Genomic DNA, 105,760 nt, shown 5'->3' with positions numbered 1-105,760 from the left:
GTGGCGGAGGGTGTCGGTGAAGACGAGGGTGCCGGTGACGAACATGACGCCCAGCACGATGGCCAGGGCGGTGGTGAACAGGCGGCCCTTGTGCAGGCGCAGGCCGGCCAGGGTGGTGCGTAGCACGGTTCAGCCCTCCAACGCCAGCAGGTGGTCCAGCACCGACTCGGCGGTGGGATCGTCGACCTGTCCGGCCGGGCGGCCATCGCGCAGGAACACCACCCGGTCGGCGTAGGAGGCCGCCACCGGGTCGTGGGTCACCATCACCACGGTCTGGCCCATCTCACGCACCGAGTCGCGCAAGAACGCCAGTACCTGGGCGCCCGACCGCGAGTCGAGGTTGCCGGTGGGCTCGTCGGCGTAGACCACCTCGGGCGCGCCCAGCAGGGCGCGGGCCACGGCCACGCGTTGTTGCTGGCCGCCGGAGAGTTTGGCGGGCAGGTGGTCCAGTCGGTCGGCCAGGCCCACCACTTCCACGATGCGGGCCAGGCGTTGGTGGTCTATGCGGCGTTTGGCGATGCGGGCGGGCAGGGTGATGTTGTCGCGGGCGGTGAGCATGGGCAGCAGGTTGAAGGCCTGGAAGACGAAGCCGATGCGGTCGCGGCGCAGTTGGGTGAGTTGCCGGTCGGTCAGGGCGGTGATGTCGGTGCGGCCCATGGTGATCTGGCCGGAGGTGACGGTGTCCAGTCCGGCCAGGCAGTGCATCAGGGTGGATTTGCCCGAGCCGGAGGGGCCCATGATCGCGGTGAACGCGCCGCGGGCGAACTCCAGGTCCACCCCGTCCAGGGCCCGTACCAGCGTGCCACCGGTGCGAAACGTCTTGGTCACCCCACGCGCCACCACCACCGGCGGTGCCTCGGTGCGGGCACGGACCTGGGCCGTACTTTCACTCACTGCTGCTGCTCCTAGCACGATCACGGACGATGTGGAGCGGCCCGCCCCGATGGGATCCGGGCCGCTCCCGACGTCCTCAACGCTAGGTCCGCGCCGGGGCGCCTCCCCTCGGCCGCGAAGCCGATCCGGGCACGGCCGAAGGTGCGTGCCGGCCCGCCCGGAAGGCTTCTTTCGGAGATTCGGGCACCGACTTTCGTCGGTCCCCCGATGGGGCCCATCCCCGCCCCACGCCGCCCGCACCGCCCCCGCGGCCGGCGCCGACGCGCGCCCCGACTTTCGGCGCCCCCCTCCACGGCGGCGCGGGGCCCTGCTCCCGGCCGCCTAGAATCCGGCCCATGACCAGGGGATGCGCCGGAAGCGCGGTACAGCTGTGGGAATGGGGATGGGAGCGGCGCTACCGGATCGCCGACTGGTGCTACGCGGTCTGGTTCCTGCCGTTCGTCGCGGTGATGAACCTGGTCTCCCCCGCGGGGGGTGCCCTGCTCCTGGACATCCTGGACGCGAACCTGCCGGCCCCGGTGGTCGTGTTCCTCCTCCTCCAGACCGGTCTCGTCTTCCCGCTGCTGGTGTCGGCGGCGATCCTGTTCCGCCGCAGCCGCCCGGTGTGGTTGCTCGGCATCGCGGCGGCCGCGCTGTTCCTGTTCTCCAACGTCGTGCCGACCGTCATCGCCATCTACTCCTACGCGGTCTGGTCCACCGACCGGCGCTCCCTCTCCGCCTGGAGCGGCGTGCTCGCCGTGGGGATCGTCTGGGCCTACCACGGGAACGCCAGTGTCCTGACCGTGTCGATCCTGATCATGGCCTTGGTCCTGCCCCTCCTGGTGGGGCTGTGGTTCGGCACCCGCCGCCAGCTCGTCGCCAACCTGCGCGAGCGCGCCGAACGCCTCGAACGCGAACAGCACCTCATGGCGGAGAGCGCCATCATCGCCGAGCGCAGCCGCATCGCGCGGGAGATGCACGACGTCGTCGCGCACCGGGTGAGCCTGATGGTCCTGCACGCCGGCGGGCTGGAGGTCTCGGCGCCCGACGAACGCACCGCCGAGACCGCCGGGCTGATCCGCACCACCGGCCGCGAGGCGCTGGCCGAGCTACGCGAGATCCTCGGCGTGCTGCGCGCCGAGCCCGACGGCGCCCCCATGGCCCCGCAACCGGTCCTCGCCGACCTGCCCCGCCTCATCGCGGACTCGCGGGCCGCCGGGATGACCGTGGAACACCACACCAGCGGCCGGCCGCGGCCCCTGTCGGCGCAGGCCGAACGCACCGCCTACCGCGTCGTCCAGGAGGCGCTGACCAACGCGGGCAAACACGCCCGGGGCGGGGCGGTGACGGTGCGCGTCCACTACGGGGAGGCCGACCTGGAGGTCGTCGTCGCCAACGAGCCGCCCCCGGAGGCCGGCGTCGAACGGCCGCCCTCCGGGGGCTACGGCCTGACCGGGTTGCGCGAACGCGTCGAACTCGCGGGTGGCACGCTGACCGCCGGACCCCGTTTCGACGGGACGTGGCAGGTCCGCGCTATCGTGCCGGTGACGGGGAGCGGCGTGCCGCGGTGACCCCGGACGAGTGGGGGAGGGGACACGTGATCCGGATCGTCGTGGTCGACGACGAGCAACTGGTCCGGTCGGGGCTGCGGATGATCCTGGACTCCGCCGACGACCTGGAGGTCGTCGGCGAGGGCGCCGACGGCGCCGACGCGGTCCGCCTGGCCCGCGACCTGCGCCCCGACGTGGTCCTGCTCGACATCCGGATGCCCGGGGTCGACGGGCTCACCGCCGCCGCCGACCTCGCCGCCCTCCCCACGGCGCCCCGGGTGGTCCTGCTCACCACCTTCGACCTCGACGAGTACGTCCACCGCGCCCTGCGCGCCGGCGCGGTGGGGTTCCTGCTCAAGGACACTCCGCCGCGTGACCTCATCGGCGCGGTGCGCACCGTCCACGAGGGCAACGCGATGCTCGCCCCCAGCGTCACCAAGCGGATGCTGGAACGCTTCGCAACGCCGCCGAGGTCCGGCGCGGTCGAGGCGGCCCGGCGCCTGGAGGTCCTCACCGAACGCGAACGCGCGGTGCTCGTCGCGGTCGCCCAGGGCAGGTCCAACGCCGAGGCCGGACGGGACCTGGGCATGCGCGAGGCCACGGTGAAGGCGCACGTCAGCCGCATCCTGGCGAAACTCGACATGACCAACCGGGTGCAGGCGGCCATCCTCGCCCACGACGCGGGCTGGGTCTGACCCCTTCCGGACACGAGCCCCGCGCGCACGGGACTCGCGCGACGGGCGCGTGAAGTCCGCGTTAAGGCCGGACGGAGTACGGACGCTCCGCAAGGGGCGGGGCTATCGTGGAAGCGGCCCCAAGAGCCGGGGTCCCACGGGGCCGTCACGGGTCCCGACGCTGCAGAAAGGCTGAGCCGTGGCCGTTCGAACACGTGGTGCCGCCGGGCGGACGCCGCAGGCCGACCACGTCACCGATTCCGTGGAGGGCGTGCCGCACGTCACCGGAGCCGACGACCCCGAGGCGACGGTGCCCGGCAGGCTGCTGGCCGTCGCCACCCGCCTGTTCGCCGAGAAGGGATTCGACCGCACCTCCGTTCAGGAGATCGTGAACGCCGCCGAGGTGACCAAGGGGGCGATGTACCACTACTTCGACTCCAAGGACGACCTCCTCGCCGAGATCTACGCCCGCGTGCTGCGGATGCAGATGACCCGGCTGGAGCGCATCAGCTCGGGACCGGGCGACATCGCCGAGCGGGTCCGGGCCGCCGCCGCCGACGTCGTGGTCACCACCATCGCCAACCTCGACGACGCCACCATCTTCTTCCGCTCGCTGCACCAGCTCAGCCACGACAAGCAGCGCGAGGTGCGCGCCGAACGCCGCCGCTACCACGAGCTGTTCCGCTCGCTCGTCCAGCAGGGGCAGGACCAGGGTGTCTTCACCGACCGGGTGCCGGCCGACATCGTCGTGGACTTCTACTTCGGGTCCGTCCACCACCTGAGCACCTGGTACCGGCCGGAGGGGGAGCTGTCCCCGACCCAGGTGGGCGACCACTACGCGCGTCTCCTCCTGGACGCCCTGCGGCCCACGACGTCCGCCTCCTGAGGGTCCGTGGACGGACGGGACGGCCTCTTCGGGCGGACCGCGTCCCCGGTGCCCCCGCTGAGCCGGCGAGGTGAGACGCGGCCCGTCCCGCTCCCAGCTCCTCCGCCGGATCTGGGAGCGGGGAGAAGCTGACCGAGGCGAAGAGGGCCAGAAGGCCGGGTACACGGATGGGATCCGCCAGATGCCGTGTTCAGCGTCATCTGTGGTGCCAACAGAGCGCTCATGCCTGAGGCAGGGATCTGTATTTGGAGTACGAACCTTGAGTATCTCCAAGGAGTGACACGGAAGGTATAGGAGTCTTGTGTCGAGGGAGCGGTTCAGGAAACGCTGAACCTGCACCAGCAGGACTAATGATCCTTCTCAGTCGGTACGGAGATCTGGCAGAGGTTATCGAGACCTGCCTTGGGTTTACTAGCGTGAAAAGATGTGGCGGAGAATAGTTGACAATTTAATCTCGCTGAGAGATTTTCGTTAAGGGTCCATGAGGGAGAGGTCGCTGAGCCGGTCAACGGTCTGCGTGCTCTTCTTGGTGGTGGGTTTGGGCATTTTCTCGTTGGAGGATCGGCGAAGGATCTTCAGTTCCCTTCCTTCGACCCATGCATTCCAAGACTTGATGTAGTAAAAGAGGTGTTCGCGCGAATTTTCGCGCCTTCGTACGATTTTTCCCGCTGCGAGAGAGAGTGTTGTGTTGCGCAAAGTGAGGCGAGGGTCTCCCACTTTCAGGTCGGCGCCCGTTGTCAACCCTTCTAGCCAAGCGCTCTGGTCGATATCAGGCCTGGCTTTGCTGGTCACATACCAACCAATGGTGGCCGCCGTTATGGTCATGCGTATCGCTCGATTGATTGCCGCTGCCTTTAGGAGGGCTTCCCGCATGCCGGGGTTCGCTTCCAGAATTTCTACGAGCTGTTCGTTGCTGACTATTGAATGGCTTCCTGACCAGGCAGAGTCGGGATTGGTCTGGTAGAGATACAGACCTCGTAGTGCTGAGGCGAGATGAGCAGTGTTAGCTTCGCCGGACAGGGAGAGGACATCTTTTCCGGTCCTCTTTCTTCCTGTGTCCAAGACGGTAAAGGAAGAGCTTGGCGCTCCTTGGAATACCATCATTTCGACCGTTGCTCCAGCTTTGATTATGGCATGCAGTCGATGCTGGCCGTCCAGGAGCCTTCCGGACTCGTCAAAGGCGATCCCTTGATGAGTTAGCTGCCACTCTCCTCGTTTGATTTGTTTGACTAGTTGTTCGACCGTGGTTCGACTTAGAGGGCGGTTGTTCTGGTTCCGTTCAAGCCACTTTTTGGCTATCTCGGGGGTCACGCTTACGATGTTGGCTTGCATGTCATTTCACCGTGTCTGTGGCTGACCTGTGCTGCTTCGGTTGTTGTGGAGAGAGTATACGAAAGCAATCTATCTCGGGTTGAGTTCTGCGAAATGAAAGTGTTTTGTGTATTAATGGTAGATTTTGTGCTCTAAAAGATCGTCTGTAACGTATTCGAGTTTTTGTCCATCTCTGAGGTGTTTCTTGCTGAGGAGGCTGGGTGTAGCTGTGTATCACCTTGGTTGGGACCTCTCTGAGGGACAGAGAAAGGGGATAGTGCTTGATGGCGCTGTCAGTTTGCAGTACACGTGCTAAGGCGCTTACCCAAAGAGGCGTCGAGAACTCCGTCTCCCCGCTAGGAGGGTGGACTTCAGCCCGGTATGAACGAGGAAGAAGTATGGGAGTCGATCGACTGCGCACGTGGGGTCGATGCTGTGCTCGGTGGCGTCGGCCAAGTGGTCATCGGCCGCGCTGGCCAGATCTGGTGTCTTGATGGTTGAATACGACATCTCCACGAGGTTGATTTCGGGGATGTAGGCGGACAATCGCTCCAGATGTGAAGCCGGTTCTGGCCAGCCGTTCAGGCGTGCATGGCTCGGTTCGTGTGCGCGCAAGCCCGTCTCGGACCAACATCCGCTCACCCGTGTAGAAGGCCTGAACCGTTTCGGCGCTGGGGTCGGTGCACCAGCGTCATAGACGCAGGGCGAGACACGTTCTGAGCTCCGCGTTTGGGCTCGGCAGCGTAGCCCAGCACGGCGGCCAATGGGGCCTTCTTCCAGTTCAGGCGGTGGGTCAGGGCTGGGGGCGCAGGGGCGTGGGGGTGGAGTCCCTGGGGTAGCGCAGAGAGCGATTCGCTGGAAAATATGATTTTTGATATGTGATTACTCGTGCGCCACTTGTCGGGCGATTTCGGACTCATCATATTTGCCGGCCTTGCGCTCGGACCGCTGCAGGTCCCAGTCCAGCTGGACGGTGAGGAAACCGCCACGCCGGAGGACCGCCACAGGCGCATCCCGTCTGTCCGGGCCTGCGCGCTCCAAGGTTCATAGAACCGTCTTGTGCCCGTGCGACAACGTGCTTTCCGCGGGAGCCGCACGTCTGCTCGGCCTGCTCATTGGTGATTTTCGGGGCTGACCGGTGGCGGTGCATCGTCCCCACTCCACCCTATTTCCACAGGTGTTTCCAGTGCTGCGCACTCTCTGTGGACACGTCGAGCGTCTACACGATCCCGGTATGAGGGGGTGCTGGATGGAAAGCTCGGCCGTGCAGACACCTGGCCTCGGCCAGTTCAGGCAGGTCAGCGGTGAAACGGCTTCCGTCAGATGGCGGGTCCGGCTTAAAGGGGGCCGTCATGCTCACACGGTCGAGCCATTCATTCCCGCGCAACTAATGAAAAGCTCAAAAATGATGAGAACATCGTTGGGTCCGTCCTCAACGACCACAGACTCTGGAAAAAGCTGATGTAGTGGGTTGGCTGACGCGATATCCTGTCCGCCGCCTATTGGGTCATCGCTGTTTCGGCCTCCGATCGCAGTGCAACCACCTAACCGGCCGCTGGAATGGGTCTCATGTCTTGCTTGTTGTCCTCTACCGACCTGTGAGAGGCATGATGTTTGATTTTGCTGGTACAGGAAGAGGAGGCTCCCATGGCCGAGTGCAGGGCGGTGCGCTGAGAGCTAGCGTGGCTTTGCCGTTGGTGTTCCTTTGTAGGCGGGCACGGGTCCATCCTTTCCCTATCGCCTGGTTGATGCTGTCTCAGTCTGAATTACACAGCGATTGTGCCTGTCGGGGTCAGCGCTCAGGGTTGACGGCTCGGAAGTAGAGGAATCTGGGGCGGGTCATCAGCAGGGTGTACCAGTAGGGGTCGGCCTGTTCGCACTCCGGCAACGGCATGGGCTCGACCAACTGGTCGACGTCGAAGCCGGCCCGGCGTAGCGCGCTGAACGCGCTGCTGAGAGGGCGTCGGTAGAAACGGACCTCGCGCGGGCCGCTGGGCAGCGGCCATTCGTCGGTGACCATCTCGGTGCGGAAGTAGTCGGGCCGGTCGAACCAGCGCCAGTCCTCGCCGGGGTGGTGGACGGACATGACGAGCGCGCCGCCCGGTCGCAGCACCCGCCGCAGCTCCCGCAGGGGCGGTACCCAGTCCTCCAGGTAGTGCAGCACCAGCGAGGCGGTGACGAGGTCGAAGGAGCCGTCGGGGAGGAAGTCGAGCGGTTCGGCCAGGTCGGCGCGGTGGAACTCCGCCCGGCCGCCGGCGACGCGGGCGCAGCGTTCGCGGGCCAGCCGCACCATCACCGGGCTGACGTCGATCCCGGTCACCTCGGCCCCGCGCTCGACGAGCCGCGCCGACAGGTGGCCGGCCGCGCAGCCGACGTCCAGCACCCGCCGGCCCGCCACGTCACCCGCCAGCGCGAGGATCGCCGGCCGGTCGTAGTAGGCGTTGGCCGGGCTCGACGCCGTGTGCTCGGCGTACTCCGCGCCGAGTTCGTCGTACTGTTCCGCCGCCACGCTCGTCTCCTTACACTCTCGGCCGCGGCGCCATCACCCCGGCGGCGGTGCCAGGCTATTTCCCCGTCTTTCCTGCCGCGTCAGCCGGAATCCGCGCGGGCACGTTGGTGCGGCCGGCGCGCCGGCCCGCGCCGTCCCTTCCCCAGTGGTCCCCGGCTCCGCCCTCATGGGGACGGTCCGTGGGCCGGGGATGGGGGCTGCGCGTGGAGCCAGGGGCGGTGCGCGGGGCTCGCGCCGTCCGTTCCGCCGGCGCTCCCCGGCCGCTCGGGACGGTGGTGGTCGAAGGCGGCCCACAGGCCCGCAGGGCGAGGGCGCGCTCCGGGAGTCCCGCCCAGCCCTCTGTCCCGGCCATGGCCCGTCCGATGCCACGCCCAGGGGCGGGGGTTGGGGGCAACGTCCCGTTATGGGCCGTCCGTGGTACACAGGCCGTTCCACCCCGGAAGCACGGGAGGGGCGTCGCCGGCGGGAACCGGGGCGGAGGGAACGCGCGGAGGGCGGCACATGGAACACCTGATCGGAATCGTCAGCCTGGCCGTCGGCCTCCTGACGGCGGCCGGGGTTCTGTTGGCCGTCGCGAGGTCGGCCGCCAAGGGGGAGCTGGAGCGCAACCCCATGGTCGGGATCAGGACGCGGACCACGCTCTCCTCCGACGCCGCCTGGCGGGCCGGGCACCGGGCCGCGGCCCCCTGGCTGACCAGGGCCGCCCAGACGGCCCTGGTCGCGGGGATCGTCAGCGGGGTCATCGCCGTCGTCCAGGCGGTGACGGGCGCCGGCGGCGCGGCCGTCCTCGCCGTGCCGGGCGCCGGCTGGATCCTCTTCCTCCTCCTGGTGGTCGTCGCGGTACGCAGGGCCGACACCGCGGGCAGGGCGGCGACGGAGGGGGCATGACCGCCCCGGCGGCCGAGGGCACGCCGGCACCAGGCCGGCCGCGCCGTGGGCGCGACCGTGGTGCGCCTCCCTCCAGAGGGCTGTTCCCCGATCCGCGGGAAAGGGAGACGGGGCGTGGAGACCTTCCCCCGCCGCGTGGTCCGGGGACGCCGCCCGCGCCGCTGTGACGCGGCGCCGCCGGGCGGGTAGGGAGCCGTGGCTCCCGGTCGCCCCTGGGAGACGCCCGGGGCACGCCCCGCGCCCCCGACGGCCGGTCTTCCCGTGTTCCGTCAGGGGGCGGGGCGAAAGCGTGTGACGCCCCCTCCGCGCCCCGGCCCGGGCGCGAAGGGGACGTCCGGTCGCGGGGCCGCCGGGGCGTTCGGGTGGCGCCCCGGCGGGCCGGAGCGCCACGGAGCGGCCACGGGTCCCGGCGAGGATCAGGCCGGACGGGCGGTCTCGCGGTGGGCGCGGCGGCGCACCAGCAGCCACACCGACAGCAGGGCGATGGCGGCCAGCACCATCAGGTACCCCGAGACGGCCAGCGAGGTGCCGAAGGCGTCGAGCAGCAGCACCATGGCGAAGGGCGCGAACCCGCCGCCCACCACGGAGCTGATCTGGTAGCCGAGCGAGGCCCCGGTGAAGCGCACCTCCGGTTCGAACAGCTCGGCGAACAGGGCCGCCTGCGGCGCGTACATGATGCTCAGGAAGATCCCGCAGCCGAGCATGCCCGCGGCCATGATCCAGATGTTGGCGGTGTCCACCAGCAGGAACAGCGGGATCGCCCACACCAGCAGTCCGGCGATCCCGAAGGCGTAGACCCTGACCCGGCCGATCCGGTCCGATATCGACGCCGCCCACGGCATCAGCGGCAGCTGCACCAGGCTGAGCCCGAGGGCGACCAGGAGCACCGCGTTGCGGGCCATCCCGAGTTCCCGGGTGGCATAGTCGAGAATCCCGGTCACCAAAATGTAGAAAGCGGCGTGGTTCACAGCGAAAGAACCCCCGGCCAGCAGCACGGTGACCTTGTGGGAGCGCAGCACGTCGCGGAGCGGGGAACGCCGTCCGCCCGTCGCGGCGGCGGCCCGGAACTCGGGGGTCTCCTCGACGTGGCGGTGGATGAGCCAGGCCAGCACCAGGACGAACACGCCGAGCAGGAACGGGATCCGCCAGCCCCAGACGACGAACGCCTCGGGGCTGACCAGGAAGCTGACCGCGAAGTACACGGCGTAGGCGGCGACCAGGCCGATCGGCACGCCCATCTGCACCAGGCTGCCGTACAGGCCGCGCTTGCCGGGCGGGGCGTACTCGGTGGCCAGCAGGGTCGCCCCGCCCCACTGCATGCCCACGGCGACGCCCTGCACCAGGCGCAGCACGACGAGGATGATCGGGGCGAGCACCCCGACGGTGGCGAAGGAGGGCAGCAGCCCGATCAGGGTCGTGGCCAGGCCCATGCCGATCAGGGCCCACACCAGGGTGGGTTTGCGGCCGTACTTGTCGCCGAGGTGCCCGCCGAGGATGCCGCCGATCGGGCGGGCCAGGAAGCCCACGGCGAAGGTGGCGAAGGAGGCGAGGACGCCGGCCACGGGGCTGAAGGCGGGGAAGAACAGGGAGCCGAAGACCAGGGCGGCGGCGACGCCGAAGACGAAGTACTCGTACCACTCGACCGTGGCGGTCGCGGCGGCGGCGCCGGCGACGATGCGGCGGGTCCGCACGTCGACGGGGATCGCGGGCGGATCGGTCGGGGACTGGGGGGAGGGGGATGCGCTCATGGGGCCTTCCCGATGGAGGGGAGATCAGGAAACGGACGGGTGTGTCCCGCGTCACTTCGAGCTATGGAGAAAGATTGAAACCGACCGGATGGTATGTCAATGGTCATCTTTGCTTTTTCGCTGAATTTCTCTGGGGTATATTGCGCTACGGCCGAACGTCGATACCGGACGGTCGGTCGCGGTGACCGTACGGACTCCGCCGGGCCGCGGGCGCAACCGCGCGTCGGGCGGTCAGGCAGGAGAAGTGATGGCTGTGACGAACCCGCCGGGACTCGACCTCGCGCGCCTTCGGGAGCACCTCGACGCCCAACGGCCGGGACTGGTCGACGGCGAGCTGTCCGGAAACGTCATCGCCGGTGGACGCTCCAACCTCACCTACGCGATCACCGACGGCCGGCGCCGTTGGGTGGTGCGCCGCCCGCCCCTGGGGCACGTGCTCCCCACAGCCCATGACATGGCCCGCGAGTACCGGGTGATCTCGGCCCTGGCCGGCACCTCCGTCCCCGTCCCGGGGACCGTGCTGCTGTGCGAGGACCCCGAGGTGATCGGCGCGCGCTTCTACGTCATGGAGTTCGTCGAGGGCACGCCCTACCGCAGCAGCGAGGAGCTGCGCGCGCTCGGCCCCGAACGCACCCGCGCCGTGGTGCTGTCGCTGATCGACACCCTGGTGGACCTGCACGCGGTGGACCCCGCCGAGGTCGGCCTCGCCGACTTCGGCCGCCCCGAGGGGTTCCTGGAACGTCAACTGCGGCGGTGGAGCAAGCAGCTCGCGGCCTCGCGCAGCCGGGAGCTGCCGGGCATCGACGAGCTCCACGACCGGCTCGCCGCCGCGCTGCCGACCTCGCCGCGACCGACGATCGTGCACGGCGACTACCGGCTGGACAACGTGCTGGTCGACGGCGGCGACCGCATCAGCGCGGTGCTCGACTGGGAGATGTCCACGCTCGGCGACCCGCTCACCGATCTCGCGCTCATCGTCGCCTACAGCGGGCGCGAGCTGCCCCCCGACACCGGGGTCAGCACGGTCCGCGACGCGCCGGGCCACCCCACCACCGACGAGCTCGTCGCCCGCTACGCCGAGCGTTCCGGCCGGGACGTCTCGGCGCTGGGCTGGTACGTCGGCTTCGCGTTCTTCAAGCTCGCGGTGATCCTGGAGGGGATCCACTACCGCTTCAGCCAGGGGCAGACCGTGGGCGAGCACTTCGACCGGATCGGCGCGGCCGTTCCCGTCCTCGTCGAGGGGGGACTGGAGCGGATGGCCAGGGCCTGAGGAGCGGGCGGACGGGGCGGAAAATGCCCTTTTTCTTCCCGTCTGCCCATCCCCTCGGTTGGGAGTACCGGCCGGTAGCTGGATACCCTGCTGTCCGTTCTTCACTAAGTCGTCGACAGCACGGCAGCGTTTCTTCCGGAGGTGCCCTTCACATGTCCCGCTCGGTTCTGGTCACTGGCGGCAGCCGGGGGATCGGCTTGGCCATCGCCCGAGAACTCCAGCAGGCCGGTGACGCCGTCGCCGTGACCTACCGGTCGGGTGAACCACCTGAGGGCTTCCTCGGCGTCCAGTGCGACATCACCGACTACGCCCAGGTCGACGCGGCCTTCAAGACGGTCGAGGAGGAGCAGGGACCGGTCGAGGTGCTCGTCGCCAACGCCGGCATCACCAAGGACCAGCTGCTCGCGTTGATGAGCGAGGAGGACTTCACCTCCGTCCTCGACACCAACCTCACCGGGTCGTTCCGCGTCGCCAAGCGCGCGGTGCGCGGCATGATGCGCAAGCGCACCGGACGGATCGTCCTCATCTCCTCGGTCGTGGGCCTGCTCGGTTCCGGCGGCCAGGCCAACTACGCCGCCTCCAAGGCGGGCCTGGTGGGGTTCGCCCGCTCCCTCGCGCGCGAGCTGGGCTCCCGTAACATCACGGTCAACGTCGTGGCCCCCGGTTTCGTCGAGACCGACATGACCGCGGCGCTGTCCGAGGAGCGTCAGGCCGAGATCAAGAAGAACGTCCCCCTGGGCCGCTACGGGTCGGCCGAGGAGATCGCCAAGACGGTGCGCTTCCTCTCCGGACCCGACGCCGCCTACATCACCGGCGCCGTCATCCCCGTCGACGGCGGCCTGGGGATGGGCCACTAGCCTCCGCTCGCTCCGGCGCACCACGGACGGGGCGCCGGACTCCAACGATTTCGAGAACAGGACACGACGACTTCATGGGAATCCTTGAGGGTAAGCGCATCCTCGTCACCGGTGTGATCACCGACAGCTCCATCGCCTTCCACGTGGCCCGGCTCTGCCAGGAGCAGGGCGCCACCGTGGTGCTCACCGGTTACGGCCGGCTCAGCCTGGTCGAGCGCATCGCCAAGCGCCTGCCGGGCGAGCCGCCGGTGCTGGAGCTCGACGTCACCGACGAGGGCCACCTGGACAGCCTCGCCGACCGCATCCGCGAGCACGTCGACGGCATCGACGGCGTCGTCCACTCGATCGGGTTCACCCCGCAGGAGGCGCTGGGCGGCAACTTCCTCAACACCAAGTGGGAGGACGTCGCCACCGCGCTGCACACCTCGGCCTACTCGCTGAAGTCCCTCACCATGGCGGTGCTGCCGTTGATGAAGGACGGCGGGTCGGTCGTCGCCATGGACTTCGACGCCACCGTCGCCTACCCCGTCTACGACTGGATGGGCGTCGCCAAGGCCGGCCTGGAGTCCACCGCCCGCTACCTCGCCCGCTACCTGGGCGAACAGCAGGTCCGGGTGAACCTGGTCTCGGCCGGTCCGCTCAGCACCATGGCGGCCCGCAGCATCCCCGGGTTCAGCGACCTCGCCGAGTCCTGGCCGCAGCGCGCCCCGCTGGGCTGGGACGTCTCCAACCCCGAGCCCGCGGCCCGCGCCGTCGTGGCGCTGCTGTCGGACTGGTTCCCGGCGACCACCGGCGAACTCGTGCACGTCGACGGCGGCTTCCACGCCATGGGGGCGTAGGCTGTCCCGCATCACGCGCGCCGCGGGCGCCCATCCCCGGGATGGGCGCCCGCGGCGCGGACAGGATCGGCGACGTAGGGGGAGCGCAGGGGAATGGACCTGGAACTCGACGGTGCGAGGGTGGTCGTCACCGGGGCGAGCCGCGGCATCGGCAGGGCGATCGCCGGGGTGTTCGCCGGGGAGGGAGCGGACCTGGCGATCTGCGCCCGCTCCGCGGAACCGCTGGAACAGGCGGCCGAGGAGCTGCGCGGAACCGGCCGGACCGTCATCGCCGAGGCGCTCGACGTCGCCGATCCCGCCGCGCTGAGGGGGTTCGTCGACCGCGCCGCCACCGGCCTGGGCGGGATCGACGTGCTGGTCTCCAACGTGTCGGCCGGCAGCAGCGCGACCCCCGACCAGTGGGAGCGCAACGTCGCCACCGACCTCATGCCGTTCGTGCGGATGTGCGAGTACGCCGAGCCCTACCTGGCCGCGTCGTCGCGGGGCGGCTCGATCGTGCTCATCTCCACGACCTCGGCGCTGCACACCGGCCCGCCCTCCGGCCCCAAGGCCTACGGGCCGGTCAAGGCCGCGCTGAACCACTACGCCGCCTCGCTGGCCCGTACCCTGCCGGCCAAGGGCATCCGCGTCAACACCGTCTCGCCGGGGCCGATCGAGTTCGAGGGCGGCGGCTGGGCGCGGCGGAGGACCGACGCCCCGGACTTCTACGAGTCGATCCGCTCGGCCATCCCCATGGGGCGTCTGGGCCGGCCCGAGGAGGTCGCCCGCGCGGTGGCGTTCCTGGCCAGCCCGGCGGCCTCCTTCATCACCGGCGCCAACCTGGTCGTGGACGGCGGCTTCGTCGACCGGATCTGACGGCTCGGCCCCGCCGGCCGCCGTCCCGGGGGACGGCGGCCGGCGGGGCGCCGGTCACCCCTCGCGCAGGACGGCCGTCAGCCGGGTGTGCCGTTGGACCCGCGCCACCTCGCGCACCGCCTCGCCGAGCGCCGGTCCGGCCGCCTGCACGATCGACACGTGCCGGCTCGCCCGGGTCAGCGCGGTGTAGACCTGGGGGCGTGAGGCCCGCGTGTCGGGCGGGTAGACCGCGATCACCGCCGGCCACTCGTTCCCGTGCGCCGCCGCGACCGGGATCGCCCAGCCCGGGCGCAGGTGGGACGCCTCGGTCACCGTCACCGCGCGCCCGCCGGGAAGCTCCACGCCGGCGCCCTCGCCGCTCACCTCGCGCAGCACGCCCACCTCGCCGGGACCGTAGCCGGGGCCGTGGCCGGCGAGCAGCACGCGGTCGCCGGGGTCCAGCCCCCGATGCGCGCCGGGGCCGGGGTTCAGCCGCGCCTTGCACACCGTGTTGAGCGCGTCAGCGCCGGCCTCGCCGCCGCGCGTCGGGGTGAGGATCTGGACGTCGTGCGCCGCGATGCCCAACGCCCGGGGGATCGAGTCGGTGAGCAGCTGCACCGTCCGGTGGACGGCCTCACCGGCCGAGGCCGCGGGGACGACGACGACCTCGTGGCCGGGCGCCGCGACCTCTGCCAGCTCCCCTTCGGCGACCAGGCCGGCCAGTTCGGCGACGGGGTCCCCGCCGGGGTCGGCGGGCAGGGGCGCCACCGCGGCCGTCCGCGAGGCGACCAGGTCGGCCACGACCTGTCCGGCGCCGGCCGAGGGCGCTTCGGAGAGGTCGGCCACCAGGACCAGGTGGGTGCCGTCGGCGCAGGCGGCGACGAGCGCGGCGGCCGCCTCGACGTCCAGCGCCATCGCGCCGGTGACGACGACCAGCCCGGCCTCGATCGGCCGTTGCGCGTCGCGTCCCCGCTCGTCGGGGCCACGGGTCTCCAGCAGCTCCGGCACCGAGGCGACCTCGACGCCGGCGTCGCCCAGCCGGGCGCGCAGCGCCGCGGCGGCCGAGGCGGTGGGGGCGGCCACGGCGAAGCCGACCTCGCTGTCGGTGCCGATCGCGGCGGCGCAGGCCACCACGGTGGCGATCGCGGACCGCGCCCCCGCGCCGTGGGGCAGCACGCACACGCCGCGCAACGCGACGGTGACCAGCGCCGCCGTCACCTCGGCGGGGACGTCGAGGCCGAGCCGCAGGGCGGTCGCCTCGACCGTCTCGGCGGCGGTCGCGGAGTCCATGATCGGTTCGCTGGTGCCCATCAGCCGGGTCAGTCCCGCGCCCAGGCGCTGCTCGGCCGCGCCGAGGCCGGCCAGGGCGAGGTGGTGCTCGGGGTCGGGCAGCTCCGGCACCTCGTCGTCCTCGAAGTCGTCGTCGCCCTCGGGGAGCACCTCGAAGTCCGCGACGTCGCCGCTCTCCAGCGCCGCCTGCACCGCGGGCCCGGTCGAGCGCACCCCCAGAGCGCGCAGCGCGCCCTCCAGGCGCGGCCGGTGGAGCGCGGTGTGCCCCTCGCGCGCGGCCCGGCGCAGGAGGTGACGGACCAGGGCCCGGCCCCGGCGCGGGTCGTCGGGGGAGGCCGCCTCGCCCAGCGCGCGGCGCGCGCAGTAGTCGGCCTGCTCAGGGGTCACCGAGGCGACGTCGAGCAGCCGCCAGGGATCGGCGGACAGGGCCTGGTCGGCGCCGGGACCGAGCGCGGCCACCAGTGGTCCGGCGAGCCGCTCGGGCGCGCCCACGGCGGCCAGCGCGGTCCGGGCCCGGTCGAGGGGGCCGGCGCCGCCCGGCCCGGCCGCGCCGGAGGGGGACGGAGACGATGACGGGTCGGCCACGGAAAGCGCACCTCTCCTCGGGAAACGGACTGGGTGGGCGCCGGACGGACGCCCGTCCGGTGAGCTTAGCGAGCCTGGGGAGGGGCGGGACGCCGCCCGCCGCCGGGGCGCCCGCGCGTCGGGTGGGGGCCCTGCCGTCCGTGTTCCGGGGCGCGTCCGGGGTTTCGGTCAGTGCGGGGCGGAGGCGTCGTTGAGGGCTTCGCGGATCTCGCGGGGGAGCCGGACGTTCTCGGTGGCGAGGATGTCGCCGAGTTGCGCGGCCGTGCGCGGGCCGACCGAGACCGCGGCCACCCGCGGCTGGTCGCGCACCCAGCTCAGCGCCACCGCGAGCGGGGAGACCCCCAGTCCCTCGGCGGCGGTGCACACCGACTCCACGACGCGGCTGCTGCGTCCGTCGAGGTAGGGCTCGACGTAGGCGGCCATGTGCGGCAGCGCGCCCCGGGACCCGCCGGGCACCCCGTTGCGGTACTTGGCGGTCAAGACGCCCCGGCCCAACGGCGACCAGGCGATCAGGTGCGCGCCACAGTCGGTCAGGGCCGGCACGAGGTCGTTCTCCACCCGGCGGTTGAGCAGGGAGTACTCGGCGCCGGCCGAGACGATCGGGGTGCGCCCGGCACCGCGTCCGGCGGACTGCCAGGTGGCGTACCTGGCGAACTGCCACGAGGCGAGGTCGCCGACGCCGGCGTAGCGGACCCGTCCCGAGGCGACGGCGGTGTCGACCGCGGCCAGTGTCTCCTCGATCGGGGTGCAGGGGTCGTGGACGTGGAGCTGCCACAGGTCGATGTGGTCGGTCTGCATCCGGCGCAGGGAGGCGTCCAGGGAGGCGAGCAGATGCCGGCGCGAGGTGTCGTAACGGCGGTGGTGGTCGGGGGCGTGCCCCGTCTTCGTGGCGATGATCACATCGTCGCGGCGTACGACCGTGCCCAGGAGCCGTCCGATGATGCGTTCGCTGTGCCCGCCGCTGTAAATATCGGCGGTGTCGATAAGGCTTCCGCCCGCATCCACAAAGGCGGCGAGTTGATCGGCGGCCTCTTCCTCTTCGGTGTCCTTGCCCCAGGTCATGGTGCCCAGGGCGATACGCGACACCCACAGTCCTGAACCGCCCACCTGTCGCTGTTCCATGGCGCGGAGAGTACCCTCTCGCGCGCTCCGCGGGATGGGAGCGGTGGGTGAATCACGAGTGGCTATGGGATGTCCCAAATGCGTATGAAGTTCGATCTGCGGTTTTTCTGGGTTGATCTCCCCACCCGCATCTCCGTCCACGCCGCAGTCGAGCCCTCCACGGTCAGAGTAAGCTGCCCTGGTCTGCCCCCTGCACGACGAGCCGGCCCGCGTGATCCTCCCGGGGCGCGGGGCTCGCCCTGCCCCGGTCCCTGCCCGGCCGCCGCGTCGATGCGCGGGAATCGGCCGGCCGGGAGGCGACGCCTCCCGGGCGCGATCCCCGCCATGGAAACCGACTGCCAGGAGTCAATCCCGCCGTGTCCATCTTCGAGGCCATCATCCTTGGACTAGTCCAAGGACTGACCGAGTTCCTGCCGATCTCCTCCAGCGGTCACCTACGGGTCGTCGCCGCCTTCTCCGGGTGGCCCGACCCCGGTGCCGCCTTCACCGCGGTCACCCAGATCGGTACCGAGCTCGCCGTGCTGATCTACTTCCGCAAGGATGTCTGGAACATCCTGTCCACCTGGACCCGTTCCCTGGTGCGCAAGGACCTGCGGCGGCACATCGACGCCCGCATGGGCTGGTACGTCATCCTCGGTTCGCTGCCCATCGGTATCGCCGGGCTGCTGTTCGAGGAGCCCATCGACAGCTTCTTCCGCGACCTGCGGCTGACCGCGCTCACCCTGATCATCTTCGGTGTGATCCTCGGCGTGGTCGACCACTACAGCCGCAAGCACCGGGAGCTGACCGACCTCACCGTCGGACGCGGCCTGACCTACGGTCTGTTCCAGATGCTCGCGCTCGTCCCGGGCGTCTCCCGCTCCGGCGCCACCGTCACCGGCGGCATGCTGATGGGCTTCAAGCGTGAGGCCGCGGCCCGCTACGCCTTCCTGCTCGCGATGCCCGCCGTGTTCGCCTCCGGCGTCTACAAGCTCAAGGACATCGGCGGCAACGAGTACGCGGGATGGGGCGCCACGCTCGTGGGCACCGTCATCGCCTTCGGCGTCGGCTACGCCGTCATCGCCTGGTTCATGCGCTTCATCTCCACCAACAGCTTCATGCCGTTCGTCTACTACCGCATCGCGCTGGGCATCCTCATCCTGACCCTGGTCAGCTTCGGCAAGCTCGACCCCTCCGGCGGCGCCGAGGCCGAGGGCGTCGGTGGCGAGGAGGTCACCATCTCCCAGGAGGCGCCGGCCGACTCCACCCCCTCGCCCGAGCCCAGCCCCTCGGTCGAGCCCAGCCCGTCCGCCTCGGTGAGCACCGATCCCGTCACCGGCTGGCCCATCGACCCCGAGACCGGCCTGGCCCGCGACCCCGAGACCGGCCAGCACAAGGACCCCGTCACCGGCGAACTGGTCCAGATCGACCCGGGTACCGGTCTGCCGATCGACCCCTACACCGGCCAGCCCTACGATCCGCTCGTGATCCACGGCGACCAGGCGCCCGCCGGGCAGGTTCCCGGGGCCTGAGCCCCTCCCTCTCACCGGCCGCCGCGGACCCGCTCCGCGGCGGCCGGGCCCTTGTTAGGGTGGGCCACCATGGGCACCCCTGAGCACCCGCGTCCCGGCGGGTCCCCGACCCCGGACGGCCGTTCCGCCGACACCTCCCCCACCGGCTCGGTCACGTTGCTGCTGGTCCGTCACGGGCTCACCGAGCTCACCGGGGCCACCCTGGCCGGGTGGACCCCGGGAGTGCACCTCGACGAACGGGGGCGGGCCCAGGCCGCCGCGCTCGCGACGCGCCTGCGCTCCCTGCGGCTGGCCGCCGTCGTCTCCAGCCCGCTCGAACGCTGCCGCGAGACCGCCGAGGCCGTCGCCGCGGCCAACTCCTCCGTCGGCGAGGTCGTCACCGACGAGCGCTTCGGCGAGTGCCGCTACGGCGACTGGACCGGCCGCCCGCTCACGGAGCTGGCCCGCGAACCCCTGTGGGAGGTCGTCCAGGCCCACCCCAGCGCCGCGCGTTTCCCCGGGGGAGAGAGCCTGGCCGAGACCGCGCACCGGGCCGTGGCCGCGGTACGCGACTGGAACCGGCGGTTGCAGGCGCCGGACGGCGACAGCGCCTACCTGGTGTGCAGCCACGGTGACGTCATCAAGGCGATCGTCGCCGACGCCCTGGGCCTGCACCTCGACCAGTTCCAGCGGATCCAGGCCGACCCCTGCTCGCTCACCGCCATCCGCTACACCCGGACCCGCCCGTTCCTGCTCCGCGCCAACGACGTGGGCGGTGGCGTCGCCGACCTGCTGCCCCGGCCCGGTGAGTCCTCACCCGACGCGGTGGTGGGCGGGGGCGCGGGAGGCGCGCGCGACGAGAACCGGTGACCCCGCCCTGCGCCCGACCCGTTTCCCGGGTATTGCGGTCCCGCGGAGGGGGAGGAAGGGTAGGGTCTGCTGACATGGAAGGCGCCATGGAGAGCGGGCGGACCGCCCCCTGCACCATCCGGGCCGGGCAGCTCACCGGACAGACCAGGGTGACCGACACCGGTTCCCAGACCGCGATCCTGCACGCGGGTCCGATCGAGATCGCCTGCGACTGGAGCAACCGAGCTGGTCTCATCCAGCTCGCCGCCGCGGCGATGCACGCGCTGACGATCGTCGACGGCAACGGCAGGATGGAGATGTGAACGGCTAGTCCTCGGGGCGGCGGGCCGCCGGATCGCCACGGCGGACACGATCCTCTAGGGTTTCAGCCATGCCCGTGTTCCAATACGACCCTCCCGAGCGCTTCGTGGCCGGTACCGTCGGCCAGCCCGGTGAGCGGACCTTTTTCCTCCAGGCCGTCGGCGGCGGTCGGATCACCAGCGTCGTCTTGGAGAAAGCCCAGGTCGCGGCGCTCGCCGAGCGCATCGAGGAGCTTCTCGACGAGGTTCGGCAGCGGTTCGGCGTGCAGGCGGGCGATCTCGCGGCCACCGACCCGATCGACGACGCCCCGTTGCAGCAGCCGATCGAGGAGGACTTCCGGGTCGGCACGATGGCGCTGGCCTGGGACCCCGACACCGGCCGGGTCGTGATCGAGGCGCAGGAACTGGACGAGGCGGCGGCCGAGGCCGCCTTGGACCCCGACGGAACGGAGACGGAGCTCGAGGTCTTCGCCGAGGAGGCCCACAACCGCGACGTGCTGCGCGTCCATCTCACCCCGGCCGCGGCCCGCGCCTTCGCGGGCCGGGCCATGAGGGTCGTCGCGGCGGGCCGGCCGAACTGTCCGCTGTGCGGCCGGCCGCTCGACCCGGCGGGGCATATCTGCCCCCGCCAGAACGGTTACAAGCCCACGGGCCGGTGATGCTCCGGCCGGCCCGGCCAGGAGGGGAGATGACCGCGTCCTTCGACGGACTCACCACCACCGACGCCGAGGAGCTCCTGCGGGTGGGGGAGCTCTCGGTGGCCGGCCGGCTGGCCGACGCCTCGAACGTCACCCTGTACTGCACGGTCAGCGCCGCGGGGGCCAGCGCGGCGTGCGTGTACAAACCCGTCGCGGGGGAGCGCCCGCTGTGGGACTTCCCCGACGGCACCCTCGCCGGCCGCGAGGTCGCGGCCTACGCCGTCTCCGAGGCCCTGGGCTGGTCGATCGTCCCGCCCACGGTCCACCGCGACGGCCCCTACGGCGAGGGCATGGTGCAGCTGTGGATCGACGGCGACCCCGAGGCCGACCTGATCGAGCTGTCGCGGCGTGAGGATCACCAGGGGCTGCGCCGCATGGCGGTCTTCGACGCCGTCATCAACAACTCCGACCGCAAGATCGGCCACCTCCTGCCGACACGGGAGGGCCACCTCTACGGATGCGACCACGGCGTCTCCTTCGCCGAGGAGTACAAGCTGCGCACGGTGCTGTGGCAGTGGCGGGGCGAACCCCTGACCCAGGAGGCCCTGGAGGCCCTGGTCCGGTTGCGCGGGCGGCTGGCCGAGCCCGACGACCCGTTGAACGCCGAACTCGCCCGCCACCTCACCGGCCCCGAGCGCTACGCGATGGTCCGCCGGGTGGAGATCCTGTGCGAGCACCGGATCCACCCCTATCCCTCCCCGGACTGGCCCGCGGTCCCCTGGCCGCCCGTCTGACCCCCGCTCCTTTGGAGCGTGACCCCGCCCCGGCACAGCGCCGCCGGCCGCCCCCTCCACGGGGCGGCCGGCGGCGCGCTCCACGGCCCGCGCGCCGGGCCGGGACGCCTCAGGAACGGCGCAGCAGACGGTCGTCCACGAGGCGGATGACGGTGATGAGCGTGGCCGCCGCGCCGGCCACCACCAGGCCCGTGACCAGCTTGGCGGGGTCGCCGGTGTCCAACGCGAAGAAGGCCTGGCCGGCGGGGCTGAACAGGGCCACGAGCAACAGCCCCGCCATCGCCCCGACCAGCGCGACCTTCCACCACACATAGGGCTTGGCGACCAGCAGCAGCACCCACAGCGTCGTCGCGCACAGGGTGACCACCACGGCCGTGCGGTCGGCGAGCGTGGGCGTGGCCGCGCCGTCGAGCACGAGCAGGTAGGTGGTCACCGCGGCGATACCGCTGACCAGCCCGGCCGGGACGGCCAGGCGCAGCGTCCGCCCGACGAAACCGGGACGGGCGCGCTCCCCGTTGGGGGCCAGGGCCAGGAAGAACGACGGGATGCCGAAGGTGAGCGCGTTGATCAGGGTCGCGTGCCGGGGGAAGAAGGGGTAGGCCACTCCGATCAGGCCGACGATCGTGACCATCGTCATCGAGTACACCGTCTTGGTCAGGAAGAGGTTGGCCACCCGTTCGATGTTGCCGATCACGCGCCGCCCCTCGGCGACGACGTGGGGCAGCGTGGCGAACCGGTCGTCCAGCAGCACGATCTGGGCGACCGAGCGCGCGGCCGGGCTGCCCGACCCCATCGCGACGCCGATGTCGGCCTGTTTCAACGCGAGCACGTCGTTGACCCCGTCGCCGGTCATGGCGACGGTGTGGCCGCGTTCCTGGAGGCCGGTGACCATCGACCGCTTGTGCTCGGGGGAGACCCGGCCGAACACCCGGCCCTGTTCGACCTGCGCGGCGAAGTCGCCATCGTCCTCGGGCAGGCCGCGCGCGTCCACCGGGGCGTCCGCGCCGGGCAGTCCCAGCTCGCGGGCCACGGCGCCCACCGAGGTCGCGTTGTCGCCGGAGACGACCTTGACCTCGACGTCCTGGTCGGCGAAGTAGCGCAGTGTCGCGGCGGCGTCGTCGCGCACCCGCTGCTCCAGCACGACCAGCGCGACCGGGGCGACCTCGCCGGGGGCGTTCTCCCGGTCCACCCGTTCGCCGGCCCGGGCCAGCAGCAGCACCCGCAGTCCAGCCGCCCCGATCCGTTCGGCGTCGGCCGCGACCGGGCTCGTCGGCGGGGCCAGGACGTCGGGGGCGCCGATCACCCAGTGCCGTTCGCCGTCGGGGGTCTTCAGGGTCGCCCCGCTCCACTTGCGGGCCGAGGAGAACGCGGCGACGGCGACGACCGGCCACGTGGGGGCGCTGGGGTGGGCCTCGGCGATCGCGGCCATGCTGCGGTTGGGGCTGGGGTCGGCGGCGGCCAGCGCCGCCAGGATGTCGTCGACGGAGTGCGCCCCCGTGGGGTCGAGCACCCGCACCTCGGCCACCCGCATCCCGTTCTCCGTGAGCGTGCCGGTCTTGTCCGTGCACACCACGTCGACGCGGGCCAGCCCCTCGATCGCGGGCAGTTCCTGCACCAGGCAGTGGCGCCGTCCCAGGCGGACCACCCCGACCGCGAACGCGATGCTGATGAGCAGCACCAGCCCCTCGGGGATCATGGACACCAGCGCCGCCACCGTGCCGCGCAGCGCGTCGGCCAGCGGACCCGAGATCGTCCCGCCGCTCGACGTCGCGTCGGTGACGTGGCCGCCGAGGAACAGCTGGCTGTAGATGAGCAGCGCGCCGGTGGGCAGCAGCAGCCAGGTGATGATGCGCAGGATCCGGTCCACGCCCGAGCGCAGCTCCGAACGGACCAGTCCGAACCGGCTCGCCTCCTCGGCCAGCCGCGCGGCGTAGGCGGCGCGCCCCACCCGGGTGGCCCGGAACAGGCCGCTACCGGCCACCACGAAGCTGCCCGACAGGATCGGGTCGCCGGGGCGTTTGAGCACCGGGTCGGACTCGCCGGTGAGCAGCGACTCGTCCACCTCAAGGGCGGAGGCCGACACCACCACGCCGTCGACCACGGCCTGTTCGCCCTGACCGATCTCGATGACGTCGTCCATGACCACCTCCTGGGTGGCCACGTCGACGGTGGCGCCGTCACGCAGCACCCGCGGACGCGCCGCGTTGACGATGGCGAGCCGGTCCAGCGTGCGCTTGGCGCGCAGCTCCTGCACGATCCCGATCAGCGTGTTGAAGACGATGACCAGGGCGAACAGGCCGTCTTGAAGGGGGCCGATGACCGCGATGATCGCGAACAGCACCGCGACCATCGCGTTGATCCTGGTGAACAGGTTGGCGCGGACGATCTGGCCGACCGTCCGCCCGGACCGGACCGGGACGTCGTTGGCCTGTCCGGCCGCGATCCGTTCGGCCACTTCGGCCGAGCTCAGGCCGCGCGCCTTGTCGAGGACGGGCGCGGCGGGAGGTTGCCGGCCGTTGTAGTCGGACATCCGTTCTCCATCTCGGGGCGGGAAGGCCCGCGGCCGGCAGGCCCGTCCCGCGCGAAGCGCGTGGAGGGGCCGCTGCCACAATAGGGGCCTGCGGGCGCTGCGCTGAGCTTATGGGAGGGACGATCCCGCTGCGGTAGTGCCACCATCACGAGTGGATCGGGTGTTCGCACCCGCTTCCCGGGTTCGGTCCGGTTCCCGTGCCGGCCGGTCCGGCGCCGAAGGGAGGCCCCATGTGCACGGTCGTCGTCTTCCACGATCCGGCGGCGCCGGTTCCGCTGCTGATCGCGGCCGTGCGCGATGAGATGACCGATCGTCCTTGGCTGCCGCCCGCCCGGCACTGGCCAAGGCTGCCCGAGGTCGTGGGGGGACGGGACCTGCGAGCGGGCGGAACGTGGCTGGCGGTCGCCCCGGGGGCCGTCCCGCGCGTGGGCGCCGTACTGAACGGGTTTCCCGAGGTCACCCCGAGGATGGAGCGCGCGCCGGCCGAGGAGGGCGGGCCGGCCGGCCGGAGCAGCCGTGGAGAGCTCCCCTTGTCGGCGGCGGCCCACGGAGCGGTGCCGGACGCGGCCGAGGCGGCGCGCTTCGACCCCTTCCACCTGCTGCGGGCCGATCCGGCGGAGGCGGTCCTGTACTCCTGGGACGGCGCCCGGCTCCTAGGCAGGAGGCTGCCGCCCGGGGTGCACGTCCTCGTCAACAGCGGCTGGGATCCCGAGGCTCCCCGGGCCCGCCGCCACGCGCCGCTGTTCACCGCGGCACTTCCACGGACGGGGGCCGGGGAGCTGCGCGCCGCGAGCCGGCCGGAGGAGATCTGGGGCGGCTGGCTGTCCCTCGTGAACGAGGCCGCGGCCGGGCCCGCGCGCGGCGCAGGGGAGGAGGGCGGGGACTCCTCCGCCCTGTTCGCCCGGATGGATCTGCCCGGCGGGCGCGCCTGGGCCAGCACGTCGGTGACCCTGCTGGCCGTCGCGCCGGGGGTGGTGCGCTACGCGTTCAACGGGAGCCCGGGCGACCCCGGGGCCTGGTACATGGTCGGCTGAGGGACCGGGCGGCGCGCATCCGCACCCGCCCACGGGTAAACCCATGTCCCGGGAAACACGTCCTCTCCAGCGTAAACAACGAGCAACGGGCTGTCGGCGGGGCCGATGAGGCACGACGCCGGGCGTCCGATGCGTGAGGAGGTGCGTGTCCCGGTGCCTGGGCCGTCACCCGGACCGGGGGACATGGGCGGATCCGCCCACCTCTCCTGGGAACCGGCGTCATACTGGTTACTCTACGTCGTCGCGCTCGTGGCCGCCCTCGTCCACTGGCGTCTGGGCAACCACGCCATGGCCGTTGTGTGCGGGTGCGCGGTGGCGGCCAGCGTCGGGTTGATCGTCCGGCTCCACCGGAACGGGGCGTGACCGCGCGGGGGCGCAGAGCCCCCGCCGACCCATCTCACTCCGGGAAACCCTGCGTCACCACCTTTTCCGCCCAGATGGGCGGATAGTCTCTACGTTATGCGTTCCTGGTCTGCGCCCGACATCGCCAGCCTGCCCGGTAACGGCGGGCCACTCCGCGTCCACGACACCGTCACCGGTGGCCTGCGTACCACCGACCCGGGGCCGACCGCGCGGATGTATGTCTGCGGCATCACCCCCTACGACGCCGCCCACCTGGGGCACGCCTTCACCTACCTGACCTTCGACCTGGTCAACAGGGTCTGGCGGGACGCGGGCCACCAGGTCGACTACGTCCAGAACACCACCGACATCGACGACCCGCTGCTGGAGCGCGCCGAGGCCACCGGCGAGGACTGGCGGGCACTGGCCGAGCGCGAGATCCAGGTGTTCCGCGAGGACATGGCGGCGCTGCGCATCCTGCCGCCGCGCGCCTACGTGGGCGTCGTCGAGTCCATCGACCTCATCGTCGAGTTCATCGAGAAGCTGCGGGCCCGCGGCGCCACCTATGAGCTCGACGGCGACATCTACTTCTCGGTGGCCGCGGCCCGCGGGTTCGGCGAGGTCAGCGGCCTGGACCGCGAGGAGATGCTGCGGCTGTTCGCCGAGCGCGGGGGCGACCCGCAGCGTTCCGGGAAGAAGGATCCGCTGGACTGGCTGCTCTGGCGGGCCGAGCGGCCGGGCGAGCCGGCCTGGGACACCTCGCTGGGACGTGGCCGCCCCGGCTGGCACGTCGAGTGCAGCGCCATCTCGCTGCGCGAGCTCGGCATGGGCTTCGACGTCAACGGGGGTGGAGACGACCTCGTCTTCCCCCACCACGAGATGGGCGCGGCCGAGGCCCGCTGTGCCACCGGCACCCACCCCCAGGCGCGCAACTACGTCCACGTCGGCATGGTCGGCCTGGACGGCGAGAAGATGTCGAAGTCGCGTGGCAACCTCGTCTTCGTCTCCCGCCTGCGCGCCGCCGGGGTCGACCCGATGGCCATCCGCCTGGCCATGCTGCCGCACCACTACGCCACGGCCTGGGAGTGGACCGACGCCGAGCTGGCCGGCGCCACCGAGCGCCTGGAGCGCTGGCGGGCCGCGGTGGCGGCCTCCTCCGGCCCCGACGCCGCTCCGGTGCTCGACCGCGTCCGCGCCGCCCTGGCCGACGACCTTGACACGGCCACCGCCGTCGCGGCCGTCGACGCCTGGGCCGCGGCGGTCCTGGCCGGTGAGGGGGCGGACCCCGAGGCGCCGGCGCTGGTACGCGCCACGGTGGACGCTCTCCTCGGCGTCGAGCTGTAGCCGCCGCTCTCCCGCTCCGGTGCCGCCTTCCCGGGCGGCACCGTCAAGGGGGCGTGGCCGCGGGACGAGCACCCAGGCAAAAAAGCGGCAAAACCGTCATCGGTCTGCGTTACGGTTCAACCGCCGCATCCCGCGCGGGCGCGTGGGGCGTCATGCGGCGGGAGAGGACGAGACGTGGCCGAACGGGCCTTCCAGGTCGATCTGCGCGGAGTCGTCGACCTGCTGAGCCGACACCTGTACTCCAGCCCCCGGGTCTACCTGCGCGAACTGCTGCAAAACGGCGTGGACGCCATCACCGCGCGCCGGGCCGCCGACCCCCAGGCTCCGGCCGAGGTGCACATCGAGCCGCCGGGCACCGGAGGAGACGACACCCTGCGGGTCCACGACTCCGGGATCGGCCTCACCGAGGAACAGGTGCACGAGCTCCTGGCCACCATCGGACGCTCGGCCAAGCGCGACGAACTGGGCTACGCCCGGCACGAGTTCCTGGGGCAGTTCGGCATCGGCCTCCTGTCGGGGTTCCTGGTGGCCGACGAGGTGGAGGTCGTCACCCGCTCGGCCGGGGGAGGGCCGACGATCCGCTGGATCGGGCGGGCCGACGGCCGCTACCGCGTGGAGAAGGCCGCCGAGGAGCGGCCCGAGGTCGGCACGACGGTCGTGCTGCGCCCCCGCCCCGGCTGCGAGGAGTGGTTCACCACCCGCACGATCACCGAACTCGCCCGTGAGTACGGCTCCCTGCTCCCCGTCACGCTGACCGTCGGCCCCACCCCCGTCACCGGCGACGCGGTGCCCTGGCGGGCCGCCCACGCCACGCCCGCCCGGCGAAGAGCCGCGCTGGAGTCCTACTGCCGCGAACTGTTCGGGTTCACCCCGCTCGACATCATCGACCTGGAGGTCCCCGAGGCCGGCCTGAGCGGCGTCGCCTTCGTCCTGCCCACATCGGCCAATCCCACGGCCCGGGCCACCCACCGGGTCTACCTCAAACGCATGCTGCTCGCCGGCAACGTCCCCGACCTGCTGCCCGATTGGGCGTTCTTCGTCCGCTGTGTGGTCGACGCGGAGGAGCTGCGTCCCACGGCCTCGCGCGAGGCGCTGTACGAGGACGACCTGCTCGGCCACGTCCGAGAGGCGCTGGGCGAGCGGCTGCGCGACTGGCTGGTCGCCCTGTCCCAGAGCGACCCCACCCGGTTGCGCGAGTTCCTGCGGTTGCACCACATCGGGGTCAAGGCCCTCGCCGTCCACGACGACGGCATGCTGGAGCTGGTCTACCGCTGGCTGGAGTTCGAGACCAGCGACGGCGCGATGACGCTCGCGGAGTTCGCCCGCCGCCACCCCGACGCCCGCTTCACCCGCGACGTCGACGAGTTCCGCGGCCTCTCGGCGGTCTCGGCCGCGCAGGGCATCGGCCTGGTCAACGGCGGCTACGTCTACGACGCCGAGATCATCGAGCGCCTGGGCGAGCTGGATCCGAAGCTGCGGCTGCGCCCTCTGGACCCCGGCGAGCTCAGCACCAGGTTCGGCATGGTCGACTCCGCCACCGGACTGCGCCTGCGCGACTTCCTCGCCGCGGCCGAGGGCGCGATGGACCCCCTGGGGTGCGCCGTCGTGGTCCGCGAGTACGCCCCGGCCGCGGTGCCCGCGCTCTACCTGACCAGCCGGGCCGCCGAGCACCAGGCGGAACTCAACGAGTCCCGGGCCGCGGCCGACCCTTTGTGGGCCGACGTGCTGGGCGCTTTGGAGCCGGCGCTCGCCGCGGACCGTCCCCGGCTGGTGCTCAACCACGCCAACCCCCTCACCCGGCGCGTGACGACGCTGACCGACCCCGACCTCATCGCCCTGGCCGTGCGCTCGCTGTACGGCCAGGCGCTGCTGCACGGGCGACACCCCCTGCGTCCGGCCGACACCGCGGCGCTCAACCAGTCCTTCCTCGGACTGCTCGACTGGGCGGTCCGATCCGACCCCGAGGAGAACACGTGAGCGAGCGCGACTGGCGCGACCTGTTCGAGCAGGCGGCCGGCCTGCCCTATGGCACGGCCAAGACCCTGGTCATGGAAGAGGCGTTGCGCGCCGCCACCGTCGCGGGCGCCGACGAGTTCGACCTGTTCCACCTGCGCATGCGCCTGACCAGCGCCTACCAGCACGGGGGCGAGCCCGCCAAGGCGTTCACCACCTTCTCCCGGTGCCTGAGCGCCTTTGACGCCGACCCCGCCCGCTACGGGACGGGCGCGCAGGAGCAGCTGCTCTGGCACTTCAAGTGGATCGTCAACTCCCTCACCGAGTTCCCCGAGATCCCGCTGGAGCGCACCTACGCCGTCCTCGACGACATGGAACGGCGCTACCGCGAGGGCGGCCACAGTCTCCAGGCGGTCCACCACTACCGCAACGTCGTCGCCCGCCACATCGGGGACGCGGTCACCGCGGCCGAGCAGTTCGAGCTGTGGCGCACCACGCCGCGTGACGGCAACTCCGACTGCGAGGGCTGCGACCCCTCCTCCATGGCCTCCCATCTCATCCTGGCGGGCGCGGACGAGGCGGCGATCGAGCTGGCCCGCCCCGTCCTCGACGGCCACCTCACCTGCACCGAGCAGCCCCAGGACATCCTCCGCACCCTGATGCTGCCCTACCTGCGTACCGGCCGTCCCCAGGAGGCCGTCGACGCCCACCGTCGCGGTTACCGGGTCCACCGCCGCAACCCCGCGCACTACCTCGCGGCCATCGGCGACCACCTCTACTTCTGCGCGCTCACCGGCAATGAGGCGCGCGGCCTGGAGATCCTGGAACGCCACCTGGGGACCTATGACACGCCCCCCACCCCGCATGACGCGATGATGTTCGCGGCCTCCGCCGCGCTGCTGCTCGACCGGCTCGCCGCCACCGGTCACGGCCACCTGACCGTCGGGCGCCCCGCCCACGGCGACCGCCCGGCCGGCGACGTCACCGCCCACGAGCTGCGCGATCTCCTGCGCGCCGACGCCCTGGAGATCGCCGCGCGCTTCGATGAGCGCAACCGCACCACGGCCCAGGGCGATCGGGTGCGGGCCCGACTGGAGGCCGAGCCGCTCTTTGACCACCTGCCCCTCAGCGAACACGCGCCCCGGCCGGCCCGTTCCCGCACGTCGATGTCGCCGGCGGACACGCCCCGTCCCCGGGTGGACACCTCCGGGGACGGCGCGGAGCTGCTGGAACGGGCCGTGGGGCTGTGGCGGGTCGGCCGCTGCCAGGCGGCCCGGACGGTCCTGGAGCGCTTCGACGCTCTCGCCCGCGAGGCGCAGCCGTCCGCCGAGGCCCTTGCCCGCCGCACCGAACTGGAGGGTGGCCTGCGCGGATGGGCGGGCGACCTGCCGGGCGCGGCCGAGGCCTTCCGCGCGGCCGCCGAGGCGTTCGCCGCCGTCGGCCTGGACATCGAGCGCCACCGGACCCTCGGCCGTCTGGGCGCCCTGCTCCTGGAGCAGGGAGAGGAGGCCGGACGGGAATACCTGGAGGCCGCGCTGGAACACCAGGATCTTCACGCCGACGTCGATGAGCGTGTCATGACGCGGGTCCGCTACGCCCAGGTCCTGCTGGGGGAGGATCCACAGCGGGCGCTGGAGCTCATCGAGGAGGCCGCGGACCTGGGACCGGAGGAGCCCACGACGGTCCTCGCCGTCCGCCGGGCCCACGCCCACGCGATGGTGCGCGCCGACGCCGCTGTGGAGGAGTTCGCCGCGGAGCTCGCCGTCGTGCGCGAGACCGCCCGGGCGGTGGGAGCCCCGCTGGCCCTCGCCGAGGCGTCCCTGTGGCACGCCCAGGCCCTCCAGGCGCTGGCGTCGCAGGGAGGCGACGACAAGCCCGTGGACGCGGCCTTCGCCGAGGCGGTCGCGCAGGATCCCGATGAGGTCCCCGACGGGTTGCGGGCCACGGCGCTCTTCCTCCAGGGCCGGTGGCTGCACGGGACGGAACGGTCCGCCGAGGCGATCGCGCCGCTGGCGGAGGCGGTCGCCCTGTTCACCGCGTCGGGGCAGGCCGAGCCCGCCGCCCACGCGCGTTTCCCGCTGGCCGCCGCCTACCTCGCCGGTGAACGCCACCTGGAGGCCGCGGAGGTGGCCGAGGAGGCCCTGGCGGTCGAGGAGGAGGCGGGCTTCGACAAGGGCGAGCGCATGGCGCTGCGGGAGATCCTGGCCCGCTCGCTCACGGCCATCGGCGAGGTCGAGGACGCCCTGACACGGTGGGAGGAACTGATCGGACTGGAGGGCGCCGAGCAGACCACGCCCGCCCTGGCGATGCTCACCGACGAGACGGCGCTGCTGCTGAGCGGCCTGGACCGGGACGCCGAGGCCGCCGCCCGCTTCGACGCGGCCGCGCGGATGTGGGAAGAGCTGGGCGAACCCTTCCAGGCCGCCGACCGCCACCAGCGTGCCGCCATGTCGCACCACTGGGCGGGGGAACACCAGGAGGCGCGATCGGCCTCACAGCGGGCGGAGGAGTGGCTGGACCGCGCGGTGGCCGATTCCGGTCTGGACATCCCCGAGGAACAGGCCCACTGGACCCGTGCCTCGATCCGCTTCGACCGGGCCAGGCTCCTGTGGAACGAGCAGCCGGGCGACGCCGAGAGGGAGGCCGAGGCGGCCATCGGCCTGTTCCGGGCGGCCGGGGACGAAGAGGCGGCGAGCACGGCCGAACGCCTCCTGACCGCCATCCGCGAGAGCGGCGAGTGAGCGCCGCCGGTCGTCCGTCGTCGCGCGCGACGACGGACGACCGGCACCGGACCGACGAAACGTCATGGCGTGGTCGCGTCGCGTGGTGAGATGAGATCATGACAACCCCCACCGACACGAGCGCCGCCGCGGCGCTCATCCGCGCCTTCGTCCTTTCCGGAGACTCCCTGTCCGACCGGGCGGGGCTGGCCGCGTTCCTGCGTAAGCACCGGCTGGTCACCGAGGGGGCGATCCCCATCACGCTGGCCGACCACAGCGAGGCCGTCACGTTGCGCGACGGTCTGTACGCGCACCTGCGCCACGCCGCGGGCGGGCAGCCCGACCCCGAGACGGTCGCGCGCGCCCAACGAGTCCTCGACGGCCTGCGGGTGACCGTCCGGCTGGCGCCGGGCGAGGCCGCGCTGTCACCGCTGGCCCCGGCCGTGGTCGACGAGGTCCGCCGTGGCCTGGCCCGCATCGCGGGAGCCTGGGCGGCGGTCGTCGCCACCGGCGAGTGGCGCGCCATCCTGCCCTGAGCAGGACGGCGCGCCCGGTCTCCGGGGACCTCAGCCCTGGCCGCGCCGTTTGAGGTAGCGCTCGAAGTCCCGGGCGATCGCCTCGCCGCTGGCCTCGGGCAGCTCGGCGGCGTCCTTGGCCTCCTCCAGGCTGCGCACGTAGCCGGCGATGTCGGAGTCCTCGGAGGCGAGCTCGTCCACGCCGTGCTCCCAGGCGCGGGCCTCCTCGGGCAGCTCCCCGAGGGGGACGGTGAGGTCGAGGATGTCCTCGACGCGGCGCAGCAGCGACAGCGTCCCCTTGGGGCAGGGCGGCTGGGCGACATAGTGGGGGATGGCCGCCCACAGCGAGATCGTCTCCAGCCCGGCCGCCCCGAAGACGTCCTGGAGCACGCCGACGATGCCGGTGGGCCCCTCGTAGGAGGCCGGTTCCAGCCGCACCGGCAGCGACGCGGCCAGGGAGGGCGGCGAGACCACGCCGGTGACCGGAACCGGTCTGGTGTGCGGGGAGTCGGCGAGCAGCGCGCCCAGCAGGATGACCCGGCGCACGCCCAGTTCGCGGGCCACCGCCAGGAGATCGCTGGAGAAGCCGCGCCAGCGCATGTTCGGCTCGATCCCGCGCACCAGCACCACGTGTCCGCCGCCGGAGGGGCGGGCCAGGGACACCCGGGTCGCCGGCCAGGTGATGCCGCGGTTGTGGCCGTCGGCCATCGTCACACGTGGCCGTGTGACCTGGAAGTCGTAGTAGTCGTCGGAGTCCAGGCGCAGCAGCTCCCGCGCCTCCCAGACCGTGGCCAGGTGCTCGATCACCGCGCTGGCCGCCTCACCGGCGTCGTTCCAGCCATCGAACGCGGCCACCATGACGGGCTCGACGAGCTCGGGAACGCTGTCGAGCTCAGGCACAGGCCGCCTCCTTACATTCCGGATGTCCGTTCTGGGACAGTCCGGTCGACAACATCGACATCCAATCGTGCCCGCACCGTAACGGACCAGGCCTTCCGTGTGGAGGGGTTTTCCCGCGGGCGGAGCCGGGCCACTTGTGGTCGGACGGACCCACCCTATGCGTTGGCCCTGCCACGTCGCAGGGGGCGAGGGGCAAGTGTCGGCCAGCCCACTGCGCGGTGACGCGGTGGTGCCTCGTTGACCTGGAGGGACGACTCATCACCCCTGTGTCAACAGCGCTGCGCCCCCGGATGTTCCGGACCTCTTCGGGGCGGGAGGGGCGGAGGGGGGTGAGGTATCGTCGTGCGAGGTGGCCGGAAACGCCGCGTTCTGCCGCCCCGCGGCGTGAGGACACAGGGGTCCCCGGCCGCGTGGTCCGCCCCGCCGCGGACCTGCCAGGGTTCGGGCGGTCCTCCGACACTAAAGTTGTGAGCCATGAGTTCTCGCCCCTCCTTCCGGGAAGTCCTGTCCAAGCGCGTCATCGTGGCCGATGGCGCCATGGGCACGATGCTTCAGGCACACGACCTCGACCTCGACGACTTCCAGGGGCACGAGGGATGTAACGAGATCCTCAACGTCACCCGTCCCGACGTGGTGCGCGCCACGCACGCGGCCTTCCTCGACGTCGGTGTCGACTGCGTCGAGACCAACACCTTCGGGGCGAACTTCGGCAACCTCGGCGAGTACGGCATCGTCGAGCGCACCTACGAGCTCGCCGAATCCGGCGCCCGCGTCGCGCGGGAGGTCGCCGACTCCTACTCCAGCGCCGACCACCCGCGCTACGTGCTGGGGTCGGTGGGGCCGGGCACCAAACTGCCCACGCTGGGCCACGCGGCGTTCGCGACGCTGCGCGACTACTACCAGCAGTGCGCCCAGGGGCTCATCGACGGAGGCGCCGACGCGATCCTCATCGAGACCTGTCAGGACCTCCTCCAGACCAAGGCCGCGGTGATCGGCGCGCATCGGGCCCGCGTCGCCTCGGGGGTCGACGTCCCGGTGATCGCGCAGGTCACCATCGAGACCACCGGGACCATGCTGCTGGGCTCGGAGATCGGCGCGGCACTGGTGGCGTTGGAGCCGCTGGGAATCGACGCCATCGGGCTGAACTGCGCGACCGGTCCCGCCGAGATGAGCGAGCACCTGCGCTACCTGTCGCAGCACTCGCGCCTGCCGATCTCCTGCATGCCCAACGCGGGCCTGCCCGAGCTGGGCGCCGACGGCGCGGTCTACCCGCTGCAGCCCGGAGAGCTGGCCGACGCCCACGAGGCGTTCGTCTCGGAGTTCGGGCTGTCGCTGGCCGGCGGGTGCTGCGGCACGACACCCGAGCACCTGCGCCAGGTCGTCGAGCGGGTCGCGGGGCGGGGCGTCAAGAACCGCCGGCCCCTCAGCGAGGCGTCGGCGGCCTCGCTCTACCAGAGCGTGCCGTTCCGCCAGGACACCAGCTACCTGGCCATCGGCGAACGCACCAACGCCAACGGCTCCAAGGCCTTCCGCGAGGCGATGATCGCCGAGCGCTACGACGACTGTGTCGAGATCGCCCGCGACCAGATCCGTGACGGCGCCCACATGCTCGACCTGTGCGTCGACTACGTGGGTCGCGACGGCGTGCGCGACATGCGGGAACTCGCCTCGCGCCTGGCCACCGCCTCCACCCTGCCGTTGGTCCTGGACTCCACCGAGCCCGAGGTCTTGGAGGCGGGGCTGGAGATGATCGGCGGGCGCGCGGTCCTCAACTCCGTCAACTACGAGGACGGCGACGGGCCCCAGTCCCGTTTCGCCAAGGTCGCCTCCCTGGCGGTCCAATACGGCGCCGCCCTCATGGCGCTGACCATCGACGAGGAGGGCCAGGCGCGGACCGCGGAGAAGAAGGTCGAGATCGCCGAGCGGCTCATCACCGAGCTGACCGGCGACTACGGCATCCGCGAGGCCGACATCATCATCGACTGCCTGACCTTCACCATCGCCACCGGGCAGGAGGAGTCGCGCCGCGACGCGCTGGAGACGATCGAGGCCATCCGCGAGCTCAAGCGGCGCCACCCCGACGTCCAGACCACGCTGGGCCTGTCCAACGTCTCCTTCGGTCTCAACCCGGCCGCGCGGATCGTGCTCAACTCGGTCTTCCTGCACGAGTGCGTCGAGGCGGGGCTGGACTCCGCCATCGTGCACGCCTCCAAGATCCTGCCGATGAACCGGATCCCCGAGGAACAGCGCACGGTCGCGCTCGACATGATCTACGACCGGCGGTCCGAGGGCTATGACCCCCTCCAGAGGTTCCTGGAGCTGTTCGAGGGGGTCGACGCCCAGCAGCTCAAGGCCTCGCGCGCCGAGGAGCTGGCGGCCCTGCCGCTGTGGGAGCGGTTGGAGCGGCGGATCATCGACGGTGAGCTCGTCGGGATGGAGGCCGACCTCGACGAGGCGCTGGCCGAACGCCCGGCGCTGGCCATCGTCAACGACACGCTGCTGGCCGGGATGAAGGTCGTGGGCGACCTGTTCGGCTCGGGCGAGATGCAGCTGCCCTTCGTCTTGAAGTCGGCCGAGGTGATGAAGGCCGCCGTCGCCTACCTCGAACCGCACATGGAGAAGAGCGACGACGAGGGCAAGGGCCGCATCGTGCTCGCCACGGTCAAGGGCGACGTGCACGACATCGGCAAGAACCTCGTCGACATCATCCTGTCCAACAACGGCTACGACGTCGTCAACCTGGGCATCAAGCAGCCGGTGTCGGCGATCCTGGAGGCCGCCGAGCAGGAACGCGCCGACGTCATCGGCATGTCCGGCCTGCTGGTGAAGTCGACGGTGGTGATGAAGGAGAACCTGGAGGAGATGAACTCCAGGGGGCTGGCCGAGCGCTACCCGGTCCTGTTGGGAGGGGCCGCGCTCACCCGCTCCTTCGTCGAGCAGGACCTCGCCGAGCTGTTCGACGGCGAGGTGCGCTACGCCCGCGACGCCTTCGAGGGACTGCGCCTGATGGACGCCTTCATGGCGGTCAAGCGCGGCGTCCCGGGCGCGAAGCTGCCCGAACTGCGCCAGCGGCGGGTCAAGACCGGCGCCCGGTTGAAGGTGACCGAACCCGAGCAGATGCCCGAGCGCAGCGACGTCGCCGTCGACAACCCGGTCCCCGAGCCGCCGTTCTGGGGCGACCGGATCAGCAAGGGGCTGCCGCTGGCCGAGTACGCGGCCTTCCTCGACGAGCGCGCGACCTTCATGGGGCAGTGGGGACTGAAGGGCTCGCGCGGTGACGGCCCCTCCTACGAGGAGCTGGTCGAGACCGAGGGGCGTCCGCGGCTGCGCATGTGGCTGGACCGGATCCAGACCGAGGGGCTGTTGGAGGCGGCCGTCGTCTACGGCTACTACCCCTGCTACAGCGAGGGCGACGATCTCGTCGTCCTCGACGAGGACGGGGGCGAGCGCACCCGCTTCACCTTCCCGCGCCAGCGCCGTGACCGGCACCTGTGCCTGGCCGACTTCTTCCGTCCCAAGTCCTCCGGCGAGCTCGACGTGGTGGCCTTCCAGGTCGTCACGGTCGGCTCGGCCATCAGCAAGGCCACCCAGGAGCTGTTCCAGAAGAACGCCTACCGCGACTACCTGGAGCTGCACGGCCTGTCGGTGCAGCTGACCGAGGCGCTGGCCGAGTACTGGCACACGCGGGTGCGCGCGGAGCTGGGGTACGCGGGCGAGGACCCGGCCGACCTGGACGCGTTCTTCAAGCTGGGGTACCGCGGTGCCCGGTTCTCGCTGGGCTACGGCGCCTGCCCCGATCTGGAGGACCGCGCCAAGATCATGCGCCTGCTGGAACCGGAACGGGTCGGTGTGACGTTGTCCGAAGAGTTCCAGCTCGTTCCCGAACAGGCCACCGACGCGATCGTCGTCCATCACCCGGAAGCGAAATACTTCAACGTATGACCTCCATCCAGAGCCCCGCCCCCGTCTCCCCCCGACCCGCCACCGATCTCCAGGCCGTCCTGTTCGACATGGACGGCACCCTGGTCGACACCGAGGGGATGTGGGGCGACACCGAGGCCGAGGTCACCGAGGCGCTCGGTGGCACGTGGACCGACCACGACCACCGGAGCAACGTCGGCCGAGCGGCCGGCGCGGTCGCCGGCTACATCATCGACCTGACCGGTACCACGGTCGGTCCTGATCGGGTCGTCGCGATGATGTACGAGGCCATGCGGCGCAGGGTGGAACAGGGGGCGCAGCTGCGCCCGGGCGCCGCCGAACTCGTCGCCGACGTGGCGGCGGCGGGTATCCCGGCGGGCCTGGTCACCTCCACCCACCGCGGACTGGCCGAGACGGTGCTGGAGCAGATCGGCGCCGCGTACTTCGACGTGGTCGTGGCCGGTGACGAGGTGGCGCACAACAAGCCCCACCCCGAGCCCTATCTGAAGGCGGCGCGGCTCCTCGGCGTCGACCCCACCCGCTGTGTCGCGGTGGAGGACTCCCCGACCGGGGTGGCCTCGGCGCAGGCGGCCGGCTGTGTCACGGTGGCCGTCCCCCACAAGGTGCCGCTCGAACCGGCGCCGGGCCGCACGGTCATCCCCTCGCTCGAGGGGGTCGACGCGGCGTGGCTGCGCGGCCTGGTGGAACAGCCCCGCGGCTGAGCCCGACGTGGGACGGTCCGGGCGGCCCCGCGGACCAAGGAGGCGACGGATGAACCGTCGCCTCCTTTCTGTATTCACCTGATTTCAGAGCGTTTTCGGAGGATCGCGGTCACATCGGCTTTCAATCACGATTGGGACACGCCCGGGAAAACGGGAGGAATTCAAATAGAGTGCCGCATGAATCGATGGACGCCATCCGTACCGGTCGGTTCGTCTGCCCTTCCTATCGTCCGGTCACTCGGTCACCACCGGCCCCGGACACCCGTCCTTCGACCCCGTGAGAGAGGCCACGACATTGAGAAGACGACGCGCATTGGCGTTCGTTGCGGCGGGAGCCGCCGCGACCCTGCTGCTCGGCGCCTGTTCGGGCGGGGGAGATGACGGGGGCGGAGCCGCCGCCGACGTCGAGTTCAACCAGGGGCTCACCGAGAAGGTCAACGCCTCCGACGCCCAGGGCGGCACGCTGCGCTTCGCGATCTCCGCCAACATGGAGAGCACCGACCCGGGCAACACCTACTACGGCTACATCTGGAACTTCAGCCGTTTCTACGCCCGCACCCTCTACACCTACGCCACGGAGCCGGGTGAGGCCGGCCGCGAGGTCGTCCCCGACCTGGCCGCCGAGTTGCCCGAGGTCAGCGACGACGGCCGGACCTGGACGGTCAAGCTGCGCGAGGGCCTGAAGTACGAGGACGGCTCGCCGATCGTCGCCGAGGACATCAAGTACGCGATCGCGCGCAGCAACTTCGGCGACCAGGCCCTGCCCAACGGTCCCAAGTACTACCAGCAGCTGCTCGACCAGTCCGGTGACTACGAGGGGCCCTACGCCGACCCCGACGACCCGCTGGCCGGCTTCGACGCGATCGAGACCCCCGACGACACGACTCTGATCTTCCACCTCAAGGAGCCGTTCGCCGACTTCACCTACGTGATGGTGCACCCGCAGAGCGCGCCGGTGCCCGCCGAGGCCGACAAGGGCGAGCAGTACCAGACCCGGGTGGTCTCCTCCGGTCCCTACAAGTTCGAGGAGGACTGGAACCCCGGCAGCGGCCTGTCCCTGGTCCGCAACGACCAGTGGGACCCCGAGACCGACCCGATCCGCAAGGCGCTGCCGGACCGGATCACGGTCGAGGAGGGGGTCGAGCAGAACGAGATCGACCAGCGTCTGGTCAACGGCGGGCTCGACGTCGACCTGGGCGGCACCGGCCTGGGCCCGGCGATGAAGGGCCAGGTCGTCACCGACGAGGCCGAGAAGGTCAACCTGGACAACCCCGAGAACGGGGCGCACTACTTCCTCAACCTCAACGTGCACGTCAAGCCGTTCGACAACCAGGCGTGCCGGCAGGCCGTGCAGTACGCGATCAACCGGGACGCGGTGCAGCGCGCCTGGGGCGGTGACATCGGCGGCACGATCGCCACGCAGGTCCTGCCGCCGTCGATCGCGGGCGCCGACCCCGAGCTCGACCTGTACCCCTCGGAGAACAACCAGGGGGACATCGCCCAGGCCGAGGCCAAGCTGGAGGAGTGCGGCGAAGAGGGTGGGTTCTCCACCAACATGGGCATCCGCTCCGACCGTCCGGCCGAGGTCGCCGCGGCCGAGGCCGTCCAGGAGTCGCTGGCCCGCGCCGGCATCGAGGTGAACATCAAGCAGTACCCCTCGGACACCTTCACCAACACCCAGGCGGGCTCGCCGGACTTCGTCCACGAGAACGAGCTGGGCATCAACCTCTACGGCTGGATGCCGGACTGGCCCAGTGGCTACGGTTACATGAGCCAGATCCTCGACGGTGACGCCATCAAGGAGGCCGGCAACTCCAACATCTCCGAGCTGGACGACCCCGAGATCAACAAGCTCTTCGACGAGGTCGTCACGATCGAGGACGAGGCCGAGCGGGTCGAGATCTACGCCGAGATCGACCGGCTGGTCATGGAGCAGGCCGTGCTGGTGCCGATGGTCTTCCACAAGTCGGTTCTCTACCGGCCGGACAACCTGACCAACGCCTTCTTCAACCCGAGCTGGAAGATGTACGACTACATGGCGCTCGGCACGACCGCGACCGAGTAGCCGTTCCCGCCGACAGCCCTTCGCGCCCCGGGCGCGAAGGGCTGCGCGCGTCAGGGCCGGTTTTCCCTTCCCTAGGGGAGCTACCGGATGCGACGGCGCAGGTCACGGTGCGAGACTGAGGACATGCCGACGCAGATTCCGTTCGAAGGCCAGGTGCTGGGAGCGGCCCTCACGGTGGTGGGGCTGCTGATCTCTTGGGGGGTGTGGCGGCGTAAGGGGGCCGCGGCGGGCCTGCGCGGTGTGGCCTGGTCGCTGTTGCCGCTGGCCGCGGGGCTGATGGGGATGTTGACGGTGCTGTGGGGCATCGTCGCCGATCTCGTCCGCTTCTTCGCCCGGTTGGCGTTCGACCCGCTGGTGTGGGCGGGGGTCGCCGTGGCCGGGCTGGCAGTGGTGTTGTGGGTGGTGTCGGGGATCATGCGGGCGCGTGGGGCCGGTGGGCGGCGTCCCAAGGCCGCGGACGCCGGCGCGCCGAAGGCCGCGCAAGGCCCGCGGACGCCCCAGGTGGAGGCCTCGCCGGGGACGGGCGGAGCTCGTCCGGCCAAGGCGTCCGAGGACGACGACTTCAGCGACATCGAGGAGCTGCTGCGCCGCCGCGGCATCGGCTGAGGGTGCGGAGTGGCGGGGATCACACCGTGGCCCAGGGGGTCGCCCTCGCCGCGGCAAGCTCCCCTAAACGAGGGCCGAAAGCGAAGCGAACCCCTTTAGCGATCGGCCTTTCCGGTGTCCACTGTTTTTCGGTCGCCGTTCCCGTTCCGGGAGCGGCGACCGTTGTGTGTCCTAGATGTGGCGAAAAGTGTGTTTCATGTCCATAGCATGGAGGGGTGAGCATAACGAATCGTCCATGCCGAGGCGCGTCTCGGTGAGCTGGGCGAGCCCGTCGTGCACACTCTGTTCCGGTCGCCTTTCCCAGCGTGATGTGACCTGAAGTGACGGATCTATGAGGCTCGTGTCACGATTCAGCCACAACGCGGCAAATTGGACGATCGGGAATGTATCGCGGCGTAAATTGTTCGCCGTGCGCTACCCGGCGCACAGCGTGCGTTAGCTGTGTTTACTTCGGCCGTTAAGTGAGCCCGTGCGCGCGCCCTTGACGGAGAGCCACCCACTCACCGTCAGTAACGGCAGACCGCCGGGGCGCGGGCGGACGCCTGCGCCGCCGAGGAAGCCGACCGTCCGGAGAATCCACCGGAGTCAACGCCGCAGCCACAAGCGGGAGTAGTGGGGGAGTAGTGGTGCCATGACCGCGCCTTTGGACGCACCGGAGTCGGCGCAGAAGGCCGAACCAGAGGCGATCACCGAAGGCGTTCGCAACACCGCGAACAGGTCCCTTCGGCAGATCGCCTGGCAGCGTTTCAAGCGGGACAAGGTCGCCATGGCCGGCGGCGTCGTCGTCATCCTGCTGATCCTCACCGCGATCCTGGCCCCCGTGCTGACCAAGCTGTTCGGCTACCCGCCGAACGAGTTCCACCAGAACCTGATCGACCCGCTCACCGGTGGCGTCCTCAACGACCCCAACGACCCGATGAGCGGTCTCGACAAGACCGGCGGCATCAGCGGGGACCACCTCCTCGGCCTGGAGCCGGTCAACGGGCGCGATCTGTTCAGCCGCATCGTCTACGGCGCCCAGATCTCGCTGCTCGTCGCGTTCTGCGCCACCCTGCTGTGCGTCTTCATCGGCACCGTGCTCGGCATCGTCGCCGGTTACTTCGGCGGCTGGGTCGACACCGTCATCAGCCGGGCGATGGACATCTTCCTCGCCTTCCCCCTGCTGCTGTTCGCGATCGCGCTCGCCGGCGTCATCCCCGACGGGGCCTTCGGCCTCACCGGCAACGGGCTGCGCGTGGGAGTGCTGATCTTCATCATCGGCTTCTTCAACTGGCCCTACATCGGGCGAATCGTCCGGGGCCAGACGCTCAGTCTCAAGGAGCGCGAGTTCGTCGAGGCGGCGCGCAGCCTGGGAGCCAGCAACACCCACATCCTGTTCCGGGAGCTGCTGCCGAACCTGGTCACGCCGATCCTCGTCTACTCGACGCTGCTGATCCCGACCAACATCATCTTCGAGGCGTCCCTCTCCTTCCTGGGCGTCGGCATCAACCCGCCCACCCCCAGCTGGGGCGGCATGCTGTCGAACTCGTTGCAGTACTACACGACGTCCCCGCACTTCGTGATCATCCCCGGCCTGGCCATCTTCATCACGGTCCTCGCGTTCAACCTGCTCGGTGATGGCCTCCGCGACGCCTTCGACCCCCGTTCCTCCGACTAGCGCCACCGGATTCCCGTCACCTGGGACACCGGTAGGCCCGGAGAGCACCCCTTCCCATCCCGCAGCCCGCGAGAAAGGCAGAACATTGAGGAACCGAGCACTGGGATTCGTCGCGCTCGGCGCGGCGGCGTCCCTGCTGCTGACCGCCTGCGGCGGTAACGAGAGCGGCGGCGGCGAGGCCAGCGGCAGCTACGACCAGGGCAGCACGGAGATCGTCAACGCCTCCGATGCCAAGGGCGGCACGCTGCGCTATGCGATGAGCTCCAACGTCGAGAGCATGGACCCGGGCAACACCTACTACGGGTACATGTGGAACTTCAGCCGCTACTACGCGCGCACCCTCATGACCTACAACCCGGAGCCGGGCGCCGCGTCCACCGAGGCGGTCCCCGACCTCGCCGCGGAGTACCCCGAGGTCAGCGACGACGGTCTGACGTGGACGGTCAAGCTGCGCGAGGGCCTGAAGTACGAGGACGGCTCGCCGATCGTCGCCGAGGACATCAAGTACGCGATCGCGCGCAGCAACTTCGGCGACCAGGCCCTGCCCAACGGTCCCAAGTACTTCGCCTCCCTCCTCGCCGACAGCGACGACTACGCGGGCCCCTACGCCAACGACGGCGACCCGCTGGCCGGCTTCAACGGCATCGAGACCCCCGACGACACGACTCTGATCTTCCACCTCAAGGAGCCGTTCGCCGACTTCCCCTACGTCCTGGTCCAGCCGCAGAGCGCCCCGGTCCCGGCCGAGGCCGACCGCGGTGAGCAGTACCAGACCCGGGTGGTCTCCTCCGGTCCCTACAAGTTCGAGAGCGACTACAGCCCGGGCAAGGGCCTGACCCTGGTCCGCAACGACCAGTGGGACCCCGAGACCGACCCGATCCGCAAGGCGCTGCCGGACCGGATCACGGTCGAGGAGAGCGTCGACCAGAACGAGATCGACCAGCGTCTGGTCAACGGCCAGCTCGACGTCGACCTGGGCGGCACCGGCCTGGGCCCGGCGATGAAGGGCCAGGTGCTCACCGACGAGGCCCAGAAGCCCTTCATCGACAACCCCGAGACCGGCGCCGTGCGCTACATCGCCATCAACAACGTCGTCGAGCCCCTGGACGACGTGGCCTGCCGCCAGGCGATCATGTACGCGGCCGACCACGACGCGCTCCAGCGCGCCTGGGGCGGCGAGGTCGGCGGCTCGATCCCGACCCAGGTCATCCCGCCGGCGATCGCCGGGCACGACCCCGAGATCGACCTGTACCCCTCCGAGGGCAACAAGGGTGACGCGGCCAAGGCCAAGGAGAAGCTGGAGGAGTGCGGCGAGCCCGACGGCTTCAGCACCAACCTCGGCGTCCGGGCCGACCGTCCCACCGAGGTCGCCGCTGCCGAGGCGCTCCAGGCGAGCCTGCAGAACGTCGGCATCAAGGTGAACATCAAGCAGTACCCCTCGGACACCTTCACCAACACCCAGGCGGGCTCGCCGGACTTCGTCCACGAGAACGAGCTCGGCCTCAACATCTACGGCTGGATCCCCGACTGGCCGACCGGCTACGGCTTCCTGAGCTACATCGTCGACGGCGACAACATCAAGGACGCCGGCAACTCCAACATCTCCGAGCTGGACGACCCGGAGATCAACAAGCTCCTGGACGACGTCACCAAGACGACCGACCCCGAGGAGCAGGCGCAGATCTACAGCGAGATCGACCGTCTGGTCATGGAGAGCGCTTCGATCCTGCCCGCGGTGTTCGAGAAGTCGGTGTTGTACCGGCCTGAGAACCTCACCAACGTCTACTTCCACGCCGGTTACGCCATGTACGACTACATGGCCCTCGGCGTCGCGAACACCGAACAGTAAGTCCGACACCCGCACCTTCGACCAGTTAGAAGGCAGGTGAAGGCCGCGGGGGCGGCCGGGTCCCACAAGGGCTCGGCCGGCCTTCGCGGCCGGCCACGTTGCTCACTTACATTCTCCGTCGTTTGGGCGCCGGCGTCCTGCTGCTTGCGATCGTCACCATGGTGACGTTCGTGATCTTCTACGTCGTGCCGCGGCTGGCCGGGCAGACCACCGAGCAGCTCGCCACGATGTACGTCGGCAAGGCCCCCACTCCCGAGGCCATCCAGGCCACCATCGACCGGCTCAACCTGGACCAGCCGATCGCGCTGCAGTTCTGGGAGTTCATCAAGGGCATCTTCGTCGGCGCCGAATACCAGTTCGGCCGCGACATCGTGCAGTGCTCCGCGCCGTGCTTCGGCTACTCCTTCCAGACCTACCAAGAGGTCTTCCCGGAGATCATCAACCGGCTTCCGGTGACCCTCACCCTGGGCCTGGGCGCCGGCGTCATCTGGCTGGTCGGTGGTGTGACCGTCGGTATCATCTCCGCCATCAAGAAGGGCAGCATCTTCGACCGCCTGTCCATGGGCGTCGCCCTGGCCGGCGTGTCCATGCCGGTCTTCTTCACCGGTCTGCTCGCCCTGGCCTTCCTGGTCCACGCCTGGGGGATCTTCCCCAGCCCGGGCTACACCCCGATCACCGAGAACCCGCTGGCCTGGGCCACCGGCATGATCCTGCCGTGGCTGACCCTCGCCTTCCTCCAGGCCGCCCAGTACGCCCGGCAGACCCGCGCGGGCATGCTGGAGACCATGGGGGAGGACTACATCCGCACGGCCCGCGCCAAGGGGCTCAAGGAGCGCACCGTGGTGTTCAAGCACGGCCTGCGCCCCACCCTCACCCCGATCGTCACGATCTTCGGTCTGGACATCGGTCTGGTCCTCGGCGGCGCCGTGCTGACCGAGCAGGTCTACTCGCTCAACGGCATCGGCCGCTACGCGGTCCAGGCCATCGTGCAGAGCGACCTTCCCGTGATCCTGGGCGTCACCCTGTTCGGTGCGTTCTTCGTGGTCATCTGCAACCTCATCGTCGACCTGCTCTACGCCTGGGTGGACCCCAGGGTCAGAGTCTCCGGCTGACGGCGCCCGGCCCCCCCGTAGGACGGTGGGGCCGGCCAGTACCCGACGACGACCATCTCTCTGTGTGCCCCGCCTTTGCGTCCGGGGCCTTCGAGCCGAAGGAAGACCGGCAATGACCCCAACCGGACACAGCGCCGAACCGACCACCGAGCCGGTGGTCCGCGTCCGTGACCTCAAGATCACCTTCCCGACGATGGACGGTGACGTCCACGCCGTCGACGGGCTGTCCTTCGAGGTGGCGCCCGGCGGGGCGCTGGGAATCGTCGGCGAGTCCGGCTCCGGCAAGAGCGCGACGTCGCTGGCCCTGATGGGCCTGCACCGTGGCACCAAGGCCCGCATCACCGGAGAGATCTCCGTGGCCGGCACCGACATCGTCAGCGCCTCCGACGCCCGCATCCGTGAACTGCGCGGCAACGACATCGCGATGGTCTTCCAGGACCCGATGTCGTCGCTGCACCCCCAGTACACGATCGGCAACCAGCTCATCGAGGCCTACCGCACCCACCGCCCCTCCGCCTCGACCGCGGAGGCGCGCGCCCGGGCCGTCGAGGCGCTGGAGCGCGTCGGCATCCCCGACCCGGCCAAGCGCATCAACTCCTACCCGCACGAGTTCTCCGGCGGTATGCGCCAGCGCGTCCTCATCGCGATGGGACTGGTCTGCGAGCCCAAGGTGCTGCTGGCCGACGAGCCCACCACGGCGCTGGACGTGACGGTGCAGGCCCAGATCCTCGACCTGCTGGAGGACCTGCGTCAAGACCTCGGTATGGCGCTGATCCTGGTCAGTCACGACCTCGCGGTCGTCGCCGGGTCCGTCGACGAGGTCCTGGTCATGAAGAAGGGCAAGGCGGTCGAGCGCGGCGACGTGCGCACCGTGCTCAGCGAGCCGGAGCACCCCTACACCCAGGCGCTGCTCGCGGCCGTCCCGCGGGTCGAGGTCTCCCGCGCCCAGCGCCGGGCCGAGATCCGGGCCGACCGCGCCGCTCGCGAGGGCGGCTCCGCGGCGGCCCCGCAGCCCACCGGCGCCAGCGTCCGGCCGGAGAAGCAGGAGTCCACCACCCCCGGCGAGCCGCTGCTCAAGGTCGAGAACGTCCGCCAGCGTTTCAAGGTGCGTGGCGGCATGTTCGGCAAGGCCAGCGACTTCTACGCGGTCGACGACGTCTCCTTCGAGCTGTACCGCGGTGAGACGCTGGGCATCGTCGGCGAGTCCGGTTCGGGTAAGAGCACCCTGTCGCGGATGATCATGCGGCTGCTCCAGCCGACCGAGGGCAGGATCCTGTTCGAGGGACGCGACATCACCAAGCTGCCGGAGCGGCAGCTGCGCCCGCTGCGCCGCGACATCCAGATGATCTTCCAGAACCCCTACTCGTCGCTGAACCCGCGTCTGACGATCGGCGACAGCATCGGCACCGCGCTGAAGGTGCAGGGCGAGAAGGACGGCAAGCTCATCAAGAAGAAGGTCCAGGAGCTGCTGGAGCGCGTCGGCCTGGAGCCCTCGCACTACAACCGGTTCCCGCACGCCTTCTCCGGCGGCCAGCGCCAGCGCATCGCGATCGCCCGCGCGCTGATCCTCCAGCCCAAGCTGGTGATCTGTGACGAGCCCGTCTCGGCGCTGGACGTCTCCACCCAGGACCAGGTGCTGCGCCTGCTCTCGGAGCTCCAGGACGACTTCAACCTGACGCTCATCTTCGTCGCCCACGACCTCGCGGTGGTCCGCCAGGTCAGCGACCGGGTCGCGGTCATGCGCAAGGGCCGGGTCGTGGAGATGAGCGACGGCGACTCCGTCTACGAGGACCCGCAGCACGAGTACACCCGTCAGCTGCTCGCGGCGGCCCCCGTCCTCGACCCCGACGAGGCCAAGGCCCACCGCGCCGAGCGCGCCCGGCTGCGCGCCGAGGCCAAGAAGGCTGCGGCCTCCGAGGGCACGGCGGCCTGACACCGAGGGCTTCCCGACACGTCGGCCCCTCGCCCGCACGGGCGAGGGGCCGACGTGTGCCCGGGCCGGTCAGTAGCCGCCGCGGGTCCGCCGGGCGGCCGGACGCCCCAGCCGGCCGGCCCCGGCCAGGCCACCCCGCTGGAAGGCGCGCACCAGCTCGCCGCCCAGGTTCACCCCGGCCCCCAGGGCCAGCCCGATCGCGACCGCCTCCGAGAGGCTGAGCAGCCCCGCCACCGCGTCGTTGAGGCTGATCTCCAGCAGCCCCCGGTACAGGATGCTGCCGGGCAGCAACGGCGCGATGGAGGGGATGATGTAGGGCAGCACCGGCCGTTGGGTGCGCCGCGCCAGCCAGTGCGCGATGACGCCCACCACCACGGCCCCGGCGCCGGTCCCCACGATCGGGGGGACCTCCAGCAGCGTGCGCAGGCCCACGTAGATCACCCAGATCAGCACCCCCAGCGCCCCGATCGCCGGCAGCATGCGCCAGGGCACGGCCAGCGAGACCGCGAAGGCGATCGCGATCCCGGCGGCCCCCACGAGCACCGCCGCGTCCAGGGAGGTGCCCGCGGAGGGCAGGTTCTCCAGGTTGACGTCCACCCCCAGGCGGACCGCGGTGTAGGCGACCGCGCCCACCCCCGACACGATCGCGCCCAGGGTGAAGAAGACCTCGAGCAGCCGCGCCACGGAGGAGACGTAACTGCCGCTGATCCCGTCCTGCAGGCTCGTCACCAGCGGGCGTCCCGGCAGCAGCGCCATGATGTTGCCGGTGATGACCGCGCCGGCCTGGAGGCCGAGGTCCAGCTCCGAGCTCACCCACAGCAGCGCCGCCCCCATGCTGGAGGCGATCACCGCGGCCGCGGCCATCTGGTAGAACTCGGCCACACCGCGTTTGGCCAGGATCACCGAGGCGCGGTCGCCCAGCACCGTCGCGAGGAACGCCGCGGTGGCGACGATGAACTGCCCGCCGACCATCAGACTCGCGCTGGAGGCGATCAGCCCGAAACCGCACACCAGCAGCCAGTTGGGGTAGGGAGGCCGGGCCCGTTTGATCGCGCGCAACCGCGCGATCGCCTCCTCCAGCTCCACCTGTCCCAGCGCGGCGTCTTGGACCAGCGCGTGCAGCTCGCCCACCCGGAAGTAGTCGAGCGTGCGCCGGCGCACCACGCGCTCGCCGGTGATCGGGGGGTGGTCGCCCCCGGGGTGGCAGGACAGGGTGATGGCGGTGAACGTCACCGACACCTCGCTGCGGGGCAGCTCGAAGGCCACCGACAGGCTGAGCATCGACTCGCTCACGGCCTCGGTGCCCTCCCCGCTGGCGAGGAGGAGTTCGCCGACGCGCAACACGAGATCGATCGCGCGTGGGTCGGGAAGCTCCACGACGTCGTCGTCGAGGCCCTCGGCGTGGATCTCGGACTCCCGGGCGGCTCGCCAGTCCCGGAGCCGGCTCAGTGGGTTCTCTTCGTTCGGCGGGTCGTGCCGTTCTGGTCGCTGCGCCATCGGTGGGTTTCGATACCTCCTCGGGCATGAGGGGACCCGTCAGGAACCAGGGTCCTGGTGTCGGGTCATGGGACGGCTCTACCCGATCCGGCGGTGTCGCCACGGCACCATAGGAAAGCGGTGCCGGGCGGTCGCGTCGCGGGCGGCCATCCGTGGGACGTCCGCCTCGCCGCAGGGGTTGGCGCGCGAGGACGCCGGTCCGGGTGAGGTGTGTCACCGGGGCGCCGAACCCGAGGGGCGCGACCGCGCGGGGCTAGTCGTCCTCGCCGGGACGCACCACACCGGTCTCATAGGCGTGGACGACGGCCTGGACCCGGTCGCGCAGCCCCAACTTCGTCAACACGTTGCCCACGTGCGTCTTGACCGTGGTCTCGCTGACGAACAGGCGCTCGGCGATCTCGGCGTTGGACAGGCCGCGCGCCAGCAGGCGCAGGACCTCGCGCTCGCGTTCGGTCAGCCGGTCGACGGCCGGGGCGGGCGCCGGCCGCGCGGAGGGAAGGCGCGCGGCGAAGCGGTCCAGCAGCCGCCGGGTCACGGTCGGGGCGACGATCGCGGCCCCCTCGGCCACCACCCGGATCGCGGTGACCAGCTCGTCGGGAGGCACGTCCTTGAGCAGGAACCCGCTGGCGCCCGCGCGCAGCGCCTCGACCACGTACTCGTCCAGGTCGAAGGTCGTCAGCACGAGGACCCGGACCCGCTGCCCGGCTTCTTTCGCCCAGTCCAGGATGTCCCGGGTCGCCGCGATCCCGTCCCTGCCGGGCATGCGGATGTCCATCAGCACCACATCGGGCAGCAGACGCCTGGCCGAGGCCAGCGCGCCGTAACCGTCGGAGGCCTCCCCGACCACCGAGATCTCCGGCTGCCCCTCCAGGATCATCCGGAAACCGGTGCGCAGCAGGGGCTGGTCGTCGACGAGCAGGACGCTGATGGGCATGAGGGGATTGTCCCCCATCCGGGGCCGCCGCGCGGCCCCGGAACCGTTCACGCGCGCGGGTCGGGCCTCACGGCCGTCTCGGGTGGCAGCGGCGCGAAGACGGTCGCCTGCCCGCCGGCGGGGAGCTCGGGCGGGGTCCCGCCGAATTCCGGGCACAGCGCGCGGTGGTCGCACCACCCGCACAGCGGGCTTTTGCGGGGCCGCCACTGCCCGGAGCGGGCGGTCTCCTCGATCTGCCACCAGATGTCGGTGATCCTCTTCTCGACCTCACGCAGGTCGGCCTCTGTCGGCTCGTACCACAGCCACTCCCCGTCTCCCAGGAACATCAGCTGGAGGCGGGTGGGGATCTCGCCGAACTCGCGCCAGACCATCAGGGCGTAGAAGTGGACCTGGAGCCAGGCCTTGTCGCGGTAGGGCTTGGCCGGGGCCTTGCCGGTCTTGTAGTCCACCACGCGGATGCGCCCGTCCGGCGCGACATCGAGACGGTCGACGTAACCGCGCAGCCGCAGCCCCGACTCCAGCGTCACCTCCAGGCGCAGTTCACGTTCGCGTGGCTCCAGCCGCCCCGGGTCCTCCATCGAGAAGTAGCGCCTGATGGCCTCGCGCGCCCCGTCGAGCCACGCCGCGAGCTCGTCCTCGTCGGCGAACAGCTCCGCGGCCTCGGGCTGCTTCTCGCGCAACCGGTTCCACTGGGGCTCCAGCAGCGCCAGCGCGGAGTCGGGGGTGCGGGTGTCGGGCGCGAGCTCGAAGAGCCGCTCCAGGACCGCGTGGACCAACGTGCCGCGCAGCGCGGCGGGGCTGGGACGCTCGGGGACCCGGTCGATGACACGCAGCCGGAACAACAGGGGGCACTGGAGGAAGTCGGTGGCCCGGGAGGGGGACAGCGCCCGAGCCGGGGAGGGGGCGTGCGGGGAGGACATGGCCCCAGCCTACGCGGGCTCCACCGCGGCACGGCGACCGCGGCCGACCGCGTAGCCTGGCAGTGTGACGCACCGAGATCGCCCCGACCCCCCACGACGTTCCCGGGCCGACAGCGCGAAGGGCGGTCGCCGGACCCTTCGCATGGGAAGCCCGTTCGGCATCCCGGTCCACGTGGCGCCCTCCTGGCTGATCATCGCGGCGATCATCACGGTGCTCTACGCGCCACTGGTCGAGGGGAGGCTCGCCCTCGGCCCGCTGTCCTACCTCGTGGCCTTCGTCTTCGCGGTGCTGCTGTACGCCTCGGTGCTCGTCCACGAGCTCGCGCACTCCGTCGTGGCCCGCAGGTACGGGCTGCCGGTCCGCCGGATCACGCTGTACATGCTCGGCGGGGTCTCGGAGATCGAACGCGAGGCGCCGACCCCGGGACGGGAGTTCTGGGTGGCCTTCTCCGGGCCGCTGCTGTCGTTGGTGCTGGCCGCCGGAGGGCTTGTCGCCTACGGGTTCGCCGACCCCGACACCATCGTCGGCGTGCTCCTGTGGCAGTTGTGGGTCGCCAACCTGCTCGTCGGGGTGTTCAACCTCCTGCCCGGCCTGCCGTTGGACGGCGGTCGGCTGCTGCGCGCGCTGGTGTGGGGGGTGACCCGCCGCCCCTACGCGGGGACCCTGGCCGCCGCCTGGGTGGGGCGGGCGCTGGCCGCCGCCGTCATCGCGCTGCCCTTCCTGTCCGCATGGTGGACGGCCGGCTCGCCGAACCTCTTCGCGATCCTGTGGGCCGTGCTGCTCGGCGGGTTCATCTGGTCCGGTGCCACGTCGTCGCTGCGCGCCGCGCGCCTGCGCGAGCGCCTGCCGGGCCTGCGGGCCCGGAGCCTGGCCCGCGAGGCGATACTCCTGACCGCCGACACCTCCGTGGCCGAGGGGCTGCGGCGCATGGACGAGGCCGGTGCCGAGGCGATCGTCGTCATCGACACCGACGACACGCCCACCTCGATCGTCAGCGACGCCGCGATCGCCGCCATCCCCGAGGCGCGCCGGCCCTGGGTGCCCCTGTCCAGCGCCGCCCGCGCGATCCTGCCGGGGGGTGTGCTCGACGCCGGCCTGGAGGGCGTCGAGCTGCTGGAGGCCCTGCACGCGCACCCCGCGCAGGAGTACCTCCTCACGGGGTCCGGGGGGCGTGTCGAAGGCGTTCTGCGCAGCAGCGACGTCCAGGCGGCCGTCACCGGTTCCTGAGCGCGCCCGCTGCGCGGGCGCTCCTCACCTCCGTTCGCCCTCGGGCCAGATCACCAGCACCGGGCGTTCGCGTTCCCGGGCGTAGGCGACCACGTCCGCGGTACCGCCCGGACCGCGGGCGGGTTCGCCGTCCCACACCGCGACCAGCTCGTCGCACTCGTCGACCAGCAGCCGGCCGGCCGCCAGGTGGGCCTCGGGGGTGGACTCCGCGAACGGGAGCCGGTGCACCTGCCGGGCGCGCGGCAGCAGCGCGTCATAGACCGCCCGATGCCAGGCCGGCAGGGAGCGACGGTACCCCTCGGCCGGCACGACGGCCTCCAGCGTGCCTCCGGCGTCTAAGACCGCGCGGGCGAAGATCGTGTCCGCGCCGTCGGCCAGGCAGGTCAGGCCCACCAGAGGGGAGCCGTCTCCGCCGAGGTGCCGGCGCAGTTCACGGTCGACGACACGTTGCAGGTCCACCGGTAGTTCCCGGTGGCCGGTGATCGCGACGCGACGCATCGCAGTGTCCTCCTCGGCTTCTTCGGGGGATAGGGGGTCAGGCGGGCAGCGCTCCGGAGAGCAGGGCCTCGGTGAGCTGCTCGTCGAGCAGGCTCACACAACGCGCCCGGGGCCCACGGTAGTGGCGGCGGAACCGGCGTACCCGGCCGATGATCCGTTCGGACCGGAAGAGGACGCCCGTGCGCAGCGCCTCGCCCGCCAGACGGAACGCCTCGTCGACGTCGCCGGCGTCGGCGTGCGCGCTGGCGAGCTCGACCATGAGCACCGCGCCCTGCTTGGCTCCGGGCCGGACGCCGCCGAAGGCGTCGGAGAAGGCCCGCCGGGCCTCGTTGGGCTGGCGTAGCCGCACCGCCGTCAACGCCCGGTAGCCGGCCACCTTGGCCTCGTCGAAGGCGAACACCCACGGCCAGGGGGGTTCGGAGTTGTCGGAGCGGTTCACCGCGGCCTCGGCCGAGGCGATCTCGCGGTGCGCCGCGGCGGCATCGCCCCGTCCCGCGTGCCCCAGGGCGCGAACGCACGCCAGCCAGGCCCGCGCGGTGGGGTGGGCGTTGTGGCCGAGCCGCCGTCCCGCCTCGGCGGTCAGGGTCAATCCGAGGGAGGGATCGTCGTCGTCGATCTCGAACGCCGCGAGGCTGCCGAGCATGTAGGCGGCCAGCAGCGCGTGCCCGGCCTGACCGGCGCGCTCGACCGCGGCGCGGTAGTGACGGCGCGCGGAACCGTCGTCGCCCATGTCGACGTGCAACCAGGCCGCGAAGCCGGCGGCCTCGCTGGCCGCCGCGGCGATGTCGCGCGCGAAGGGGGTGCGGTGGGCGCGCGCCAGCGTGCGCCCGGTCAGCTCCAGGTGGGCCACTGCGGCGTTGGCGAGCTCGCGCGCCGGCGCCGAAGCGTCCAGGCGCCGCTGCCCGCCGGTGATGGCGCGCAGCGTGGGAGCGGTTGTCTCGTCGATGTCGCCGCGCCCGGCCCCGGCCGGTCGCGGCAGCGTCGCCAGAGCGAGGACCTTTCCGAAATCCCGGCGTCTCGTGGGATCCGCCCCCTTTCCGTCGCCCGCCACACGCGTGGTGGAGGGACGTGAGGGTGCCGACGCGCCGGGGATGGGCCCGGCGCTTGCGAACCGGAGCAGGTGGACCGGGACTCCCAGCCGATGGGAGACCTCCCTGACCTGGTCGATGGTCAACGACTGCTGGCCGTTGACCACCCGGGACACCCAGCTCTGGGAGTACCCCAGTGTCCGGGCCAGGTGGGACTGGGACCATCCGTGAGCGAGCCGGATGGCCTCGATGATCGCCGCGACGTCGCACGAGGAGAGCGCGGACGCTACGGCGGGGCGGGTCCAAAACTCCGGAGGCAGAGCACCGTCACGCTGGGGCATGAGCCTAGATTAGGGAGGTCATCGAGGTCCGGTGGCTATGTGTAAGACAATTGATGCAATGCGTGATGGGCATAAAAGGGGTATGCCGCCTCCCCGGAAGGGGCAGAGTCAAGGGACCAAAGTCCCGTTCGCGTGGGAAATCTTGTTGAAGTGGATCCCCAGATGCCCCCTGAAACGCCCATCGAGGATGGCTCGATGCTGACCGGAGACGGTCACTGCCTTGACCGAGGCAGGGGTGATGTGCAGTGGGCCTATGCCTTGCGTGCGCTGACGCTCGAACTCCGCGCGGCGGGCCTTGAGGTCCGTCCCGATGGTGGCACGGGCGCCGTCGAGGCGGCTCCACGCCGCGCCGACGGCATCGACCCGAAGGGCCCGCGGCGCCGGGCCATTCTCCGTCCGCATCGAGGACGGCTGTGGTGGTGGCTGGACTGCCCCGACGACCAGGGGGCGTGGTGGGCGCTGACCCCGCTCACCCCGGCGTCCCGGACCAGCGAGGCGGCCCGCCGCATCGTCCGCATGCTCCTGCCGGGGCAGTACTGACCCGCCGGCGGGGCCGTGGGGAGCCCGCCCGCGGGAGGCGGTCAGGCCCCGTCGAACAGGTCGGCGGCCAGCGCCGCGGCGCCCACGATGCCGGCCGTGTTGCGGAGCTGCGCGGGCACGATCGGGGTGCGCAGCCGCAGGTGGGGCAGGAACTTGTCGGCCTTGCGGCTCACCCCGCCGCCGACCACGATCAGGTCCGGCCACAGCAGGTCCTCGACCACCGAGTAGTAGCGTTGCAGCCGTTCCCGCGCCCAGCGCTCGTAGGACAGGTCCTCCCGTTCCTTGGCGCTGGAGGCGGCACGGCTCTCCGCGTCGTGCCCGTCGATCTCCAGGTGCCCGAACTCGGTGTTGGGGACCAGCCGGCCGTCCACGAGCAGGGCCGTGCCGATGCCGGTGCCCAAGGTGGTCAACAACACCACTCCCCGCACCCCGGCCGCCGCGCCGTAGCGGTGTTCGGCGACCGCCGCGGCGTCGGCGTCGTTGAGCACGTGCACGGCGCGCCCGGTCGCCTCGGCGAGCAGCTCCTCGACGTTCACCCCGATCCAGGACTTGTCGACGTTGGCGGCGCTGCGCGCCACCCCGTGCTGGATCACGGCGGGAAAGGTCGCCCCCAGCGGACAGCCGGGGTCCACGTGCTCGGGGAAGGCCGCCGCGATCTCGGCCACGGCCGCGGCGACCGCCCGTGGCGTGGAGGGTTGGGGGGTGGCCAGCTTCATCCGGTCCACGATGAAGGTTCCGGTGGACAGGTCCACCGGTGCGCCTTTGATCCCGCTTCCGCCGATGTCGATGCCCAGGCCCACCTTGGGCGCCTCGTTCGCCATGCGCGTCCATGCCTTTCCGTCTCGGCCCCGACCGGCCGCTCGTCCGGCCTGTCGGAGGGACCGTGGCCACGTCCCTACCCGTATTCAACCGCCTGCGGGAGGCGCTCGCGGGCCCCGCTGGGGTGCCCCGCTTGGCCGATTACACCGTTGCAGGTCATCGCGGATACCCTGGGCGACCGTATCCTCCCCGTTGCACCACCCCCGAAGTGAGAGACGAGAACCCAGTGACCGGCATCCATGGCCGCCGCGGACCCTTCGAAGACGGCGACATCGTGCAGCTGACCGACCCCAAGGGACGGATGCACACCATCACCCTGCGTGCCGGCACGGCCTTCCACACCCATCGTGGGCGTCTGGACCACGACGATCTCATCGGCAGCCCCGAGGGCAGCGTCGTCCGGGCGACCTCGGGAACCGTCTACGTGGCGCTGCGTCCGCTCCTCGCGGACTTCACGCTGTCGATGAAGCGCGGCGCGACGATCGTCTATCCCAAGGACGCCGCGCAGATCGTGGCCCAGGCCGACATCTTCCCGGGCGCGCGCGTCATCGAGGCGGGCGCGGGATCGGGATCGCTGTCGTGCTGGCTGCTGCGCGCCGTGGGGGAGGAGGGCATGGTCTCCTCCTATGAGCGCCGTGCCGACTTCGCCGACATCGCCCGCGCCAACGTCGAGCGCTTCTTCGGACGCGAGCACCCGGCCTGGCGGCTCACGGTCGGGGACCTCGCCGAGTCGATCGCCGAGACCGAGGTCGACCGCGTCGTCCTCGACATGCTCGCCCCGTGGGAGTGCCTGGACGTCGTCGCCGACGCCCTCATCCCCGGTGGGCTCATCTGCGTCTACGTCGCCACCACCACCCAGGTCTCGCGCATCACCGAGGCGCTGCGCGAGCACGGCTCCTTCTACGAGCCCAGCGCGTTCGAGACCATGGTGCGCACCTGGCACGTCGAAGGCCTGGCGGTGCGCCCGGACCACCGGATGATCGGGCACACCGGGTTCCTGGTGACCGCGCGCCGGCTGGCGGACGGGGCCGTCGCCCCCGAGCGCCGCCGTCGCCCCGCCAAGGGCGCCTACGGCGAGGACTGGAAGGCGGTCCAGAAGACGGAGGACGTGACCCCCGCCGAGCAGGTGGCCGCGGAGGACACCCGGGGCCCGGCCGAGGCATGATCGACACGTTACGTTCTCATTACGCCCCAGCGGCCGTTACCAGGCTGAGCTAGGCGTTTACAAGATCGAAAAGTGAGTCGTTCGACACTGGACGTCGCGGAGAGGTTAGGAAAAGGCTATGGGTAGGTAGGGTTCCGAGTAGTCGTCCTCTTCTAGGGAGGTGGCGGACGTGGCCGATCTCGACGACGAGCGTCAGGCGGAGCGCGACCGTGAGGCGGAACTCACGGCTCAGGTCTCCTATTTGGAGAAGGAACTCAGCGTAGTCCGGCGCAAGCTCGCCGATTCCCCCCGTCACGTGAGGCTGCTCGAGGATCGTCTCCGTGAGGCGCAGGCCGCCCTGGCCGCGACGAACGGACAGAACGAGCGGCTCGTGGCGACCCTGAAGGAGGCCCGTGACCAGATCGTCGCGCTGAAGGAGGAGGTCGATCGGCTGGCCCAGCCGCCCTCGGGGTTCGGGGTGTTCCTCGAGGCGCGCGACGACGAGACCGTCGAGATCTTCACCAACGGGCGCAAGATGCGGGTCAACGTCAGCCCGTCGGTGGAGATCTCCGACCTCAGGCCGGGCCAGGAGGTCATGCTCAACGAGGCGTTCAACGTCGTCGAGGCGCAGTCCTTCGAGCGTGTCGGCGAGGTCGTCATGCTCAAGGAGATCCTCGAGGGCGGCGACCGCGCGCTGGTGATCTCCAACCACGACGAGGAGAAGATCGTCCGGATCGCCGAACCGCTGCGCGACCAGCCGATCCGCCCCGGCGACTCCCTGCTCATGGAGGCCCGCTCCGGTTACGTCTACGAGCGCATCCCCAAGTCCGAGGTCGAGGAGCTCATCCTGGAGGAGGTCCCCGACATCGCCTACACCGACATCGGTGGCCTCGGCGGCCAGATCGAGCTCATCCGCGACGCGGTCGAGCTGCCCTACCTGCACAAGGAGCTGTTCCAGGAGCACCGGCTGCGCCCGCCCAAGGGCGTGCTGCTCTACGGTCCGCCGGGGTGCGGTAAGACGCTCATCGCCAAGGCCGTGGCCAACTCGCTGGCCAAGCAGGTCGCCGAGAAGACCGGCCGCGACGTCGGCAAGAGCTTCTTCCTCAACATCAAGGGGCCCGAGCTCCTCAACAAGTACGTGGGCGAGACCGAGCGCCACATCCGCCTGGTGTTCCAGCGGGCCCGCGAAAAGGCCAGCGAGGGCACCCCGGTCATCGTGTTCTTCGACGAGATGGACTCGATCTTCCGCACCCGCGGGTCGGGGGTCTCCAGCGACGTCGAGAACACGATCGTTCCCCAGCTCCTCAGCGAGATCGACGGTGTCGAGGGCCTCGAGAACGTCATCGTCATCGGCGCCTCCAACCGCGAGGACATGATCGACCCGGCGATTCTGCGTCCGGGGCGCCTGGACGTCAAGATCAAGATCGAGCGTCCCGACGCCGAGGCCGCCCGGGACATCTTCTCCAAGTACATCACCGCCGACCTGCCCCTGCACGCCGACGACCTGGCCGAGCACGGTGGCTCCCCGAAGGCCACCGTCGACGCGATGATCCAGCGGGTCGTCGAGCGGATGTACGGCGAGACCGAGGAGAACCGCTTCCTGGAGGTCACCTACGCCAACGGCGACAAGGAGGTCCTGTACTTCAAGGACTTCAACTCCGGGGCGATGATCCAGAACATCGTCGACCGCGCCAAGAAGATGGCGATCAAGGACTTCATCGACACCGGGGTCAAGGGCATCCGCGTCGCGCACCTGCTCCAGGCGTGCGTGGACGAGTTCAGCGAGAACGAGGACCTGCCCAACACCACCAACCCCGACGACTGGGCGCGCATCTCCGGAAAGAAGGGCGAGCGGATCGTCTACATCCGGACCCTGGTCTCGGGCAAGAAGGGCGCCGACTCCGGCCGGAGCATCGACACCGTCGCCAACACCGGCCAGTACCTGTAGAAACGCGCTTGCAGGACGCCTCACGGGGCCGACCGGAGTTCCGGTCGGCCCCTTCTCATGCCGGTCGTCTCCGGTCCCCGTGATGGCAGGGTGATGGCAAATCCACGGTGCTTCGGGAGCCGGCTTCGGTTTTGAGGCCGATGACGGAGAGTGAGGGTGATCGGCCGGGGCGGGACGCCGCGGAGGTCGGCGATAGGGCCGCCCCTACGGGCGGGGGGTCGGTGTTTCCCGGTAGCCGGCGAGCATCTCTGTGGGCCAACGGGGCCGGCTCACCTCGCCCCGAGGGCCGAACTCGGTGAACCACGGCGCGATGTCGAGGACGGGGGTTCCCCGCACGGCGTCCAGGTCCTCCACGTGCGGGTCGCGTCCCTCGACCCTGAGCAGACGGGGGTGGGAGACGGCGATCCTCGCGGGACGCCGGTGGTTGCGGTGGACGAACGTGCCGGTCTGCGGCCAGGCCGTGTTCCCTCGGGGGTGTCGGGCGCCGAGGTGGACGTCGGCCTCCGACCCCCGGCTGAAGTGCCACACGACCTGGATGTGGGAGAACTCGTCCAGGCCCTGGGGGTGTCCACGGGCAGGTCCTCGTTGAGCCGGATGACCGATCGGCCCCCTCCCCAGTGGTCGTCGGTGACCTCGTCGCGTCCGCTGACGACGGTGGCGATAGGGGTGAGCGTGATCTCCATGAGTGGTCCTCCGGAGCTGGAGGGAAGGGACGGGGCAGGGGACTCGCAGGACCTCGGTGGCCTTGGTGCCGAGGTCGTGTACCGGGCTGATCCCGCGTCCACGCACGGTGCTCAGGACGGTCCGCGTCGTCTGTACGGTTCCCGGCCCCCCGAGCGCACGCCCTCCCAGAGGGCCAACGCCGTCGAACACCCCCGCGGCGGAACCGCTGGCAGACGGTCCGCGGTCGGGATCCTCGTCTACACCGGCCGAATCCGCGTCGAGGTCCGGGGTGGTGGCCCCTTCGAGAACACGCATTCCTCCGCACTCCGCCGGCCGAACTTTTGGACGAGCACGGACGTGGCCTGCTCCTGGCCGACGCGCTCGCCTTCGCATGGGAGCGCCCGGCCACCGGGCGCGGTGTCTTCGCGGAGCCGCTCCGATGACGGTGTCTCAGCTCCCTACCGGTGCGGCGATGACGCACCCTGTTGTCCGATCCGGGATTTCCGCATCGCGCCCACTCGGGCACCGGGAAACCGAGTACCTGGCCCCATACACCGGCGATGCGGCTTGGGCATGAGTCTGGGCTGTACCATCGTCGCCCTCGCCAGGGCATGACCTTCTCCCCATTCAGCCGGGGGAACTTTCGGCTGTCCTGCTAGCGGCCGGCGTTGAGCTTCTGCACGTGGGCGATGTAGCCGAGGATGTGCGGGGGCATGGGGGCGGGCAGGGCGTCCAGCGGGAAGAAGCCCAACGCCTGGCCTTCTCCGAGCACCAGCGCGCTTTCCGGGCCGTCCCAGGTGGCGGTGTAGACCTTCGGCCGCGGCGCGGCCGGATCGTCGGGGGTGACGTCCAGCTCGCGCAGGTCCTCGGGGACGATACCGGTCTCCTCGCGTACCTCCCGAAGAGCGGTCTGCTCCCAGGTCTCGCCCGGCTCTTGCTGTCCTCCGGGCATCGTCCAGTGGCCGGGCCAGCAGATGCCGGGGATGTCGTCGCGGTGCTGGAGCAGAATCTCCCCTGCCCGGTTGGTGATCATGACGACGCACCCGTTCCACACGGTCTCGTCCACAGGACCTCTTCCCGCAGCGGTGATAACGGCTCCCTCACCGTAGCCGGTGGGGGATCGGATGGCTTCCTGACGGACGATGGTGTCACCTGCGCGCCCCCTCGATCAGGTACTCGCGAAACACCCCGTTCTCGGACAACCCTTCGGTATCGACGTAGAAGACGGGCAGGCCGCAGCACCGCCGGACAACGGGCGAGCCGCTACCGTGCACATGGCCAGGCGGACATGGCCGATGTCTCCAGCCGTCGGGATCACTCACCACGCTGTTCCCGCCCGCGGTGAGCGCCGTGTCATCAAGCTCCGCCGCATCTGTCGGTGGAGGCCCACTCGAATCGGCATCCGGTCCTTCTTGCGATATGTCTGCGTCGAGGCGATCAAGCACAGGGCGCAGGTCTCCCCGCTCTTGGGGACACGCGCGTACCCGACCATCCGCCCGTCCTCTGCCAGGACATCCCGGGTGGTGTGGGTGCGCACGAGCTGGAGATCCGTCGCCGTGATGGACGCGAGCCGGACCTGTCCGGCCTGTATCGCCTCGGCGAGGGGCGGCCCTGGGCGAGGTCGGCTCACACCTGCACGAACGGTCGCCGGTACGTCTTCTCCACAGGGACACCGCGCGGAGCCGGCACGGCCTCGATACCGAGCGGTGTGGGAACGAGGCCAAGCCGGTCCGCGAGGGCCTGGGCTAGGTCGGCGTCGGTGAGCGACGCCATCGCCCCGTGCGCGGCGCTCCACCGGCAGGGCCTGTTCGAGAAAGGCGTCCATGTCGTGGGTGTGCCACGCCCCGAGTCCGTCGAAGATCTCCGCGAGCACCTGGAGAAGGATGGTGCGGAGCCGCTGGCTGGTGTTGGCGTATTCGGTGACGAGCCCGTTCGTTGCCTCACTCACCGGTCACCCTGGTGGGCGGCTGCGGCGCTGCCGGGGCGCCGGTCTGGTTCCGGAGGGCGGCGGCGATCATCTGGTCCGCGGCGGCCGTGGTGGTGATCCGCTTGATCCGCGGCAGCGGCTCGCCCATGTCCTCGGCGATCACCGACAACGGGTAGCCGAGGCTCTTTTTCACGGCGGCGTCCACCACCACGACGGGGTTGAGCTGGCGGGGCACGCCACCGCATCTCCGGTCGCGGGGGCGCGTTCGATGATGGCGTTGCGCGCGTGATCGAGTGTGATGAGGGGACGGCGCGGGTCCTGGGGGTGCGGGCCGACCACGACGTAGGCCACCGACTGCGACAGCGCGGACCGGTAGAGCTGCTTCTGGCGGGCGGGGAGCCGGTTGGTCTTCCACCACGTCCACGCGGCCTCATCGGGTTCCCCGTCCGGGCCCGCGATGCCGGTCACCGCCAACCGGTTCACACTGGAGTTGGCGATCAGGCCGCAGATGTTCGTCCGGGCGATCTCCTGGAACCGCTTTTCCTGGTCCCGCACCCCTTTCGGCGGTACCGGAAGCGGAGGTTCCCCGGTGAAGTAGTTCCGCCGCTCGTTGAGCCGGCCCTGCCGCGCTTGAACTCTGCCCCCCAGGCGTACCGACTACCAATCCGGAGAGAGAGGGGCTCGTCCAGCACGCCGATCTCCTCCCGTATTCTCTCCCGGGTCCGGGAATCCATCGCTGGCTCCCGCAGAAAACCCGGTCCGGAATTTCTTCATCCATTCCGCGTGTCAACATATACAAGATATGTGACTCGAGGGTGGTGGATGGGGGGAGGAACTTTCCTGTAGGGATGGTTTGTTTCGTCGTCCGTGGTGGTAGCACCTTCCGGTGAAAAACGTTGAAGAAAAGAAGTCGGTTGCCTCCCTGTTCAACGGCTGGGCGGTTCTGTGGTCGGTCGTGACTCTGGTCTGGCTCGCCCTCCTCGGGCTGGAGTGGTACACCAGTGATTCCCTGGCCTGCCCCCTGACACCGGACAGCTCCCTGTATGGCACGGGAAGCTGGTCCTGGCTGCCCCCGGACGGGTGTGCTCCTGGGAGGTCGTCGTCGGTGACGAGACCTACACCATCACCGAAGAACCCCCGCTGTCCCGTCTCGGCATGGTGATCACGCTCCTGCTCTGGGGCGCTTCCAGCATGACCCTGGGCCTTCGGCGTAAACGAGAGGCGCAGTGAAGCGGGTGCGTCCCGGGGCCCGCGCGTGCTCGGGTCTCCCCGCGCGTTCCACCGCCGCATCGTTGCGCACGTGCTTTCTCGTGCCTTCTTCGCGACAGCGGCACCGACGTAGGAGGCGGGTCTGGCGGAACGCGGGGCCGATTGCATACACTTCTCACTTTCGCCTCGGCCGCCTCATTGGTTGCTGTGTGCGGGGTTCTGCTCGCGCGTGAGCCAGGCAAGGAAAGGTCGCGCGCCCTGACCGAAGGTCTCGCGCTTTTCATAGGCGTTGTCGCGGCTTTCGTGTTCCTGTATTGGTCCCGTTCAGAACCAGGGATGATCGTTTGCCTCGTAGGTCCTGGAGCTCGGTGAGCATGACCCTGGAGGATGTGAAGCGTCTCTGAACGGGGCTCAGCAGTGCGGGAGCCTCAAAATCCCCAGATCCGTACAAAATTCGGACGGCGGCATTTTCCCGGGGCCTCTCGGGGGAGAAGGGGGCGCCCTCTCAGAGGTGGGCGCTCATGGAATGCTTGGTTTGACCCTTTTGGTGGGAACATCCTGAAGACTCGTCGGGCATGAATCGCTTGCGCTTCGCTACACTGGGGGAAGGGATCGCAAATGATTCTTGGAGATGAGTTTCCGTGGAAGAGAACCCTGCCGCTGATCCGACACGCCCATGGTCTCATGATCTGGTTGACGACGTAGACGCGGAGCTTTTCTTGAAGACCCTCAAGGCTCCTGCCGCGAGGACGTTGCGTTACCTCTGTCAGCATCCTGGGGAACAACTCTCGGTCCTTGATGTTGCCCGGGCGACAGGTGCTCACGAGGAGGATGTGAGAAGTCATGTTGTCCGGGTGAACAAGTACTCAGAAGCCCATGGTCATGTCCCGCTGCTGGCTGATGATCAGGGGCTTATTTCTGTGTCACCTGAGGCTTCTCGTGTCTTCGATACCGCTTTCGAGAAACTGTTTGGAAAGTGAATTAGGAGTCTGCCTTGAACCTCCGGACTGGGGCATTCCGCTCTTGTGTCATCAGCGCCATGGCTGTTGCCCTTATCTTCGGCCTCCAGGGCGTTGCGCGGGCTGCCGAGACTTCGGCGTCAATCACCTGCGACGATAGCAAGAAGACTCTATATGTGAACGCTAGTGGTGTGGACTACCCCGGGAACATCAACGTCGAAGTCGTTCGAGAGATTTTCGATAATGGGAAGCTTCGATCCTCTCATGAAACGACTGTGAGGACCTCTAGCACGGGATCCTGGTCTGTCCCTCGGATCGAGGGGACCTATAAGGACACGATTTCGAAGAAGGAACTGAAGGTGCGTGTTTACAACGCTGGAGGCAGGGAGCTGGGGCGTGCTTCCGACCGCTGTGCTGACTTCAAGGACGGGGAATTTGATTTTCGTGAAACCGCAGCGGCCTAGTTCTGGCTAAGACCCCTGAGTGCTGGGTTCGGTAGCACTTCGCCCGTGCTCTGTGGTCCTAGGGGAGCGCCACTTCCTCGGGCGGGCACTCTGGGGTGTGCCACACTGCGGGTATTTCGGGTGAGTCGCTCATGTGCCTACGTGGGTCAGAGCAGGCCGGGGTGGACCTCACATGGACGGCGTGGTGAGAAGCATGGCTTCGCCGCGTTGGTTTCCCTCGCGGTCTTGCGGTCGCGTGGTGCCAGGAGCACAGCAGTTGAAGGTTACGGAGGCGGTGGTCATCGCGGTTGCGAATGTGGTCCACGTCTGTGCCGGCCTCCGCGCAGATGCTGCCGTCGGACATGCGCCACTGGCGCAGGCCGTGGTCGCGTTCGATGACGTGGACGCGCAAGCTTTGCCAGTTCGGAGGGAGCTCCTCGCGGTGTCGTGAGCCTTCCCAGTCGGTAGCGATGCCCACCATCTCCGCTTGTTACGTTGGATAGTTGTCCGCTCTGGGAGATTTCGGTACCCGACCGCTGTCCGTAGTGGCCTGCACGTCGGTTGCTCCGTCTTCTCAGGGCGTGGGCGACCAACCTGGCCCCGGCCTGGCCCTCGGCGCACGCCTCCCAGACAACGCCGCACGGCGCTGGGCGAACCCCAACAGCCTGCTGCCAGGAATGTGGTCTCCTCTGCTCCGAACGGCTGAACCAGCTCAACAGTGCTCTCCGCTGCGGCCCGCTGCTGTCCGGTCACCACGCCGATCCGCATCCCATGACCTACGTGTGCGGCACAGCGTCAGCGGCCCGGTTGTTCCTGGGTGGCCCTGGTGGCGGTCGAGCGCGGTCCAAATACGAAGATAAGGCCAGCCGAGCACCTGGCTGCAGCCTGTGAGTGTGCAACGGCGCCCCGGCCCGGCGAGACGGGCGAGCCGTCTTCAGTCGCAGGCCACGCCCAGTTCCTGGAGGCGTAGCCGCAGCACCTCCAGAGTCCACCGGCCGTCGTCGCCGGGAACGAGAACCACGTGCAGGGCCAGGCCGTCGATGAGCGCCTGGAGCTCTCGCGCCAGCCCCGGCCGCTCCAACCCCAGGGCGGCGCAGGCCCGTTCACACAAGCTGTACACCTCGGCGTCGAGTTCGGCGCGCAGCGGAGCCAGCAGCGGGTCGGTGACGGCCGCCGTGCCCAGGGCGAGCGAGACCTCCATCTCCAGACGGCGTTCGTCGTCCAGCGGCAGCAGTTCCTGGAGGGTCTGCCAGGCCCAGGAAGGCGAGTCGGGCGCGATGGCGGCCACGCGCTCGCGTAGTCGCTCCAGCACGGCGCGGATGGACTTCTCGCGCACGCTGTCCTGGGTGGGGAAGGCGTAGCGCAGGGAGCTGGGGGCCAGTCCTGCCTCCTGGGCGATGTTGCGGACGGTCAGGGCGCGCATCCCCTGGCGGGCGATGACGCGCCAGGAGGCTTCGATGACCTGGCGTTCTCGTGCTTGGAGGTCCATAGATCGAGGCATTTGCCTATTGTGGCACAACTGTGCGACTATGGGGTGGAACATAGTCGCACAACTGTGCGGGAACGTGGAGGGGGATTCATGGCGTGGGTGCTGCTGGTCGCATCGGGCCTGATGGAGGCGGTGTGGGCGAGCGCGATAGGTGCCAGCCAGGGGTTCAGGAAGAAGGGGCCCACGGTGCTGTTCGTCGTCGCCCTGGTCCTGAGCATGGTCGGGCTCGCCTACGCGATGACGGCGATCCCGACCGGAACCGCCTACGCGGTCTGGGTGGGCATCGGAGCGGTTCTGACCGTGCTCTACCCCGTGGCGCGCGGCAAGGAGCAGCTGACCCTGGGACGTGGCGGACTCCTACTCGTCCTGATCGGCTGCATCATCGGTTTGAAGGTGGTCGGCTAATGGCCTGGTTCGTTCTCATCATCAGCGCCCTCCTGGAAGCGGTGTGGGCCACCGCCCTGGGGCAGAGCGAGGGCTTTACCAAGCTCGTTCCGTCGCTGGTCTTCGTCGCCGCGCTCATCCCGGGCATGGCCACGCTCGCCTACGTGGCCAAGCGCATCCCCATGAGCACCGCCTACGCGGTCTGGGCCGGGCTCGGGGCGGCCTTCACGGTGGCGTGGTCGATGCTCACGGGTGGGGAGCCGGCCACGGCGCTGCGCCTGGCACTGCTGGCCGGCATCGTGGGCAGTGTGGTGGGCCTCAAGCTCCTCAAGCCCACCGCCCCCGAGGAGGCCGCCAAGACCCCGACCCGCTGAACCGCAGTACCGGGCTCCGCTTTCCTCACCACGGGGCCTTTTGCGCGTCTGTCTCCTGCGTCTGCGCACGGACATTTTCGCGGCCGTCAACACCAAGCCGAGCCAGCCGAACCCAGCAGCGCAGCAGCCTCACCAACGCCATGGAGGCGCTAAGCATCTGGCTACCGGAGTCCGCGACGGCCCCTGCGCAACTACACGTTGCCGGGGTTTCCCACCGTCTCCTCCGGATGTGCGCCCGTTGTCGAGGCGAGAGCGGTGGTCGGAGCGCGTATCGCGGCGGGATCACTGACATGTTCACGCTCGTTAACATCGGCCGTGGCTCCTACTCGGTGAGGGAGACAACGATTTCGACCAGGCCGACGAGGCTGAACAGGGCGCTGAGGACAGTCGCGGCGATCCACCGGCCGCCGAGGTAGGTCAGGTAGACGGTCAGCGCGCCGAAGATCACGGCGAGTCCCGTTCCGAGCACCACACCGGCGAAGTCACGCCCGGGCGCACTCGGGATGCCCGGGGCCTCGTCATGAAGGATGGCGGCCTGGATCTGCACGCCCTGGTGATGAGGGCCTCGACGGCGCGGCGGCGGGTGTCGTCGTCGGCGTTGGCGACGGTGATCAGCGGCGTGCTCATGGGGCTGTCCTCCTAGGCGCAGGCGAGGGGAGGGGTGTCCTCCAGCGGGCTCGACATCCACCCGGGGAGAGGAGTGGGGGTGGTGGAGCCACACGCTGGAGGACACGTTGGTCGCCCGGCGGGGATCGCAGGCGGTGTGGTGATGGCGAGGATGCTGCGCCCCGCCTGGTGTTGGGTGTTCCTGGTGCCTGCCGGGAACGTCTTTCAGGTGAGGGCGGAGGCGCGGATGCCGACCGCCCACAGCAGGTCGCCCTCCCGGAGGAAGGGCAGGGACTTGGCCTCGTAGTGCGGATCCAGGCGCAGGTCACCGAGCGCGTTGCCGGCTGCGGTGTCGAAGCCGTCCTGGGCGTCCACGAGCCTGGCGCGGTTCTCCCATCCGGGCGCGTACCGGTTCAGGATCCGGGTGGGGTCGCCGCCGACCCGCACGTCGAGCACTGGGGAGGGGCTGCCGGCGGCGTTCAGGCCGCGCAGGATCGCGGCGAGCGTCATCCCCGCCCCCGCTGTGGCACGACGACCCGCCGCACCCGGGGGAGGCGCGACGCCTGCTCGGAGACCTGCTGAAGGTAGGTGGGGTGTTCCATCCCGAAGGGGACGCACGCCCAGTCGAAAGGCTCGTAGCTTCGGCGTCGGCCCGGTAGCGGGCGCGGATGACCGAGAGCCGTCCGGGGCGGTGGCGGAACAGCTCTGCCCCCGCGGACACGGCCACAGAGGTTTCCGGCGTGTTCCTGCCCCATCCGGTGTGCAGCCGTGCGGGGATGCCGAGAGCGTGGGCAATCAATGCGGACTGCTCCAACTCACCGCGGCCATCATGATCCGGTGCCGGTTGCTCCGCCAGTGGCAAGGGGTGATCCGCGGACGGGCACCGTGCTGTCGTCGCGGATCGCGCCGTCGAGCCCCGGCGTTCACCGTGTCACCGTCGGCCCGGGCGCGGTTCTCGCGTCGGCGCGCACCCCACTCAGGCTGGGATGGATACGAGTTCGGGCGTGAGCGGCCTGGTTGAGGAAGTCCGCCCGCGCGGTCTGCGGGTCGGTGGAGGAGTCCATGATCGTGCCGATCAGGGCATCCAGATCGACGTGGCCACCGTTGACGTCCGCGCTGTCGCCGTAGACGTAGGCCAGGGCCTGGCGGAGCTCGTCATGGTCGTAGAGGCCGGTGTCCGGCGGGGCCTCGCGGATGTCATAGAACATTCCGTTGTCAAGGGCGCGACCTTCGAGGATGCGGTGCCAGTCCCGCGCGGACATCTCCGCGACGCTGCCCTCACCAAGGGCGTAGGTGTTGGGGGACTCCAGCAAGGTCCCGTCGGTCTTCGCGGCGTTGATCCGGATGGTCTCGGCCAACTTGGTGCCGCGGTTGGAGCGGACCCACTCCTCGGACTGGTCCAGGACCGCGAAGATCGGCCGATTGCCCTTGATCGTCCGCGCGCTGCTGGTGATCGGCTCGATCCTGCCCGCTTTGGGCAGGTTGACGAACCCTCCAGCGGTTCCAGCCCGGGGTAGGCGTCCAGTACCGGTCCCTGGAGCATCTCCAGCAGTGGTGACCAGGTGTTCTTCGTCTGCGTCTCGGAGACCGCCGCGATCTGCACCAACGGCGTGCGCACCTCGGGTCACGGTTTGCCGACCGGCTGCCCTTCGGCGTCCCCCCGTCCGGGTAGATCGGGGCGAGCGCCTCCACGATCGGGATCGCCGCCAACAAGGGGCTCTTGCCCCACCCTCGGGGCCGGCACAGCACCGCGCGCCGGTACCGGCGACGGCCGGTGCGCGGATCGAGCTCGTAGAACTTCAAGATGAAGTCCTCTTGCTCGGAGTACAGAACGAAGGGCTGGTAGTGGGCCCGATCGGGGGCGGCGAGCATCTCGGCGATCCAGTCGATCACCTGTATCCGAGGGTGGGGACCTCGCCGGGGACGTTCGGCTTCCAGGGGATGGGCTATCACCCCTTGGTCAAGCTCGCTCTGCGTCCTTTGGCTTCGCGGGAAGGCCGCGGACGACCCCCATGTGCGCACCGCGCCGTTCCCGCGCGGACTTGCCAGCGGGGGTGGGGTGTTTGGCGCCGGCCTCGTCCGCGGCGGCGAACTGCATTCTCAACCTCGCCCTGTTCTCGACCGTCGCGCCGAACTTGGTGACCCGCAGCCGCAGCTCGGCGGCCACCGTGGTCTCCCCGGAGCACAGTCGGTCGTGGAGAAGAGTGGTGTCGAGGAGAAACTGCCAATCCGTCGAGGAGAAGTGCTCGGTCTGGGCGCTATTGCGCCACCGGTCCCACCACTCCCGGGTCCGCTCGGGTCATTGGTACTCGACCAACTCCTCCTCGTCGTGCAGCCGGAAGTCGGACAGCTCTGGAGGCTCGACGTGCTCGAAACGGAGAAGGGGCTGCGGGGCGGACTCGGAGTCGCGCCGTGCTCGGCGGTTGGGGACCTTCGGTGCGGGGCCTCGACCGGCCATAGGTCACCTTCCGGAGCTTAGAGACGGAGTCGTGGGCAGGTCGGGAGGGTGTTTAGTGCGCTTCTGCAAGGTTTTCCAGGGCGCGGCGTATGAGGGTTTGGGAAGATTTATCCGATGCTGGTGCATCTGTACTGCTGGCGATTCTTCGAGTTGCTTAGATGTCTGCTTCTTGGGTGTATCTACTTCCGCGGTCCTTATTCGTCTAAGTTATGCCTTCGGGGGCAATAGTGGCTTTTGGTGCATTTTCATTTTCGGTCCTCCTTGGGGAAGGGTTGGGCGTGTCTGGAATTGGGAAGATTATATGTTTTCATGGAAAAAGGTGTGCGTGGGGATTGGTTGCTGGCACAGTGGTCTTGTTGGCGTGCAAGTTTGAGTCGTGGGCGCATTGTCACAATGCTGTTTGTTTTCTGCTTGGGAGAGGAATTCTATGGCGAACGAAATCAGGTACGGCGGCCTCATCCATCTGCAGAACGGGTACAACAACTGGGCGGGCGGGTACCTCGATACCAACGGGCACCGCCCCGCCCCCGCCAAGTACGGAGTCTCCACCGCGGACACGCCCACCCGAGGTGCTGGCACCGGCACGTGGGAGGTTCTGTCGGCCACAGGCAAGGCTGCCGGGTCGTTGGTGAACAGCGGGGATGTGATCTACCTGCGCAACCTCTACCAGGACGACGGCGGGTACCTCGACACCAACGGGCATGCGTCCGACGCTCAGAAGCAGTCCGGCGGCAAGTATGACGTCTCCACCTCACCGGGCAGGGACCGGGCTCAGGGCACCGGCCGCTGGCGGATCCTGGCTCAGACCTCCGGCACCCTGGACCAGTCGGTGCGCCTGGGGGACGTCCTGTTGCTGTGGAACCTCTACGACAACGGCAGCTTCCTGGAGACCAACAGCACCTCGGGCGCTGGTCTGTACGACGTGTGCACCAACGCCTACTTCAACCGGGCGGCCGACGTCGCCTACTGGAAGGCCCTGGCCGCCCAGGTGTGATCCCTCAGTGCCCGAGACCGCTGCCACGGCTCCAGTCGTTGACAGGACCAGGCGTCTCCGACATCACGCGACGCTCGGGCCCTTCGCTGCTAGCGAGGGCTCTCCAGCCTGAGCTAAGCAGGCATTCAAGAACCCCTGCCCGGTGTACCCGGCAGGGGTTTTGCTGTAACTGTGTCGGTAGGGACAGCATGGTGGGCATGGCATGGTCGGCTTTGCGTCGTCCTCTGTAGGCCGGTGCGCTGCGAAGCCTGCCGGAAGAGGACAAGATCTTCGGATAGCTGAGGCGTCCCGGGTGAAACCCCCAGACCCGTAATCGACGTGGCCACCGTTGACGTCCGCGCTTGGCCGCCCGTCGCTCTCACCCCGCGGTGGTTCCCGCCTGCGTTCGAGGGCCGGCGACAGGGCCCTCCGGACGAGACGGCGCGAGGGCGGGGCCGGACGGGCCGGGCGGACGCCCACGGCCGCCTGGCCGGCGACGGCCGACGATCCGGTGCGCGGCGTGCCCGCCAGGCCGCTTCGGCGCTGCCACCACCCGGTTGGACGGTCCTCTCCCGGGGTGGCTTCGCGGGGAGGGGGCGTCCTGGAGGGCGTTTCCCGACCCAGGGGTTTTCATGGGAAATAATATTTTGTCGCTATTTCTCCCGTTTATCCGTTTGTCCCTCGTGAAGGCGGGTGCCGGATGGCGGCCGAGGACGCCTCCCGTCCCCGTTCGGCGCGCTCCCCGGCTCTCCAGCCGGCGGCCGGCCCTCCTGCGAGGTCGAAAGGACGGGACACGCCCGTCCCACACGGACGAATGCGTGCCGAAGGGTGGCCAGGCGGCGGCAAGGGGGAAGTGGCGCGGCCACAATTCCGCTTCTTCACGTTCAAGGAGGGATCCCGAAGGATACTCTTCAAGGCATGAGTGTGCGGCGGATTATGGGCATTGAGACCGAGTACGGGATCTCCGTGCCCGGCAACCCTGGTGCCAACGCGATGGTGACATCCACCCAGGTGGTCAACGCCTACCTCGCGGCCTCGGCCGCCCGGGCGCGCAGGGCCCGCTGGGACTTCGAGGAGGAGAACCCGTTGCGGGACGCCCGCGGGTTCGACCTCGCCAGGGAGGTCGCCGACCCCTCCCAGCTCACCGACGAGGATCTCGGACTGGCCAACGTCATCCTGACCAACGGCGCACGGCTCTACGTCGACCACGCCCATCCCGAGTACTCCGCCCCCGAGGTCACCAACCCTCGCGACGCCGTGCTGTGGGACAAGGCCGGTGAACGGGTCATGGCCGATGCCGCGCGCCGGGCCGGGGCCGTCCCCGGGATCGACCCGATCCAGCTCTACAAGAACAACACCGACAACAAGGGCGCCTCCTACGGCTGCCACGAGAACTACCTGATGCGCCGGTCCACCCCCTTCGGCGAGATCGTGCGGCACCTCGTGCCGTTCTTCGTCTCCCGGCAGGTCATCTGCGGTGCCGGCCGGGTGGGCATCGGGGCCGACGGCCGCGACTCCGGCTTCCAGATCAGCCAGCGCGCCGACTTCTTCGAGGTCGAGGTGGGGCTGGAGACCACGCTCAAACGCCCCATCATCAACACCCGAGACGAGCCGCACGCCGACCCCGACAAGTACCGGCGGCTGCACGTCATCATCGGCGACGCCAACATGAGCGAGATCTCCACCTATCTCAAGCTCGGCACCACGGCGATCGTGCTGGCGATGATCGAGGACGGGTTCATCGGGGTCGACCTGTCGCTGGAGACCCCGGTGGCCGACCTGCGGGCCATCTCCCACGACCCCACGCTCACCCACGCGGTGCGGTTGCGCGACGGCCGCCGCATGACCGCGCTCCAACTCCAACGCGAGTACTTCGACCAGGCCCGCAAGTACGTCGAGGACAGGTTCGGCACCGACGTCGACCCCGACACCGCCGACGTGCTGGAGCGCTGGGGCAGCACCCTGGACCGCCTCGCCGACGATCCGATGCGCCTGGCCGGTGAGCTCGACTGGGTGGCCAAGCTCAAACTGCTCGAGGGCTACCGCGAACGCGACGGTCTCGACTGGGACCACCACCGTCTCCAGCTCGTCGACCTCCAGTACTCCGACGTGCGTCCGGACAAGGGGTTGTACAACCGGCTGGTCGCCCGTGGCCGTATCGAACGCCTCCTCGACGAGGAGGAGGTCGAGCGCGCCATAACCGAGCCGCCCGAGGACACCCGCGCCTACTTCCGGGGGCGGTGCCTGGACAAGTACGCCGACTCCGTCGCGGCGGCCTCGTGGGACTCCGTCATCTTCGATCTGCCCGGCCACGACTCGCTCCAGCGGGTGCCCACCCTGGAGCCGCTGCGGGGCACCAGGGAACACGTCGGCGCGCTGCTCGACCGCTCGCCGACGGCCAGTGACCTCGTCGCGGCCCTCACCGGCGAGCGCCGCTGAGCCGCCCGAACGACCACGCCAAGGGCCGCACGGACCGGGCAGAACGGTCCGTGCGGCCCTTGGCGTGTCCGCGGCGGTCTCACACGTGCAGTCGGCCCCCGTCCTCGTGCACCGCGTCGGCGTCGTGGTCGTCGAACCACACGCCGTTGTCCGCCAGATAGCGGAAGTGCAGTGTCGAGCTCGACGGCACGGTGACCACCACGCTGCGCTTGCCGTTGGAGCGCGGGGTGAGCGGGTGGGCGTGCGGGTCCCACTCGTTGAAGCAGCCGACCACCGAGACCGGGCCGGGTTGCTCCTCCAGGGGCAGCGAGAAGGTCACCTTGACGTTCCCGTCCTTGCCCGGTTTGCCGCGCTTGATCATGATCGAATCCCCCCTTGCACACCCGCGCCGGCCACCCGGCCGGCGCGGTGGGCGCCCTGTACACCGCTATGGCCGGACGGGCGCCCGGATCCCCGTCCAATTGTGGACGTCTTGTCCACAACCTCACGGAGGACACGCCGGTCCACGGCCACGGCGGAGGTGGGAAGGGGCGAGGTCACACGGCTCTTTCACGTCCCGTGACAAAACAGCGGCCACGATCAAGGTTGAGCGGACCTGGGTTGGGCCAATATAAGGGGCGAGACCCCGAATAGGGAGGTTGTGGAGATGGCGACGAAGGACACCGGCGGCCAGAAGCACGCGAACCGCACCGACCAGGAGGTCGAGGAAGTCGAGGCGGGCAGCGACGTCCAGGAGCGCAACGAGAAGCTGTCGGAGGACGTCGACGACATCCTCGACGAGATCGACGAGGTGCTCGAGAGCAACTCCGAGGACTTCGTCCGCCAGTTCGTCCAGAAGGGTGGCCAGTAGCCCACGCCCGGCCCGCCGCGCCCGGCCCGCGGACCGGCGCGGGCGGGCCGCGACCCCGGGCCCGCCCGCGCCGGGGCAGTTCGCCCACAGCGAGAAGGCCATCGGCCGCTACACGCCCGTACGGCGGGCTCAGTAGGGTCAGAACACCAGATGACTACAACCACCCACCGCGCCCCGCTCGCCCCTCAACCAGGGCTGGGGCGCCACCGAAGGGAGTCGCGTGTCTGAAGCGTTCGGAATCGGCGGACGGCTGCCCGCAGCGTTCATGAACCCGGGAACGTCGTCGTTCATCGATTTTCTGGCCCAGGTGAACCCCGACCTGCTCCCGGGGCGGCGCAACCTGCCACAGGGCGACTCCTCCCACCTCACCCCCGACGCCACCACCATCGTGGCGCTGACCTTCCCCGGGGGCGTGCTGCTGGCGGGCGATCGCCGGGCGACCTCCGGCAACGTCATCGCCAACCGCGACATGGACAAGCTGTTCCGCGCGGACGAGTTCTCCGCGGTGGCCATCGCGGGGTCGGCCGGCATCGGCATCGAACTGGCCCGGCTCTTCCAGGTCGAGCTGGAGCACTACGAGAAGCGCGAGGGCCGGCCGCTGTCGCTGGAGGGCAAGGCCAACCGGCTGGCCTCGATGATCCGCGGCAACCTCGGCATGGCCCTCCAGGGCTTCGTCGTGGTCCCCCTGCTCGTCGGCTACGACGAGCCGCGCGGCGAGGGACGGATCTTCAGCTACGACCCCGTGGGCGGCCGGTACGAGGAACACCGCTACCACTCCATCGGCTCCGGCTCGGTCTACGCCAGGGGATCGCTGAAGAAGCTCTACCGCGACGACCTCTCCGAGGAGGACGCGGCCCTGGTGGCGTTGCAGGCGCTCTACGACGCCGCCGACGACGACTCCGCCACGGGCGGGCCCGACGTGCACCGCAGGATCTACCCGCTGGTCGACGTCATCACCGACGACGGGCATCGGCGGCTGCCGGCCGACGAGGTCGCCGAGTTGGCCGACACCGTCGTCACCGGTCGTTCCCAGCGCCCCGACGGTCCCACCGCGCCGTTGAGCTGAGCCCCGTCCCCCTTCCCGTCGCGGCCCGCGACCCGGGCCGCCGGACCGACCAGTAAAGGAAAACTCCGCGGTGTCGATGCCGTTCTACGTCTCGCCCGAACAGATCATGAAGGACAAGGCGGACTACGCGCGTAAGGGAATCGCGCGGGGCCGCAGCGCCGTCGTCCTGCGTTACGACGGCGGGATCCTGTTCGTCGCGGACAACATGTCCCGGACCCTCCACAAGATCAGCGAGCTCTACGACCGCATCGCCTTCGCCGCCGTCGGCCGCTACAACGAGTTCGAGAACCTGCGGCTGGCGGGGGTCCGCTACGCGGACTCCCACGGTTACGCCTACGACCGGCGTGACGTGACCGGTCAGATGCTCGCCAACGCCTACGCCCAGACGCTGGGCGCGGTGTTCACCGAGAGCAACAAGCCCTGGGAGGTCGAGATCGTCGTCGCCGAGGTGGGCGACACCCCCGAGGCCGACCAGATCTACCGGATCACCTTCGACGGCTCCGTGGTCGACGAACGCGACTTCGTCGCCATGGGCGGATCGGCCGAACGGGTCACCAGCGCGCTCAAGGAGCGCTACGACGGCGAGGCCCCGCTCGCCACGGCACTGGCCACGGCGATGCACGCGCTGTCCCACGAGAACGGCGAACGGCGTGAGCTGGAGGCCGCCAGCCTGGAGGTGGCGGTGCTCGACCGGGCGCGCGAACACCGCAAGTTCCGCCGCGTCCAGGGCGAGCGCCTGAACCGCCTCATCGCCGAGTCGCGCGCCTCGGGGACGCGGCCGGAGGAATCCGGCGACACCGAGACGTGAGGGAGGCGGACGTGACCGGGACGGGCGGGCGCCGGTCGGGCAGAGGGCCCGGCCGGCGCCCGCCCGTTTTCCCCGCTCCCCGCACCGCCCGCGCGACCGGGAGGAACCGGTCATGCGCGGCCCATGGCGGTGGGGGAGCCCGGGCAATAGTGTGGGTTGGTGGAGCGCCGCAGGGCGCCACCTGCGGTGACGTGGGACGGGAGTTGAGGCCACGTGGAACGTCGCATCTTTGGTCTGGAGAACGAGTACGGCGTCACCTGCACGTTCCGGGGGCAGCGCAGACTGTCTCCGGACGAGGTGGCGCGCTACCTGTTCCGCCGCGTCGTGTCGTGGGGGCGCAGCAGCAACGTCTTCCTGCGTAACGGGGCCCGGCTCTACCTCGACGTCGGCAGTCACCCCGAGTACGCCACCCCCGAGTGCGACAGCCTGCTCGACCTGGTCGCCCACGACAAGGCGGGCGAGCGCATCCTCGAGGGGTTGCAGGTCGACGCGGAGCAGCGTCTGCACGAAGAGGGCATCGCCGGCGAGATCTACCTGTTCAAGAACAACACCGACTCGGCCGGCAACTCCTACGGGTGCCACGAGAACTACCTCGTCGGACGGCACGGGGAGTTCGGCCGGCTGGCCGACATCCTCATCCCCTTCCTGGTCACCCGTCAGATCATCTGCGGGGCCGGCAAGGTGCTCCAGACCCCGCGGGGCGCCCTGTACTGCGTCAGCCAGCGCGCCGAGCACATCTGGGAGGGGGTCTCCTCGGCGACGACCCGGTCGCGTCCCATCATCAACACGCGCGACGAGCCCCACGCCGACGCCGAGCGCTTCCGCCGCCTGCACGTCATCGTCGGCGACTCCAACATGAGCGAGACCACCACGCTGCTCAAGTTGGCCTCGACCGACCTCGTGCTGCGGATGATCGAGGCCGGCGTGATCATGCGCGACTACACGCTGGAGAACCCGATCCGGGCGATCCGCGAGGTCAGCCACGACATGACCGGCCGGCGCAAGGTGCGCCTGGCCAACGGGCGCGAGGCCAGCGCTCTGGAGATCCAGCGCGAATACCTGGAGAAGGTCCAGACCTACGTCGACCGCCACGGAACCGACGCCACCGGCAAGCGCGTGCTGGAACTGTGGCAGCGCACCCTCGACGCGGTCGACACCGGCAACCTCGACCTGGTGGCCCGCGAGATCGACTGGGTCGCCAAGTACCAGCTCCTGGAGCGCTACCGGGCCAAGCACGGTCTTTCGCTGTCCTCGCCGCGTATCGCCCAGCTGGACCTCACCTACCACGACATCCACCGCGACCGCGGGCTGTTCTACCTGATGCAGCGCCGCGGCCAGATGGAGAGGGTCGTCGGCGACCTGAAGATCTTCGAGGCCAAGTCGGTCCCGCCGCAGACCACGCGCGCCCGGTTGCGCGGCGAGTTCATCCGGCGGGCCCAGGAGAAGCGGCGCGACTTCACGGTCGACTGGGTCCACCTCAAGCTCAACGACCAGGCGCAGCGCACGGTGCTGTGCAAGGACCCGTTCAAGTCCGTCGACGAGCGGGTGGAGAAGCTCATCGCGGGCATGTAGCCGGTCGTCGAGGGGACGCCCGCCGGGCGCCCCCTCTTACCGGCCTCTTACCGGCTGGGGTCATCCTGGCTTCTTCGATAGTGTGTCGGGGATTCCCATACCGGACTCTTGAGGTAGTGACAATATGCGTCGACGTGCCGCCGCGGCCCTCGTGGTGCCGCTCTCCGCCCTGATGCTGGGGGCCTCCAGTTGCGGCGTCATTCCAGAGGACTGGCGGACGCCCGCATTTCTGAAGTCGGACGAGGAGCAGCTCGACGAGCGCCTGCCCACCGCGACCGGTCCGGTCGGCGAGGAGCCCGAGGTGTCCTTCCCCGACATCGACCCGCCCAAGGAGCAGATCTCCGGGGTGGTCCACAAGGGCGAGGGCGAGAGCGAGCTGGTGCGCTCCGACGACATGTTGCTCGTCGACATCGTCGACTACGACTGGACCGGCAAGGGGAAGACGGAGAAGGTCCAGTCGACCTACGAGACCGGTGCCCCGATGCTCCTCCAGCTCGGCCAGATGACCGAGGAGCTGACGGCCGACCTCATCGACCAGCCGGTCGGCAGCCGGGTCGTCTACGTCTTCCCGCCCAGCGACCCCACGACCGGCCAGCCCTCGGAGGAGGGCACCACGTCGGTGTCGGTCCTCGACATCCGCGGCCGCTACGGCAAGGGCGACGTCGTCCCCGGTGAGCAGACCACCGACGGCGGAGGCGACCTGCCGACCGCGGCCGACGCCGGACGGGCCATGCCCGACATCACGATCCCCGACGCCGACCCGCCCAAGGAGCTCGAAACCGTCGAGCTGGTCGAGGGGGAGGGGCCCGAGGTCGAGTCCGGCCAGCAGCTCGTCGTCCAGTACACCGGCGTGACCTGGAACGACGGCGAGGTCTTCGACTCCACCTGGACCCGCGACGGCACCCCCGCGACGTTTGCGATCGGTGTCGGCCAGGTCATCCAGGGCTGGGACGAGGGGCTGGTCGGCCAGAAGGTGGGCAGCCGGGTCATGCTGGTGATCCCCGAGGACCTCGCCTATGGCGAGAACGCCGAGGCCAGCGGCTCTCCGGCGGGCACGCTCGTCTTCGTCGTGGACATCCTCGGCGCCGTGGACACCCAGCCGGCCCCCGAACCCTCCGACCAGCCCGAGGCCTCCGCCGAACCCGAGGCGTCGGCGTCGCCCGACGGCGAGTAGCGGATCCGGCGCCGCGGGCCCCGTCCGCGGCGCCGAGGCGGGTCAGGTCGTGGCGGCGAGGAGCCGGGCGGCGTGGCGGCCCGCCGCGGCGGCGGTGAGGAAGTAGGCGCGGTCCTCGGCCAGACCGCGCCCCATGGTCGACAGCCGCACCGGCAGTTCCAGCAGGGCCTCCTCCAGGCCCTCCACGTCGACCTCGACCAGCGTGTGCCGCTCGCCGAGCACCGCCGCCTGCGCGCGCACCCGTTCGCCGAATTCCCCCGGCAACCGGGGGACGACCACCTCGGCGCGGGCCAGCGCGACCCGGCCGTAGGCGGTGAGGCTGTGGTGGGACAGGCCGTGGTGGCGCTCGCGCGCGTCGCCCTCGCTGACACGCAGCGACGCCACGGGCCGCCCGCCCAGCACCGCCGCGGCGTTGACGGCCTCGCCCGTGGACACCCCGGAGAAGCCCCACGGCGTGCCGGTGCCCAGATTGCCCGGCCCCTGCGCCACCACGGTGATCTCGGCGCCCAGAATGTGCCGGGCCGCCAGCAGTCCGGTGTGGGTGGTCACGGCTTCGAGGTCGCCACCGAAGGCCTGTCCGACGGTGACGGTGGCCGTGAGCCTCCCGGAGCTTCGAAGCTCGGCCGCGCTGCGGGAGAACCAGGCGGGCAGCGCGCCCCCGTCGAGCATGACGTAGACGACGCGGCTGCCGGGGCGCTCCCGCTCGATCCCGGCGAGGATCGCCGGCAGCGCCGAGTGCAGGTCGGCGGTGACGACCGGCATGGCCTCGATCCCGTCGGCGTCGCGGAGTACGGCGTGATGGGGGGAGTCCTGCTCGTCGGCGCCGAGCACGGTGGCCTGCAACGGGGTGTAGCGGGCCTTGACGAGATGGCCGGGGCCGCGGGGCGGGTCGGGGGGCAGCCGGTCGGGGATCGCCACGACCAGGGCGTAACCGCCGGTTCCCAGGCCCAGGGCCAGCGCGTTAGTGTTGAGCAGGACGCGGTCGCCGGGCCGGGGGAGTCCGACGAGCGAGGTGTAGGCCAGCGCGCGGCACCCCTCACGGGTCCCTTCCAGCGTCACCTCCAGCTCCGCCGCACCGGGCCACTCGCGCCGGACCGATCTGACTTCGCCTTCACGCCATCTGATCACGCAGGCACGGTACCGTCTTGCCGAGTGCGGGCGCGGCGGACCCGCGCGATTGACGACAATGCTGGAAGGGCACGGCACGATGTCGCAGGAGAAGACCGAACGGCAGCTCAACCTGGTGATCTGCCTGCTCGCCACGCGGCGCTTCCTCACCGCGCAGGAGATCCGGGCGACGGTGCCGGGCTATTCCAAGGCCGAGAGCGACGCGGCGTTCAAGCGCATGTTCGAGCGGGACAAGAAGGAGCTGCGCGACAGCGGCATCCCGATCGAGATGGGCGGAGGAGACGTCTGGAGCGACGAGGAGGGGTACCGCATCTCCCGGGCCGACTACGAACTGGCCGAGATCGAGCTGCGCCCCGACGAGGCCGCCGTCCTCGGCCTGGCGGCGCGGGCCTGGCGGCACGCCGCGCTGGGGAGCGAGGCGGCCAACGCGCTGATGAAGTTGCGCGCCGCGGGCGTGCCCGTCCACGACGACGCCGCGCCCAGCGTCGCCCCGGTCCTGGCCACCGACGAACCCGCCTTCCTGCCGGTGTGGCAGGCGGTTCGGGACCGGCGCCCGATCGTGTTCGACTACCGCAAGCCCGACCTGGAGGTGACGCGCCGCGAGGTCGAACCGTGGGGCGTCGTCAACCTCCGGGGCCGCTGGTACGTGGCCGGCCACGACCGGGGCCGCGGGGCGCGCCGGGTCTTCCGGCTGGGCCGCATCGTCGGCGACGTGCGGGTGGTCACCAGCGGCCCGCCGGTCGAGGTCCCCGCCGACGCCGATGTGCGGTCGATGGTGCGTCTGCAAGAGTCCGGCCCCGACCGGGTGGCGGTGCTGCGGGTGCGCGCGGACGCGGCGCACGAGCTGCGCCGTCGCGCGCACCGGATCCTGCCCGGCGACCACTCGGTGGGCGAACCCGGCTGGGACGTCTTGGAGTACCCCTACACCGACCCGGCCGGCCTGGTCGCCGACGTCGCCGGCTACGGGGCCCGGGTGGAGGTCGTGGAACCCGACGAGGCCCGCGCCGCGATCGCCGCCCACCTGCGGGCGGTGGCCGAGCGCGACCTCGGGGACGTCGAGGCCGAGGCGCCCGCCGCGCGTGAGCTCCACGCGGCCGCTCCCCGGCGCGCAGCCGCCTCCTCCGAGCAGCTGCGCCGGTTGCTGATGCTGGTGCCCTACGCCCTCAGCCACGACGTGCGCGTCTCCGAGGTCGCCGAGCACTTCGGGCTCAGCGAGAAGCAGGTGATCAAGGACCTGGGTCTGCTGTGGATGTGCGGGCTGCCCGGCTACACCCCCGGTGACCTGATCGACGTCGACATCGAGGCGGCGCAGCAGACCGGCGAGATCATCATCGCCAACGCCGACACGCTGGCCAAGCCGCTGCGGCTGACCGCGGACGAGGCCGCCAGCCTCGTCATCGGCGTCGAACTGCTGCGCGACCTGCTCGGAGAACTCCCCGGCATCGCCGACAGCGACGCGCTCAAGCGCGTCGAGACCAAGCTGAGGGAGGCGGCCGGCGCCCCCGTGGAGCGGCTGACCGAAGCCGTGGACGTGCGCCTGGAGATCAGCGACGAGGTGCGTGACGTGCAACGCCGCGCCGACGAGGCGCTCCGGGGCGGCCACCGGGTGCACCTGCGCTACCTGTCGAGCTACCAGGACGAGGTGACCGAGCGCGAGGTCGATCCGATCCGCCTTCTGGTGCAGGAGGGGCACCCGTTCCTGGAAGGATGGTGCCGGCTGCGCCAGGACGTCCGCCTCTTCCGGCTGGACCGGGTGCTGGACCTCACCGTGCTGCCGGTCGCGGCCGAGGTCCCCGAGGGGGTGCACGGACGTGACCTGGAGGGAGGGCTGCTGCCGCCCTCTCCCCATGACACGTTCGTCACCTTGGACCTCTCCCCGGCGGGCCGCTGGGTCGCCGAGGAGTACGTCTGCGAGGGGCTGCGCGAACTGGACGGCGGGTGGCTGCGCGCGACGCTGCGCACCCCGGTGCCGGCGTGGGCGCGCCGCCTGGCGTTGCGGTTGGGGCCCGACGCTCGCGTCGTGGCGCCCGTGGAGGTCGCCGAGCAGGTGCGCGAGGAGGCCGGGAAGGCGCTAGGGGCCTATCTCCCCTGAGCTCCGCCGGGCCGGCCCCAGATGTTCCGTCAGGTGAACGAGGAGGGAAAACGCGAGGAAGCCGGCCTTACCTTTCCCGTCCGGTGGCCGTCTCCGACCCAGGGCGCACTGACGTTTCCGGAATGAGCGAGTAGGCTCGAAACGTGCTCGTCATGATCGGTCTTCTCCTCGCCGCCCTCGGTGGCCTGTCCGTCCTGGTCGTCCTGCTCCTGCGGCTGCTGGCGCAGGTACGGAGGCTGGAGGAGCAGGTCGCGCTCACCAGGGCCGAGCTGGAACCGCGCTACGCGGCGCTACAGGAGCTGACCGACCGAGTCAGGGCGGAGGCCCGGTGAGCACTCGCCGATCAGGGCGTACCATCGATGGCGCAGGTAGCGCCCCGGAGAGAGGTTGAGACATGGGTGGTATCGGAGCGCGCGAGATCCTCATTCTGCTGGTGATCGCCCTTCTGCTGTTCGGCGCGAAGAAGCTGCCGGAACTGGCGCGGTCGATGGGGCGCAGTGCGCGCATCCTCAAGGCCGAGGCCAAGGGGCTCAGCGAGGACGACGACACCCCCAAGGAACAGCAGGCTCCCGGGGCGACGCAGGAGCAGGCGGGCCCGCAGCAGGCCTACGGGGTCCCCCAGGAGGGGCGTCCCCATCCCCAGCAGCCGCAGCACAACGGTTACCCGCAGCTTCCCGCGGGCCAGCGCATCGTGGAGAACAGCGGTGAGCCCCACCGGCGGCCCTACGGGGAATGATCCCCTGGGCGCCCAGAAGGGGCGAACGGGCCACAATGGTTCGGCGCGGCGTCGCACAGCGGCGCCGCGCGTGTCGGTACAGACCTGGCGGAGAGAGTAAGCGGTCATGCGGGTGAGACGACAGCGGCGAGAGGCCAACCCCGAGGGGCGCATGCCGCTGATGGACCATCTGCGCGAACTGCGCAACCGCATCGTCAAGGCGCTGATCTTCGTCGGGCTCGGCGTGTGTGTCGGCTTCCTGCTGTTCGACCCGGTCTGGTCCTTCCTCCAGCGCCCCTACTGCGCCCTGCCGGCGGCCGTGCGCGGCGGGGTGGGCGGGGACTGCAACCTGATCTTCACCGGCATCTTCGACGCCTTCTTCCTGAAGTTCAAGGTCGCGATCATCATCGGGATCATCGTCTCCTGCCCCTTCTGGCTGTACCAGCTGTGGGCGTTCGTCGCGCCGGCGCTGCGCGGCAACGAGAAGCGTTACACCTACGTCTTCGTCGCCGCCGCTGTCCCGTTGTTCCTCTCGGGCTCGGCGCTGGCCTACTTCGTCACCCAAAAGGGCATGGAGGTCGTCTTCTCCTTCGCCCCGGACAACGCGGTGCCGATGATCACCATCGACAGCTACCTCAGCTACATCATCATGATGCTGCTGGTGTTCGGGGCGGCCTTCGTCCTGCCGCTGATCGTGGTGCTGCTGAACTTCCTGGGCGTCCTGCCGCACAGCGCCATCGCGAAGTGGCGGAGGATGATCATCTTCCTGGCCTTCGTGTTCGCCGCGATCGCCACCCCCGGCGGCGAGCCCTTCACGATGCTGGCGCTGGGAATCCCCGTCGTGGTGCTGTTCGAGCTCGCCGAACTGATCGCCTTCCTGCACGACCGGCGTAAGGGGAGCAACGACCCCTACGCTGGCCTGTCCGACGACGAGATCTCTCCGCTCGACGACGATGAGGCCCCCGAGATCACGCCCAGGCGCTAGGGTCGTCCTGAAAGCCGGGGAGGCCCGCCCCGGCGACGGTGACCACTCCACGGAGGACCACGATGAGCGAGCAGATCCCCGGTGGGGAGAAGCCCCGCGAGCTCCCACCGGAGGCGCAGGGGAACGAGAAGTGGCATGACACCACGAACGCGGTGTGGATGCGTTCGTCGCTGTCGCGGGAGGACTCCGAGGCGATCGTCGAGGTCGCCAAGTTCGACGACGGTTTCCGCGCGGTCCGCGACGGCAAGAACCCGCAGAAGGGCATTCTCTTCTTCACCCCCGCCGAGTGGGAGGCGTTCGTCCTGGGAGCCAAGGACGGCGAGTTCGACATCCCCGAGGAGTACCTGACTCCCGAGGAGGCGGCGATCCAGCGCGGCGAGGTGCCGGTACGGGCGGTCCCCTCGCCCAACAACACCGTTTCCCCCGACGACGCGGACTGACCCGCGAGCACGGCCCGCCCCATGAGGAGCGGGCCTCTTGCGGTCCAGGGCGGACGTCGGCGCCCCAAGCAGGTCCGTTTGCCGCAGCACCTGCCCAAACCACCTAGGCTTGGGCGATATGAGCACTCACGCAGCGCGCTATGCCGCGTTCCGCCGGCGCCAGGCCGAGTCGAGCGCCGCGATCGAGGACTTCCAGAACCTCTACGGGTTCGAGTTCGACGAGTTCCAGATCAGGGCGTGCCAGGCGCTGGAGGGCGGGCACGGCGTGCTCGTCGCGGCCCCCACCGGTTCGGGCAAGACCGTGGTCGGGGAGTTCGCGGTCCACCTGGCGCTGCGCGACGGCCACAAGTGCTTCTACACCACGCCCATCAAGGCGCTGTCCAACCAGAAGTACACCGACCTGGTCCGCCGTTACGGCTCCGACAACGTCGGCCTGCTCACCGGCGACAACAGCGTCAACGGCGAGGCGCCCATCGTCGTCATGACCACCGAGGTCCTGCGCAACATGCTTTACGCGGGGTCGCGGACGCTCACCGGGCTGGCCTATGTCGTCATGGACGAGGTGCACTACCTCGCCGACCGCTTCCGCGGGGCGGTCTGGGAGGAGGTGATCATCCACCTGCCCGAGTCGGTGCGGATGGTCGCCCTGTCGGCCACGGTGAGCAACGCCGAGGAGTTCGGCCAGTGGTTGCAGCAGGTGCGCGGCGACACCACCGTCATCGTCGACGAGAACCGTCCGGTCCCGCTGTGGCAGCACGTCATGGTCGGCAACCGCATCCACGACCTGTTCGTCGAGCTGGATTCGGGAGCGGACGAGGAGCGTCCAGGGGGTGACGGGCGCAAGCGCACCCGCAAACGGGACCGGCGCGACCAGGGCGGCCGGACCGCCGAGATCGTCCTCAACGGAGAGAGGGTCCAGGTCAATCCACGGCTGATCCGGCTGGCCCAGGAGGACGACCGGATCACCCAGCTCGCCTACCGGCGGCGCCACCCCCAGTCGCGGGCGCGCGGCGGCGCTCCCCGCCCGCGTTCCAAGCACGCCCCGCCCACCCGCCCCCAGATCATCGCCGAGCTCGACCGGGACGGCCTGCTGCCGGCCATCACCTTCATCTTCAGCCGGGCCGGCTGCGACGACGCGGTGCGCCAGTGCGTCTATGCGGGGCTGCAGCTGACCAGCGACGCCGAGGCCGACGAGATCCGCGAGTACGCCGAGCGCCAGTGCGCCGACATCCCGCCCGCCGACCTCGCGGTGCTGGGGTACCACGAGTGGATCGCGGCGCTGGAGCGGGGGATCGCGGCCCACCACGCGGGGCTGCTGCCGACGTTCAAGGAGATCGTCGAGACGCTCTTCTCGCGCGGGCTGATCCGCGCGGTGTTCGCCACCGAGACCCTCGCGCTGGGGATCAACATGCCGGCGCGCACCGTCGTCATCGAGAAGATGGACAAGTGGAACGGCGAGACCCACGCCATGCTCACCCCGGGTGAGTACACCCAGCTCACCGGGCGGGCGGGACGGCGTGGCATCGACGTCGAGGGCCACGCGGTCGTGGTGTGGCAGCCCGGAACCGACCCGGAGGCCGTCGCGGGCCTGGCCAGTACCCGCACCTATCCGCTCAACTCCAGCTTCCAGCCCTCCTACAACATGGCCGTCAACCTCGTGGGGCAGGTGGGCCGGGAACGCAGCCGGACGATGCTCGAATCGTCCTTCGCCCAGTTCCAGGCCGACCGCGCGGTGGTCGGCCTGGTGCGCCAGCTGCGCAAGCACGAGGAGGCCCTGGAGGGCTACGCCGAGGCCGCGAACTGCCACCTGGGCGACTTCATGGAGTACGCGCGGATGCGTCGCGAGCTGAGCGACCGGGAGGCCCAGGCGTCACGCGACCGGGGCGCGCGTCGCCGCCGTGACGCGGTGCGCAGCCTGGAGTCCCTGCGCGTCGGCGACATCATCCGCGTGCCCGCCGGCCGGCACGCGGGCTTCGCCGTGGTCCTGGATCCGGGCGTGCAGGCCGGCCGTGATCCCGCGCCGCTGGTGCTCACCGTCAACCGTCAGGCCAAGCGGGTCAACGCCGCGGACTTCCCGGTCCCGGTGGAGCCGGCGGGACGGTTGCGGGTCCCCCGCAACTTCTCGGTGCGCTCTCCCCAGGCCCGCCGTGACCTCGCCTCGTCGCTGCGCAACAAGCTGGACGGGATCGGCGTCGAGCCCCCGCGGCGCGTGCGCGACACGGGCGCGCACGAGGACCCCGAGATCGCCAGGCTGCGTAAGGCGTTGCGGGCCCATCCCTGTCACGGGTGCGACGAACGCGAGGACCACGCGCGGTGGGCCGAACGCTACTTCCGGCTGAGCAAGGAGACCGAGGGGCTGCGCCGCCGGGTCGAGGGACGCTCCCACGTCATCGCGCGGACCTTCGACCGGGTGTGCGGGGTGCTGCAACGGCTGGGCTACCTCGACGGCGACACGGTCACCGACGAGGGGCGCCTGCTCGCCAAGATCTACTCGGAGCTGGACCTGCTGGCCGCCGAGTGCCTGCGCCGCGGCCTGTGGGAGGACCTGTCCCCCGAGGACCTGGCCGCGTGCGTGTCGTCGCTCGTCTACGAGTCACGGCGCAACGACGACGCCTTTCCCCGGATCCCCTCGGGCGCTCCCCAGGAGACCCTGGCGGAGATGGTCCGGCTGTGGGGCGAGCTGCACGAGGTCGAACGCGACCATCGGGTGTCCTTCCTGCGCGAGCCCGACCTGGGGTTCGTGTGGACCACCCACCGGTGGGCCAAGGGCGACCTGCTCGACCGGATCCTGCAGGAGGCCGACATGCCGGCCGGCGACTTCGTGCGCGCGGCCAAGCTGCTGGTCGACATGCTCGGCCAGATCGCCGACGCGGCGCCGGCGGGGAGCAAGGTCCGCTCCACCGCGCGCACGGCGATGGACGCCGTCCGCAGGGGAGTGGTGGCCTACTCCTCGGTGGGGTGACCCGTGATGGAAGGGGGCCGGGTTCCGGGACCCGGCCCCCTTCCGCGTCACTCTTCGCGATCTACGATGTAAAGGCGATGGTCTTCAGCGGCGCAACCAGACGGCGGTGTCGGCCGGTAGGGTCCCGTCGGAGAGCGGAGCGCTGGACACCAGCACCTCGGCGTCGGGCAGCGTGACCGGATCGGAACCGGTGTTGACGAGCACGAGCACGTGCTCACCGCGGGTGAAGGCCAGCACGTCACCCTCGTCGTACTTCTCGTCCCAGGCGAACGACTCGTCGGCGCGGAACTCCCGGCGTACCCGCAGGGCCGTCCGGTACAGCTCCAGGGTCGACCCGGGATCCCCGGTCTGGGCCTCGACCGACAGCTCCGCCCACCCGGGCGGCTGCGGCAACCAGCCGGGCGCCTGACCGAACCCCAGCGACGGCCCCGACCGCTCCCACGGGATCGGCACCCGGCATCCGTCACGCCCCTTGGCGATGTGGCCCGTGCGCTCCCACTGCGGGTCCTGGAGCACCTCGGCGGGCAGGTCCGCCACCTCGGGCAGACCCAGCTCCTCCCCCTGGTAGACGTAGGTCGAACCGGGCAGGGCCAGCTCCAGCAACGCCGCGGCGCGGGCCCGGCGCCGTCCCAGCTCCACGTCGGCCGGCGGCTCGGCGCCGTCGCTCAACAGCCAGGCGTTCAGATCGGTTCCCGTGGGCAGGCCCAGCACCGAGACCGGGCGCACCACGTCGTGGTTGGACAGCACCCAGGTGGCGACGGTCCCGACCGAGGCGGTGAAGGCGATGCTGGCGTCGATGACCCGGCGGTAGGCCGTGGCGTCCCAGGGGCAGCGCAGGAACTCGAAGTTGAACGCCTGATGCAGCTCGTCGGGCCGCAGGTAGCGGACGAGCCGGTCGTTGGGCAGCCACGCCTCGGCGACCGCCACCCGCGGCGGATCGAACTCCTCGAACACCTGGCGCCACTCGCGGTAGACCTCGTGGACCTCGGGACGGTCCCAGTGCGGATGGTCGGGGTTGGCGGCGATGTCCTCCAGGCCGCTGCCCTTGGGGATCACGACCACGTCGCGCAGGGGCTCGTTCAAGTCCTTGAACAGGGAGTTCGCGACGTCGATACGGAAGCCGTCCACGCCGCGCCGGCTCCAAAAGCGCAGGATGTCGACGAACTCCGCGCGGACCTCGGGGTTGGTCCAGTTCAGGTCGGGCTGCTCACGGGCGAACAGGTGGAGGTACCACTGCCCGTCGGGCAGCCGGGTCCAGGCCGGGCCGCCGAAACGCGACTCCCAGTTGCTCGGGGGAAGGGAGCCGTCGGGTCCCCGGCCGTCGCGGAAGATGTAGCGTTCCCGCGCCGGCGAGCCGGGCGGGGCGGCCAGGGCCTCACGGAACCAGGGGTGCTGTTCGGAGGTGTGGTTGGGGACGATGTCGACGATGACCTTGATGCCGTGCCCGTGCGCGGCGGCGACGAGTTCGTCGAAGTCCGCGAGCGTGCCGAGCAGCGGATCGACGTCGCGGAAGTCGGCGACGTCGTAGCCGCCGTCGGCCCACGGCGACGGATAGAACGGGGACAGCCACACCGCGTCGACGCCGAGTGAGGCGAGGTGGCCGATCCGCCGGGTGATCCCGGCGATATCGCCGACCCCGTCGCCGTTGGTATCGGCGAAGCTACGGGGGTAGATCTGGTAGATGACGGCGTTGCGCCACCAAGTGTCGCTCATGGGTTCCCTTGTGCGGTGGGGCGCACCGCGGGTCCCGTAGTCCGGGGCGCGGGCGCGAGACGACGGACGGGATCGGGCCGGGGCGTGCCCCCGGGCGTGGGGCGAGGCCGCTCGCGCAAGCGAGAGCGGCCATGATCCGGGATGAAATCACGCAGGGCGCTCCATGGCAACGCTTGCATGACATTCGGGCATCCGAAAAATAGGAAGAGCAGGGATCTTCCACACGAGTGTTGACTGGGCCACATTCGTAGTGGCAACGTTTGCGAAGAGGCGGTCACGCGATGTCGTCGATGGGAAGCTCTATGGAGTTCTCGCGGAGATCCCTGCTGGCCGGTGGGGCGCTGCTCGCCACGGCCGGTCTGGCCGGGTGCGCCGGCGACACCCGGAACCCGATGGAGGGGCGCAGCACCGCCATCCCCGACCACCCGGTGACGATCGAGTGGCTCTCCCAGGAACTCGCCGACAACGAGGGCCGCGACCTGAGACGCTCCCTCGTCGCGGCCTTCCAGCGGCGCTTCCCGACCATCACGGTGGACCTCCTCCAGGTGCCACCGACCACCGACGTGCGGCGGACGACGCTGACCACCCAGATCGCCGGCGGCGCCACCTCGCCCGACGTCTACCTCGGCGACTGCGCCTGGCCGCCCCAGTTCGCCCACCACGCGCTGGCGATGCCCCTGGGCAGACCGGAGGACGATCCCGGGTTCTGGTCGGCCTATCCCGAGCGGGTCGTCGCGACGACCCTCTACGAGGGGCAGGCGTGGGCGTTCCCGTTCTACCTCGACATCGCCTTCCTGTACCACCGGGCCGATCTGCTCGCCAAGCACGACCTGGCCGTGCCGCGCACGTGGGAGGAGATGGCCGACACGGCCCTGCGGCTGCGCGAGACCGGTGACGTGCGCTACGGGTTCGTGTGGCAGGGCGCCTCCTCCGAGACGCTCACCTGCAACTTCACCGAGATGCTGGCCGATGCCGGCGGCGCGTTGATGGACGACGCCGCGCGGCGGATCCTGGTCGACTCCGACGCGGGGCGCCAGACGTTGGAGTTCATGTCCGGGCTCATCGCCCGCGGCGTGTCACCGGCCGCGGTGGGCACCTTCGCCGAGGAACAGGCCATGACCGCGTTCTCCAGCGGCCAGGCCGCCTTTCTGCGCAACTGGTCCTATGCCTGGGGCGCCGCCGGCAACCCCGAGGGGTCGGCGGTGGCGGGGAGGGTGGGGGTGACCCTGCGCCCCACCTTCGACGGGTCGGGCCGCTCCCGGTTGTCCACGCTCGGCGGCTGGCACAACTTCGTCAACCCGCACACCCGTCAGCTCGGCGCGGCACTGGCGTTCGCGCGTTGGCTGGCGCAAGAGGAGGCGCAGACCATCATGGCCACCACGTCGCCCTACACGCCGACCCTGGCGGCGGTCCTCGCCGACCCCGAGGTGACGGCCCAGGACAATCCGACGTTTCGACTGTCGGCCGACGCCGAACTCGTCCTCCGTCCCACGGGGACGCCCTACTATCCGCAAGTCAGCAAGGCGGTCTACACCTCGGTCAACCCCGTGCTGGTCGAGGGGGGCGGCGACGTCACGGAGGTGCTGGCCGAGATGGCGGCCGGTATGGAGCGGGCCCGGGACGGAGTGGCGCTGTGAGGACGACGGCGGGCGAGGCACTGGTGCCGCCCCAGCGCAGATCCCCCGAGGGGATGCCCGCGGGACGGGGCGGCGCGCCGGACCGCCGCGACGCGATGCAGCGGCGCATGGCGCGGATCGGCTGGGGCTATACCAGCCCTTCCCTGCTGGTCATCGGACTGGTGACGCTGTTCCCGATCGTCTTCTCGCTGGTGTTGAGCTTCGCCCGGGTGCGGATCACCTACGACGGGTTCGCGGTGGAGGCGCTCACCCTGGGCAACTACGTGGCGTTGCTCGGTTCGGGGGACTGGTACTACGCGCTCGGGTTCACCGTGCTCTACACGGTGGTCACGGTTGCGATCGAGCTCGTCCTCGGCACGCTCGCCGCGCTGGTCCTGGAACGTCTGGGGGCGGGGCGGGGGTGGATCATGGCGCTGCTCCTCATCCCCTGGTCCATGATCACGGTGGTCTCGGCCCAGCTGTGGGCCTACATCTACAACTCCACCTACGGCGTGGCCACCTGGGTGTTCGAGTCCCTCTTCGGCACGGCCCCGTTGATCCTCGGGCGTCCCGTCTCGGCCATCGCGGGGATGATGGTCGCCGACATCTGGAAGACCACCCCGTTCGTGGCGATCATCGTGCTGGCCGGGCTGGTCATGCTGCCCCAGGACGTCTACGAGGCGGCCGACGTGGACGGGGCGGGCCCCTGGACGACGTTTTGGCGGGTGACCCTGCCCCAGCTGCGCTCCACGATCGCGGTGGCGATCCTGTTCCGCATCCTTCAGGCGTTCGGGGTGTTCGACCTGCCCTTCGTGCTGACCGGGGGCGGGCCGGGGATCGCGACCCAGTCCCTGGCGGTCATGGGGTACAAGACGCTGTTCCAGGACCTCAACATCGGCCCTGGAGCGGCCATCGCCGCATCGACCGGCCTGCTGGTGGCCGGGGCGTGCCTGCTGTTCCTGCGGGCGTTCAAGGCGCAGGTGGGCAAGGAGGACGTGACGTGAGGACGCGATCGCGACACGGATGGCGCCGTGTCGTCAACCTGGTCAACCTCGGCGCGCTCGTTCTCGTCGTGGCCACGGCGCTGCCCCTGTACTGGTTGGTGGCGGGTTCGCTGAAACCGGCGACGGAGGTCGGCGCCACCCCGCCGTCCCCGTGGCCGGCCGACGTGACGGTGGCCAACTATGTGGACGCCTTCACCAGTGTCGGTTTCGGGCGCTACATCGCCAACAGCGTCGTCGTGGCCTCGGTGTCGACCGTCGTGGTGGTGGGGTTGGCGACGTTCGCGGGCTACGCCCTGGCGCGTACCCCGATGCGGGGCCGGGGACCGCTGATGATCGCGCTGCTGATGATCTCGGTGTATCCGGCGATCGCGGTGGTGATCCCGCTCTACCTGGTGGAGCGGCAGCTGGGCCTGCTCAACTCCCACGCCGGGCTGATCATCCCCTATATCGCGTTCAACCTGCCCTTCGCGATCTGGATCATGCGCAACTACATGCTGGCGGTGCCGCGGGGGCTGGAGGACGCGGCCTCCATCGACGGGGCCTCCCCCACCCGCACGGTGCTCACCGTGATCCTGCCCCAGGTCCGCCCCGGCCTGTTCACCGCGGGGGTTTTCACCTTCACCGCGACCTGGACCGAGTTCCTCATGGCGCTGACCTTCAACTCCCAGGACGCCTACCGCACGGTCCCGGTGGGCATCGCCCTGTACGGGACGACCTTCGAGGTCCCCTACGGCACGATCTTCGCCGCCGCGGTGTCGGTGACCGCGCCCATCGCGATCCTGGTGCTGGTCTTCCGCAGGTTCGTGGTCGCGGGGTTGACCGCGGGCGCGGTCAAGGGATGAGTTCCCTGCCCGGTCTCCGTCCTCCTCGCGGGGGAGGGGAGGCCTCCCCCGCGGGAGGGACGACGCCGACACGTCCGGGGGCCTAGCGTGGCGCGCACCGATCGCCTGTGAGGGAGGACGGGGCGCGATGCCCGAACGGACGCTGTTGATCACCAACGACTTCCCGCCGCGCCGTGGCGGCATCGAGACGTTCGGGTACGAGCTGGCCGTGCGCCTGGCCCGGGCCGGCGGCGTGGTCGTCTACACCTCGCACACCGCCGGTGCCCATGGTCATGACCAGCGGTTGCCGTTCCCGGTGGTACGCGATCCGGAGGGGACGCTGCTGCCGACCCGGCGCGTGGCGCGGCGTTCGACGGGGCTGCTGCGCGAGCACGGTTGCCAGCGCGTGGTGTTCGGGGCGGCGGCCCCGCTGGGCCTCCTGGCGGCGGGGCTGCGCGCCGCGGGGGCCCGCGAGATCGTCGCCATCACCCATGGGCACGAGGTGTGGTGGGCCCGGCTGCCCGGGACTGGGGCCCTGGTGCGGCGGATCGCCTCCGAGGTCGACGTCTTGACCTACCTGGGGGAGTTCACCCGGCGCGAGCTGGAGCGCGCCGTGCCACCGGGGGCGCGGTCTCGCATGCGCCGGCTCGTCCCCGGGGTCGACGTCGACGTGTTCCGTCCCGGCCTCGACGGCGGGCCCGTGCGCGAACGCTACGGGTTGGGGGACGCTCCGGTCGTGCTGTGCGTGGCTCGGCTGGTGCCGCGCAAGGGGGTCGACACCCTGATCAGGGCGTTGACCTGGGTGCGGGTGAAGGTGCCGGACGTGCGGTTGCTGGTGGTGGGGGAGGGACCCGACGGTGACCGGCTGCGTGCGCTCGCCCACTGGGCGGGGGTCGCGGACCAGGTGGTGTTCGCGGGCGGCCACCCGCACGCGCGGTTGCCGGAGTTCTACGCGGCGGCCGACGTCTTCGCGATGCCGTGCCGGACGCGGCGGGGCGGGCTGGAGCCGGAGGGGCTGGGCATCGTCTACCTGGAGGCCGCGGCGAGCGGGCTGCCGGTGATCGCGGGCGCCTCGGGTGGGGCACCCGAGGCGGTGCGCCACGGGGAGACGGGCTATGTCGCGGACGGGAGGAACCCGCGTGAGGTGGCCGACCGCCTGATCGCCCTGTTGGCCGACAGGGGAGCGGCCGAGCGGATGGGACGGCGGGGACGGGCGTGGATGGTGCGCGATTGGACGTGGGAACGCACGTTCCAGGCGTTGGAGGGGGCTTTGGCGGATGGGGATGTCAGGGGTGGAAGATCGTCCGAATTGTGAGATAGAGTGCTGCGCGTCACCATTTACTAGGACGACCGAATATCGGGCGTCCGAGTAAACCGTCCGGGCGCCCTGGGGCGCGACCGTCCGGGAGGACGCATGGCCGTGGACCGCTCTCTGCCCACGTCGGAAGCCGCCGACCTGCTCGATCTCACCGTCTCCCTGGTCGAGGAGAAGATCGCGCCGCGCGCCGCGGTCGACGAACGGCAGGGGCTCTTCCCCCGCGATCTGTTCACGACGCTGGGCCACTCTGGCCTGCTCGGCCTGCCCTACCCCGAGGAGTACGGCGGCGGGGGGCAGCCCTACGAGGTCTACCTCCAGGTCGTCGAAGAGCTGGCCAGGGGATGGCTGGCGGTCGGCCTCGGCCTGAGCGTCCACACCCTGGCCTGTTTCCCCTTGGCCGGCTTCGGTTCCCCGAACCAGCGCGCGCGGCTCCTTCCGGAGCTGATCGGCGGCGAACGCCTGGGCGCCTACTGCCTGTCCGAGGCTCACTCGGGATCCGACGCCGCGGCCCTGGCCACCCGGGCCGCGGCCACAGACCAGGGATACCGGATCGACGGCGCCAAGTCCTGGATCACCCACGGCGGCGTCGCCGACTTCTACACACTGTTCGCCCGCACCGGCGCCCCCGACTCCGGGGCCAAGGGGATCTCGTGCTTCCACGTCCCCGCGGGGAGCGCGGGACTCGCCGCGGACGCGCCCGAGCGCAAGATGGGCATGCGCTCCTCGCCCACCGCGGTGGTCCGTTTCGACGGGGTCGAGGTGGCGGCCGAGGCGCGGATCGGGGAGGAGGGACAGGGGTTCCCCATCGCGCTGGCCGCGCTGGACGCGGGGCGACTGGGGATAGCCGCGTGCGCGGTCGGCGTCGCCCAGGCGGCGCTGGAGCTGGCGGTCGGCTACGCGCGGCAGCGCCGCCAGTTCGGCCGTCCCATCGCCGATTTCCAGGGGCTGTCCTTCATGCTCGCCGACATGGCCACCCAGACCGAGGCGGCCCGCGAGCTCTACCTCGCGGCGGCCCGCCGCCGCGACGCCGGCCGTCCCTTCGGCAAGCAGGCCGCCATGGCCAAACTGTTCGCGACCGATGTGGCCATGCGGGTCACCACCGACGCGGTCCAGGTCCTCGGCGGCTACGGATACACCGAGGACTTCCCGGCCGAGCGGCTGATGCGTGAGGCCAAGGTGTTGCAGATCGTCGAGGGCACCAACCAGATCCAGCGCCTGGTGATCGGCCGCCATCTGAGCCGGGAGGCGTGAGCGGTCCCGAAGACACGCGGAGGGGGCCACCCTCGGGGGTGGCCCCCTCCGCGCGGGAGGCGCCGGGTCAGACCGTGGCCGCGGCCGGCTTGCTGGCCGGGTGGCCGATGGACAGGCCGCTCACCTTGTCGAAGTAGTGGAGCTGGCGGGTGTCCACGGCGAGGGTGATCATCTGGCCGGGACGCACCGAGCTGCGCGGGCTCACCCGCGCGGTGAACACGGACTTGTCGCGGGTCAGCGGCAGCGCCGCGTCGTCCTCGTCGCCGTCACCCGCGGCGTCGGCGGCCAGCGCGGCGGCGTCCTCGTGGTCGAGGGGCGGCGCGTCGATGGTGAAGATCACGTTGATCTCGGTGCCGATCTCCTCGGTGACGTCGGCCTTGACCGTCATCGTCCCACCGTTGTAGGCCGCGAGCTCGGCGTCGTCGAAGTCGGAGGGGCGGATCCCCAGGACGATCTCACGGCCGAAGTAGTCGCGCAGCTCCGGCTTGGCGGCCAGGGTCTCGTCGGCGACCGGCAGCGTCTGGTCGGCGAACTTCAGGACCGCGCCGTCGCCGTTCTGCTCCAGCCGCGCCGCCACGAAGTTCATGGCCGGGGAGCCGATGAAGCCCGCGACGAACAGGTTGACCGGGTGGTCGAACAGGTTCTTGGGGGTGTCGACCTGCTGGAGCTTGCCGTCGCGCAGCACCGCCACGCGGTCGCCCAGGGTCATGGCCTCGATCTGGTCGTGGGTGACGTAGACCGTGGTCACGCCCAGGCGCTCGTGGAGCTGGTTCAGCGAGGCGCGCATCTGGACACGCAGCTTGGCGTCGAGGTTGGACAGCGGCTCGTCCATGAGGAAGGCCTGCGGCTCGCGGACGATCGCGCGGCCCATGGCGACACGCTGGCGCTGACCACCCGACAGCGCGGCGGGCTTGCGCTTGAGGTAGGGCTCCAGGCCGAGCATGGCGGCGGCCTCCTTGACCCGTCGCTCGATCTCGGGCTTGGGGGTCTTGCGCAGCTTCAGGCCGAAGGCGAGGTTCTGCTCGACCGTCATGTGCGGGTAGAGCGCGTAGTTCTGGAACACCATGGCGATGTCGCGGTTCTTCGGGGGGAGGTCGTTGACGACCCGGTCGCCGATGGTGAGCGTGCCGCCGGTGATCTCCTCCAGGCCGGCGATCATGCGCAGGGCCGTGGACTTGCCGCAGCCGGAGGGACCGACGAGGACCATGAACTCGCCGTCGTTGATCTCCAGGTTCAGGCTGTCCACGGCCTTGACGCCGCCCGAGTACACCTTGTCCACGCTGTCGAGGACGATCTTCGCCATGCTCGCTAGCTCCCGTCTGGCATATGGCCGGTGGGTGACGGGAGGTGGTCCCGTCGGTTCGATCGGATGATCGAGTGCTGTTCTCGTTGCGATCGGTTCGTATCGATCGGCTTCCCGTATCGAACACCATTCCCGACCGTTTTGTCGATGGTTCGGCACGTGTTGGTCAGAATCATCCATATTGTGAGACGGCGGGGATGGGAGAGATGCGGAGAATGCGCGTTGTGATCGTTTCGCTGATCGAACGATCACGATGGTGATCACCCGGGGAAGCGGGCGGTGATCCCCGTCGCACCCAACGGTGCCCTACCACATCTTCGACGGTGCCGGGTCGTGGCGCCGGACACAGCGTGACTGGCATCGGAAACAGTGGTGCGTTAGCCTTGCCGACGGTCGCCCGGCTCGTCGCCGCGTGCCCGCGTGGACGTCGGTTCCCCTGAGGAACCGACACGGGGTCCCTCCTCGACGCGGATCGCCGCGAGCCTGGGTAGGCTACTGACCAGTCCAGCACTGGACGGACCGGTTGAGCGGTCCGGATCTTGCCCCGCTGGACGCCGCGCCACCCACCAGGTGCGGCACGAGGCGTGGGGAAGACCCGGGTGCCGCGACCGGGCGGGGGGTTGGACCCGGAGAAGGCCCGAACATCCAGTAGACAACGGTCTCCGCGCTCGCCGCCTACGAGACGGATCCGGTCCGAAGGGTGATCGGGCCTTTCTCCGTGTCCCCCCGATCAACCGCCGCGCCGGGGTGGTCCCCTCCCCGGCGCGCCGCTCCCCCCAGGCGGTGGGGAGCGGTCCCGGCCGCCGGGACGCCCCCTTAGGCTCGTCACGACGAACATCCCGCCAGCAGGAAAGCGAGCCCCGCGTGGTGGCCGAGGGAACCCAGTACGCCGACAACCGGATCCCCGGGGAGCACACCCCGCCGCGCCGGGTCCGCCGCGGTGTGCCCGACGCGCTGTGGCGCGCGCTCGCCGCCCTCGGCGCCGGCCTGGCCCAGCTCCTCGCCTTGGAGCCCTATGGGCTGTGGCCCCTGGCCCCGGTGGGAGCCGCCCTGCTGCTGCTCGCGGTCAGGGGCGTCCGCCCCCGGCGCGCCGCCTGGCTCGGCCTGCTGGCCGGCGCGGCCCTCATGGTGCCGCTGATCAGGTGGCAGGAGGTCTTCGGGGTCGACGTGTGGCTGCTCATCGCCGCCGCCGAGACCGTCTACTACGTCCCCATGGCGATGGGGATCGCGCTGGTCTGCCGACTGCCGGGATGGGTGGTGTGGACCAGCGCGCTGTGGGTCGCCCAGGAGTTCGTGCGCGCGCGTTTCCCCCTCGGCGGCTTCCCGTGGGGCAAGCTCGCCTTCAGCCAGCCGGAGACCCCGTTCACCGGTTACGCGGCACTCGGGTCCTCGGCGCTGGTCTCCTTCGCGGTGGCGCTCGCCGGCGCCTGCCTGGCCGCCGCCGTCCTGACGGTCGCGCGGGCGCGGCGCGGTGCGCCCGTCCCGTCCCCGGCCCGCCCGCTGGCGGGGGCGGTCGCCGGCCTCCTCGCCGTCGTCACGTTGGGCTGGGCGCTGCCCCCGCTCCTCACCCCCGAGCCGACCGGCACCGTCACCGTCGCGCTGGTGCAGGGCGACGTGCCCGCGGCGGGGGAGATGAACATCCTCGGCGAGCGGATGGAGGTCCTGCGCAACCACGTCAACGGGGTCCACGAACTGGCCCGGCAGGTACGCGCGGGTGAAGTGGACCAGCCGGACCTGGTGCTTCTGCCGGAGAACGCCAGCGACATCGACGCCTACGCCGACCCGCAGGCCGCCGCCCTGATCCAGCGTGCCGCCGAGGACATCGGGGTGCCGCTGCTGTTCGGCGTCACCAAGTACAGCCAGGACGGGAGCGAACGCGAGATCCGCAGTGTGGTGTGGGATCCCGTCGAGGGACCCGGCGACCACTACACCAAGCGCTACCTCGTCCCCTTCGGGGAGTACGTTCCCTTCCGTGACCTGGTCTCGGGGCTGGTCGCGCGACTGGACCAGGTCGGAAGCGACGCGGTGCCCGGCACCGAGCCCGGGGCGCTGGACCTGGGAGGCACCACGGTGGCCACCGCCATCTGCTTCGACATCGCCTTCGACACGCCCGTGCGCGAGTCGGTGGCGGCCGGCGGCCAGATCATCGCGGTCCCCACCAACAACGCCAATTACAACTTCACCGGCCAATCCGACCAGCAGCTCGCGATCACCCGGCTGCGCGCGGTCGAACACGGCCGATCCGCGATCGTCGCCTCCACCAGCGGAATCAGCGCGGTCGTCACCTCCTCGGGAGCCGTCACCTACCGTTCCCCCGAAGCCGAACCGGCCGTCCACGTCGCCGAAGTCACGCGGGCGGACGGGCTGACACCGGCCACCCGGCTCGGTCCCCTCCCCGAGATCGCCCTCACCCTCCTGGGAGCGGGCGCCGTCGTCGTCGCGCTGCTCCCCGGCCGCCGCGGCGCGCCCCGGCGGGGCGCCGAGCTCGACCAGGGGTGAGCACGGGGCCGGGAAGCCCGGCCGGGCCGAAGCGAGATCCGATCCACCGGCCGAAGTCGTCGCCCCCGAGGCCGACGGCGGAGACGGTCGGCCCCGAGCCGCCCGGCCGGCTGTAGTCCATGTCGGCCATGACGGAGCCGACCGTGGCGGGGCCGCGCTGTTCCCTTCCTTTTTCCGTGGACGGCGCCCACGTCCGGCTCGGGACGGCCGGCCGGCGCGTGGGCCTGCCGAGGGAGCGCGGGCGCGGGGAACGAAACCGTCGGGCCGGACGTTGCCCGGATAGGGTAAAGACAACTCGTCAGCGAGGATGGAGCCGATGCCGCTACTCGCCGTGATCGCGCTGATGGCGCTGCCGTTCCTGGAGGTCTGGGTCATGATCCTGGCCGCCGGGCAGATCGGCGTGGCCTGGACCATCGCGCTGCTGTTCGCGCTGAGTGCCTCCGGGGTGTTCGTGGTGCGCCGGGCCGGGACCCGCGCGGTGCGCGACGCCCAGGCCGCGATGAGCACGGGCACACCGCCACGGGGCAGCCTGCTCGACATGCTCATGCTGTTCGTCGGCGGAATCCTGCTCATCACCCCCGGGTTCATCACGGCCGTGCTGGGACTGGTCCTGGTACTGCCCTTCACCCGCCCCGCGTTGCGCTGGGCCTTCGAGGCGTGGGCGCGGCGCCGGATCCGGCGCATGGAGGCCAACGTCCAGGTCGATCTCGCCGCCTCGCGCGCCGGTGGTCCCGCACCGGGACCGCAGCCCCGCCCCGGTCAGGGCAAGATCATCCAGGGAAGCTTCGTCGACCCGGAGACCGACTCCTGAGCCGACGCCGGCAGGGCGAAGGAGCGGCCACACGCGCGGACGGGGGACAATCGGGAACGTGAAGAGCGAATCCGGTTGGAATTACCTGATGGACATGGACGGTGTACTCGTCCGTGAAGAGCACCTGATCCCCGGGGCGGACACGTTCATCGCCGAGCTCCGCGCGGCGGGGACCCCGTTCATGGTGCTGACCAACAACTCCATCTACACCCCGCGCGACCTGCGCGCCCGGCTGCTGCGCACGGGGCTGGACATTCCCGAGGAGTCCATCTGGACCTCGGCCCTGGCCACCGCCAAGTTCCTGGACCAACAGCGTCCCAACGGGTCCGCCTACGTCGTCGGCGAGTCCGGGCTGACCACGGCGCTGCACAGCATCGGCTACGTGCTGACCGACCGCGACCCCGACTACGTCGTGCTCGGCGAGACCCGCACCTACAGCTTCGAGGCCATCACCCGGGCCATCCGGCTGGTCGAGAACGGCGCCCGGTTCATCGCCACCAACCCCGACGAGAAGGGGCCGAGCCGGGAGGGGCCGCTGCCGGCCACCGGGGCGGTCGCCGCGCTGATCGAGAAGGCGACCGGACGGGCCCCCTACTACGTCGGCAAGCCCAACCCGCTGATGATGCGTTCGGCGCTGCGGGCGCTGGGCACCCACTCCGAGAACACGCTGATGATCGGTGACCGCATGGACACCGACGTGCGTTCCGGGCTCGAGGCCGGTATGCACACCATCCTCGTGCTTTCGGGCATCTCCACGTCGGCCACCGCCGAACTGTTCCCCTACCGGCCCACCCTGGTGCGCGACTCCGTCGCCGACCTGGTCGGGCACACCGACGACCCGTTCGGCAGCTAGGCGCGCCCGACATCCGCCCCGGGATGTGAAGCGCGAGGGCCGGTGCCGACCAACTGGTCGCCACCGGCCCTCGCGCGGTTGTGGATCAGGCGCTCTGCCGCTGCCGGGTGAGAGCCTCCAGGTGTTCCTGCTCCTCCTTGCGCCGGGCCCGCAGAAGCTGCAGGCGCTCGGCGAGGACCTCCTCGAGGTCTTCCATGCTGCGGCGTTCCAGGAGCATGTCCCAGTGCGTACGTGTGGGCTTCGTCTTCTTCTGCTGCGGCTGCTCGCCGTCGACCATGAGGGCGTTGTCGCCGCAGAAACGACACTCCCAGTTCAGCGGGATCTCGGCTTCGGTCGCGAAGGTGACGGAGAAGCGATGACCCCGGGGGCAGTCATAGGTGACCTCCTGGCGCGGTGCCAGGTCGGTGTTGCGGTCGTTCTCGTAGCTCGTCGCCCCGAGTCGTGTGCCGCGAAGTGCTCGCTCGGCCATCGTTTACGTGCCTCCAGGCGCTCTTGCGGTCTCCGGTGGGTGTAACACGTCGATCCGTCTCAAGATTCCCCTCACGCCAGTAATCCAATCGTGCGATAATAGAGGGTCGGGTCGTTGATGATGCCTCTGCGTGCGTCGTCGCGGCGTCCTTCCTCGTCCTCACGGGGGATTTCCACCCTCGAAGATCTCGCACGCGCGTGAAGCCTTGGTGAATTCTTTGCGCCGGAGTGAGGACCCGATGTCCGGTTGTGTTGCACACCGGCCGCGGCTGCGACTTCTCCCCGAAACAATCGGCGCCTAGCCTCTGTCACTTCCCCGACAGAGGAGCGCTTCGTGAGACATCGAGCCAGTCCCGTCGGCCCGACACCCGCCGGCCCCGCGCCCGCGGATCCCTCCCTCCCGCACGCGACGCCCCCGTCGAGCGGCGTCGCCTCCACCGATGCACCGGGGCCGCTGGACACCCACCGGTCGTGGGCGCGGCTACGAGCCCGTTTCGGCGCGGTGGCCCCCGTGGAGGTCGCCCCCGGCCTCGACGGGTGGCTTCTCCTGGACTACCACGAGAGCCTGACCGCTCTACGCGACTCCGCCCTCTTCTCCACCGACCCCCGCCACTGGAAGGGCGGGGACGGGCAGGGGCAGGCGCCACCACCCGTGGCCCCGCGCATCGGCGCCCCACCCGGGGACGGTCCCCGACACCGCAGGCTGCGCGCACCCCTCGGCGATACGGTCGCCGCCCTGTCAGGCCAGCGGGCCGCCCGCGGCGTGCGCGAAATCGCCCACGGGCTGATCGACGGGTTCGCCTCCACGGGACGGGCCGACCTGGTGGGGGACTACGCGGTGCCGTTGACGGGCAGGGCGCTGGGAGGGCTGTTCGGCCTGAGCGGGGTCACCGGGGAGACGCTCGTCGACCTCCTCGCCCAGACGTACGGAGGTGACGGGCGGGCCGGTCGCGTGGCCGCCGAACGGATCCGCGCCTACCTGTCCGCGCTCGTCGCCTCCCGGCGCGCCGGCCCGGGCGGCGATCTGGTCTCGCGGTTGCTGTCCCATCCGGCCGGGCTCGACGGGGCGGAGACGGCCGACGCCCTCGCGCTCCTGCTCGACACCGGCTACGAGTCCACGGTCCACCTCATCGGCAACGTCCTTCGGGTCCTGCTGAGCGACGCCGAGGTCGCCTCGGCCTACCGCGGGGCCACGCTCCCCGCCGGGGACCTCATCGACCACGTGATGTGGGTGGCCCCGCCGCTGCGGGTCTCCACCGGCCGCTTCCCCCGGCGCGACCTGCGTATCGGCGACGCTCGGATCAGGGAGGGGGAGGCGGTCCTCATCGGCTTCGCCGCGGCGCACACCGATCCGGCGGTCGGCGGCCGGGCCGATGGACGCCGCTGCGTCAGCGACCTCGCCGGCAACCGCGCCCACCTGATGTGGGGCGCCGGACCGCACGGCTGCCCGGCTCGGGGGCTGGCCCGCGACATCGCGGTGACCGCGGTCGACACCCTGCTCGACCGGTTGGCGCTGCCACGCCTGGCGATCGACCCGCAACGGTTGCGCCCCCACCCCTCGCCGTCGGCGCACGGCTGCGCCGAACTCCCCGTCCTCTTCCGGCCCGAGGCGCCCAAGGTCGCGCCGCCGCCCTCCGCGGGACGCCGGCGCGCCCTGCGTTTCCTTCGGCCGCCCCGCTCCACCGGCGCCCGCTACCAGGCTCCGGGCGCCCGGACGGGCGACGACCCCGCGCAGCCGGAACCCGCTTCGACCCCGCCACGGGCGGGACGCCCACGCCCCACCGGGGCGCGCTACCACGTCCCGGCCCCCACCGGCGAGCACCCGCCCCAGGACCCGTTGGAGGCCCTCGTGCGCTGTTGGCGGCCGGAGGAGGACTCCCCGTGAGGGGACCCCGGTCGAGGGGAGACCTGGGTCAGCCGACGTGGATGTGGGGGCGGTAACGGGGATCGTGCTCGGCCTCGCGCAGCACCTCGCGGGTCACCGGGGCGGTGTCGCCCTCCCCGAACAGCACGTAGCGCGCCAGGTTCACCAGCGGGCTGACCTCGGTCCACTGGAAGTAGCAGTGCGGGTTGCGCCCGGTCGCGTCGCGTAGGCACAGCAGGATCGCGGCGAGGGCGTTGGGGACCACGGGGCTGTCGGCCCGCAGGATCCGGTGCCCGTCCACCTCGACCCCGCGGACCCGCAGCACGCTGCTGAACTCCGAGGGGTCTTGGACGGTGATCTCCAGGAAGAGGACCCGGGCCCCGACGGGGATCGGATTGAGGAGACGCTGCTCCCGTTCCTTGGCGCGGTACTCCTCGACCGTCCCGCTCTGCCGTTTGTTGGCGATGATGTGCAGCGGGCCGTACCGGCCGGCGTCGACGATGAACCGCCGCGCGGCGTCGTCGAACTCCAGGCTGTCGGCGCGCAGCTCGGTGCTGCGGATCACCCGTGAGACCAGCGAGATCACGATGATCCCGGCGATGAACATCAGCGAGATCGCGATCCCGTCCGGTTTGAGGACGACGTTGTCCAACAGCGCGTAGCCCAGGACGGCCGCCAGCAGCGTGAAGCCGGCCACCGCCCGGCGCCGCCCGTCCCGGCGCGCGGCCAGGGCCACCGCGACCGCCGCCGACAGCATCATCGCGAGGATTCCCGTGGCGTAGGCGCCGGACTGGGCGTTGACGTCGGCGTCGAACAGGACCGTGATGACCATCGCCACCACGGTGTAGACGAGGACGACAGGCCGCACCGCCTGCCCCCAGGCGGGCGCCATGCCATAGCGGGGAAGATAACGCGGCACGATGTTGATCAGACCGGCCATCGCCGAGGCCCCCGCGAACCACAGGATCAGGATCGAGGAGATGTCGTAGACGGTGCCGAACGCCTCCCCCAGGTAGGCGTGGGCCAGGTAGGCCAGGGCGCGCCCCTCGGCCCGGCCGCCCTCCTCGAACTCCGCGGGAGGAATGAGCGCGGCCGTGACGAAGGTGGTCGCCAGCAGGTAGACGCTCATGATGAGGGCGGCGGCGGTCAGCATCCGCCGGGTCCCGCCGACGCGGTCGCGCAGGCGCTCGCGCGCGGTGACGCCGTGCGCCCGCACGAGCGGCATCATGCTCACCCCGGTCTCGAATCCGGACAGGCCCAGCACCAGCATGGGGAAGGCGAGCAGCGCGGTCAGCGCGATGCCGGCGGGGCCGCCACCGCCCGAGGCCAGCAGGGCCGTCGTCCACTGCTCCAGCGACCCCGGGACGGCGACCATGTGGCGCACCGCCGCCACCACCACGAGCGCGTTGAGCAGCAGGAAGGACGCCACCACCGGGATGGCGATCATCACGGCCTCGGTGAAGCCGGCGAGGAACACCGCGCCCAGGACGGCCAGCAGCACCAGGGTGATCAGGACACGCTGGTCGCGCAGCGGCTCGGGCAGCAGTGGATTTTCCACGATATGGGCCGTCGCGTCGGCCGATGAAAGCGTGATCGTGATGATCCACGAGGTCGCGACGAAACCGATCAGGCACAGCACGAACAGCTTGCCCCGCCACACGGGCAGCAGCCGTTCCAGCATCGCCACCGACCCCTGACCGTTGGGGCTCTCCGCGGCGACCCTGCGGTACATGGGCAGCATCCCGCCCAGGGTGAGGAGCACGATCAGCAGCGTCGCCAGCGGGGACAGGGCGCCGGCGGCCAGGGCGGCGATGCCCGGAAGGTAGCCCAGCGTGGAGAAGTAGTCCACCCCGGTCAGGCACATGACCTTCCACCAGGCGTAGCGCCGGCCCGGCCGCTCCCGGGCGATGGGGCCGGGAACCTCGTCGACGCGGTTGTGCAGCAGCCAGCGCGCCATCCGCCCCGACGGGGGACGGGAGCGGATCGCGCTCTCCCACCGTCGGGGCATCCCGGCCGGCCGTGTGTCCATGCGACGTCGCTCCTCACCGTGGGACCGGGAGGTCCCCGATGAGCCCCTACCCGTGTCGGTGCGCGGAGCGACACGGCCGCCGGCCTTTCCCCGGGAGGGGGACGGCCCGGCCGCGGCGCAGGTGGCCTCGGTTCCGCCGCCGGGGGAACGCGGAAGGCGTCGGCCGTCCGGGCGGCCTGTGTGCCGGCTCGCCGGGCCGGCGGCCCGCTCGCCCGAGGGCGTGGGGCAGGGCAGGGAGCGGGCGTGGGATTCTCCGACGGGCTCGTGGCGGACCTCGCCGCCGCGCGGGTGTCCTTCGGACGGGACAGGGCCAGGGAAGGCGGCCGGGCAGACCTCGACAGCTGGGCCGGGGGAGCGGGGCGACCGCTCAATCGTCGGCGCGGCGCTCCAGCAGCACGGTGTCGCGCCAGACGCCGTCGAGGCGGGCGATACGTTCCCGGACGCCGACGGTGCGGAAACCGGCCGAGTGGTGGAGGGCGAGGCTGGTCTTGTTCTCCGGGAAGATCACCGCCTGGAGTGTCCACAGGCCCGCCGCGTCCGCCTCGGTGACCTGGCGGTGCAACAGGGCCTTCCCGACCCCGCGCCCGCGGGCGGAGGCGGCGACGTAGACCGAGGTCTCGGCGACGCCGGAGTAGCAGGAGCGGTCCGAGACGGCGGTGAGGGCGGCCCAGCCGGAGATCTCGCCGTCGACCTCGGCCACCCAGCGATGGCCGGGCAGCCATTTGGCGTCCAGGACGGTGGCATCGGGGACGTCGGTCTCGAAGGTGGCGGCGCGGGTCGCGATGCCCTCGGCGTAGATCCGGCGCGCGGCGTCGAAGTCGGCGGAGCGCATGGCGCGCACGGTCACGTCGGCGGGCAGGTCGGTGGGGCAGCAGGGGCGTGCCGTCAACAGGCCCATGACGGCGTCGGCGGCGTGCGGCAGGCCGGTACAGCAGGCGGGGTTGATCGCGACGAGGGTCGAGGTGCCCCGCCTGGTGAGGGTGACGAAGCCGGCTTCGGCGAGTTTGCGCAGGTGGTGGGAGACGGTCGGCTGGCGGATGTCCGTGGCCGCGGCGAGGTCGCCCACGCTGATCGGGGCGGTCCGGGTGGCGATGATGTGCAACAGCCGTACCCGCATCGGCTCGGCCAGGCAGGCGAACCAGGAGGCGTAGGTCGCCGCGTCGGTGGCGTTCAGCGTCGGGGTGGGCGCCGCGATGGTGGAGTTCGTTGTCGCCGTCATGCCCTCATTATCGACGATGATCGATGGTTGCTTTCATCGATATTCGCCGATATGTTTCCATCGACACGCATCGATCAAAGGGGAGTGGAATGGACGAGCGACAGCCGGTGGTGGTCATCGGCGCGGGACCGGTCGGGCTGGCCGCGGCGGCCGAGATCGCCGAAAGGGGACTGCCCGTGCTGGTACTGGAGAAGGGGAACACCGCGGCCAGCGCGGTGACCGAGTGGGGACACGTGCGCCTCTTCTCGATGTGGCGCGACCTGGTGGCCCCCGCCGCGGGACGGCTGCTCGCCACCACCGGATGGCGGCGCCCCGCCGACGACGGATACCCGACCGGAGCGGAATGGGTCAGCGCCTACCTGGAACCGCTCGCCGCGGCCCTGGGGGAGCGGGTCCGCCTCGGCGCCGAGGTGACCGGCGTGACCCGAAAGGGCCGCGACCGGGTGGTCGACGCCGACCGCGCCGACCGGCCCTTCACGCTCCGGGTGCGCGGCGCCGACGGGGAGGAGATCGTGGAGGCGCGCGCCGTGATCGACGCATCGGGCACGTGGGGCTCGCCCAACCCCCTCGGCGGCGACGGCCTGCCCGCCCTGGGCGAGGGGGCCGCGGCCGGCCACATCACCTACCGGATCCCCGACCTGACCGAGGAGGCCCGGCGTTCCCGCCACGCGGGCAGGACCACCGCGGTCGTGGGCAGGGGACACTCGGCCCTGACCGCGCTGGTGGCCCTGGCCGACCTCGCCGAGCAGGAGCCCGGGACACGAGCGGTGTGGGTGGTACGGCGCGACGGGATCGGCGACGCCTTCGGCGGCGGCGCGAACGACCAGCTCGCCGCCCGCGGCGCCCTGGGCCGGAAGGCGAGAAGGGCCGTGGACTCCGGCCACATCACCGTCGTCACCGGCTTTCGCATCCAGAGGGCGCGGGTCGAGAACGGCGGGGTCGTCCTGGTCGGCGACGACGGGCGCGCCCTTGAACCGGTCGACGAGGTCGTCGCGCTGACCGGCTTCCGCCCCGACCTGTCCTTCCTGTCGGAAATCCGCCTGGGGCTCGACACCACACTGGAGGCGCCGGTGGACCTGGCCCCGCTGATCGACCCCAACGTGCACTCCTGCGGCACGGTCTACCCGCATGGCGCGGCTGAGCTCTCCCACCCCGAACGGGACTTCTACGTCGCCGGAATGAAGTCCTACGGCCGCGCCCCCACCTTCCTGGCCCTGACCGGCTACGAACAGGTGCGCTCCATCGCCGCCGAACTGGCCGGCGACCACAGCGCCGCGGCCCGGGTGGAGCTCGTCCTGCCCGAGACCGGGGTGTGCGGCGGTAGCGGACTGTTCGACGCCTCCCCGGCCCAGGAAGGGGAGGGGTGCTGCGGTCCCTCCGCGGTGGGGACGGTGGACGCCGAGCGGGCACTCCCCCTGGCCTGACGCCGGCGCCGTGGCACGACGGTGCCGTGGCGGGGCGCGGACGTCCCCCGGTCTCCCGGGGACGATCCCGTGGGCCGGGGAGCGGCCGTGCGGTGTGCCCGCTCGGAGCCGCCGGACGCCCGTCTGGCCGGGACCCCGGCCGTCGAGGCGGGAAGGAGCGGCGGGGCGCTGCTCCTCCCCGCCTCATCCGGGAAGCGTGGTGCTCGGCGGATCCCCGCCGGTGGCACCGGACGGAGGCGGCGCCGGGGCTGGATCGTTGATGGGGGGTTTCTGGATCTCCCGCGGACACGGCGAAGGGCGTCGAGGGTCGGTGTGCGCCGACCAACCCTGACGCCCTTCTGAGTGCACTCTCCGTCCACCTGGACGACCAGTCCCGCCTTCGCGCGGACAACCCGTCAAACGCGGCCCCGACCGGCTGCTCACC

Annotated in this window: 90 protein-coding genes and 1 pseudogene; 60 read left to right on the top strand and 31 right to left on the bottom strand. The window is 70.6% G+C overall.

Going from position 1 to position 105,760, the window contains the following annotated elements; translation table 11 throughout:
• Nucleotides 1–129: 129 nt before the first annotated feature.
• Nucleotides 130–894, bottom strand: a complete 765-nt coding sequence (locus B5D66_RS22555) for an ABC transporter ATP-binding protein (protein WP_078763813.1) — start codon at nucleotides 892–894, stop codon at nucleotides 130–132.
• Nucleotides 895–1,229: 335 nt separating this feature from the next.
• On the opposite strand from B5D66_RS22555, the gene B5D66_RS22550 reads away from it, so the two are divergent.
• The 3 genes from B5D66_RS22550 (at nucleotide 1,230) to B5D66_RS22540 (ending at nucleotide 3,983) form a co-directional block, all read left to right on the top strand.
• Nucleotides 1,230–2,444 (top strand): sensor histidine kinase, encoded by a 1,215-nt coding sequence (locus B5D66_RS22550; RefSeq protein ID WP_078763812.1) that lies wholly within the window; start codon nucleotides 1,230–1,232, stop codon nucleotides 2,442–2,444.
• A 26-nt stretch (nucleotides 2,445–2,470) separates the two neighbouring features.
• The gene (locus B5D66_RS22545; protein WP_078763811.1) at nucleotides 2,471–3,118 is read left to right on the top strand and encodes a response regulator; all 648 of its coding nucleotides are present in this window, start codon (nucleotides 2,471–2,473) and stop codon (nucleotides 3,116–3,118) included.
• A 241-nt stretch (nucleotides 3,119–3,359) separates the two neighbouring features.
• A complete protein-coding gene (locus B5D66_RS22540; protein WP_078763810.1) occupies nucleotides 3,360–3,983 on the top strand; it encodes a TetR/AcrR family transcriptional regulator in 624 nt (207 codons plus the stop codon).
• A gap of 471 nt (nucleotides 3,984–4,454) precedes the next feature.
• Here B5D66_RS22540 and B5D66_RS22535 read toward each other — a convergent pair whose 3' ends face one another.
• Both B5D66_RS22535 and B5D66_RS22525 read right to left on the bottom strand, forming a co-directional pair.
• On the bottom strand, nucleotides 4,455–5,315 hold the full coding sequence (locus B5D66_RS22535; protein WP_078763809.1) for a hypothetical protein: 861 nt from the start codon (nucleotides 5,313–5,315) through the stop codon (nucleotides 4,455–4,457).
• Between the two features lie 1,771 nt (nucleotides 5,316–7,086).
• Nucleotides 7,087–7,803 (bottom strand): class I SAM-dependent methyltransferase, encoded by a 717-nt coding sequence (locus B5D66_RS22525; protein ID WP_078763808.1) that lies wholly within the window; start codon nucleotides 7,801–7,803, stop codon nucleotides 7,087–7,089.
• A gap of 501 nt (nucleotides 7,804–8,304) precedes the next feature.
• Between B5D66_RS22525 and B5D66_RS22520 the strand changes: the two genes are divergently transcribed.
• Complete coding sequence (locus tag B5D66_RS22520) at nucleotides 8,305–8,691, top strand: SdpI family protein (protein WP_078763807.1); 387 nt, start codon at nucleotides 8,305–8,307, stop codon at nucleotides 8,689–8,691.
• Between the two features lie 416 nt (nucleotides 8,692–9,107).
• Here the strand turns inward: B5D66_RS22520 and B5D66_RS22515 are convergent, their stop codons facing one another.
• A complete protein-coding gene (locus B5D66_RS22515; protein ID WP_078763806.1) occupies nucleotides 9,108–10,439 on the bottom strand; it encodes an MFS transporter in 1,332 nt (443 codons plus the stop codon).
• 247 nt (nucleotides 10,440–10,686) lie between these two features.
• Here B5D66_RS22515 and B5D66_RS22510 point away from each other — a divergent pair, with 247 nt between their 5' ends.
• The 4 genes from B5D66_RS22510 to B5D66_RS22495 all read left to right on the top strand — a co-directional run bounded on the left by B5D66_RS22510 (nucleotide 10,687) and on the right by B5D66_RS22495 (nucleotide 14,260).
• Nucleotides 10,687–11,709, top strand: coding sequence for a phosphotransferase family protein (locus tag B5D66_RS22510; protein ID WP_078763805.1), 1,023 nt, complete (start codon nucleotides 10,687–10,689; stop codon nucleotides 11,707–11,709).
• A 152-nt stretch (nucleotides 11,710–11,861) separates the two neighbouring features.
• The gene (gene fabG, locus B5D66_RS22505; RefSeq protein WP_078763804.1) at nucleotides 11,862–12,566 is read left to right on the top strand and encodes a 3-oxoacyl-[acyl-carrier-protein] reductase; all 705 of its coding nucleotides are present in this window, start codon (nucleotides 11,862–11,864) and stop codon (nucleotides 12,564–12,566) included.
• Between the two features lie 74 nt (nucleotides 12,567–12,640).
• Nucleotides 12,641–13,405 carry an enoyl-ACP reductase FabI gene (gene fabI / locus B5D66_RS22500; protein WP_078763803.1) on the top strand — a complete coding sequence of 255 codons (765 nt, stop codon included), beginning with the start codon at nucleotides 12,641–12,643 and terminating at the stop codon, nucleotides 13,403–13,405.
• A 93-nt stretch (nucleotides 13,406–13,498) separates the two neighbouring features.
• Nucleotides 13,499–14,260: an SDR family NAD(P)-dependent oxidoreductase gene (locus B5D66_RS22495; protein ID WP_078763802.1), complete on the top strand. Its 762-nt coding sequence runs from the start codon at nucleotides 13,499–13,501 to the stop codon at nucleotides 14,258–14,260.
• A 54-nt stretch (nucleotides 14,261–14,314) separates the two neighbouring features.
• Here B5D66_RS22495 and B5D66_RS22490 read toward each other — a convergent pair whose 3' ends face one another.
• Together B5D66_RS22490 and B5D66_RS22485 are read right to left on the bottom strand one after the other, a co-directional pair.
• Nucleotides 14,315–16,114 (bottom strand): helix-hairpin-helix domain-containing protein, encoded by a 1,800-nt coding sequence (locus tag B5D66_RS22490; RefSeq protein WP_078763801.1) that lies wholly within the window; start codon nucleotides 16,112–16,114, stop codon nucleotides 14,315–14,317.
• 168 nt (nucleotides 16,115–16,282) lie between these two features.
• The gene (locus B5D66_RS22485) at nucleotides 16,283–17,236 is read right to left on the bottom strand and encodes an aldo/keto reductase (protein WP_078763800.1); all 954 of its coding nucleotides are present in this window, start codon (nucleotides 17,234–17,236) and stop codon (nucleotides 16,283–16,285) included.
• 356 nt (nucleotides 17,237–17,592) lie between these two features.
• Between B5D66_RS22485 and B5D66_RS22480 the strand changes: the two genes are divergently transcribed.
• The 5 genes from B5D66_RS22480 (at nucleotide 17,593) to B5D66_RS22460 (ending at nucleotide 21,327) form a co-directional block, all read left to right on the top strand.
• Complete coding sequence (locus B5D66_RS22480) at nucleotides 17,593–18,747, top strand: undecaprenyl-diphosphate phosphatase (RefSeq protein ID WP_078763799.1); 1,155 nt, start codon at nucleotides 17,593–17,595, stop codon at nucleotides 18,745–18,747.
• A gap of 69 nt (nucleotides 18,748–18,816) precedes the next feature.
• Nucleotides 18,817–19,596: a histidine phosphatase family protein gene (locus B5D66_RS22475; RefSeq protein WP_078763798.1), complete on the top strand. Its 780-nt coding sequence runs from the start codon at nucleotides 18,817–18,819 to the stop codon at nucleotides 19,594–19,596.
• A gap of 74 nt (nucleotides 19,597–19,670) precedes the next feature.
• Complete coding sequence (locus B5D66_RS22470; protein ID WP_078763797.1) at nucleotides 19,671–19,898, top strand: hypothetical protein; 228 nt, start codon at nucleotides 19,671–19,673, stop codon at nucleotides 19,896–19,898.
• A gap of 68 nt (nucleotides 19,899–19,966) precedes the next feature.
• Nucleotides 19,967–20,554 (top strand): DUF3090 family protein, encoded by a 588-nt coding sequence (locus tag B5D66_RS22465; RefSeq protein WP_078763796.1) that lies wholly within the window; start codon nucleotides 19,967–19,969, stop codon nucleotides 20,552–20,554.
• A gap of 29 nt (nucleotides 20,555–20,583) precedes the next feature.
• Nucleotides 20,584–21,327 carry an SCO1664 family protein gene (locus tag B5D66_RS22460; RefSeq protein WP_078763795.1) on the top strand — a complete coding sequence of 248 codons (744 nt, stop codon included), beginning with the start codon at nucleotides 20,584–20,586 and terminating at the stop codon, nucleotides 21,325–21,327.
• 109 nt (nucleotides 21,328–21,436) lie between these two features.
• On the opposite strand, the gene B5D66_RS22455 is transcribed toward B5D66_RS22460, so the two are convergent.
• The gene (locus tag B5D66_RS22455; protein ID WP_078763794.1) at nucleotides 21,437–23,857 is read right to left on the bottom strand and encodes an HAD-IC family P-type ATPase; all 2,421 of its coding nucleotides are present in this window, start codon (nucleotides 23,855–23,857) and stop codon (nucleotides 21,437–21,439) included.
• Nucleotides 23,858–24,087: 230 nt separating this feature from the next.
• Between B5D66_RS22455 and B5D66_RS22450 the strand changes: the two genes are divergently transcribed.
• The 6 genes from B5D66_RS22450 (at nucleotide 24,088) to B5D66_RS22420 (ending at nucleotide 31,786) form a co-directional block, all read left to right on the top strand.
• Entirely contained in the window at nucleotides 24,088–24,891 is an 804-nt protein-coding gene (locus B5D66_RS22450) for an NRDE family protein (RefSeq protein WP_078763793.1), read from the top strand.
• Nucleotides 24,892–25,044: 153 nt separating this feature from the next.
• Nucleotides 25,045–25,254, top strand: coding sequence for a hypothetical protein (locus B5D66_RS22445; protein ID WP_235001168.1), 210 nt, complete (start codon nucleotides 25,045–25,047; stop codon nucleotides 25,252–25,254).
• A 96-nt stretch (nucleotides 25,255–25,350) separates the two neighbouring features.
• A complete protein-coding gene (gene mshC / locus B5D66_RS22440) occupies nucleotides 25,351–26,577 on the top strand; it encodes a cysteine--1-D-myo-inosityl 2-amino-2-deoxy-alpha-D-glucopyranoside ligase (protein WP_078763792.1) in 1,227 nt (408 codons plus the stop codon).
• 174 nt (nucleotides 26,578–26,751) lie between these two features.
• Nucleotides 26,752–28,554 carry an HSP90 family protein gene (locus B5D66_RS22435; RefSeq protein ID WP_078763791.1) on the top strand — a complete coding sequence of 601 codons (1,803 nt, stop codon included), beginning with the start codon at nucleotides 26,752–26,754 and terminating at the stop codon, nucleotides 28,552–28,554.
• On the top strand, nucleotides 28,551–31,271 hold the full coding sequence (locus B5D66_RS25280) for an ATP-binding protein (RefSeq protein ID WP_144390269.1): 2,721 nt from the start codon (nucleotides 28,551–28,553) through the stop codon (nucleotides 31,269–31,271). The genes B5D66_RS22435 and B5D66_RS25280 overlap by 4 nt, the downstream gene beginning before the upstream one ends.
• Before the next feature lie 98 nt (nucleotides 31,272–31,369).
• Complete coding sequence (locus B5D66_RS22420; protein WP_078763789.1) at nucleotides 31,370–31,786, top strand: ABATE domain-containing protein; 417 nt, start codon at nucleotides 31,370–31,372, stop codon at nucleotides 31,784–31,786.
• Nucleotides 31,787–31,816: 30 nt separating this feature from the next.
• Here B5D66_RS22420 and B5D66_RS22415 read toward each other — a convergent pair whose 3' ends face one another.
• Nucleotides 31,817–32,665 (bottom strand): PAC2 family protein, encoded by an 849-nt coding sequence (locus B5D66_RS22415; protein WP_078763788.1) that lies wholly within the window; start codon nucleotides 32,663–32,665, stop codon nucleotides 31,817–31,819.
• 474 nt (nucleotides 32,666–33,139) lie between these two features.
• On the opposite strand from B5D66_RS22415, the gene metH reads away from it, so the two are divergent.
• The 8 genes from metH (at nucleotide 33,140) to B5D66_RS22375 (ending at nucleotide 46,530) form a co-directional block, all read left to right on the top strand.
• Nucleotides 33,140–36,607: a methionine synthase gene (gene metH, locus B5D66_RS22410; protein ID WP_078763787.1), complete on the top strand. Its 3,468-nt coding sequence runs from the start codon at nucleotides 33,140–33,142 to the stop codon at nucleotides 36,605–36,607.
• Nucleotides 36,604–37,308 (top strand): HAD family hydrolase, encoded by a 705-nt coding sequence (locus tag B5D66_RS22405; protein WP_078763786.1) that lies wholly within the window; start codon nucleotides 36,604–36,606, stop codon nucleotides 37,306–37,308. The genes metH and B5D66_RS22405 overlap by 4 nt, the downstream gene beginning before the upstream one ends.
• Before the next feature lie 313 nt (nucleotides 37,309–37,621).
• On the top strand, nucleotides 37,622–39,373 hold the full coding sequence (locus B5D66_RS22400) for an ABC transporter substrate-binding protein (protein WP_235001167.1): 1,752 nt from the start codon (nucleotides 37,622–37,624) through the stop codon (nucleotides 39,371–39,373).
• Nucleotides 39,374–39,496: 123 nt separating this feature from the next.
• Nucleotides 39,497–39,979, top strand: coding sequence for a cellulose synthase (locus B5D66_RS22395; RefSeq protein WP_078763784.1), 483 nt, complete (start codon nucleotides 39,497–39,499; stop codon nucleotides 39,977–39,979).
• 631 nt (nucleotides 39,980–40,610) lie between these two features.
• Nucleotides 40,611–41,636 carry an ABC transporter permease gene (locus B5D66_RS22390; RefSeq protein WP_078763783.1) on the top strand — a complete coding sequence of 342 codons (1,026 nt, stop codon included), beginning with the start codon at nucleotides 40,611–40,613 and terminating at the stop codon, nucleotides 41,634–41,636.
• A gap of 85 nt (nucleotides 41,637–41,721) precedes the next feature.
• The gene (locus B5D66_RS22385; protein WP_144390268.1) at nucleotides 41,722–43,485 is read left to right on the top strand and encodes an ABC transporter substrate-binding protein; all 1,764 of its coding nucleotides are present in this window, start codon (nucleotides 41,722–41,724) and stop codon (nucleotides 43,483–43,485) included.
• A 98-nt stretch (nucleotides 43,486–43,583) separates the two neighbouring features.
• A complete protein-coding gene (locus tag B5D66_RS22380; protein WP_078763781.1) occupies nucleotides 43,584–44,597 on the top strand; it encodes an ABC transporter permease in 1,014 nt (337 codons plus the stop codon).
• Nucleotides 44,598–44,709: 112 nt separating this feature from the next.
• Nucleotides 44,710–46,530 carry an ABC transporter ATP-binding protein gene (locus B5D66_RS22375; RefSeq protein ID WP_078763780.1) on the top strand — a complete coding sequence of 607 codons (1,821 nt, stop codon included), beginning with the start codon at nucleotides 44,710–44,712 and terminating at the stop codon, nucleotides 46,528–46,530.
• A gap of 69 nt (nucleotides 46,531–46,599) precedes the next feature.
• On the opposite strand, the gene B5D66_RS22370 is transcribed toward B5D66_RS22375, so the two are convergent.
• The 3 genes from B5D66_RS22370 to B5D66_RS22360 form a co-directional block, all read right to left on the bottom strand.
• The gene (locus tag B5D66_RS22370) at nucleotides 46,600–48,027 is read right to left on the bottom strand and encodes a threonine/serine exporter family protein (RefSeq protein WP_078763779.1); all 1,428 of its coding nucleotides are present in this window, start codon (nucleotides 48,025–48,027) and stop codon (nucleotides 46,600–46,602) included.
• 253 nt (nucleotides 48,028–48,280) lie between these two features.
• Nucleotides 48,281–48,961 carry a response regulator gene (locus tag B5D66_RS22365; RefSeq protein ID WP_078763778.1) on the bottom strand — a complete coding sequence of 227 codons (681 nt, stop codon included), beginning with the start codon at nucleotides 48,959–48,961 and terminating at the stop codon, nucleotides 48,281–48,283.
• Nucleotides 48,962–49,008: 47 nt separating this feature from the next.
• Entirely contained in the window at nucleotides 49,009–49,881 is an 873-nt protein-coding gene (locus tag B5D66_RS22360; protein WP_078763777.1) for a RecB family exonuclease, read from the bottom strand.
• A gap of 142 nt (nucleotides 49,882–50,023) precedes the next feature.
• Here B5D66_RS22360 and B5D66_RS22355 point away from each other — a divergent pair, with 142 nt between their 5' ends.
• Nucleotides 50,024–51,109, top strand: a complete 1,086-nt coding sequence (locus B5D66_RS22355) for a site-2 protease family protein (protein ID WP_078763776.1) — start codon at nucleotides 50,024–50,026, stop codon at nucleotides 51,107–51,109.
• Nucleotides 51,110–51,133: 24 nt separating this feature from the next.
• On the opposite strand, the gene B5D66_RS22350 is transcribed toward B5D66_RS22355, so the two are convergent.
• The gene (locus tag B5D66_RS22350; RefSeq protein WP_078763775.1) at nucleotides 51,134–51,607 is read right to left on the bottom strand and encodes a hypothetical protein; all 474 of its coding nucleotides are present in this window, start codon (nucleotides 51,605–51,607) and stop codon (nucleotides 51,134–51,136) included.
• Between the two features lie 37 nt (nucleotides 51,608–51,644).
• A complete protein-coding gene (locus tag B5D66_RS22345) occupies nucleotides 51,645–52,976 on the bottom strand; it encodes a helix-turn-helix domain-containing protein (protein ID WP_078763774.1) in 1,332 nt (443 codons plus the stop codon).
• A gap of 195 nt (nucleotides 52,977–53,171) precedes the next feature.
• Here B5D66_RS22345 and B5D66_RS22340 point away from each other — a divergent pair, with 195 nt between their 5' ends.
• Nucleotides 53,172–53,516: a hypothetical protein gene (locus B5D66_RS22340; protein ID WP_235001166.1), complete on the top strand. Its 345-nt coding sequence runs from the start codon at nucleotides 53,172–53,174 to the stop codon at nucleotides 53,514–53,516.
• A gap of 41 nt (nucleotides 53,517–53,557) precedes the next feature.
• Here the strand turns inward: B5D66_RS22340 and ppgK are convergent, their stop codons facing one another.
• The gene (gene ppgK / locus B5D66_RS22335) at nucleotides 53,558–54,337 is read right to left on the bottom strand and encodes a polyphosphate--glucose phosphotransferase (RefSeq protein WP_078763773.1); all 780 of its coding nucleotides are present in this window, start codon (nucleotides 54,335–54,337) and stop codon (nucleotides 53,558–53,560) included.
• Between the two features lie 224 nt (nucleotides 54,338–54,561).
• Here ppgK and B5D66_RS22330 point away from each other — a divergent pair, with 224 nt between their 5' ends.
• A complete protein-coding gene (locus B5D66_RS22330) occupies nucleotides 54,562–55,500 on the top strand; it encodes a tRNA (adenine-N1)-methyltransferase (RefSeq protein WP_078763772.1) in 939 nt (312 codons plus the stop codon).
• A gap of 160 nt (nucleotides 55,501–55,660) precedes the next feature.
• Nucleotides 55,661–57,427: a proteasome ATPase gene (gene arc, locus B5D66_RS22325; RefSeq protein WP_144390267.1), complete on the top strand. Its 1,767-nt coding sequence runs from the start codon at nucleotides 55,661–55,663 to the stop codon at nucleotides 57,425–57,427.
• A gap of 204 nt (nucleotides 57,428–57,631) precedes the next feature.
• Here the strand turns inward: arc and B5D66_RS26395 are convergent, their stop codons facing one another.
• From B5D66_RS26395 to B5D66_RS22300, 4 genes are all read right to left on the bottom strand, one after another.
• On the bottom strand, nucleotides 57,632–58,405 hold the full coding sequence (locus B5D66_RS26395; RefSeq protein WP_268805642.1) for a TrmO family methyltransferase domain-containing protein: 774 nt from the start codon (nucleotides 58,403–58,405) through the stop codon (nucleotides 57,632–57,634).
• Nucleotides 58,406–58,745: 340 nt separating this feature from the next.
• Nucleotides 58,746–59,156 (bottom strand): NUDIX domain-containing protein, encoded by a 411-nt coding sequence (locus B5D66_RS22315; protein WP_235001165.1) that lies wholly within the window; start codon nucleotides 59,154–59,156, stop codon nucleotides 58,746–58,748.
• Between the two features lie 874 nt (nucleotides 59,157–60,030).
• The gene (locus tag B5D66_RS22305; RefSeq protein WP_144390266.1) at nucleotides 60,031–60,210 is read right to left on the bottom strand and encodes a hypothetical protein; all 180 of its coding nucleotides are present in this window, start codon (nucleotides 60,208–60,210) and stop codon (nucleotides 60,031–60,033) included.
• A complete protein-coding gene (locus tag B5D66_RS22300; protein ID WP_078763769.1) occupies nucleotides 60,207–60,572 on the bottom strand; it encodes a hypothetical protein in 366 nt (121 codons plus the stop codon). The genes B5D66_RS22305 and B5D66_RS22300 overlap by 4 nt, the downstream gene beginning before the upstream one ends.
• 525 nt (nucleotides 60,573–61,097) lie before the next feature.
• On the opposite strand from B5D66_RS22300, the gene B5D66_RS25810 reads away from it, so the two are divergent.
• The 3 genes from B5D66_RS25810 to B5D66_RS25270 all read left to right on the top strand — a co-directional run bounded on the left by B5D66_RS25810 (nucleotide 61,098) and on the right by B5D66_RS25270 (nucleotide 62,649).
• Complete coding sequence (locus B5D66_RS25810) at nucleotides 61,098–61,247, top strand: hypothetical protein (protein WP_200813756.1); 150 nt, start codon at nucleotides 61,098–61,100, stop codon at nucleotides 61,245–61,247.
• Nucleotides 61,248–61,867: 620 nt separating this feature from the next.
• Nucleotides 61,868–62,206, top strand: coding sequence for a hypothetical protein (locus tag B5D66_RS25275; protein WP_144390265.1), 339 nt, complete (start codon nucleotides 61,868–61,870; stop codon nucleotides 62,204–62,206).
• Nucleotides 62,207–62,265: 59 nt separating this feature from the next.
• On the top strand, nucleotides 62,266–62,649 hold the full coding sequence (locus tag B5D66_RS25270; protein WP_144390264.1) for a hypothetical protein: 384 nt from the start codon (nucleotides 62,266–62,268) through the stop codon (nucleotides 62,647–62,649).
• A gap of 913 nt (nucleotides 62,650–63,562) precedes the next feature.
• Here the strand turns inward: B5D66_RS25270 and B5D66_RS22295 are convergent.
• Complete coding sequence (locus tag B5D66_RS22295) at nucleotides 63,563–64,129, bottom strand: TetR/AcrR family transcriptional regulator (RefSeq protein ID WP_144390263.1); 567 nt, start codon at nucleotides 64,127–64,129, stop codon at nucleotides 63,563–63,565.
• Nucleotides 64,130–64,207: 78 nt separating this feature from the next.
• Here B5D66_RS22295 and B5D66_RS22290 point away from each other — a divergent pair, with 78 nt between their 5' ends.
• Together B5D66_RS22290 and B5D66_RS22285 are read left to right on the top strand one after the other, a co-directional pair.
• Nucleotides 64,208–64,522 carry a DMT family transporter gene (locus tag B5D66_RS22290; protein ID WP_078763767.1) on the top strand — a complete coding sequence of 105 codons (315 nt, stop codon included), beginning with the start codon at nucleotides 64,208–64,210 and terminating at the stop codon, nucleotides 64,520–64,522.
• On the top strand, nucleotides 64,522–64,875 hold the full coding sequence (locus B5D66_RS22285) for a DMT family transporter (RefSeq protein ID WP_078763766.1): 354 nt from the start codon (nucleotides 64,522–64,524) through the stop codon (nucleotides 64,873–64,875). Before B5D66_RS22290 ends, B5D66_RS22285 begins: the two co-directional genes overlap by 1 nt.
• 322 nt (nucleotides 64,876–65,197) lie before the next feature.
• Here B5D66_RS22285 and B5D66_RS25570 read toward each other — a convergent pair whose 3' ends face one another.
• Complete coding sequence (locus tag B5D66_RS25570) at nucleotides 65,198–65,347, bottom strand: hypothetical protein (protein ID WP_159457303.1); 150 nt, start codon at nucleotides 65,345–65,347, stop codon at nucleotides 65,198–65,200.
• A gap of 48 nt (nucleotides 65,348–65,395) precedes the next feature.
• Here B5D66_RS25570 and B5D66_RS26390 point away from each other — a divergent pair, with 48 nt between their 5' ends.
• Nucleotides 65,396–65,518 carry a hypothetical protein gene (locus tag B5D66_RS26390; RefSeq protein ID WP_268805639.1) on the top strand — a complete coding sequence of 41 codons (123 nt, stop codon included), beginning with the start codon at nucleotides 65,396–65,398 and terminating at the stop codon, nucleotides 65,516–65,518.
• 188 nt (nucleotides 65,519–65,706) lie between these two features.
• Here B5D66_RS26390 and B5D66_RS25805 read toward each other — a convergent pair whose 3' ends face one another.
• The 4 genes and pseudogenes from B5D66_RS25805 to B5D66_RS25795 form a co-directional block, all read right to left on the bottom strand.
• Complete coding sequence (locus tag B5D66_RS25805) at nucleotides 65,707–65,991, bottom strand: hypothetical protein (protein ID WP_078763764.1); 285 nt, start codon at nucleotides 65,989–65,991, stop codon at nucleotides 65,707–65,709.
• Nucleotides 65,992–66,404: 413 nt separating this feature from the next.
• Entirely contained in the window at nucleotides 66,405–67,109 is a 705-nt protein-coding gene (locus B5D66_RS25260; RefSeq protein ID WP_144390262.1) for a hypothetical protein, read from the bottom strand.
• Between the two features lie 332 nt (nucleotides 67,110–67,441).
• Nucleotides 67,442–67,765 (bottom strand): annotated as a pseudogene (locus B5D66_RS26625) (phage terminase small subunit); the annotation flags it as partial.
• Between the two features lie 15 nt (nucleotides 67,766–67,780).
• Nucleotides 67,781–67,939: a hypothetical protein gene (locus B5D66_RS25795; protein WP_200813754.1), complete on the bottom strand. Its 159-nt coding sequence runs from the start codon at nucleotides 67,937–67,939 to the stop codon at nucleotides 67,781–67,783.
• A gap of 427 nt (nucleotides 67,940–68,366) precedes the next feature.
• On the opposite strand from B5D66_RS25795, the gene B5D66_RS22260 reads away from it, so the two are divergent.
• Complete coding sequence (locus B5D66_RS22260; RefSeq protein ID WP_078763762.1) at nucleotides 68,367–68,933, top strand: hypothetical protein; 567 nt, start codon at nucleotides 68,367–68,369, stop codon at nucleotides 68,931–68,933.
• Between the two features lie 897 nt (nucleotides 68,934–69,830).
• Nucleotides 69,831–71,351 (top strand): depupylase/deamidase Dop, encoded by a 1,521-nt coding sequence (gene dop / locus B5D66_RS22255; RefSeq protein ID WP_394330082.1) that lies wholly within the window; start codon nucleotides 69,831–69,833, stop codon nucleotides 71,349–71,351.
• Between the two features lie 79 nt (nucleotides 71,352–71,430).
• Here the strand turns inward: dop and B5D66_RS22250 are convergent, their stop codons facing one another.
• A complete protein-coding gene (locus B5D66_RS22250) occupies nucleotides 71,431–71,712 on the bottom strand; it encodes an early set domain-containing protein (protein WP_078763760.1) in 282 nt (93 codons plus the stop codon).
• 285 nt (nucleotides 71,713–71,997) lie between these two features.
• Here B5D66_RS22250 and B5D66_RS22245 point away from each other — a divergent pair, with 285 nt between their 5' ends.
• The 5 genes from B5D66_RS22245 to B5D66_RS22225 all read left to right on the top strand — a co-directional run bounded on the left by B5D66_RS22245 (nucleotide 71,998) and on the right by B5D66_RS22225 (nucleotide 76,821).
• The gene (locus B5D66_RS22245) at nucleotides 71,998–72,201 is read left to right on the top strand and encodes a ubiquitin-like protein Pup (protein ID WP_078763818.1); all 204 of its coding nucleotides are present in this window, start codon (nucleotides 71,998–72,000) and stop codon (nucleotides 72,199–72,201) included.
• A gap of 220 nt (nucleotides 72,202–72,421) precedes the next feature.
• Nucleotides 72,422–73,267, top strand: a complete 846-nt coding sequence (gene prcB / locus B5D66_RS22240; RefSeq protein WP_078763759.1) for a proteasome subunit beta — start codon at nucleotides 72,422–72,424, stop codon at nucleotides 73,265–73,267.
• Nucleotides 73,268–73,343: 76 nt separating this feature from the next.
• Entirely contained in the window at nucleotides 73,344–74,075 is a 732-nt protein-coding gene (prcA, locus tag B5D66_RS22235; protein ID WP_078763817.1) for a proteasome subunit alpha, read from the top strand.
• A gap of 213 nt (nucleotides 74,076–74,288) precedes the next feature.
• Entirely contained in the window at nucleotides 74,289–75,647 is a 1,359-nt protein-coding gene (gene pafA / locus B5D66_RS22230) for a Pup--protein ligase (RefSeq protein WP_078763758.1), read from the top strand.
• A 124-nt stretch (nucleotides 75,648–75,771) separates the two neighbouring features.
• Complete coding sequence (locus tag B5D66_RS22225) at nucleotides 75,772–76,821, top strand: FKBP-type peptidyl-prolyl cis-trans isomerase (protein ID WP_200813753.1); 1,050 nt, start codon at nucleotides 75,772–75,774, stop codon at nucleotides 76,819–76,821.
• A gap of 42 nt (nucleotides 76,822–76,863) precedes the next feature.
• Here B5D66_RS22225 and B5D66_RS22220 read toward each other — a convergent pair whose 3' ends face one another.
• A complete protein-coding gene (locus tag B5D66_RS22220; protein ID WP_078763757.1) occupies nucleotides 76,864–77,949 on the bottom strand; it encodes a DUF3866 family protein in 1,086 nt (361 codons plus the stop codon).
• A 79-nt stretch (nucleotides 77,950–78,028) separates the two neighbouring features.
• On the opposite strand from B5D66_RS22220, the gene B5D66_RS22215 reads away from it, so the two are divergent.
• The 6 genes from B5D66_RS22215 (at nucleotide 78,029) to B5D66_RS22190 (ending at nucleotide 85,143) form a co-directional block, all read left to right on the top strand.
• The gene (locus B5D66_RS22215; RefSeq protein ID WP_078763815.1) at nucleotides 78,029–80,041 is read left to right on the top strand and encodes a helix-turn-helix transcriptional regulator; all 2,013 of its coding nucleotides are present in this window, start codon (nucleotides 78,029–78,031) and stop codon (nucleotides 80,039–80,041) included.
• A gap of 143 nt (nucleotides 80,042–80,184) precedes the next feature.
• Entirely contained in the window at nucleotides 80,185–80,373 is a 189-nt protein-coding gene (locus B5D66_RS22210; protein WP_078763756.1) for a hypothetical protein, read from the top strand.
• 62 nt (nucleotides 80,374–80,435) lie between these two features.
• The gene (gene tatA, locus B5D66_RS22205) at nucleotides 80,436–80,777 is read left to right on the top strand and encodes a Sec-independent protein translocase subunit TatA (RefSeq protein WP_078763755.1); all 342 of its coding nucleotides are present in this window, start codon (nucleotides 80,436–80,438) and stop codon (nucleotides 80,775–80,777) included.
• A gap of 151 nt (nucleotides 80,778–80,928) precedes the next feature.
• Entirely contained in the window at nucleotides 80,929–81,741 is an 813-nt protein-coding gene (tatC, locus tag B5D66_RS22200) for a twin-arginine translocase subunit TatC (protein WP_078763754.1), read from the top strand.
• 62 nt (nucleotides 81,742–81,803) lie between these two features.
• The gene (locus tag B5D66_RS22195; protein WP_078763753.1) at nucleotides 81,804–82,181 is read left to right on the top strand and encodes a DUF397 domain-containing protein; all 378 of its coding nucleotides are present in this window, start codon (nucleotides 81,804–81,806) and stop codon (nucleotides 82,179–82,181) included.
• Nucleotides 82,182–82,299: 118 nt separating this feature from the next.
• Nucleotides 82,300–85,143 (top strand): DEAD/DEAH box helicase, encoded by a 2,844-nt coding sequence (locus B5D66_RS22190; protein WP_078763752.1) that lies wholly within the window; start codon nucleotides 82,300–82,302, stop codon nucleotides 85,141–85,143.
• Between the two features lie 84 nt (nucleotides 85,144–85,227).
• Here B5D66_RS22190 and B5D66_RS22185 read toward each other — a convergent pair whose 3' ends face one another.
• Nucleotides 85,228–86,856, bottom strand: a complete 1,629-nt coding sequence (locus tag B5D66_RS22185; protein ID WP_078763751.1) for a glycoside hydrolase family 13 protein — start codon at nucleotides 86,854–86,856, stop codon at nucleotides 85,228–85,230.
• 302 nt (nucleotides 86,857–87,158) lie between these two features.
• Here B5D66_RS22185 and B5D66_RS22180 point away from each other — a divergent pair, with 302 nt between their 5' ends.
• The 5 genes from B5D66_RS22180 (at nucleotide 87,159) to B5D66_RS22160 (ending at nucleotide 92,866) form a co-directional block, all read left to right on the top strand.
• Nucleotides 87,159–88,493 (top strand): ABC transporter substrate-binding protein, encoded by a 1,335-nt coding sequence (locus tag B5D66_RS22180; RefSeq protein WP_078763750.1) that lies wholly within the window; start codon nucleotides 87,159–87,161, stop codon nucleotides 88,491–88,493.
• The gene (locus B5D66_RS22175) at nucleotides 88,490–89,476 is read left to right on the top strand and encodes a carbohydrate ABC transporter permease (RefSeq protein WP_235001164.1); all 987 of its coding nucleotides are present in this window, start codon (nucleotides 88,490–88,492) and stop codon (nucleotides 89,474–89,476) included. Before B5D66_RS22180 ends, B5D66_RS22175 begins: the two co-directional genes overlap by 4 nt.
• Nucleotides 89,473–90,318 carry a carbohydrate ABC transporter permease gene (locus tag B5D66_RS22170; protein WP_078763749.1) on the top strand — a complete coding sequence of 282 codons (846 nt, stop codon included), beginning with the start codon at nucleotides 89,473–89,475 and terminating at the stop codon, nucleotides 90,316–90,318. The genes B5D66_RS22175 and B5D66_RS22170 overlap by 4 nt, the downstream gene beginning before the upstream one ends.
• Before the next feature lie 127 nt (nucleotides 90,319–90,445).
• On the top strand, nucleotides 90,446–91,612 hold the full coding sequence (locus tag B5D66_RS22165) for a glycosyltransferase family 4 protein (protein ID WP_078763748.1): 1,167 nt from the start codon (nucleotides 90,446–90,448) through the stop codon (nucleotides 91,610–91,612).
• Between the two features lie 99 nt (nucleotides 91,613–91,711).
• On the top strand, nucleotides 91,712–92,866 hold the full coding sequence (locus B5D66_RS22160; RefSeq protein WP_078763747.1) for an acyl-CoA dehydrogenase family protein: 1,155 nt from the start codon (nucleotides 91,712–91,714) through the stop codon (nucleotides 92,864–92,866).
• 67 nt (nucleotides 92,867–92,933) lie between these two features.
• Here the strand turns inward: B5D66_RS22160 and B5D66_RS22155 are convergent, their stop codons facing one another.
• Nucleotides 92,934–94,169: an ABC transporter ATP-binding protein gene (locus B5D66_RS22155; RefSeq protein ID WP_078763746.1), complete on the bottom strand. Its 1,236-nt coding sequence runs from the start codon at nucleotides 94,167–94,169 to the stop codon at nucleotides 92,934–92,936.
• An 864-nt stretch (nucleotides 94,170–95,033) separates the two neighbouring features.
• Here B5D66_RS22155 and lnt point away from each other — a divergent pair.
• The 3 genes from lnt (at nucleotide 95,034) to B5D66_RS22140 (ending at nucleotide 98,332) form a co-directional block, all read left to right on the top strand.
• Nucleotides 95,034–96,668: an apolipoprotein N-acyltransferase gene (gene lnt / locus B5D66_RS22150; RefSeq protein WP_078763745.1), complete on the top strand. Its 1,635-nt coding sequence runs from the start codon at nucleotides 95,034–95,036 to the stop codon at nucleotides 96,666–96,668.
• A gap of 316 nt (nucleotides 96,669–96,984) precedes the next feature.
• Nucleotides 96,985–97,479 carry an FxsA family protein gene (locus B5D66_RS22145; RefSeq protein WP_078763744.1) on the top strand — a complete coding sequence of 165 codons (495 nt, stop codon included), beginning with the start codon at nucleotides 96,985–96,987 and terminating at the stop codon, nucleotides 97,477–97,479.
• Between the two features lie 88 nt (nucleotides 97,480–97,567).
• Complete coding sequence (locus tag B5D66_RS22140; RefSeq protein WP_078763743.1) at nucleotides 97,568–98,332, top strand: HAD-IIA family hydrolase; 765 nt, start codon at nucleotides 97,568–97,570, stop codon at nucleotides 98,330–98,332.
• 85 nt (nucleotides 98,333–98,417) lie between these two features.
• On the opposite strand, the gene B5D66_RS22135 is transcribed toward B5D66_RS22140, so the two are convergent.
• On the bottom strand, nucleotides 98,418–98,801 hold the full coding sequence (locus tag B5D66_RS22135) for an RNA polymerase-binding protein RbpA (protein WP_078763742.1): 384 nt from the start codon (nucleotides 98,799–98,801) through the stop codon (nucleotides 98,418–98,420).
• Between the two features lie 333 nt (nucleotides 98,802–99,134).
• On the opposite strand from B5D66_RS22135, the gene B5D66_RS22130 reads away from it, so the two are divergent.
• A complete protein-coding gene (locus B5D66_RS22130) occupies nucleotides 99,135–100,685 on the top strand; it encodes a cytochrome P450 family protein (protein WP_144390261.1) in 1,551 nt (516 codons plus the stop codon).
• A gap of 28 nt (nucleotides 100,686–100,713) precedes the next feature.
• Here B5D66_RS22130 and B5D66_RS22125 read toward each other — a convergent pair whose 3' ends face one another.
• Together B5D66_RS22125 and B5D66_RS22120 are read right to left on the bottom strand one after the other, a co-directional pair.
• On the bottom strand, nucleotides 100,714–102,693 hold the full coding sequence (locus tag B5D66_RS22125; RefSeq protein WP_078763740.1) for an APC family permease: 1,980 nt from the start codon (nucleotides 102,691–102,693) through the stop codon (nucleotides 100,714–100,716).
• Nucleotides 102,694–103,060: 367 nt separating this feature from the next.
• Nucleotides 103,061–103,912 carry a helix-turn-helix domain-containing GNAT family N-acetyltransferase gene (locus B5D66_RS22120; RefSeq protein ID WP_078763739.1) on the bottom strand — a complete coding sequence of 284 codons (852 nt, stop codon included), beginning with the start codon at nucleotides 103,910–103,912 and terminating at the stop codon, nucleotides 103,061–103,063.
• Nucleotides 103,913–104,001: 89 nt separating this feature from the next.
• On the opposite strand from B5D66_RS22120, the gene B5D66_RS22115 reads away from it, so the two are divergent.
• Nucleotides 104,002–105,336, top strand: a complete 1,335-nt coding sequence (locus B5D66_RS22115; RefSeq protein ID WP_078763738.1) for an FAD-dependent oxidoreductase — start codon at nucleotides 104,002–104,004, stop codon at nucleotides 105,334–105,336.
• Nucleotides 105,337–105,760: the final 424 nt, after the last annotated feature.

Origin of the sequence: Marinactinospora thermotolerans DSM 45154 (assembly GCF_900167435.1) — a bacterium.
Classification (GTDB): domain Bacteria; phylum Actinomycetota; class Actinomycetes; order Streptosporangiales; family Streptosporangiaceae; genus Marinactinospora; species Marinactinospora thermotolerans.
Note: the sequence above shows the minus strand (reverse complement) of the source record. Positions and strands in the feature narration are given on the sequence as shown.

What these genes read in the sequence shown, in the direction of transcription:
- B5D66_RS22455 (WP_078763794.1), bottom strand. Translation starts at nt 23,857, where the DNA reads ATGTCCGACTACAACGGCCGGCAACCTCCCGCCGCGCCCGTCCTCGAC.
- tatA (WP_078763755.1), top strand. Translation starts at nt 80,436, where the DNA reads ATGGGTGGTATCGGAGCGCGCGAGATCCTCATTCTGCTGGTGATCGCC.
- B5D66_RS22420 (WP_078763789.1), top strand. Translation starts at nt 31,370, where the DNA reads ATGACAACCCCCACCGACACGAGCGCCGCCGCGGCGCTCATCCGCGCC.
- B5D66_RS22515 (WP_078763806.1), bottom strand. Translation starts at nt 10,439, where the DNA reads ATGAGCGCATCCCCCTCCCCCCAGTCCCCGACCGATCCGCCCGCGATC.
- B5D66_RS22250 (WP_078763760.1), bottom strand. Translation starts at nt 71,712, where the DNA reads ATGATCAAGCGCGGCAAACCGGGCAAGGACGGGAACGTCAAGGTGACC.
- B5D66_RS22495 (WP_078763802.1), top strand. Translation starts at nt 13,499, where the DNA reads ATGGACCTGGAACTCGACGGTGCGAGGGTGGTCGTCACCGGGGCGAGC.
- B5D66_RS22125 (WP_078763740.1), bottom strand. Translation starts at nt 102,693, where the DNA reads ATGGACACACGGCCGGCCGGGATGCCCCGACGGTGGGAGAGCGCGATC.
- B5D66_RS22215 (WP_078763815.1), top strand. Translation starts at nt 78,029, where the DNA reads ATGTCGCAGGAGAAGACCGAACGGCAGCTCAACCTGGTGATCTGCCTG.
- fabG (WP_078763804.1), top strand. Translation starts at nt 11,862, where the DNA reads ATGTCCCGCTCGGTTCTGGTCACTGGCGGCAGCCGGGGGATCGGCTTG.
- B5D66_RS26390 (WP_268805639.1), top strand. Translation starts at nt 65,396, where the DNA reads ATGAAGGATGGCGGCCTGGATCTGCACGCCCTGGTGATGAGGGCCTCG.
- B5D66_RS22340 (WP_235001166.1), top strand. Translation starts at nt 53,172, where the DNA reads ATGCTGACCGGAGACGGTCACTGCCTTGACCGAGGCAGGGGTGATGTG.
- B5D66_RS22520 (WP_078763807.1), top strand. Translation starts at nt 8,305, where the DNA reads ATGGAACACCTGATCGGAATCGTCAGCCTGGCCGTCGGCCTCCTGACG.
- dop (WP_394330082.1), top strand. Translation starts at nt 69,831, where the DNA reads ATGAGTGTGCGGCGGATTATGGGCATTGAGACCGAGTACGGGATCTCC.
- B5D66_RS22195 (WP_078763753.1), top strand. Translation starts at nt 81,804, where the DNA reads ATGAGCGAGCAGATCCCCGGTGGGGAGAAGCCCCGCGAGCTCCCACCG.
- fabI (WP_078763803.1), top strand. Translation starts at nt 12,641, where the DNA reads ATGGGAATCCTTGAGGGTAAGCGCATCCTCGTCACCGGTGTGATCACC.
- B5D66_RS22225 (WP_200813753.1), top strand. Translation starts at nt 75,772, where the DNA reads ATGCGTCGACGTGCCGCCGCGGCCCTCGTGGTGCCGCTCTCCGCCCTG.
- B5D66_RS22510 (WP_078763805.1), top strand. Translation starts at nt 10,687, where the DNA reads ATGGCTGTGACGAACCCGCCGGGACTCGACCTCGCGCGCCTTCGGGAG.
- B5D66_RS22365 (WP_078763778.1), bottom strand. Translation starts at nt 48,961, where the DNA reads ATGCCCATCAGCGTCCTGCTCGTCGACGACCAGCCCCTGCTGCGCACC.
- B5D66_RS26395 (WP_268805642.1), bottom strand. Translation starts at nt 58,405, where the DNA reads ATGCGTGTTCTCGAAGGGGCCACCACCCCGGACCTCGACGCGGATTCG.
- B5D66_RS22145 (WP_078763744.1), top strand. Translation starts at nt 96,985, where the DNA reads ATGCCGCTACTCGCCGTGATCGCGCTGATGGCGCTGCCGTTCCTGGAG.
- B5D66_RS22140 (WP_078763743.1), top strand. Translation starts at nt 97,568, where the DNA reads ATGGACATGGACGGTGTACTCGTCCGTGAAGAGCACCTGATCCCCGGG.
- B5D66_RS22395 (WP_078763784.1), top strand. Translation starts at nt 39,497, where the DNA reads ATGCCGACGCAGATTCCGTTCGAAGGCCAGGTGCTGGGAGCGGCCCTC.
- B5D66_RS22120 (WP_078763739.1), bottom strand. Translation starts at nt 103,912, where the DNA reads ATGACGGCGACAACGAACTCCACCATCGCGGCGCCCACCCCGACGCTG.
- B5D66_RS22245 (WP_078763818.1), top strand. Translation starts at nt 71,998, where the DNA reads ATGGCGACGAAGGACACCGGCGGCCAGAAGCACGCGAACCGCACCGAC.
- B5D66_RS22185 (WP_078763751.1), bottom strand. Translation starts at nt 86,856, where the DNA reads ATGAGCGACACTTGGTGGCGCAACGCCGTCATCTACCAGATCTACCCC.
- B5D66_RS22360 (WP_078763777.1), bottom strand. Translation starts at nt 49,881, where the DNA reads ATGTCCTCCCCGCACGCCCCCTCCCCGGCTCGGGCGCTGTCCCCCTCC.
- B5D66_RS22405 (WP_078763786.1), top strand. Translation starts at nt 36,604, where the DNA reads ATGACCTCCATCCAGAGCCCCGCCCCCGTCTCCCCCCGACCCGCCACC.
- B5D66_RS22550 (WP_078763812.1), top strand. Translation starts at nt 1,230, where the DNA reads ATGACCAGGGGATGCGCCGGAAGCGCGGTACAGCTGTGGGAATGGGGA.
- B5D66_RS22475 (WP_078763798.1), top strand. Translation starts at nt 18,817, where the DNA reads ATGGGCACCCCTGAGCACCCGCGTCCCGGCGGGTCCCCGACCCCGGAC.
- B5D66_RS22295 (WP_144390263.1), bottom strand. Translation starts at nt 64,129, where the DNA reads ATGCCTCGATCTATGGACCTCCAAGCACGAGAACGCCAGGTCATCGAA.
- B5D66_RS22370 (WP_078763779.1), bottom strand. Translation starts at nt 48,027, where the DNA reads ATGGCGCAGCGACCAGAACGGCACGACCCGCCGAACGAAGAGAACCCA.
- B5D66_RS22345 (WP_078763774.1), bottom strand. Translation starts at nt 52,976, where the DNA reads ATGCCCCAGCGTGACGGTGCTCTGCCTCCGGAGTTTTGGACCCGCCCC.
- ppgK (WP_078763773.1), bottom strand. Translation starts at nt 54,337, where the DNA reads ATGGCGAACGAGGCGCCCAAGGTGGGCCTGGGCATCGACATCGGCGGA.
- B5D66_RS22115 (WP_078763738.1), top strand. Translation starts at nt 104,002, where the DNA reads ATGGACGAGCGACAGCCGGTGGTGGTCATCGGCGCGGGACCGGTCGGG.
- B5D66_RS22535 (WP_078763809.1), bottom strand. Translation starts at nt 5,315, where the DNA reads ATGCAAGCCAACATCGTAAGCGTGACCCCCGAGATAGCCAAAAAGTGG.
- B5D66_RS22375 (WP_078763780.1), top strand. Translation starts at nt 44,710, where the DNA reads ATGACCCCAACCGGACACAGCGCCGAACCGACCACCGAGCCGGTGGTC.
- B5D66_RS22465 (WP_078763796.1), top strand. Translation starts at nt 19,967, where the DNA reads ATGCCCGTGTTCCAATACGACCCTCCCGAGCGCTTCGTGGCCGGTACC.
- tatC (WP_078763754.1), top strand. Translation starts at nt 80,929, where the DNA reads ATGCCGCTGATGGACCATCTGCGCGAACTGCGCAACCGCATCGTCAAG.
- B5D66_RS22485 (WP_078763800.1), bottom strand. Translation starts at nt 17,236, where the DNA reads ATGGAACAGCGACAGGTGGGCGGTTCAGGACTGTGGGTGTCGCGTATC.
- B5D66_RS22160 (WP_078763747.1), top strand. Translation starts at nt 91,712, where the DNA reads ATGGCCGTGGACCGCTCTCTGCCCACGTCGGAAGCCGCCGACCTGCTC.
- prcA (WP_078763817.1), top strand. Translation starts at nt 73,344, where the DNA reads ATGCCGTTCTACGTCTCGCCCGAACAGATCATGAAGGACAAGGCGGAC.
- metH (WP_078763787.1), top strand. Translation starts at nt 33,140, where the DNA reads ATGAGTTCTCGCCCCTCCTTCCGGGAAGTCCTGTCCAAGCGCGTCATC.
- B5D66_RS22355 (WP_078763776.1), top strand. Translation starts at nt 50,024, where the DNA reads ATGGGAAGCCCGTTCGGCATCCCGGTCCACGTGGCGCCCTCCTGGCTG.
- B5D66_RS22190 (WP_078763752.1), top strand. Translation starts at nt 82,300, where the DNA reads ATGAGCACTCACGCAGCGCGCTATGCCGCGTTCCGCCGGCGCCAGGCC.
- B5D66_RS22460 (WP_078763795.1), top strand. Translation starts at nt 20,584, where the DNA reads ATGACCGCGTCCTTCGACGGACTCACCACCACCGACGCCGAGGAGCTC.
- B5D66_RS22165 (WP_078763748.1), top strand. Translation starts at nt 90,446, where the DNA reads ATGCCCGAACGGACGCTGTTGATCACCAACGACTTCCCGCCGCGCCGT.
- B5D66_RS22290 (WP_078763767.1), top strand. Translation starts at nt 64,208, where the DNA reads ATGGCGTGGGTGCTGCTGGTCGCATCGGGCCTGATGGAGGCGGTGTGG.
- B5D66_RS22180 (WP_078763750.1), top strand. Translation starts at nt 87,159, where the DNA reads ATGGAGTTCTCGCGGAGATCCCTGCTGGCCGGTGGGGCGCTGCTCGCC.
- B5D66_RS22470 (WP_078763797.1), top strand. Translation starts at nt 19,671, where the DNA reads ATGGAAGGCGCCATGGAGAGCGGGCGGACCGCCCCCTGCACCATCCGG.
- mshC (WP_078763792.1), top strand. Translation starts at nt 25,351, where the DNA reads ATGCGTTCCTGGTCTGCGCCCGACATCGCCAGCCTGCCCGGTAACGGC.
- B5D66_RS22350 (WP_078763775.1), bottom strand. Translation starts at nt 51,607, where the DNA reads ATGCGTCGCGTCGCGATCACCGGCCACCGGGAACTACCGGTGGACCTG.
- B5D66_RS22390 (WP_078763783.1), top strand. Translation starts at nt 40,611, where the DNA reads ATGACCGCGCCTTTGGACGCACCGGAGTCGGCGCAGAAGGCCGAACCA.
- B5D66_RS22285 (WP_078763766.1), top strand. Translation starts at nt 64,522, where the DNA reads ATGGCCTGGTTCGTTCTCATCATCAGCGCCCTCCTGGAAGCGGTGTGG.
- B5D66_RS22260 (WP_078763762.1), top strand. Translation starts at nt 68,367, where the DNA reads ATGGCGAACGAAATCAGGTACGGCGGCCTCATCCATCTGCAGAACGGG.
- B5D66_RS25270 (WP_144390264.1), top strand. Translation starts at nt 62,266, where the DNA reads ATGGCTGTTGCCCTTATCTTCGGCCTCCAGGGCGTTGCGCGGGCTGCC.
- B5D66_RS22155 (WP_078763746.1), bottom strand. Translation starts at nt 94,169, where the DNA reads ATGGCGAAGATCGTCCTCGACAGCGTGGACAAGGTGTACTCGGGCGGC.
- B5D66_RS22135 (WP_078763742.1), bottom strand. Translation starts at nt 98,801, where the DNA reads ATGGCCGAGCGAGCACTTCGCGGCACACGACTCGGGGCGACGAGCTAC.
- B5D66_RS25805 (WP_078763764.1), bottom strand. Translation starts at nt 65,991, where the DNA reads ATGACGCTCGCCGCGATCCTGCGCGGCCTGAACGCCGCCGGCAGCCCC.
- B5D66_RS25795 (WP_200813754.1), bottom strand. Translation starts at nt 67,939, where the DNA reads ATGGCCGGTCGAGGCCCCGCACCGAAGGTCCCCAACCGCCGAGCACGG.
- B5D66_RS22450 (WP_078763793.1), top strand. Translation starts at nt 24,088, where the DNA reads ATGTGCACGGTCGTCGTCTTCCACGATCCGGCGGCGCCGGTTCCGCTG.